The sequence below is a fragment of the Mycolicibacterium brisbanense genome, from assembly GCF_001570425.1.
Classification (GTDB): Bacteria; Actinomycetota; Actinomycetes; order Mycobacteriales; family Mycobacteriaceae; genus Mycobacterium; species Mycobacterium brisbanense.
In genome coordinates, this window is the sequence record NZ_BCSX01000015.1 from 1 (window position 1) to 114,082 (window position 114,082).

At 66.5% G+C, this 114,082-nt stretch carries 115 protein-coding genes and 1 pseudogene (1 of these 116 cut by a window edge); 48 read left to right on the forward strand and 68 right to left on the reverse strand.

What is annotated here, in order from left to right; genetic code table 11:
• Positions 1–213 (forward strand): annotated as a pseudogene (locus RMCB_RS05250) (cytochrome b); the annotation flags it as partial.
• A gap of 95 nt (positions 214–308) precedes the next feature.
• The gene (locus tag RMCB_RS05255) at positions 309–611 is read left to right on the forward strand and encodes a hypothetical protein (RefSeq protein WP_234792005.1); all 303 of its coding nucleotides are present in this window, start codon (positions 309–311) and stop codon (positions 609–611) included.
• A gap of 22 nt (positions 612–633) precedes the next feature.
• On the opposite strand, the gene RMCB_RS05260 is transcribed toward RMCB_RS05255, so the two are convergent.
• On the reverse strand, positions 634–1,188 hold the full coding sequence (locus RMCB_RS05260; protein ID WP_029368441.1) for a CGNR zinc finger domain-containing protein: 555 nt from the start codon (positions 1,186–1,188) through the stop codon (positions 634–636).
• A 79-nt stretch (positions 1,189–1,267) separates the two neighbouring features.
• Between RMCB_RS05260 and RMCB_RS05265 the strand changes: the two genes are divergently transcribed.
• The 5 genes from RMCB_RS05265 (at position 1,268) to RMCB_RS05285 (ending at position 5,171) form a co-directional block, all read left to right on the forward strand.
• The gene (locus RMCB_RS05265) at positions 1,268–2,302 is read left to right on the forward strand and encodes an EamA family transporter (RefSeq protein WP_062827947.1); all 1,035 of its coding nucleotides are present in this window, start codon (positions 1,268–1,270) and stop codon (positions 2,300–2,302) included.
• Positions 2,303–2,327: 25 nt separating this feature from the next.
• Positions 2,328–2,996, forward strand: coding sequence for a cutinase family protein (locus tag RMCB_RS05270; protein ID WP_072278418.1), 669 nt, complete (start codon positions 2,328–2,330; stop codon positions 2,994–2,996).
• A gap of 25 nt (positions 2,997–3,021) precedes the next feature.
• Positions 3,022–3,684 carry a cutinase family protein gene (locus tag RMCB_RS05275; protein ID WP_062827948.1) on the forward strand — a complete coding sequence of 221 codons (663 nt, stop codon included), beginning with the start codon at positions 3,022–3,024 and terminating at the stop codon, positions 3,682–3,684.
• A gap of 128 nt (positions 3,685–3,812) precedes the next feature.
• A complete protein-coding gene (locus tag RMCB_RS05280) occupies positions 3,813–4,433 on the forward strand; it encodes a cutinase family protein (RefSeq protein ID WP_407662109.1) in 621 nt (206 codons plus the stop codon).
• A gap of 66 nt (positions 4,434–4,499) precedes the next feature.
• On the forward strand, positions 4,500–5,171 hold the full coding sequence (locus tag RMCB_RS05285) for a cutinase family protein (protein ID WP_234792014.1): 672 nt from the start codon (positions 4,500–4,502) through the stop codon (positions 5,169–5,171).
• A 79-nt stretch (positions 5,172–5,250) separates the two neighbouring features.
• Here RMCB_RS05285 and truA read toward each other — a convergent pair whose 3' ends face one another.
• From truA to infA, 8 genes are all read right to left on the reverse strand, one after another.
• On the reverse strand, positions 5,251–6,165 hold the full coding sequence (gene truA / locus RMCB_RS05290; RefSeq protein ID WP_201028241.1) for a tRNA pseudouridine(38-40) synthase TruA: 915 nt from the start codon (positions 6,163–6,165) through the stop codon (positions 5,251–5,253).
• Positions 6,128–6,703 carry a 50S ribosomal protein L17 gene (gene rplQ / locus RMCB_RS05295; protein WP_062827952.1) on the reverse strand — a complete coding sequence of 192 codons (576 nt, stop codon included), beginning with the start codon at positions 6,701–6,703 and terminating at the stop codon, positions 6,128–6,130. The genes truA and rplQ overlap by 38 nt, the downstream gene beginning before the upstream one ends.
• Positions 6,704–6,788: 85 nt before the next feature.
• Positions 6,789–7,841 (reverse strand): DNA-directed RNA polymerase subunit alpha, encoded by a 1,053-nt coding sequence (locus tag RMCB_RS05300; RefSeq protein ID WP_018601783.1) that lies wholly within the window; start codon positions 7,839–7,841, stop codon positions 6,789–6,791.
• Between the two features lie 74 nt (positions 7,842–7,915).
• Complete coding sequence (gene rpsD / locus RMCB_RS05305) at positions 7,916–8,521, reverse strand: 30S ribosomal protein S4 (RefSeq protein WP_029368428.1); 606 nt, start codon at positions 8,519–8,521, stop codon at positions 7,916–7,918.
• A gap of 21 nt (positions 8,522–8,542) precedes the next feature.
• Complete coding sequence (gene rpsK, locus RMCB_RS05310; RefSeq protein ID WP_019972253.1) at positions 8,543–8,953, reverse strand: 30S ribosomal protein S11; 411 nt, start codon at positions 8,951–8,953, stop codon at positions 8,543–8,545.
• A gap of 3 nt (positions 8,954–8,956) precedes the next feature.
• On the reverse strand, positions 8,957–9,331 hold the full coding sequence (gene rpsM / locus RMCB_RS05315; RefSeq protein ID WP_018601786.1) for a 30S ribosomal protein S13: 375 nt from the start codon (positions 9,329–9,331) through the stop codon (positions 8,957–8,959).
• Between the two features lie 196 nt (positions 9,332–9,527).
• Positions 9,528–9,641 (reverse strand): 50S ribosomal protein L36, encoded by a 114-nt coding sequence (gene rpmJ / locus RMCB_RS05320; RefSeq protein WP_003879483.1) that lies wholly within the window; start codon positions 9,639–9,641, stop codon positions 9,528–9,530.
• A 51-nt stretch (positions 9,642–9,692) separates the two neighbouring features.
• Positions 9,693–9,914 carry a translation initiation factor IF-1 gene (gene infA, locus RMCB_RS05325; RefSeq protein ID WP_003418601.1) on the reverse strand — a complete coding sequence of 74 codons (222 nt, stop codon included), beginning with the start codon at positions 9,912–9,914 and terminating at the stop codon, positions 9,693–9,695.
• Between the two features lie 303 nt (positions 9,915–10,217).
• Between infA and RMCB_RS05330 the strand changes: the two genes are divergently transcribed.
• The 8 genes from RMCB_RS05330 (at position 10,218) to RMCB_RS05365 (ending at position 18,967) form a co-directional block, all read left to right on the forward strand.
• On the forward strand, positions 10,218–10,715 hold the full coding sequence (locus tag RMCB_RS05330) for an NfeD family membrane protein (protein WP_062827953.1): 498 nt from the start codon (positions 10,218–10,220) through the stop codon (positions 10,713–10,715).
• A gap of 39 nt (positions 10,716–10,754) precedes the next feature.
• The gene (locus RMCB_RS05335) at positions 10,755–12,341 is read left to right on the forward strand and encodes a flotillin family protein (RefSeq protein WP_029368425.1); all 1,587 of its coding nucleotides are present in this window, start codon (positions 10,755–10,757) and stop codon (positions 12,339–12,341) included.
• A gap of 53 nt (positions 12,342–12,394) precedes the next feature.
• Positions 12,395–14,086, forward strand: a complete 1,692-nt coding sequence (locus tag RMCB_RS05340; protein WP_062827954.1) for an NAD(P)/FAD-dependent oxidoreductase — start codon at positions 12,395–12,397, stop codon at positions 14,084–14,086.
• A 12-nt stretch (positions 14,087–14,098) separates the two neighbouring features.
• Entirely contained in the window at positions 14,099–15,562 is a 1,464-nt protein-coding gene (locus RMCB_RS05345; protein WP_062827955.1) for an ATP-binding protein, read from the forward strand.
• Between the two features lie 72 nt (positions 15,563–15,634).
• On the forward strand, positions 15,635–16,495 hold the full coding sequence (locus RMCB_RS05350; RefSeq protein ID WP_062827956.1) for an LLM class F420-dependent oxidoreductase: 861 nt from the start codon (positions 15,635–15,637) through the stop codon (positions 16,493–16,495).
• Positions 16,496–16,510: 15 nt separating this feature from the next.
• Complete coding sequence (locus RMCB_RS05355; protein WP_062827957.1) at positions 16,511–17,356, forward strand: LLM class F420-dependent oxidoreductase; 846 nt, start codon at positions 16,511–16,513, stop codon at positions 17,354–17,356.
• A gap of 25 nt (positions 17,357–17,381) precedes the next feature.
• A complete protein-coding gene (rfbB, locus tag RMCB_RS05360) occupies positions 17,382–18,371 on the forward strand; it encodes a dTDP-glucose 4,6-dehydratase (RefSeq protein ID WP_062827958.1) in 990 nt (329 codons plus the stop codon).
• Positions 18,368–18,967, forward strand: a complete 600-nt coding sequence (locus RMCB_RS05365) for a dTDP-4-dehydrorhamnose 3,5-epimerase family protein (protein WP_029368417.1) — start codon at positions 18,368–18,370, stop codon at positions 18,965–18,967. Before rfbB ends, RMCB_RS05365 begins: the two co-directional genes overlap by 4 nt.
• Here the strand turns inward: RMCB_RS05365 and RMCB_RS05370 are convergent.
• Together RMCB_RS05370 and RMCB_RS05375 are read right to left on the reverse strand one after the other, a co-directional pair.
• A complete protein-coding gene (locus RMCB_RS05370) occupies positions 18,964–20,364 on the reverse strand; it encodes an APC family permease (protein ID WP_062827959.1) in 1,401 nt (466 codons plus the stop codon). The genes RMCB_RS05365 and RMCB_RS05370 overlap by 4 nt on opposite strands.
• Positions 20,361–21,497, reverse strand: a complete 1,137-nt coding sequence (locus RMCB_RS05375) for a DmpA family aminopeptidase (protein WP_062827960.1) — start codon at positions 21,495–21,497, stop codon at positions 20,361–20,363. The genes RMCB_RS05370 and RMCB_RS05375 overlap by 4 nt, the downstream gene beginning before the upstream one ends.
• 101 nt (positions 21,498–21,598) lie before the next feature.
• Between RMCB_RS05375 and RMCB_RS05380 the strand changes: the two genes are divergently transcribed.
• On the forward strand, positions 21,599–22,210 hold the full coding sequence (locus tag RMCB_RS05380) for a TetR/AcrR family transcriptional regulator (protein ID WP_062827961.1): 612 nt from the start codon (positions 21,599–21,601) through the stop codon (positions 22,208–22,210).
• Positions 22,207–23,085 (forward strand): EamA family transporter, encoded by an 879-nt coding sequence (locus tag RMCB_RS05385; RefSeq protein ID WP_062827962.1) that lies wholly within the window; start codon positions 22,207–22,209, stop codon positions 23,083–23,085. Before RMCB_RS05380 ends, RMCB_RS05385 begins: the two co-directional genes overlap by 4 nt.
• Positions 23,086–23,162: 77 nt before the next feature.
• On the opposite strand, the gene RMCB_RS05390 is transcribed toward RMCB_RS05385, so the two are convergent.
• The 4 genes from RMCB_RS05390 to RMCB_RS05405 all read right to left on the reverse strand — a co-directional run bounded on the left by RMCB_RS05390 (position 23,163) and on the right by RMCB_RS05405 (position 27,026).
• Positions 23,163–24,194: an AAA family ATPase gene (locus RMCB_RS05390; protein ID WP_062827963.1), complete on the reverse strand. Its 1,032-nt coding sequence runs from the start codon at positions 24,192–24,194 to the stop codon at positions 23,163–23,165.
• A gap of 11 nt (positions 24,195–24,205) precedes the next feature.
• Positions 24,206–25,243, reverse strand: coding sequence for an aliphatic amidase (locus RMCB_RS05395; protein WP_062827964.1), 1,038 nt, complete (start codon positions 25,241–25,243; stop codon positions 24,206–24,208).
• Positions 25,244–25,271: 28 nt separating this feature from the next.
• Entirely contained in the window at positions 25,272–25,901 is a 630-nt protein-coding gene (locus tag RMCB_RS05400) for an AmiS/UreI family transporter (RefSeq protein ID WP_062827965.1), read from the reverse strand.
• 87 nt (positions 25,902–25,988) lie between these two features.
• Complete coding sequence (locus RMCB_RS05405; protein WP_062828077.1) at positions 25,989–27,026, reverse strand: substrate-binding domain-containing protein; 1,038 nt, start codon at positions 27,024–27,026, stop codon at positions 25,989–25,991.
• Between the two features lie 226 nt (positions 27,027–27,252).
• On the opposite strand from RMCB_RS05405, the gene RMCB_RS05410 reads away from it, so the two are divergent.
• The 4 genes from RMCB_RS05410 (at position 27,253) to mmsB (ending at position 31,397) form a co-directional block, all read left to right on the forward strand.
• Entirely contained in the window at positions 27,253–27,651 is a 399-nt protein-coding gene (locus tag RMCB_RS05410) for a MarR family transcriptional regulator (protein ID WP_062827966.1), read from the forward strand.
• Positions 27,652–27,802: 151 nt separating this feature from the next.
• Positions 27,803–29,323, forward strand: coding sequence for a CoA-acylating methylmalonate-semialdehyde dehydrogenase (locus RMCB_RS05415; RefSeq protein WP_062827967.1), 1,521 nt, complete (start codon positions 27,803–27,805; stop codon positions 29,321–29,323).
• A 7-nt stretch (positions 29,324–29,330) separates the two neighbouring features.
• A complete protein-coding gene (locus tag RMCB_RS05420) occupies positions 29,331–30,491 on the forward strand; it encodes an acyl-CoA dehydrogenase family protein (RefSeq protein WP_062827968.1) in 1,161 nt (386 codons plus the stop codon).
• Between the two features lie 33 nt (positions 30,492–30,524).
• The gene (gene mmsB / locus RMCB_RS05425) at positions 30,525–31,397 is read left to right on the forward strand and encodes a 3-hydroxyisobutyrate dehydrogenase (RefSeq protein ID WP_072278419.1); all 873 of its coding nucleotides are present in this window, start codon (positions 30,525–30,527) and stop codon (positions 31,395–31,397) included.
• A 5-nt stretch (positions 31,398–31,402) separates the two neighbouring features.
• Here mmsB and RMCB_RS05430 read toward each other — a convergent pair whose 3' ends face one another.
• Positions 31,403–32,206, reverse strand: coding sequence for an HAD family hydrolase (locus RMCB_RS05430; protein ID WP_062828078.1), 804 nt, complete (start codon positions 32,204–32,206; stop codon positions 31,403–31,405).
• 119 nt (positions 32,207–32,325) lie between these two features.
• Between RMCB_RS05430 and RMCB_RS05435 the strand changes: the two genes are divergently transcribed.
• Together RMCB_RS05435 and RMCB_RS05440 are read left to right on the forward strand one after the other, a co-directional pair.
• Positions 32,326–32,985 carry a response regulator gene (locus tag RMCB_RS05435; RefSeq protein ID WP_062827970.1) on the forward strand — a complete coding sequence of 220 codons (660 nt, stop codon included), beginning with the start codon at positions 32,326–32,328 and terminating at the stop codon, positions 32,983–32,985.
• 17 nt (positions 32,986–33,002) lie between these two features.
• The gene (locus RMCB_RS05440; RefSeq protein ID WP_084388374.1) at positions 33,003–34,184 is read left to right on the forward strand and encodes a GAF domain-containing sensor histidine kinase; all 1,182 of its coding nucleotides are present in this window, start codon (positions 33,003–33,005) and stop codon (positions 34,182–34,184) included.
• A gap of 39 nt (positions 34,185–34,223) precedes the next feature.
• Here the strand turns inward: RMCB_RS05440 and RMCB_RS05445 are convergent, their stop codons facing one another.
• The 10 genes from RMCB_RS05445 to secY form a co-directional block, all read right to left on the reverse strand.
• On the reverse strand, positions 34,224–34,727 hold the full coding sequence (locus RMCB_RS05445) for a MarR family transcriptional regulator (protein WP_029368399.1): 504 nt from the start codon (positions 34,725–34,727) through the stop codon (positions 34,224–34,226).
• A 51-nt stretch (positions 34,728–34,778) separates the two neighbouring features.
• On the reverse strand, positions 34,779–35,813 hold the full coding sequence (locus RMCB_RS05450; RefSeq protein ID WP_062827972.1) for a pyridoxal phosphate-dependent aminotransferase: 1,035 nt from the start codon (positions 35,811–35,813) through the stop codon (positions 34,779–34,781).
• Positions 35,813–36,838: a 3-oxoacyl-ACP synthase III family protein gene (locus RMCB_RS05455; protein ID WP_109784189.1), complete on the reverse strand. Its 1,026-nt coding sequence runs from the start codon at positions 36,836–36,838 to the stop codon at positions 35,813–35,815. The genes RMCB_RS05450 and RMCB_RS05455 overlap by 1 nt, the downstream gene beginning before the upstream one ends.
• Before the next feature lie 8 nt (positions 36,839–36,846).
• The gene (locus tag RMCB_RS05460; protein ID WP_029368395.1) at positions 36,847–37,527 is read right to left on the reverse strand and encodes a hypothetical protein; all 681 of its coding nucleotides are present in this window, start codon (positions 37,525–37,527) and stop codon (positions 36,847–36,849) included.
• Positions 37,508–39,214 carry a thiamine pyrophosphate-binding protein gene (locus tag RMCB_RS05465; protein WP_062827974.1) on the reverse strand — a complete coding sequence of 569 codons (1,707 nt, stop codon included), beginning with the start codon at positions 39,212–39,214 and terminating at the stop codon, positions 37,508–37,510. Before RMCB_RS05465 ends, RMCB_RS05460 begins: the two co-directional genes overlap by 20 nt.
• Positions 39,215–39,284: 70 nt before the next feature.
• A complete protein-coding gene (locus RMCB_RS05470) occupies positions 39,285–40,019 on the reverse strand; it encodes an anti-sigma factor family protein (protein ID WP_062827975.1) in 735 nt (244 codons plus the stop codon).
• Positions 40,016–40,531: a sigma-70 family RNA polymerase sigma factor gene (locus RMCB_RS05475; protein ID WP_029368392.1), complete on the reverse strand. Its 516-nt coding sequence runs from the start codon at positions 40,529–40,531 to the stop codon at positions 40,016–40,018. The genes RMCB_RS05470 and RMCB_RS05475 overlap by 4 nt, the downstream gene beginning before the upstream one ends.
• Before the next feature lie 117 nt (positions 40,532–40,648).
• Complete coding sequence (gene map, locus RMCB_RS05480; RefSeq protein WP_062827976.1) at positions 40,649–41,446, reverse strand: type I methionyl aminopeptidase; 798 nt, start codon at positions 41,444–41,446, stop codon at positions 40,649–40,651.
• A 46-nt stretch (positions 41,447–41,492) separates the two neighbouring features.
• A complete protein-coding gene (locus RMCB_RS05485; protein ID WP_029368390.1) occupies positions 41,493–42,038 on the reverse strand; it encodes an adenylate kinase in 546 nt (181 codons plus the stop codon).
• Positions 42,035–43,360 (reverse strand): preprotein translocase subunit SecY, encoded by a 1,326-nt coding sequence (gene secY / locus RMCB_RS05490; protein WP_029368388.1) that lies wholly within the window; start codon positions 43,358–43,360, stop codon positions 42,035–42,037. Before secY ends, RMCB_RS05485 begins: the two co-directional genes overlap by 4 nt.
• A 269-nt stretch (positions 43,361–43,629) precedes the next feature.
• Here secY and RMCB_RS05495 point away from each other — a divergent pair, with 269 nt between their 5' ends.
• From RMCB_RS05495 to RMCB_RS05510, 4 genes are read left to right on the forward strand one after another with little or no spacing between them, the layout of a single operon-like run.
• Positions 43,630–44,544 (forward strand): class I SAM-dependent methyltransferase, encoded by a 915-nt coding sequence (locus RMCB_RS05495; protein WP_062827977.1) that lies wholly within the window; start codon positions 43,630–43,632, stop codon positions 44,542–44,544.
• A gap of 8 nt (positions 44,545–44,552) precedes the next feature.
• Positions 44,553–45,455 carry an SAM-dependent methyltransferase gene (locus RMCB_RS05500; RefSeq protein ID WP_062827978.1) on the forward strand — a complete coding sequence of 301 codons (903 nt, stop codon included), beginning with the start codon at positions 44,553–44,555 and terminating at the stop codon, positions 45,453–45,455.
• Between the two features lie 9 nt (positions 45,456–45,464).
• Positions 45,465–46,361, forward strand: a complete 897-nt coding sequence (locus tag RMCB_RS05505) for a class I SAM-dependent methyltransferase (protein WP_062827979.1) — start codon at positions 45,465–45,467, stop codon at positions 46,359–46,361.
• A gap of 7 nt (positions 46,362–46,368) precedes the next feature.
• A complete protein-coding gene (locus RMCB_RS05510; protein WP_062827980.1) occupies positions 46,369–47,289 on the forward strand; it encodes a class I SAM-dependent methyltransferase in 921 nt (306 codons plus the stop codon).
• A gap of 112 nt (positions 47,290–47,401) precedes the next feature.
• Here the strand turns inward: RMCB_RS05510 and RMCB_RS05515 are convergent, their stop codons facing one another.
• From RMCB_RS05515 to RMCB_RS05525, 3 genes are read right to left on the reverse strand one after another with little or no spacing between them, the layout of a single operon-like run.
• Positions 47,402–47,899 carry a DUF3830 family protein gene (locus tag RMCB_RS05515; RefSeq protein ID WP_029368381.1) on the reverse strand — a complete coding sequence of 166 codons (498 nt, stop codon included), beginning with the start codon at positions 47,897–47,899 and terminating at the stop codon, positions 47,402–47,404.
• Positions 47,896–49,302 carry an amidase gene (locus tag RMCB_RS05520; protein WP_062827981.1) on the reverse strand — a complete coding sequence of 469 codons (1,407 nt, stop codon included), beginning with the start codon at positions 49,300–49,302 and terminating at the stop codon, positions 47,896–47,898. Before RMCB_RS05520 ends, RMCB_RS05515 begins: the two co-directional genes overlap by 4 nt.
• The gene (locus tag RMCB_RS05525) at positions 49,299–50,279 is read right to left on the reverse strand and encodes a D-2-hydroxyacid dehydrogenase (RefSeq protein WP_084388367.1); all 981 of its coding nucleotides are present in this window, start codon (positions 50,277–50,279) and stop codon (positions 49,299–49,301) included. Before RMCB_RS05525 ends, RMCB_RS05520 begins: the two co-directional genes overlap by 4 nt.
• Before the next feature lie 79 nt (positions 50,280–50,358).
• Here RMCB_RS05525 and RMCB_RS05530 point away from each other — a divergent pair, with 79 nt between their 5' ends.
• From RMCB_RS05530 to RMCB_RS05540, 3 genes are read left to right on the forward strand one after another with little or no spacing between them, the layout of a single operon-like run.
• Positions 50,359–51,096 carry a maleate cis-trans isomerase family protein gene (locus tag RMCB_RS05530; RefSeq protein WP_201028238.1) on the forward strand — a complete coding sequence of 246 codons (738 nt, stop codon included), beginning with the start codon at positions 50,359–50,361 and terminating at the stop codon, positions 51,094–51,096.
• 44 nt (positions 51,097–51,140) lie between these two features.
• Entirely contained in the window at positions 51,141–51,860 is a 720-nt protein-coding gene (locus tag RMCB_RS05535) for a maleate cis-trans isomerase family protein (protein ID WP_062827983.1), read from the forward strand.
• Positions 51,857–52,513 carry a GntR family transcriptional regulator gene (locus RMCB_RS05540; protein WP_062827984.1) on the forward strand — a complete coding sequence of 219 codons (657 nt, stop codon included), beginning with the start codon at positions 51,857–51,859 and terminating at the stop codon, positions 52,511–52,513. The genes RMCB_RS05535 and RMCB_RS05540 overlap by 4 nt, the downstream gene beginning before the upstream one ends.
• A gap of 3 nt (positions 52,514–52,516) precedes the next feature.
• Here RMCB_RS05540 and RMCB_RS05545 read toward each other — a convergent pair whose 3' ends face one another.
• The 3 genes from RMCB_RS05545 to RMCB_RS05555 all read right to left on the reverse strand — a co-directional run bounded on the left by RMCB_RS05545 (position 52,517) and on the right by RMCB_RS05555 (position 56,734).
• The gene (locus tag RMCB_RS05545; RefSeq protein WP_062827985.1) at positions 52,517–53,917 is read right to left on the reverse strand and encodes an MFS transporter; all 1,401 of its coding nucleotides are present in this window, start codon (positions 53,915–53,917) and stop codon (positions 52,517–52,519) included.
• 262 nt (positions 53,918–54,179) lie between these two features.
• Positions 54,180–55,949 carry a signal peptide peptidase SppA gene (gene sppA, locus RMCB_RS05550; RefSeq protein WP_062827986.1) on the reverse strand — a complete coding sequence of 590 codons (1,770 nt, stop codon included), beginning with the start codon at positions 55,947–55,949 and terminating at the stop codon, positions 54,180–54,182.
• Between the two features lie 158 nt (positions 55,950–56,107).
• On the reverse strand, positions 56,108–56,734 hold the full coding sequence (locus RMCB_RS05555; RefSeq protein WP_062827987.1) for a TetR/AcrR family transcriptional regulator: 627 nt from the start codon (positions 56,732–56,734) through the stop codon (positions 56,108–56,110).
• A gap of 117 nt (positions 56,735–56,851) precedes the next feature.
• On the opposite strand from RMCB_RS05555, the gene RMCB_RS05560 reads away from it, so the two are divergent.
• Positions 56,852–58,237 carry an APC family permease gene (locus RMCB_RS05560; protein ID WP_062827988.1) on the forward strand — a complete coding sequence of 462 codons (1,386 nt, stop codon included), beginning with the start codon at positions 56,852–56,854 and terminating at the stop codon, positions 58,235–58,237.
• Positions 58,237–59,379, forward strand: a complete 1,143-nt coding sequence (locus RMCB_RS05565; RefSeq protein ID WP_407662110.1) for a serine hydrolase domain-containing protein — start codon at positions 58,237–58,239, stop codon at positions 59,377–59,379. Before RMCB_RS05560 ends, RMCB_RS05565 begins: the two co-directional genes overlap by 1 nt.
• 61 nt (positions 59,380–59,440) lie before the next feature.
• On the opposite strand, the gene RMCB_RS05570 is transcribed toward RMCB_RS05565, so the two are convergent.
• On the reverse strand, positions 59,441–60,634 hold the full coding sequence (locus RMCB_RS05570) for a PucR family transcriptional regulator (protein WP_062827990.1): 1,194 nt from the start codon (positions 60,632–60,634) through the stop codon (positions 59,441–59,443).
• Positions 60,635–60,777: 143 nt separating this feature from the next.
• Here RMCB_RS05570 and RMCB_RS05575 point away from each other — a divergent pair, with 143 nt between their 5' ends.
• The 4 genes from RMCB_RS05575 to RMCB_RS05590 all read left to right on the forward strand — a co-directional run bounded on the left by RMCB_RS05575 (position 60,778) and on the right by RMCB_RS05590 (position 65,846).
• A complete protein-coding gene (locus RMCB_RS05575; protein WP_062827991.1) occupies positions 60,778–62,283 on the forward strand; it encodes a long-chain-fatty-acid--CoA ligase in 1,506 nt (501 codons plus the stop codon).
• A gap of 5 nt (positions 62,284–62,288) precedes the next feature.
• Entirely contained in the window at positions 62,289–63,974 is a 1,686-nt protein-coding gene (locus RMCB_RS05580; protein ID WP_062827992.1) for a PHA/PHB synthase family protein, read from the forward strand.
• Positions 63,975–63,978: 4 nt separating this feature from the next.
• Entirely contained in the window at positions 63,979–64,785 is an 807-nt protein-coding gene (gene phaZ / locus RMCB_RS05585; protein WP_234792007.1) for a poly(3-hydroxyalkanoate) depolymerase, read from the forward strand.
• A gap of 134 nt (positions 64,786–64,919) precedes the next feature.
• The gene (locus RMCB_RS05590) at positions 64,920–65,846 is read left to right on the forward strand and encodes an LLM class flavin-dependent oxidoreductase (RefSeq protein ID WP_062828080.1); all 927 of its coding nucleotides are present in this window, start codon (positions 64,920–64,922) and stop codon (positions 65,844–65,846) included.
• Between the two features lie 83 nt (positions 65,847–65,929).
• Here RMCB_RS05590 and RMCB_RS05595 read toward each other — a convergent pair whose 3' ends face one another.
• From RMCB_RS05595 to RMCB_RS05705, 23 genes are all read right to left on the reverse strand, one after another.
• A complete protein-coding gene (locus RMCB_RS05595; RefSeq protein WP_062827994.1) occupies positions 65,930–67,600 on the reverse strand; it encodes an FAD-binding dehydrogenase in 1,671 nt (556 codons plus the stop codon).
• Between the two features lie 130 nt (positions 67,601–67,730).
• On the reverse strand, positions 67,731–68,174 hold the full coding sequence (gene rplO / locus RMCB_RS05600; protein WP_062827995.1) for a 50S ribosomal protein L15: 444 nt from the start codon (positions 68,172–68,174) through the stop codon (positions 67,731–67,733).
• Complete coding sequence (rpmD, locus tag RMCB_RS05605; RefSeq protein WP_029369011.1) at positions 68,171–68,353, reverse strand: 50S ribosomal protein L30; 183 nt, start codon at positions 68,351–68,353, stop codon at positions 68,171–68,173. Before rpmD ends, rplO begins: the two co-directional genes overlap by 4 nt.
• Before the next feature lie 2 nt (positions 68,354–68,355).
• Positions 68,356–69,024 carry a 30S ribosomal protein S5 gene (rpsE, locus tag RMCB_RS05610; protein WP_018601820.1) on the reverse strand — a complete coding sequence of 223 codons (669 nt, stop codon included), beginning with the start codon at positions 69,022–69,024 and terminating at the stop codon, positions 68,356–68,358.
• A gap of 25 nt (positions 69,025–69,049) precedes the next feature.
• On the reverse strand, positions 69,050–69,463 hold the full coding sequence (gene rplR / locus RMCB_RS05615) for a 50S ribosomal protein L18 (RefSeq protein WP_051243699.1): 414 nt from the start codon (positions 69,461–69,463) through the stop codon (positions 69,050–69,052).
• A 2-nt stretch (positions 69,464–69,465) separates the two neighbouring features.
• Entirely contained in the window at positions 69,466–70,005 is a 540-nt protein-coding gene (gene rplF / locus RMCB_RS05620) for a 50S ribosomal protein L6 (RefSeq protein WP_029369014.1), read from the reverse strand.
• A 12-nt stretch (positions 70,006–70,017) separates the two neighbouring features.
• Positions 70,018–70,416, reverse strand: a complete 399-nt coding sequence (rpsH, locus tag RMCB_RS05625) for a 30S ribosomal protein S8 (RefSeq protein WP_029369016.1) — start codon at positions 70,414–70,416, stop codon at positions 70,018–70,020.
• Positions 70,417–70,809: 393 nt separating this feature from the next.
• The gene (locus RMCB_RS05635; protein ID WP_062827996.1) at positions 70,810–70,995 is read right to left on the reverse strand and encodes a type Z 30S ribosomal protein S14; all 186 of its coding nucleotides are present in this window, start codon (positions 70,993–70,995) and stop codon (positions 70,810–70,812) included.
• A 4-nt stretch (positions 70,996–70,999) separates the two neighbouring features.
• Positions 71,000–71,563, reverse strand: coding sequence for a 50S ribosomal protein L5 (gene rplE, locus RMCB_RS05640; RefSeq protein ID WP_062827997.1), 564 nt, complete (start codon positions 71,561–71,563; stop codon positions 71,000–71,002).
• A gap of 2 nt (positions 71,564–71,565) precedes the next feature.
• Positions 71,566–71,883: a 50S ribosomal protein L24 gene (rplX, locus tag RMCB_RS05645; protein ID WP_029369081.1), complete on the reverse strand. Its 318-nt coding sequence runs from the start codon at positions 71,881–71,883 to the stop codon at positions 71,566–71,568.
• Positions 71,884–72,252 (reverse strand): 50S ribosomal protein L14, encoded by a 369-nt coding sequence (gene rplN / locus RMCB_RS05650; RefSeq protein WP_018601827.1) that lies wholly within the window; start codon positions 72,250–72,252, stop codon positions 71,884–71,886.
• 199 nt (positions 72,253–72,451) lie between these two features.
• On the reverse strand, positions 72,452–73,573 hold the full coding sequence (locus tag RMCB_RS05655; protein ID WP_062827998.1) for a YeiH family protein: 1,122 nt from the start codon (positions 73,571–73,573) through the stop codon (positions 72,452–72,454).
• A gap of 34 nt (positions 73,574–73,607) precedes the next feature.
• Positions 73,608–73,763 (reverse strand): hypothetical protein, encoded by a 156-nt coding sequence (locus RMCB_RS35980; protein WP_165606255.1) that lies wholly within the window; start codon positions 73,761–73,763, stop codon positions 73,608–73,610.
• A gap of 96 nt (positions 73,764–73,859) precedes the next feature.
• A complete protein-coding gene (locus RMCB_RS05660) occupies positions 73,860–75,236 on the reverse strand; it encodes an amidase (RefSeq protein ID WP_062827999.1) in 1,377 nt (458 codons plus the stop codon).
• Positions 75,233–76,687 (reverse strand): hypothetical protein, encoded by a 1,455-nt coding sequence (locus RMCB_RS05665; protein ID WP_062828081.1) that lies wholly within the window; start codon positions 76,685–76,687, stop codon positions 75,233–75,235. Before RMCB_RS05665 ends, RMCB_RS05660 begins: the two co-directional genes overlap by 4 nt.
• 153 nt (positions 76,688–76,840) lie before the next feature.
• Entirely contained in the window at positions 76,841–77,269 is a 429-nt protein-coding gene (locus tag RMCB_RS05670) for a RidA family protein (RefSeq protein ID WP_062828000.1), read from the reverse strand.
• On the reverse strand, positions 77,259–78,857 hold the full coding sequence (locus RMCB_RS05675) for a gamma-glutamyltransferase family protein (protein WP_062828001.1): 1,599 nt from the start codon (positions 78,855–78,857) through the stop codon (positions 77,259–77,261). Before RMCB_RS05675 ends, RMCB_RS05670 begins: the two co-directional genes overlap by 11 nt.
• Entirely contained in the window at positions 78,857–79,210 is a 354-nt protein-coding gene (locus tag RMCB_RS05680; RefSeq protein WP_062828002.1) for a Rieske (2Fe-2S) protein, read from the reverse strand. Before RMCB_RS05680 ends, RMCB_RS05675 begins: the two co-directional genes overlap by 1 nt.
• A 12-nt stretch (positions 79,211–79,222) precedes the next feature.
• A complete protein-coding gene (locus tag RMCB_RS05685) occupies positions 79,223–80,686 on the reverse strand; it encodes an aldehyde dehydrogenase family protein (RefSeq protein WP_234792009.1) in 1,464 nt (487 codons plus the stop codon).
• Entirely contained in the window at positions 80,683–81,909 is a 1,227-nt protein-coding gene (locus tag RMCB_RS05690) for an NAD(P)/FAD-dependent oxidoreductase (RefSeq protein WP_062828003.1), read from the reverse strand. Before RMCB_RS05690 ends, RMCB_RS05685 begins: the two co-directional genes overlap by 4 nt.
• Positions 81,906–82,283 (reverse strand): Rieske (2Fe-2S) protein, encoded by a 378-nt coding sequence (locus RMCB_RS05695; RefSeq protein ID WP_062828004.1) that lies wholly within the window; start codon positions 82,281–82,283, stop codon positions 81,906–81,908. Before RMCB_RS05695 ends, RMCB_RS05690 begins: the two co-directional genes overlap by 4 nt.
• A gap of 35 nt (positions 82,284–82,318) precedes the next feature.
• On the reverse strand, positions 82,319–83,038 hold the full coding sequence (locus RMCB_RS05700) for an iron-containing redox enzyme family protein (protein WP_062828005.1): 720 nt from the start codon (positions 83,036–83,038) through the stop codon (positions 82,319–82,321).
• 124 nt (positions 83,039–83,162) lie between these two features.
• Positions 83,163–83,615: a GlcG/HbpS family heme-binding protein gene (locus RMCB_RS05705; protein WP_036429084.1), complete on the reverse strand. Its 453-nt coding sequence runs from the start codon at positions 83,613–83,615 to the stop codon at positions 83,163–83,165.
• 182 nt (positions 83,616–83,797) lie between these two features.
• Here RMCB_RS05705 and RMCB_RS05710 point away from each other — a divergent pair, with 182 nt between their 5' ends.
• Positions 83,798–85,465, forward strand: a complete 1,668-nt coding sequence (locus RMCB_RS05710; protein WP_062828006.1) for a PucR family transcriptional regulator — start codon at positions 83,798–83,800, stop codon at positions 85,463–85,465.
• On the opposite strand, the gene RMCB_RS05715 is transcribed toward RMCB_RS05710, so the two are convergent.
• Complete coding sequence (locus tag RMCB_RS05715) at positions 85,466–86,833, reverse strand: MFS transporter (RefSeq protein WP_062828007.1); 1,368 nt, start codon at positions 86,831–86,833, stop codon at positions 85,466–85,468.
• A gap of 371 nt (positions 86,834–87,204) precedes the next feature.
• Between RMCB_RS05715 and RMCB_RS05720 the strand changes: the two genes are divergently transcribed.
• A complete protein-coding gene (locus tag RMCB_RS05720) occupies positions 87,205–88,758 on the forward strand; it encodes a hypothetical protein (RefSeq protein WP_062828083.1) in 1,554 nt (517 codons plus the stop codon).
• Positions 88,759–88,760: 2 nt separating this feature from the next.
• Complete coding sequence (locus tag RMCB_RS05725; protein WP_062828008.1) at positions 88,761–89,495, forward strand: YoaK family protein; 735 nt, start codon at positions 88,761–88,763, stop codon at positions 89,493–89,495.
• On the opposite strand, the gene RMCB_RS05730 is transcribed toward RMCB_RS05725, so the two are convergent.
• From RMCB_RS05730 to RMCB_RS05740, 3 genes are all read right to left on the reverse strand, one after another.
• The gene (locus RMCB_RS05730; protein WP_062828009.1) at positions 89,433–90,308 is read right to left on the reverse strand and encodes a formylglycine-generating enzyme family protein; all 876 of its coding nucleotides are present in this window, start codon (positions 90,306–90,308) and stop codon (positions 89,433–89,435) included. The genes RMCB_RS05725 and RMCB_RS05730 overlap by 63 nt on opposite strands.
• Before the next feature lie 18 nt (positions 90,309–90,326).
• On the reverse strand, positions 90,327–92,678 hold the full coding sequence (locus RMCB_RS05735) for an arylsulfatase (protein WP_062828010.1): 2,352 nt from the start codon (positions 92,676–92,678) through the stop codon (positions 90,327–90,329).
• Between the two features lie 111 nt (positions 92,679–92,789).
• On the reverse strand, positions 92,790–94,013 hold the full coding sequence (locus RMCB_RS05740; RefSeq protein WP_062828011.1) for an MFS transporter: 1,224 nt from the start codon (positions 94,011–94,013) through the stop codon (positions 92,790–92,792).
• A gap of 86 nt (positions 94,014–94,099) precedes the next feature.
• On the opposite strand from RMCB_RS05740, the gene RMCB_RS05745 reads away from it, so the two are divergent.
• Positions 94,100–94,651 (forward strand): TetR/AcrR family transcriptional regulator, encoded by a 552-nt coding sequence (locus tag RMCB_RS05745; protein ID WP_062828012.1) that lies wholly within the window; start codon positions 94,100–94,102, stop codon positions 94,649–94,651.
• Here the strand turns inward: RMCB_RS05745 and RMCB_RS05750 are convergent.
• The gene (locus tag RMCB_RS05750) at positions 94,617–95,288 is read right to left on the reverse strand and encodes a DUF2306 domain-containing protein (RefSeq protein ID WP_062828013.1); all 672 of its coding nucleotides are present in this window, start codon (positions 95,286–95,288) and stop codon (positions 94,617–94,619) included. The two genes, RMCB_RS05745 and RMCB_RS05750, sit on opposite strands and share 35 nt — an antisense overlap.
• Positions 95,289–95,342: 54 nt before the next feature.
• On the opposite strand from RMCB_RS05750, the gene RMCB_RS05755 reads away from it, so the two are divergent.
• A complete protein-coding gene (locus RMCB_RS05755) occupies positions 95,343–96,044 on the forward strand; it encodes a TetR/AcrR family transcriptional regulator (RefSeq protein ID WP_062828014.1) in 702 nt (233 codons plus the stop codon).
• Between the two features lie 5 nt (positions 96,045–96,049).
• Here RMCB_RS05755 and RMCB_RS05760 read toward each other — a convergent pair whose 3' ends face one another.
• The gene (locus RMCB_RS05760) at positions 96,050–96,757 is read right to left on the reverse strand and encodes a TetR/AcrR family transcriptional regulator (protein WP_062828015.1); all 708 of its coding nucleotides are present in this window, start codon (positions 96,755–96,757) and stop codon (positions 96,050–96,052) included.
• Positions 96,758–96,886: 129 nt separating this feature from the next.
• On the opposite strand from RMCB_RS05760, the gene RMCB_RS05765 reads away from it, so the two are divergent.
• From RMCB_RS05765 to RMCB_RS05785, 5 genes are read left to right on the forward strand one after another with little or no spacing between them, the layout of a single operon-like run.
• Entirely contained in the window at positions 96,887–98,548 is a 1,662-nt protein-coding gene (locus RMCB_RS05765) for an amidohydrolase (RefSeq protein ID WP_062828016.1), read from the forward strand.
• Positions 98,549–98,575: 27 nt separating this feature from the next.
• Complete coding sequence (locus tag RMCB_RS05770; protein ID WP_062828017.1) at positions 98,576–99,715, forward strand: ABC transporter ATP-binding protein; 1,140 nt, start codon at positions 98,576–98,578, stop codon at positions 99,713–99,715.
• A gap of 5 nt (positions 99,716–99,720) precedes the next feature.
• Positions 99,721–100,866 carry a polyamine ABC transporter substrate-binding protein gene (locus tag RMCB_RS05775; RefSeq protein WP_234792010.1) on the forward strand — a complete coding sequence of 382 codons (1,146 nt, stop codon included), beginning with the start codon at positions 99,721–99,723 and terminating at the stop codon, positions 100,864–100,866.
• Positions 100,863–101,771: an ABC transporter permease gene (locus RMCB_RS05780; RefSeq protein ID WP_062828019.1), complete on the forward strand. Its 909-nt coding sequence runs from the start codon at positions 100,863–100,865 to the stop codon at positions 101,769–101,771. The genes RMCB_RS05775 and RMCB_RS05780 overlap by 4 nt, the downstream gene beginning before the upstream one ends.
• Positions 101,768–102,670, forward strand: a complete 903-nt coding sequence (locus RMCB_RS05785; protein WP_234792011.1) for an ABC transporter permease — start codon at positions 101,768–101,770, stop codon at positions 102,668–102,670. Before RMCB_RS05780 ends, RMCB_RS05785 begins: the two co-directional genes overlap by 4 nt.
• Before the next feature lie 210 nt (positions 102,671–102,880).
• Here the strand turns inward: RMCB_RS05785 and RMCB_RS05790 are convergent, their stop codons facing one another.
• The 6 genes from RMCB_RS05790 to RMCB_RS05815 form a co-directional block, all read right to left on the reverse strand.
• Positions 102,881–103,210, reverse strand: a complete 330-nt coding sequence (locus RMCB_RS05790; protein ID WP_062828021.1) for a cupin domain-containing protein — start codon at positions 103,208–103,210, stop codon at positions 102,881–102,883.
• Positions 103,207–104,631, reverse strand: coding sequence for an NAD(P)/FAD-dependent oxidoreductase (locus tag RMCB_RS05795; RefSeq protein WP_062828022.1), 1,425 nt, complete (start codon positions 104,629–104,631; stop codon positions 103,207–103,209). The genes RMCB_RS05790 and RMCB_RS05795 overlap by 4 nt, the downstream gene beginning before the upstream one ends.
• Before the next feature lie 56 nt (positions 104,632–104,687).
• Positions 104,688–105,212, reverse strand: a complete 525-nt coding sequence (locus RMCB_RS05800; protein ID WP_062828023.1) for an NUDIX hydrolase — start codon at positions 105,210–105,212, stop codon at positions 104,688–104,690.
• Between the two features lie 103 nt (positions 105,213–105,315).
• Positions 105,316–107,880, reverse strand: coding sequence for a winged helix-turn-helix domain-containing protein (locus tag RMCB_RS05805; RefSeq protein ID WP_131805492.1), 2,565 nt, complete (start codon positions 107,878–107,880; stop codon positions 105,316–105,318).
• Between the two features lie 44 nt (positions 107,881–107,924).
• Positions 107,925–110,009 carry an alkyl/aryl-sulfatase gene (locus RMCB_RS05810; protein WP_234792012.1) on the reverse strand — a complete coding sequence of 695 codons (2,085 nt, stop codon included), beginning with the start codon at positions 110,007–110,009 and terminating at the stop codon, positions 107,925–107,927.
• A 147-nt stretch (positions 110,010–110,156) separates the two neighbouring features.
• The gene (locus RMCB_RS05815; RefSeq protein WP_062828025.1) at positions 110,157–111,440 is read right to left on the reverse strand and encodes a glycosyl hydrolase family 28-related protein; all 1,284 of its coding nucleotides are present in this window, start codon (positions 111,438–111,440) and stop codon (positions 110,157–110,159) included.
• A 135-nt stretch (positions 111,441–111,575) separates the two neighbouring features.
• Between RMCB_RS05815 and RMCB_RS05820 the strand changes: the two genes are divergently transcribed.
• On the forward strand, positions 111,576–112,769 hold the full coding sequence (locus RMCB_RS05820; RefSeq protein ID WP_063979584.1) for a lipase family protein: 1,194 nt from the start codon (positions 111,576–111,578) through the stop codon (positions 112,767–112,769).
• A gap of 22 nt (positions 112,770–112,791) precedes the next feature.
• Positions 112,792–114,082, forward strand: the 5' portion of a protein-coding gene (locus RMCB_RS05825) for an alpha/beta hydrolase-fold protein (protein ID WP_062828027.1). It continues 65 nt past the right edge of the window; the window shows 1,291 of its 1,356 coding nt (coding positions 1–1,291); the start codon lies at positions 112,792–112,794; the stop codon falls past the right edge of the window.

A 114,082-nucleotide genomic window follows, 5' to 3' on the forward strand; every position in this document is an offset into this window, starting at 1 on the left:
GGCCACCCCATCCCCCTGGAATACCAGGGCGCCGCCCTGCCCAAGCGGATGAACAAACTCGGCTCCGGCGGCGCCCCCGGCACCGGCAGCTTCCTCTACGCCGACCCCGCCGTCGAACACGAAGCCCTCACCGAAGCCGCACACACCTCCGAACGCAATGCCCTCGCCGCCGTGCGTGAGTACCAGAGTCACAACGGTCACGGCGACGACTGAGGCCGCGGCGATGTAACCCCGCTCCCTAACTCCTTTCGGAACCGCCTGCAGCACTTGGCAATCGCCGCGCTGCCGGGCAGACGAAAGGGATTCGGGTGAGGACTTGGCTCGGTGCCGCTGCGATGGCGGCTGCCCTGCTCGCCGCAGCGGCACACACAGCGTCGGCAGATCCTTCGGCGTTCAACAACGGTTACGGCAATGCCCAGGACACGGTCAACGCCCTGCGCGCGCAGGGGTATGACGTGCAACTCAACGGGGCCGCGGTGTATCCGTTGAGCTCATGCCGGGTCACCGGCATCGAAGGGCTGCGCAGTTCAAATTCACAGCCGAACGGCAATCGGATCGATCCGACCGAGTCCGACACGGTCTACGTGGACATCTCTTGCCGCGGCGGCTGAGGGCAGTTGCGACCCGGCGCCACTACTCCTCTTCGCGTTGCCGCTGTCGGTAGGCCGCGACATGCTGGCGGTTGCCGCAGTTGCCCGTGTCACAGAAGATGCGCGATCGGTTGCGGGACAGGTCGGTCAGCACCGCGGTGCAGTCGGGGGCCGCACAGATCTTCAATCGCCTGAGTTCGCCGCCGCGGATCAGGTCGGCCAGGGCCATCGCGATCTCGGCTCCCATGCGCTGCCACAGCGGGTCGTCGGCGGCGCCCAGGTGTAGGTGCCAGTCGGGGTTTTCCACGTGGCGGGTCAGCCATGGTGACGCCTTGGTCTCGCCCAGCAGCGCGTTGACCCTGTCCACAGTCGCTTGCTCGTCGTCGGCAACGGCCCAGATGTCCCCGATCCGGGTCCTGAGTTCGTGCACCGCGCGCAGTTCGGCGTCGTCGCGGTCACGCCGCCCCGTCCAGCCGAAGTCGTTCAGGTATTGGTCCAGAGCGGCGAGGTCACCGAGTTGCTCACCATCCACCCGATCGCTGTTGACCAGCACCGCGGCGGCCCGGAGTGTGAGCTCCGTGTCATAAGTGAAAAGCATTTGACTCGTGACTCCTTTCCGCCGTACCGTCACTAGCAAAACTCATTTTACTCATGACATGCGCCCAGGAGGTGTACCCATGGCCACGGCCGCACTCGACCGCCCGAGCACCGAGAACCACTTTCGGCTCGGGCTGCTGTTCGCACTCACTTCGGCATTGGCCTTCGGGTCCTCCGGCCCGTTCGCCAAAGCACTGATCGAAGCCGGCTGGAGCCCCACCGGCGCCGTCACCGCCCGGCTCGCGGGCGGAGCGCTGGCGATGGCGATCTTCGCCAGCTTCGTGCGGCCCGGCTGGGTCGGCGAATCCATCCGGCATGCCAAGACCGTCATCGCCTACGGTCTGGTGCCGATCGCCGGCGCGCAACTCTGCTACTACAACGCCGTCGCGCATCTCTCGGTCGGCGTGGCCCTGCTGCTCGAGTACACCGCGCCGATCCTGGTGGTCGGATGGGTGTGGGCCACCACGCGTCGGCGCCCCAGTTCGATGACGTTCGCAGGCGTGGGCCTGGCCGTCGCCGGAATCATGCTCGTGCTCAACGTCTTCAGCGGTGCCCACATCAACATCATCGGCGTCAGCTGGGGGCTCGCCGCCGCGGTGTGCGCGGCCTGCTACTTCATGATGTCCAACAACGTCAGCACCGACGGCGAAGGCCTCAACCCCATCAGCCTGGCCGCAGGCGGCCTCATCGTCGGAACCGTCGCCGTCGCACTGCTCGGTGTCACCGGTGTCATGCCGCTGACCTTCACGGCGAACTCCGTCGTCATCGCCGGCTTCACCACGTCGTGGCTGGTGCCGGTGATCACGCTGGGCCTCATTCCGACGGCTCTCGCGTACACCCTCGGCATCTTCGGCGTCGCCCGCCTCAAGCCGCGGTTCGCGTCGCTGGTGGGCTTGTCCGAGGTGATGTTCGCGGTGCTCTCGGCCTGGATCCTGCTGGGTGAGGCCATGACGGTCAGTCAGGCCATCGGTGGCACAGTGGTCCTGCTCGGGCTGGCCCTGGCCCGCCAGGGAGACCGCAGCGAGCAGGCGGACCCGGAGTCGGTCGGCCAGGTCGAACTCGCGAGCTGGCCCGACATGCCACTGCGGGAGACCACCGAACGGGCAAACGATTAGCCGCGGCTAACCATTTTGTGTGACGATGTCGTCCGTGAGTCTTCTCCGGAAGTCGGCCCGGGTGGCCGCGATCGTCTCAACGCTGGTCAGCGCGGCATTGCCGTTCGCCTTCGCCGCACCGGCCGCGGCTGAACCATGCTCCGACATCGAGGTTATTTTCGCTCGCGGCACCAACGACGCCCCCGACCTCGGGCGCCCGGGGCAGGCCTTCGCCGACGCGCTGCGCGCCCAGGTCGGGGGCCGCTCCGTGTCGACATACGGGGTGAACTACCCCGCGAGCTACGACTTCCTGACAGCAGCCGACGGCGCCAACGACGCCGCCAACCGCATCACCTCGCTGGCGGCTTCCTGCCCGTCCACCAAGATCGTGCTCGGCGGCTACTCGCAGGGCGCCGCGGTGGTCGACATGCTCGCCGGCATACCGCCACTGGGCAACAAGGTCGGCGAGATCGGGTCGGCACCGCCGCTGCCCAGCAGCCTGGTGCCACAGATCGCGGCCGTGGTGGCCTTCGGGAACCCCGCCGCCAAGTTCGGCAATCCGCTCACGTCTTCAGTCTTCGGTGGCAAAGCCATCGATCTCTGCAAGGACGGGGACCCCATCTGCTCGCGCGGCCGGAACCCGTTCGCGCACAGCGACTACGTGACGGCAGGCCTGACGGATCAGGCCGCAAACTTTGTCGCTCGCATCGTCTAGCGACGCCCGGACGCTAGGATTTGGTGTGGCTATTGATCTTGTTCGTCGTTACGCTCCGCTCGTTGCCGCCGCTGCGCTGACCGCCGCGGCCGCGCTCGTGACGCCGGTCCCCGCCGGCACCGTCGCTGTCGCATCGGCCGACGACTGCCCTGACATCCAGGTGGTGTTCGCACGCGGCACCAACGACAGTCCCGGCCTCGGCCGCATCGGCAATGCCTTCGTCAGCTCGCTCCGCAACAAGGTGGGCGGCCGTTCGGTGGGCACCTATGCGGTGAACTATCCCGCCAGCTATGACTTCCTGGCTGCCGCCGACGGCGCCAACGACGCCAGCGGCCACGTCCAGTGGATGATGGACAACTGCCCCAATACCCGCCTGGTGCTCGGCGGCTACTCGCAGGGCGCTGCGGTCATCGACGTCATCTCTGCGGTTCCCTTCCCGGCCGTGGGCTTCAATGCCCCACTGCCGCCCAACGCGCCTGACCACATCGCGGCCGTCGCGGTGTTCGGCAACCCGTCTGCCAAGCTCGGCCTGCCGATGACGGCCAGCCCGGTCTACGGGGCGCGCGCCATCGACCTGTGCAATCCGAACGATCCCGTGTGCACCGACGGCAACAGCGTCGACGCACACCGGGCCTACGACGGGGGCCCGGCCAGCCAGGCCGCAAATTTCGTCGCCGGCCTGGTGTAGTCCTCGCCACATAACCGCCGCAGGCGTCAATTCGCTCGGCTAGCATCGCTTAGGTGGTCAAACTTTCCATCGGGCGGCGGGTCAGGCGATGGTTGGGGGTGGCAGCGGTGGCCTTGGCTACGCCTGCCCTGCCGGTCCTCACGTCAGCCGTGCCAGGCGTCGACGTGCTCGCTGTCGCCGCGGCCGCACCGTGCCCCGACGTCGAAGTGGTCTTCGCACGTGGGCGTACCGAACCGCCCGGCGTCGGCACCCTCGGCAATGCGTTCGTCAGCGCCTTGCGCTCACGGGTCAACAAGAACATTGGCGTCTACGCCGTCCGCTACCCCGCAGACACCGAGGTGGACATCGGCGCCAATGACATGAGCGGTCACGTCCAATACATGATCGACAACTGCCCGAACACCCGACTGGTCCTCGGTGGCTATTCGCTGGGCGCGGCGGTCACCGATGTCGTTCTGGCCGTGCCGTTCACGGCGTTCGGCTTCAAGAACCCGTTGCCGGCCGACGCCGACGGACATATCGCGGCGGTGGCGCTGTTCGGTAACGGCGCAGGCTGGGTGGGCCCGATCACCAACTTCAACCCCGCCTACCGCGACCGCACGATCGAGTTGTGCCATGGCGCCGACCCGATCTGCAACCCGGCCGATCCCAACACCTGGAAAAACAACTGGCCCGACCACCTCGCCGGGGCATACATCGACGGCGGCATGGTCAACCAGGCGGCGGATTTCGTGGCCGGCCGCCTCTGAGCCGGACGACTTCGTCGCCGGATCGTTGCCGGACCGGCACCTATTCTCGACGGGTTCGTCAATACCATCGAATGCGTGATTGGCCGTCGGATGTTGGCCGCGCTGATCACCGCCCTGACCGCCGTCGTGGTGCCAATGACGGTGGCGCCGAACATGGTTGGCGCCGCGAAAGCCGCCACCTGCCCTCCGGCGGAGGTGGTGTTTGCCCGCGGCCGCATGGAGCCCCCAGGGCCCGGGCAGGTCGGCGCTGCGTTCGTCAACGCACTGCGTGCCCTGCGCGGTCCGAACATCAGCCTGTATCCGGTGAATTACCCCGCCGACACCCAGGTCGACATGGGTGCCAACGACATGAGTCGTCACATCCAGTGGATGACTCGTAACTGCCCGAGCACCCGGCTCGTGCTGGGTGGCTACTCCCTGGGCGCTGCGGCGACGGATCTCGTCCTCGCGGTGCCTATTTCGGCGTTCACCTTCAACAGTCCGCTGCCCGCAGGCACCGACCGGCACGTCGCAGCGGTGGCGCTCTTCGGCAACGGCTCCAACTGGGCGCTGCCGATCACCGCGTTGAGTCCGGCATACCGGGACCGCACCATCGACCTGTGCCACTCCGACGATCCCGTCTGCAATCCGAGCAGCCCGTACAAGTGGCGGTCCGAATGGCAGGACCACTTGGCGCCCGGCTACATTCGGTCGGGCATGGTGGCCCAGGCAGCCAGATTCGTCTCCGCTCGGCTCTGACCCGCCGACACTACGGTTGTTCGCGACATTTTGGCGTTTTCGCACCAAAAACCGTCGTCTCGGCGAGCGGCGTGAGGGCTCAGAGCGTGCGCAGATCCCGCGTGACAGCGATCCGGGCAGCCAGCTGATCGTCGGGTGGATAGTCGACGCCCACGAGGGTCAGTCCTCGCGCCGGCGCGGCGGCGAACTCGCTGGACCGGCGATCAGCACCCAAAAGCCCGGCGATCCAGGCAGGTTCGCGACGTCGCTCCCCTACCGCCAGCAGCGCGCCGATCAGTGAGCGGACCATGTTCCAGCAGAACGCATCCGCGGTGACCCGGGCAGTCACGAGATCGCCGTGGCGCTCCCAGGACAGGCGCTGCAGATCGCGGATGGTCGTCGCACCTTCGCGGAATCGGCAGAACGCGGCGAAGTCCTGTAGCCCCAACAACTCCTGAGACGCCGCGGTCATCGCATCCAGATCCACCGGTCGTGCCCACGGGGTGACGAACCGGGCCTGCTGCGGGTCAACACCCCACGGCGCCAAGGACAACCGGTATTCGTAGTGCCGGCGCAATGCGGAGAATCGGGCGTCGAAACCGGTGGGCGCGCGGACTATACGGCGCACGCGCACGTCTGTCGGCAGGAATCGGGCCAGCCGTCGCACCAGCGGCAGAAACTCGGGGTCACCGGGACGCGGTGTGCGCGGATACGCGAAACCCAGTGCACCAGAGGGTACGTCGACGTGGGCGACCTGCCCGGTGGCGTGCACGCCGGTGTCGGTGCGACCTGCCGTCACCAACCGGACCGGCTCGCGGAACACCGTCGACAACGTCTCCTCCAGCACACCGGCCACCGTGCGCTGTCCGGCTTGCGGTGCCCACCCGGCGAATTCGGTGCCATCGTAGGCGATATCCAAGCGCAGACGAACGTGCCCGCCACCGGATTCGATGGCGGGCACGTTCGTCGTAGCCGTGTTACTTGGCGTCGTCGGCCTCTTCGGCAGCGGCCTCAGCGGTCTGGGCGTCGGCGATCGCCTCGTCAGCGGCCTCAGCCTCGTTGCCCGCGGTCTCCTCGGCCAGTGCAGCCTCGTCGGCTTCGACAACCTTGGCCTCTTCGGCGTCAGCGGCCGGAGCGGCAGCCTTGGCCGCGGATGCGGCGGCACGGCGGGCCCGGTCGGCCTCGGAGGTCACGGTCTTCTCCCGCACCAGCTCGATGACCGCCATGGGCGCGTTGTCGCCCTTGCGGTTCTCGACCTTGATGATGCGGGTGTATCCACCGTTGCGGTCGGCGAAGAAGGGAGCGATCTCCGCGAACAGGACGTGCACGACGTCCTTGTCACGGATCTTCTTCATGACCTCGCGCCGGTTGTGCAGGTTGCCCTTCTTGGCGTGGGTGATGAGCTTCTCCGCGTAGGGCCGCAGTGCCCGCGCCTTGGGCTCGGTCGTCTTGATCCGACCGTGCTCGAACAGCGACGTGGCCAGGTTGGCCAGGATCGCCTTCTGGTGTGAGGACGACCCGCCGAGGCGGGCACCCTTGGTGGGCTTGGGCATTGCGACTATCTCCTAAATGGGGCCGGTCCCCGTATCAGGTAGGACCGGGACGGATCGGGCGGGCAGAGCCCGGGGTTGTGCCCTGTTAGAGCTGTTCGGTTTCGGCGAAGTCCTGGTCGGTGTCCAGGTCGTAGCCGGCATCGCTGGTCCAGGTTCCGGTTGCGGCGTCGTAACCGGCGACCTCGGACGGATCGAAGGTGGCCGGGCTGTCCTTGAGCGAGAGACCCAGCTGGTGCAGCTTGATCTTCACCTCGTCGATGGACTTCTGGCCGAAGTTGCGGATGTCCAGCAGATCGGACTCCGTGCGGGCCACGAGCTCGCCCACGGTGTGCACACCTTCGCGCTTGAGGCAGTTGTACGACCGGACGGTCAGATCCAGATCGTCGATCGGCAGGGCGAACGACGCGATGTGGTCGGCCTCGGCGGGCGACGGCCCGATCTCGATGCCTTCCGCCTCGACGTTGAGTTCGCGTGCCAGACCGAACAACTCGACCAGGGTCTTGCCTGCGGACGCCAGGGCGTCGCGCGGGCTGATCGAGTTCTTGGTCTCGACGTCGAGGATCAGCTTGTCGAAGTCGGTGCGCTGCTCGACACGGGTGGCCTCCACCTTGTAGGTCACCTTCAGCACGGGGCTGTAGATGGAGTCGACCGGGATACGGCCGATCTCGGCACCCGAGGCCTTGTTCTGAACGGCCGGGACGTAACCGCGGCCGCGCTCGACGACGAGCTCGACCTCCAGCTTGCCCTTGTCGTTGAGGGTCGCGATGTGCATGTCGGGGTTGTGCACCGTCACACCGGCCGGCGGCACGATGTCACCGGCGGTGACCGCACCCGGCCCCTGCTTGCGCAGGTACATGGTGACCGGCTCATCCTCTTCCGAGGACACGACCAGGCCCTTGAGGTTCAGGATGATGTCGGTGACGTCTTCCTTCACTCCGGGGACGGTGGTGAACTCATGCAGCACACCATCGATGCGGATGCTCGTCACCGCTGCGCCCGGGATGGACGACAGCAGCGTGCGCCGCAGCGAGTTGCCGAGGGTGTAACCGAAACCGGGCTCCAGCGGTTCGATGACGAACTTGGACCGGTTCTCGGCAACGGTCTCTTCGGACAGTGTTGGCCGCTGAGAAATCAGCATTGTTTCTATCTCCTTCTCGGCACCCACTATTTGATGCCGTCTGGGTGTCGCTCAGCCGGCTGGCTGCGCGACCGTTACTTCGAGTAGAACTCGACGATGAGCTGCTCTGCGAGCGGCACCTGGATCTGCGCCCGCTCGGGGAGCTGGTGGACCAGGATGCGCTGGCGCTCGCCGACGACCTGCAGCCAGGACGGGATCGGCCGCTCGCCTGCGGTCTCGCGAGAGATGATGAACGGGTCGGTGTTCAGCGACTTGTCCCGCACGTCGATGATGTCGTACTGCGACACCCGGTAGCTCGGGATGTTCACCTTGACACCGTTGACGGTGAAGTGGCCGTGGCTGACCAGCTGACGCGCCATCCGGCGGGTACGGGCGAGCCCGGCCCGGTAGATGACGTTGTCCAGCCGGCTCTCCAGGATCTGGAGCAGGTTCTCACCAGTCTTACCCGACTTGCGGTTGGCCTCTTCGTAGTACTTGCGGAACTGCTTCTCCAGCACGCCGTAGGTGAAGCGAGCCTTCTGCTTCTCCTGCAGCTGCGTGCGGTATTCGCTCTCCTTGATCCGCGCACGGCCGTGCTGACCGGGCGGGTAGGGGCGCTTCTCGAACGACTGATCGCCGCCGACCAGGTCGACGCCGAGGCGGCGCGACTTGCGGGTCGCGGGTCCGGTGTAACGAGCCATGAGTCTGTTTCCTCCCTAGACCTAGACCCGGCGCCGCTTGGGCGGGCGGCAGCCGTTGTGCGGCTGCGGGGTGACGTCGGAAATGGCGCCCACCTCGAGGCCGGCGGCCTGCAGCGAGCGGATGGCGGTCTCGCGGCCCGAGCCCGGGCCCTTGACGAACACGTCGACCTTCTTCACGCCGTGCTCCTGCGCCTTGCGAGCGGCGTTCTCGGCGGCCAGCTGCGCGGCGAACGGAGTCGACTTACGCGACCCCTTGAAGCCGACGTGACCCGACGACGCCCAGGCGATGACGTTGCCCTGCGGATCGGTGATCGACACGATGGTGTTGTTGAACGTGCTCTTGATGTGAGCGGCGCCGTGCGGGACGTTCTTCTTTTCCCTGCGACGGGTCTTCACGCCCTTCTTGGGAGCGCCTGCCTTCTTCGGTGGCATGGGTTACCTGGCCTTCTTCTTGCCGGCGATGGTGCGCTTGGGGCCCTTGCGGGTACGCGCATTGGTCTTGGTCCGCTGGCCACGCACCGGCAGACCGCGGCGGTGCCGCAGGCCCTGGTAGCAGCCGATCTCGATCTTGCGACGAATGTCGGCCTGCACCTCGCGGCGCAGGTCACCCTCAACCTTGAGGTTGCCTTCGATGTAGTCGCGCAGCACGGTCACCTGATCGTCGGTGAGGTCCTTGGTGCGCATGTTCCGGTCGATTCCGGTCGCGTCCAGGATTTCCTGGGAGCGGGTACGGCCGATGCCGTAGATGTAGGTCAGCGCGATCTCCATGCGCTTGTCGCGCGGAAGATCGACGCCCACGAGCCTTGCCATGTGGCGGTATTCCTTCTTCTGGCGGAGGTCTGTTCCCAGTCCGTTCCCACGTCGTCTTGTTGTGGGGTCCGGCCTCCGTTCCGGACGTCCAGGGCTGTCGGCTATTCGCCTGACGGCCCATCGCAAGCGGCCAATCCGCTCAGTGGCACTGGGAGGTCTGCATTCAGTTGTGGGTACTGCTCAAGAGCTGGCTTGATCAGCCCTGCCGCTGCTTGTGCCGCGGGTCGGAGCAGATCACCATGACCCGCCCGTGCCGGCGGATCACCCTGCACTTGTCGCAGATCGGCTTGACGCTCGGGTTCACCTTCACGGCTTCGCGATCCTGTTCTCTCGTCTTGTCTGGTGGAACTGTTGGGGGCGGTTACTTGTACCGGTACACAATGCGACCCCGGGACAGGTCATAGGGAGAAAGCTCCACTACGACGCGGTCCTCGGGCAGGATGCGGATGTAGTGCTGCCGCATCTTGCCGCTGATGTGGGCCAGGACCTTGTGTCCGTTCTCCAGCTCAATGCGGAACATCGCATTGGGCAGGGGTTCGACCACGCGACCCTCGACCTCGATGGCACCGTCTTTCTTGGCCATACTGTCTAGCGATCCTTGCTTTCGTTTCGTATCGTGCGCCCGTGGCACCGCCACACGACCGACTGAAAACGTGAGCTGGATCGAAAGAACTCCTAAAAGTTCCAGGACAGGGCACGCAAAGAGTCGGCGCGGAAGCCGCACCGTTGGTCCACACTACCCTTTGTTGGGGCTGCGCCAAAATCACCGCTGGCCAGCGACCGCCCGCCGGAAAATTGTGCACGGTAGTACCACGCGACAGGCGACAATAGTCATAGTGATCCGCACCGCCCGTGGTGCTGACCCCGTGCCTTCGGAGACGCCCACATGACGGCTGTGTACCTGGCGGCGTTCGTCGTCGGCGGCGTCGCGCTCCTGGCCGCCCTGCTGCTGGCCGACGTCGGTCACGGCGACGGCATGCCTTTCATCAACCTGACCGCCCTGTCGGTCGCCCTGCTCGGCGCAGGCACCGGCGGGCTGATCGGCTCCTGGACGCACCTCGGCACCTTCGGCAGCGCGGTGACCGCCGCGGCGTTCGCCGTGGTGCTGGTGTTCGTGTTCAACGGCCTGCTGCTGCCCTACATGCGCCGTCAGCAGTCCAACTCCCACAAAGGCAGGTCGTCCTATATCGGCCTGCTCGGCACCGTCACGCTGGAAGTCCCGGCAGGCGGGTGGGGCGAGGTGTCGTTCGTCGACACCGACGGCAATCGCGTCTTCTCGCGCGCCAAGAGCTCCGAAGCCGCCGCGTTACCCAAGTCGACGCGCGTCTACATCGCCGACATCGACGCCGACTACGTCCACGTCGTCGCTGTTCCGCAAACCTGAGTAGTACCTGAGCACCAAACCTTCAGAAAGGCCAGCACAGTGTCCCTGCTGCTCATCGTCATCATCGCCGCCGTCGCCGCGATCCTCATCCTGGTGGTGCTGCCGATGGTGTACGTCAAGAACTACATCAAGGTGCCGCCCAACGAAGTCGCGGTGTTCACCGGCCGCGGGGCGCCGAAGGTGGTGCGCGGCGGCGCCCGGTTCCGGATGCCCGGCATCGAACGCGTCGACATCATGAGCCTGGAACCGTTCAACGTCAGCATCAACCTGCAGAACGCCCTGTCCAACAACGGCGTCCCGGTCAACGTGGAGGCCGTCGGGCTGGTCAGGATCGGCTCGGCCGACGAAGCCGTGCAGACCGCGGTGCAGCGCTTCCTGACCTCCGACCTGGACGGTCTGCAGCGCCAGATCAACGACATCCTGGCCGGCAGCCTGCGCGGTATCACCGCGACCATGACCGTCGAGGACCTCAACTCGAACCGCGACACGCTGGCCCGCAGCGTGGTCGAGGAGGCCGGCGGCGACCTCGCGCGCATCGGCATGGAGGTCGACGTGCTCAAGATCGCGGGCATCTCGGACAAGAACGGCTACCTGGAGTCGCTCGGCCAGCGCCGGATCGCCGAGGTCAAGCGTGACGCCGCGGTCGGCACCGCCGAGGCCGAGCGGGACGCGCAGATCCAGTCGGCCAAGGCACGGCAGGCCGGTGCGGTGGCCCAGGCCGAGGCCGACACCGCCATCGCGTCCGCCAACCAGAAGCGTGACGTCGAGCTGGCCCGGCTGCGCGCGCAGACCGAGGCCGAGAACGCCCAGGCCGACCAGGCCGGTCCGCTGGCGCACGCCCGCGCCGAGAAGGACGTGGGCATCGCCATCGAGCAGGCCGAGGCCGCCCGCGTGCAGGCCCGCATCGAGGTGGAGCAACGGCGCAGCGAGCAGGCGCAGGCCGCCTTGCAGGCCGACGTGATCGCCCCGGCCGAGGCGCAGAAGCGGGCCGATGTGGCGCGCGCCGAGGGGCAGCGCCAGGCGGCCATCCTCGCCGCCGAAGCCAGTGCCGAAGCGCAGCGACGGGCCGGCCAGGCCCAGGCTGATGCCCGTAAGGCGGCGGCCGACGCGCTGCGGGTCGAGCAGCAGGCCGAGGCCGACAGCATGCAGGCCAAGCTGGTCGCCGAAGCGGCGGGCAAGAAGGAACTGGCCGACGCGCTGCGCGTCGAACAGCAGGCCGAGGCGGCCGGCATCGAGGCCAAGCTGGTCGCCGAGGCGACCGGTAAGAAAGAGATCGCGGCCGCCCTGAACAGCTACAACGCCGAGGCCGCACGGATGCTCATGCTGCCCGACATCCTGGCGTCGATGGTCAAGGCCACCGAGGCCGCCGCCCGGCCGCTCGGCGACATCGACCGGCTGTCGATCATCGGCGGCGCAGGCGACGCTCAGGACGCCATCGGCGGCATCCTCGGCATCAGCCCACTGGCCGTGGCCAAGATCGTCGAGGCACTCAAATCCTCGGGCATCGACCTGCCGTCCATGCTCAACCGGATCGAGGGTGATCAGCCCGCCGCGGGCCGCATCGACGGGGCGGCACGGCCCGCGCCGCCATCCGACGGTGAGGCTGCTGCGTCGCTCAAGCAGTAGCTGCCGACCTAGGCGAGAAAATCGCTGGCAGCGGGGCGCATAATTGGAGCGATATGACTGGACCCGCGCCCGCGCCCCGTAAGCCAGTGATCCTCACCGTCGACGACGATCCCGCCGTCTCCCGTGCTGTCGCGCGCGATCTGCGCCGGCACTACGGCGAGCGGTACCGGATCATGCGCGCCGAGTCCGGTCTGGATGCCCTGGAGACCCTGCATGAGCTGAAACTGCGCGGTGACACCGTCGCAGTGTTCGTGGCCGACTACCGGATGCCGCAGATGAGCGGTATCGAGTTCCTGGAATCGGCCATGGACCTCTACCCCATGGCCCGGCGCGTGTTGCTGACGGCGTATGCCGACACGACCGCGGCCATCGACGCCATCAACGTCGTCGACCTGGACCATTACCTGCTCAAGCCGTGGGATCCGCCGGAGGAGAAGCTCTACCCCGTCATCGACGGGCTGCTGGAGGCCTGGCACGCGGTCGGCGACCGGGCCATCCCGCACACCAAGGTCATCGGCCATCAGTGGAGCGCCCGGTCCTGGGAGGTCCGCCAGTTCCTGGCCCGCAACCAGCACACGTATCGGGCGTTCACGTCCGACGAGCCCAAGGGCAGGCAGCTGCTCGAGGCCGCGGGCCTGGACGGTCGACAACTTCCCGTGGTCATCACCGAAGGTGGTCAGACGTTGGTCGAGCCTTCCGACGGTGAACTGGCCGACATGCTGGGCCTGTCCACCAGCCCGTCGCTGACGATGTACGACCTGGCCGTGATCGGCGGTGGCCCCGCCGGGCTGGCCGCCGCGGTCTACGGCGCGTCGGAGGGGCTCAAGACGGTCCTGATCGAGGGCACCACGACGGGTGGCCAGGCCGGGCGCAGCTCCCGTATCGAGAACTACCTGGGCTTCCCGACCGGAGTGTCGGGCGCCGAGCTGGCCACCTCGGCCCGCAGGCAGGCCGAGCGCTTCGGCGCCGAGGTCATCACCACCCGCGAAGCCACCGCGCTCGATGTCGCCGGCGCCGCACGCACCATCACCTTCGCGGACGGCGACACCATCGGCGCCCGGGCGGTGATCCTGGCCACGGGCGTCGAGTATCGGCAGCTGCCGGTGCCGGGGTGCTGGGACGATCCGGTCAATCCGCTCAACTACGTCGGCCGCGGCGTCTACTACGGCGCCTCGGTCTCGCAGGCCTCGGAGTGCCAGGGTGAGGACGTCTACATTGTGGGCGGCGCCAACTCGGCCGGGCAGGCGGCGATGTTCATGTCGCGCGAAGCCAAGTCGGTGACGCTGCTGGTGCGTGGGCCGTCGCTGGAGGCGTCGATGTCCTACTACCTGATCCAGCAGATCGAACAGACCCCCAATATCCACGTCCGCACGTGTACCGAGGTGGTCGAGGCCATCGGCGAAGACGATCACCTCATCGGGCTCGTGCTGCACGACAAGCGCACGGGTGAGCGGGAAAGGGTGAGTTCGACGCGGATGTGCTGCTTCATCGGCGCCACTCCGCGCACCGAATGGCTCGACGGTGTGGTGGCCCGCGACGACCACGGCTTCATCCTGGCCGGTCCGGACCTGCGCGATGTCTGCGGCTGGACGCTGGAACGTCCTCCGCATCACCTGGAAACAAGTGTGCCCGGTGTGTTTGTTGCAGGTGATGTGCGTGCCGAGTCAGCCAAACGGGTGGCCGCCGCCGTCGGCGAAGGGTCGATGGCGGTGATGTTGGTGCACCGTTATCTGGCGGAGGCCTGAGGAATGACAACGATGGGCGAAGGCTGCGTGCGCGAAGAACTACGGACCCTGTTTCTGTTCGAATCGCTGAGCGACGAACAACTCGACATCCTGTGTGCCAACGGTCATATCGCGACGTTCGAGCCAGGCCCGGTCTGCACCGAGGGTGAGCCGGCCACGTGCTTCTACGTCATGATCGAGGGCGAGCTCGTGATGACCATGAAGTCAGGCGGCATCGACATCGAGACCAACCGCACCTCGATGCGCGGCGTCTACTGCGGTGCCTGGTCGGCCTACATCCCGGGCGAGCAGCCCGTATACGAGGCATCCGTCCGGGTGACCAAGCCGTCGCGGTTTTTCGTGCTCGACGCCAAGGCCTACGCCGATTTCATGCGCACCGAATTCCCGATGGCGGTGCACCTCCTGGAGGGCCACAAGGTCGGCGGTCTGCGACGCCGCCAGATCATCGGCCAGCGGGAGAAACTCCTTGCCCTCGGCCAACTTTCGGCCGGTTTGACCCACCAGCTCAACAATCCCGCCGCGGCGACCGCGCGCGCGGTCGCGGATCTGCGCGACCGCATCGGCAAGATGCGCCACAAGCTGGCGATGCTCGGCGACGGGCACGTCCCGCCCGCCGCGTTGCGCGAGCTGGTCAGCATCCAGGACCGGGTGGCCGAGCAGATCGCCAAACACAAGGCGCAGGATCTGACCGCGCTGGAGGCCTCCGACCGGGAGGAGCAGATCGGCGAGTGGCTCGAAGAACGCGGAATCACCAGTGCTTGGGATTACGCACCGACGTTCGTCGACGCCGGGCTGGACATCGACTGGTTCGAGAGTGTCGCGGCCTCCCTCGAGGACGTCGATGCCACGGCGTCCTTCATGAGCGCGATCGGGTGGCTGCGCTACACCATCGAGACCGAATTGCTGATGAATCAGATCGCCGAGGCGAGCAAGCGCATATCGGCCCTGCTGGCCGGCGCCAAGCAGTACTCGCAGATGGACCGCGCGCCGTACCAGACTGCCGACATCCACGAGCTGCTGCACAGCACGCTGATGATGTTCGGCGACCGGATCGGTAAGGAAGGCAAGGGCGTTCGACTCGTCAAGGACTGGGACAAGTCACTGCCCGAGCTGGCCTGCTATCCGGGCGACCTCAACCAGGTGTGGACCAACATCATCGACAACGCGATCCAGGCGATGAACGGCGAAGGCACGCTGACGGTCCGAACCGGCCGCGACGGCGATCTGGTCCGCGTGGAGATCTGCGACGACGGCCCGGGCATACCCGCCGACATCGTCGAGCGGATCTTCACACCGTTCTTCACGACGAAACCGTTCGGCGAGGGCACCGGTCTCGGCCTGGATCTCGCGTGGCGGATCGTCGTCGAAAAGCACAGTGGTGATCTGCGTGTGCAGTCCGAGCCGGGCAACACCCGGTTCATCGTGTTGCTGCCGTTGGAGGCACCCGCCCCCGAAGACCTGCCTGCGTCGGCGTAAATAGCCAAAGCGCGTGAGAATCAGCCTGAATTTTTCGGAATAGCGGTCGGGCGACGACGGGTTGACCCGACCATGACTGACATCACAGGCGCCAAGCCTGACCTCGGTAGTTTCGGCGTTTTCGGGCACTACTCGCAGTTCCAGCCGCTGGCGGCTGAACAGTTGCAGGAGATCGAAGCTCTCGGCTATCGCGCGATCTGGGCGGGTGGCTCGCCGCCCGCCGAGCTGGACTGGGTCGATCCCATCCTCGAGAAGACCACCAACCTGAAGGTCGCGACGGGCATCGTCAACATCTGGACCGCCGACGCCGGGCCGGTCGCCGAGTCTTACCACCGCATCGAGTCCTCCCATCCGGGCCGGTTCCTCCTGGGCATCGGGGTGGGACATCGTGAAGCCATCGGCGAATACCGCAAACCGCTCGACGCCCTCACCGACTATCTGGACAAGCTCGACGAGTACGGCGTTCCCAAGCAACGCCGCGTGGTGGCCGCGCTCGGGCCCAAGGTCTTGCAGTTGTCGGCCGAACGCTCCGCCGGTGCCCACCCGTACCTGACCACGCCCGAGCACACCGCGCAGGCCCGCGAGATCATCGGGCCCGACGCGTTCCTCGCGCCGGAACACAAGGTGGTGCTGACCACCGACGCCGAGAAGGCCCGCGCGGCCGGCCGCAAGGCACTCGACCTCTACCTCGGCCTCACCAATTACCTCAACAACTTCAAGCGGCTCGGCTTCACCGATGCCGATCTGGCCAAGCCCGGCAGCGATACGTTCATCGACGCCGTGGTTGCGCATGGCACCGTCGACGATGTGGCGGCGCGCCTCAAAGAGCACCGCGAGGCCGGCGCGGACCACGTGCCCGTGCAGGTCCTCACCTCGCCCGACAAACTGGTACCGGTACTTGCCGAACTTGCCGGGCCGCTGGGCCTCAAGTAATCGAAAGGGACGCGAATGAGCTTGAACCTGGGCCGCTTTGGAGTGTGGACGTTCGGTGCACCGAAGCCCGAGCAGGCCGCCGAGATCGAGAAGCTGGGCTACGGCGCCGTGTGGCCAGGTGGTTCGCCTGCCGCCGATCTGGCGTTCGTCGAACCGATCCTGGCGGCGACCGACACGCTGCAGGTTGCCACGGGCATCGTCAATGTGTGGACGGCCCCGGCAAAGCAGGTGGCCGAGTCCTATCACCGCATCGAGGCGGCACACCCGGGCCGGTTCATCCTCGGTATCGGCATCGGTCATCCCGAACACACGCAGGAGTACCGCAAGCCCTATGACGTGCTGGTCGAGTACCTCGACGCGCTCGACGAGCTGGAGGTGCCGAAGGAGCGGCGTGTGGTGGCGGCGCTGGGCCCCAAGGTGCTGAAGCTGGCCGCGGACCGCAGCGCGGGCGCACATCCGTACCTGACGACTCCCGAGCACACCGCGCAGGCCCGCGAGCTCATCGGGCCCGGCGTGTTTCTCGCACCCGAGCACAAGGTGGTGCTGACCGACGGATCGGAGCAGCAGGCGGAGGCGGCCCGCGCGGTCGGCCGGGAGACCGTCGATTTCTATCTGAATCTCAGCAACTACCTGAACAACTGGCGCCGGTTGGGATTCAGCGAAGATGACATCGCCAAGCCCGGCAGCAACCGTCTGATCGATGCGGTCGTCGCTCACGGCACGCCCGATGACGTTGCGGCGCGTTTGCGGCAACACCTCGACGCGGGCGCCGACCACGTGGCGATCCAGGTGCTCGGCGGATGGGACAAGCTGCTCGGAACGCTGACAGAGCTGGCAGGCCCGCTCGGCCTGAAAGGCTGATCCGACAGCCCGTTAGAGTTGACCCATGCGGTTGCTGGTCACCGGGGGTGCCGGGTTCATCGGTGCGAATTTCGTACAGGACGCCGTCCGCGACGGCGCGTCAGTGACGGTGCTCGACGCCCTCACCTACGCCGGCAGCCGGGAGTCGCTGGCACCGGTAGCCGACCGGATCCGGTTGGTCGAGGGCGATGTGTGCGACGCGGCATTGGTGTCGAGCCTGACGGCCGACGCCGATGCCGTGGTGCACTTCGCCGCCGAAACCCATGTCGACAACGGTCTGGCCGACCCCGCGCCGTTCGTGCAGTCCAACGTCGTCGGCACCTTCACGGTGCTGGAGGCGGTGCGTCGGCACGGGGTTCGGTTGCACCATATCTCCACCGACGAGGTGTACGGTGACCTGCCCCTCGACGATCCGGCGCGGTTCACCGAGAACACGCCGTACAACCCGTCGAGCCCCTACTCGTCGACCAAGGCCGCCGCCGATCTGCTGGTGCGGGCTTGGGTGCGGTCCTACGGCGTGCGCGCGACGCTGTCGAACTGCTCCAACAACTACGGCCCGTACCAGCACGTGGAGAAGTTCATCCCGCGCCAGATCACCAACGTGCTCACCGGCCGGCGGCCCAAGCTGTACGGCACGGGCGCCAATGTCCGCGACTGGATCCACGTCGACGACCACAACGCCGCGGTGCGCCGGATTCTCGCCGATGGCAAGGCGGGCCAGACGTACCTGATCGGCGCGCAGTGTGAGCAGAACAATCTGACCGTGATGCGCACGCTGCTGCGGCTGATGGGCCGTGACCCCGACGATTTCGACCATGTCGCCGATCGCGCGGGGCACGACCTCCGATACGCGATCGACCCGTCGACACTCACCGACGAGCTGGGTTGGAAACCCGTGCACACCGACTTCGAAGACGGCCTGCGCAACACCATCGACTGGTACCGCGCCAACGAATCCTGGTGGGGCCCAATCAAAGAACAGGTCGAGGCGAACTACCAGGAGCGCGGCCAGTGACCGCACGGGAACTCAAGGTCCCCGGGGCGTGGGAGCTCACCCCCAAACTGCACGGCGATTCTCGCGGGATGTTCTTCGAGTGGTTCACCGACTCCGGTTTCACCGGTTTCGCCGGGCACAAGTTCGATCTACGCCAGGCCAATTGCTCGGTGTCGGCGGCCGGGGTGCTGCGCGGCGTGCATTTCGCGGAGCTGCCGCCGAGCCAGGCCAAATACGTGACATGTGTTCGCGGTTCGGTTTTCGACGTCGTGGTGGACATTCGCGTCGGCTCCCCCACCTACGGTCAGTGGGATTCGGTGCTGCTCGACGACCGCGACCGCCGGTCGGTCTATCTCTCCGAAGGCCTGGGCCACGCTTTCCTTGCGCTGGAAGATGATTCGACCGTGATGTATCTGTGCTCGGCGCCGTACGCCCCGGAGCGGGAGCACACCATCCTGGCCACCGATCTCGGTATCGACTGGCCCGAGGGCCACGAGCTGGTGATCTCCGAACGCGACGCCGCGGCGCCCACGCTCGAAGAGGTGCGCGCCGCGGGCCTTTTGCCGACGTGGGAGGAGACCCGCGCCTTCGTCGAGGAATTGCGCAGCGAGTCCTAGGTGCGGCGCAGCATCGCGCCACCCACGAGGCCGACGAACGGGATCGCCGCGAGGATGGCGCTGAGCGTCGCGCTGCCGCCGGTGACGAGGGTGAAATTCGTCAGGACCAACCACAGGCTGCCCAGCAGCCCGACGCAGGCCAGGGCCGGCGCTATGCGCGTCTGCCAGGTGCGCCCTGCTGCGTCGGAACGGTGACGGGCGAAGTAGACCAGTACCGCCACCGAGGTGGTGAGCATCAGCAGCACCATCCCGACGGTCGCCACACCGGCCATCGAGCCGAACACACCGACCAGCGGATCGACCCCGAGCACGGCGAGGATGCCGACGATGACTGCGGCCGTGACGGTCTGCACCACCGAGGACACCGCGGGCGAGCCGTGCGACGAGTGCACAGTCGCCAATCGGTTGGGCAGCAAGCCTTTTCGGGCCAGCGCGAACTGGTAGCGGGCGATGACGTTGTGGAAGGACAGCACGCAGGCGAACAGGCTGGTCAGCAGCAGCACATTGACGATGTCGCGGCCGACGCGCCCGAGATTGGCGTCGGTGGTGTCCAGCAGCATGTTGGCCTCACCGGCCAGCGTGCGCTGGGCGGTCTCGGCGACCTGATCGGGGCCGATCGCGACGACGAACGCCCAGCAGGTGATCGCGTAGAAACCGCCGATCAGCAGCACCGCCGCATACGTGGCACGCGGAATCGTGCGTTCAGGGTTGCGCGCCTCGTCGCGGAACACCGCTGTCGCCTCGAAACCGATGAACCCGGTCAGCGCGAACAGCACCGCGATACCGAGCGCACCGTGGCTGAAGACGCCGGGGGTGAACGATGCGAACGTCACCCCGGCAGGCCCCGGCTTGGCGACGATCACCAGATCGAGCACCACGACCACGCTGATCTCCAGCACCAGCGCCACGCCGAGCACCTTGGCGCTGAGGTCGATGTGCCGGTACCCCAGCAGTGCCACGATCGCCAGTATCACGAACGAGTAAGCCGGCCACGGTATTTGCGGTCCTCCGTAGAACCGCACGGTATCGCCGATGGCCCAGCCGATGTAGCCGTAGATGCCGACCTGGATGGCGGTGTAGGCGATCAGCGCGACGGCGGCGATACCGCTGCCCGGCCGGTTACCCAGTCCGAGCGTGACATATGAGAAGAAGGCTCCGGCCTCGGGCACGTAGGGCGTCATCGCCACGAAGCCGACGCTGAACACCAGCAGAACCGCTGCGGCGATGAGGAATCCGACCGGTGCGCCCGCGCCGTTGCCGAGTCCCATCGCCAGCGGCATGTTGCCGCCGATGACGGTGAGCGGGGCGGCGGCCGCGACCACCATGAACACCACCCCGACCGGGCCGAGTTTCCCGTGCAGCCGGCGATCCGCGGTGGTTTCAGTGCTGGTACTCATTGCCCCTCCAGGAGAAGTGCGTGACGAAACATCTTGTGGTCCAATGCGTATGCGGTACGGCCGCCGCGCCCGGTGAGGGTTTCCGCGGCGACGAGACAGTTGAGGATGGCTTCTTCGGTGGCCTCGATCACCAGATCGAACAGCCGGGTCATCAGTTGTGGGGCCACCATGCGCAGCCCGATCTCGGGGTGGTCGGTCTCGGGGTCCTCGTCCCAGGCGTACGGCGGGATGCCGCGGTTGCCGGTGGCGAAGGCCAGCATCAGGTCACCGCTGTACTGCTCGCCGGTTCCGCCGAGCCTGCCGACTGCGAGCGAAGAACGCTGAGCCAACCGCGTGCACTGGTGCGGCAACAGCGGGGCGTCGGTCGCGACAACGACGATGATCGAACCCGATCCGGGTGCGTAGGCCAGGGGCATCTCGGGCAACGGCACGCGGTCGGGGCCGATCACCTCTCCTACCGCAACGCCGTTGACGCGCAACCGTTCCCGACGGCCATGGTTGGCCTGGACCAGCACACCCACGGTGTAGCGGCCCGCGGCCGTGTCGGTGATGCGCGATGCGGTGCCGATACCGCCCTTGAATCCGTGGCAGATCATGCCGGTGCCGCCTCCGACATTGCCCTCGACGACCGGGCCGTCGGACGCCGTGGCCAATGCGGCGTGGACATGCTCGGCGCGCACGTGATGACCGTTGATGTCGTTGAGCAGCCCGTCGTAGGTCTCGCCGACCACGGGCAGCGACCAGTACAGGCCGTCACCGCGGGCCTGCACCTGCGCGTCGACCAGCGCATCACGGACCACACCCACGCTGTGGGTGTTGGTGAGGGCGACTGCGGTGGTGAGCTCGCCCGATTCGCGCACCCATTCCAGTCCGGTGAGTTCGCCGCTGCCGTTGAGCCGGTGCGTCCCGGCGAAGACGGGTTCATCCCAGATGCCGGAGTGCGGGACGACGACCGTGACGCCGGTGTTGACCTCGGCTGACGGCTGAATCGTCGTGTGCCCGACACGCACACCGGGGACGTCGGTGATGGCGTTGTACGGCCCCGTGGGGTGATCGCCGATCACGATGCCGAGGTCGCGTGCGCGCCGGCGCGAGGAGCAGGGCACCTCGGGGTGTATGGGGTGATCAGACATTCAACCTCCGGAGGCGCGTAGTTCTTTTCACGTTTGGAAAATAATGTGCTTCTGCGTCGCCTTGCGCAAGAGGAACCACGAAATCAGGTAAGGATGAACCTGTGGCACGGCCCAATCGACAAGCAGAGCGACGCGAGGAAATCCTCGACGCCGCCATTGCGCTCATCGAACGTCACGACCTGGCCACCCTGCGGATCGCCGACGTCGCCGCGGAGCTCGGGCTGACCGCCAACGCGGTGCGCTACTACTTCAAGGAGATGGACCAGTTGCTCTCCGAGCTGGCCCAACGCTCCGATTCCCGGTTCTACGACGAACGTCTGGCCGTCGTCGAGAACACCGACGACGTGCGGGAGCAGCTCGCTTTGACCATCGCCGCCGGCCTGCCGACCGGCCCGGAGGACGCCGAGTGGCGCGCGATCTGGCGGGCGGTGTTGGCCGCCGGCTTCGAACTCGACCAGCGTCGCGACGTCCAGCACATCTATCACCGGCAGGTCGACCTGTACACGCGCATCCTCGAAGCCGGCGCCGGATCGGGAGTGTTCCGACTGGGCTCCCCCGCCCGCGATGCCGCCATGACCCTCATGGCGATGGAGGACTACCTCGGCTACCGCATCGTGGCGCGTGATCCGGAGATCACGCGTTCGACGGCGCTGCGGCTCATGCGGAGTTACGCCGAGCTGGCCACCGGGGCCCGGCTGCCGGTCACGGTGTGAGCGCCAACTCGCGAGCCCCGCTGGGCGCCGCGTCGTTGGTGGTCATTGCCGCGGTCAGCCAGGAGGTCGGCGCCGCGTTCGCCGTCGGCCTTTTCGCCGCACTGGGCGTCGTGGGTGCGTTGTTCGCCCGGTTCGCGGTCGCGGGCGTCATCTTGGGTGCGGTGGTGCGCCCGTCGATCCGGGGCTTGACGCGCCGCGCCTGGGGTTCGGCGGCCGCACTGGCAGCGACGCTGGCGGTGATGAACTTCTGCTTCTATCTGTCGATCGCAAGGATTCCGCTCGGTGTCGCGGTCACCGTCGAAGCGCTTGGGCCACTGATCCTTTCGGTCGTGACGAGCACACGTCGCATCGCATGGTTGTGGGCGGTCCTGGCGTTCGCCGGCGTCGCACTGTTGGGACTTCCACACGGTGGCGGTGGCCACTACGACCCGGTCGGATTCGTCTTCGCGGCCGCCGCAGGAGCCGCCTGGGCGGGCTACATCCTGGCCTCGGCACGCACTGCTGCCGAGTTCCGCCGCGTCGACGGGCTGGCCCTCGCCACGGTCATGGGCGCAATCGCCGTCGCGCCCTTTGCGATCGCTGCCGTGAACCTGGCCGATGCGTTGCACTGGCATGTGCTCGGCGTAGGGCTTGCCGTCGGCGTGATGTCGTCGGTGATTCCGTACTCGCTGGAGCTGATATCCCTGCGCCGGTTGTCCCCCGCCGCGTTCGCGGTACTCACCTGCCTGTCACCGGTCACCGCGGCCCTGGCCGGGCTCGTCGTGCTGGGCCAGCAGATCGGCGTGCTCGGCTATGCCGGGGTCGTACTGGTGACCGTCGCGAGCGTCGGCGCAGTCCGCACCGCGCACGCCGGACCGGCCGAGCCCCTCGGATAGGTCACCTTTCCCCGCGAGCAGACGTGGAAGTTCGCGACACGCCGCTTTTCGGGTACCCGACTGTCTGCTCGCGCTGGTCAGGTGACGGTCAGCTCGCCATCGCGCACCTGCACCTTGAGCGTGACGGGTTTGCGCGACGCCGTCAGGACCGCCCATGCGACAGGTTCGGTCAGCTCGGTGCGGATGGTCCGACGCAGCCCACGGGCCCCGTACACCGGGTCGAATCCCTTGCGCTGCACGAAGTCCACCACGGTGTCGTCGACCTCGAGGTCCACGTCGCGGGCTTTCAGCCTCCGCACCAGGTCGCCGATCTCCTTGCGCGTCACGCGTTCGGCCGTGACATCGTCGAACGCGTCGAATACCACGGTTTCGTCGATGCGGTTGAAGAACTCGGGGTCGAAGAACTCCTCGACCGCCTCGCGCACGACGGTCTGGTGCGACCTTGCCCCACGCGCAGGCCACCACCGGCGTTTGCGGCGATCCCGTTGCCGCGCAGCGACTTCCAGCGATCCCAGGTTGGAGGTCAGGAAGATGTAGCTGTTGCGGAACGAGATCTTCTGCTGCCCGTTGGCCAATCGCAGTTCACCGGTGTCGAGCACGTGCAGCAGGGCCCGCAGTACGCTGGCGTCGGCCTTTTCCACCTCGTCGAACAGCACGATGCCGGGCATATACGGTCCGCCTTCGATCTTGGCCTTGTCGAACAGCGTGAAGGACTCCTTGCTGCCCGCGTAGCCGGGCGGCGCCCCCGACAGCGACGCGGCGTAATGCTCTTGGGCGAGGGCGCTCATGTCGATGCGGCACAGGTCGTCGGGTCCCGTCCGCAGCGCCGCGGCGACCTGGCGGACCAGTTCGGTCTTGCCGACCCCGGTCGGCCCCACCAGCAGCACGCTGGACAGGGGACGACCGGGATCGGCCACGCCGACCTGCGCGATGGACACCGCACGGACCACCGCGTCGACGGCGTGCGCCTGCCCCAGGATCGCGGCATTCAGCCGTCGCGAAAGCGCCTTGGGGTCAAAGCCATCCGCGGTTTCGGTGGCGGCAGGCTCGTCGGCCACGTGAGCAGAGTTGCGGTTCTGCTCGTGATACATATCGGTGAGGAACGGCAATGCGTCGTCTCTCAGGCTTCGGCGGTCTGCTCGACGGGCAGGGAGCCGACCCGGCAATCCGCCACGCCGACGGTGTTTCTGGTGATCGACTCCACCCGCTCCTGGGCCTTCTGCGCGTCGGTCACCCACAGCTTGTAGAACTCGAACGGACAGTCGGCGACACCCTTGTCGCCGTCGCCCGCGGCGTGCACGCCGGAGTAGCCGCGGTGCAGCAGTTTGAACAGATGGTTCTGCGACTGGTCGTTCTCGCGGGCGTCGCGGATCGCCGACAGCGATAGTTGCGCGTACTGAATGCCGTACTCCTCCTCGCCGGTCTCACCCAGGGTGCGTCCGTCGAAACCGATGATGGCCGAATGGCCGAAGTACGAGTAGACGCCGTCGAAGCCGGCCGCATTGGCAACGGCCACATAGCAATTGTTGGCCCACGCCATGGCTTTGGCCATGAGCACCTGCTGATCCTTGGCGGGGTACATGTAGCCCTGGCACCGCACGATGAGTTCGGCGCCCTTCATCGCGCAGTCACGCCAGATCTCCGGGTAGTTCCCGTCGTCACAGATGATCAGTGAGATCTTGAGCCCCTTCGGCCCGTCGGTGACATAGGTGGTGTCACCGGGGTACCAGCCTTCGATCGGGCACCACGGCAGGATCTTGCGGTACTTCTGGACGATGTCGCCCCTGTCGTCGATCAGCACCAGGGTGTTGTAGGGCGGCTTGTTCGGGTGGTCTTCGTGGCGCTCACCGGTGATGGAGAAGACGCCCCATGTGCCCGCCTCCCGGCAGGCGGCCGAGAAGATCGCGGTCTCCTCGCCGGGGATGGTCGCGGCGGTATCGTACATCTCCTGCTCGTCGTACATGATGCCCTGAGTCGAATACTCCGGGAAGACAACAAGATCCATGCCCGGAAGCCCCGACTTCATACCTATGAGCATATCCGCGATCTTGCGGCAGTTGTCGAGGACTTCGGCGCGGGTGTGCAACCGCGGCATCTTGTAGTTGACGACCGCGACGCCGACGGTGTCGTTGCTCGACGAGATGTCTCCGTGTCTCATTGCTTGCTCCTTGTCGTTGGTTGTTCGATCAGCTGTAGACGGGTTCTGTTGCAGCGGTGTGTGATCGGTGTAAACGGCGGGTACTGAGTGCCTTGGCGGCGATGAACAGGGCGACGAATCCCAGGCCCCAGATGGCTGCGATGCCCGGTGAGGTGCGGTAGGTGCCGCTGAGCATCAGGAACGCCGGCAGCGTGCAGGTCGGCTGGCTCAACAACACCACGGACCATCCGGTGAACCGCGTCAACTGATCTCGATGCAGGCCCAGCACCAGGAAGAACAGCAGCCACAGCACGGCCCAGCTCAGCCAGATGACACCGAACACCGGATCGTGCACCACGGTGAAGGACAGCGCGGCGTACACGACGGCGCCGCCGGCGACGAACAGCGAAAACCAGCCGATACCTTCGGATTCCAAGCCGGAGAGGTTGACGATCCCCACATACAGGTAGGTGAACCCGAAGAGGTAGAGACCCGACGCCGCCAGGATCGCCGCGGCGTCGCCGTCAGCCAGCACGAGCATGATGGTCGGCAGCACGCATTGCATGGCCCCGACGAACAGGTTCAACACGGCGGCCGAACGCGCCGGGACGATGTCCAGCAGCATCAGACCGTTGACGAAAAGCACTGCCCCGACGTAAAGGAGACCGACGCTGCCCACCGGACACCTCCAGTTACTTCCAAATGGAATAGATCTATTTGAAAATAAGTGACGGGCGCCACAGTGTCAACAGGCGAGCGCAGCCCGTCAGTCGGTCAGACTGCCGGGGAGCGTCGTGACGATCTCGAAGTCGACGCCGGACGCCACAGCGAGGTGTACCGGTTGACTCGTGCGGTGCTCCAGAAATTCCACGGTGCCGCGGGGACTCTCATAGGCGACACCGTCCGCCACGGCGTCGATGTCAAGTGGATCCCCGGCGCGGCGGATCATCTCGGCCAGGAAATAGGCTCCCTCGTAACATGATTCGGCCGCGCTCCCCAGCGCGGGAGCATTCGATCCGTTGACGTCGAGGTAGCGGTCCAGCAGCTCCATCGAATTGCGGCCGACCATCGAACGGAAGTACGAGGCCGCCACGAACAGTCCCTGCGTCGCATCGTGACCGCTGGCGATGAGCATGTTCTCGTCCATGAGCGGGCTGAACCTGAGTTTGTCGTCCTGCAGGCCGCGGTGCGCGAACGTCCGGTTGAATTCGACGGCATCCTGGCCGACGAGCAGCATCAGCACGGCGTCACATCGCGACTGCGCGACCTTGTCGACGAGGCGGTCGATGTCCCCGTGCCCGAGCGCCACGAACGATCCCCCGACCAGGTCGAGTGACAATTCCCGGACGTACCTGCGCACCTCTGCCAGCGAGGTGCGCGGCCAGACATAGTCGTCCCCCACGACGAACCATTTGCGGATGCCGAGGTTGTCGCGCATCCATCGCAGCGCCGGGGCAATCTGCTGGTCGGGAGTCTCACCGCAGCAATAGATTCCGCGCCGCCGCTCACCGCCTTCGTAGAGCGCGGGATACGAGTAGGGCACCCGGCCGACGACGACCGGCGCGAGCGCATTGCGCACCGACGAGATGTGCCAGCCGCTGACCGCGTCGATGCCGCCCTCATCGATCCGGCGCTTGACGTCGGCGGCCACGACCGCGGGATGCGCGCCACCGTCGATCACTTCGATGCGGACCTGCCGGCCGAGGACGCCGCCCGCGGCGTTGAGGTCGTGCGCCACCAGCTCGCCGACGGCTTCACAGGATGGGCCGAAGAGACCCGCAGGCCCCTGCAGCGGCACCACCATTCCCAACCGCCATTCGGCGTCGCGGCCACGCGTACGCACGCCGACGCTCACCCGCGCGTTCCCTTGGGCCGGTGCGCACGCGAGGAGCAATTAGACCGGTGCGCACGCGAGGAGCAATTACACCGGCAGACGAGGCGATCAGCTAGAATCATTCCACTTGGAAGTATCCTCGCGTCGGCGGCGCGGGGCAATCGTCAGTTGGGAGGTCGGTCGACCTGTGACAGACATGCTCCCACCCGGCAGCCCAGCTACGCCGTCCGGCAGCGTTGTCGTGCGGATAGCCCGCATGATCAGCGCGGTCATCGAGCGTGAACTCGCGGGCGAAGACCTGACCCTCGACGACTGGCTGGTGCTCGAGGCGCTGGGCACCTCACCCGGCCTGACGATGGCCGAGCTGCGCGCGCAGACCCTGACGGCCGCCCCGACCCTGACCCGTGTCGTGGACCGGCTCGTCGCCCGCGCCGCCGTGTTCCGGGAGGTCGACGCCGACGACCGCCGCAAGGTCCGCGTCAACCTCAGCAAGCGCGGCGCGGCCCTGCACTCCCGACTGCTGGCGGCCGTCCGCCCGGCCGAGCAGGCCTGGTTCGACGAGCACGGTGTCAGCCCGTGGATGGTCTCCGGCTGACGACGCCGTCGAGCGCGGCGAGCAGTCGCTGAAGCGTCAGAACCCTTGCGGTAGCACCCCTTGCCAAACCGCACACCCAATTACTAGGATATGCAAGTATCTCGGGTGCGGCCCGAGTTGCCACATTGCGCACAATCCTTGGACGGACGTCATGACTACACAGATTCCCCACTTCATCAACGGTGAGCGGACCGCGGCCGGATCGACTCGCACCGCCGATGTGCTCAATCCGAGCACCGGCGAGGTGCAGGCTCAGGTCCTGATGGCCTCCGCAGCCGACGTGGACGCCGCCGTCGCCATCGCGGTCGAAGCCCAGAAGACGTGGGCCGGCTTCAACCCGCAGCGCCGGGCCCGCGTCCTGATGCGCTTCATCGACCTGGTCAACCAGAACGCCGACGAACTGGCCCAACTGCTGTCCCTCGAGCACGGCAAGACCGTCGCCGACTCGCTGGGCGACATCCAGCGCGGCATCGAGGTGATCGAGTTCTCGGTGGGCATCCCACACCTGCTCAAGGGTGAGTTCACCGAAGGAGCCGGCACCGGCATCGACGTGTACTCGATCCGCCAGCCGCTCGGCGTGGTCGCTGGGATCACCCCGTTCAACTTCCCCGCGATGATCCCGCTGTGGAAGGCGGGCCCCGCGCTGGCATGCGGAAACGCGTTCATTCTCAAGCCTTCTGAGCGCGATCCCTCGGTGCCGCTGCGTCTCGCCGAATTGTTCATCGAAGCGGGCCTGCCCGCGGGCGTGTTCCAGGTGGTCCAGGGCGACAAGGAGGCCGTCGACGCGATCCTGACGCATCCGGGCATCCAGGCCGTCGGGTTCGTCGGCAGTTCCGACATCGCGCAGTACATCTACTCGACCGCGGCCGCACACGCCAAGCGCGCCCAGTGCTTCGGTGGCGCCAAGAACCACATGATCGTCATGCCCGACGCCGACCTCGACCAGGCTGTCGACGCCTTGATCGGGGCAGGCTACGGCAGTGCCGGCGAACGCTGCATGGCCATCAGCGTCGCCGTTCCGGTGGGTGAGGAGACCGCGAACCGGCTGCGCGCGCGCCTGGTCGAGCGGGTCAACCAGCTGCGGGTGGGCCACAGCCTCGATCCCAAGGCCGACTATGGGCCGCTGGTGACCGAAGCTGCGCTCAACCGCGTCAAGGACTACATCGGCCAGGGCGTCGAGGCCGGTGCCGAGCTGGTGGTCGACGGCCGCGAACGAACCAGTGACGAGCTGACCTTCGGCGATGTGAGCCTGGAGGGTGGCTACTTCATCGGCCCCACCCTGTTCGACCACGTCACGCCCGACATGTCGATCTACACCGACGAGATCTTCGGCCCGGTGCTGTGCATCGTGCGGGCCCACGACTACGAGGAAGCGTTGCGGCTGCCGACCGAGCACGAGTACGGCAACGGCGTGGCGATCTTCACCCGCGACGGCGACGCCGCCCGCGACTTCGTGTCCCGGGTCCAGGTCGGCATGGTCGGCGTCAACGTCCCGATCCCGGTTCCGGTGGCGTACCACACCTTCGGCGGCTGGAAGCGGTCCGGCTTCGGCGATCTCAACCAGCACGGCCCCGCGTCGATCCAGTTCTACACGAAGGTCAAGACCGTCACCGAGCGGTGGCCGTCGGGCATCAAGGACGGCGCAGAGTTCGTCATCCCCACCATGAAGTAGCCCCACCGTGGACCTTTATGACCTGGATGACGACGAACGCGTGATCGCCGAGACGGCGGCCGCGTTCGCCGAAAAGCGCATCGCGCCATACGCGTTGGAGTGGGACGAGACGCATCACTTCCCCGTCGACGTGCTGCGCGAGGCGGCCGAACTCGGCATGGCGGCGATCTACTGCCAGGAGGACGCGGGCGGCAGCGGGCTGCGGCGACTGGATGCCGTGCGCATCTTCGAGCAGCTCGCCGCCGCCGACCCGGCCATCGCGGCATTCCTGTCCATTCACAACATGTGCGCGTGGATGGTGGACAGCTTCGGCACCGAGGAGCAGCGCAAGACCTGGGTGCCGCGGCTGGCGTCGATGGACGCCATCGCGAGCTACTGCCTGACCGAACCGGGCGCCGGGTCGGATGCCGCGGCCCTGCGCACCCGGGCGGTCCGCGACGGGGACGACTGGGTACTCGACGGCGACAAACAGTTCATCTCCGGCGCGGGCAGCTCTGACGTCTACGTGGTGATGGCCAGAACCGGTGCAGAGGGACCGCGGGGCATATCCGCGTTCGTGGTCGAAAAGGGCACGCCCGGGCTGAGTTTCGGCGCCCAGGAGCAGAAGATGGGCTGGAACGCCCAGCCCACGGCGCAGGTGATCTTCGACGGTGTTCGGGTGCCTGCCGATGCACTGCTCGGCGGCACCGAGGGCACGGGGTTCGGCATCGCGATGAACGGGCTCAACGGTGGGCGCATCAACATCGCCGCGTGCTCGCTGGGCGGGGCGCAGATCGCGCACGACAAGGCGGTGGCCTATCTTGCCGACCGGCAGGCATTCGGCGGCGCGCTGCTCGACGAGCCCACCATCCGGTTCACGCTGGCCGACATGGCCACGGGACTGGAGACCTCACGAAACATGTTGTGGCGGGCGGCCTCCGCGTTGGATGCCAACCACCCCAACAAGGTGACGTTGTGCGCGATGGCCAAACGCTATGTGACCGACACGTGCTTCGAGGTGGCCGATCAGGCCCTGCAACTGCACGGTGGCTACGGCTATCTGCGCGAGTACGGGTTGGAGAAAATCGTCCGCGATCTACGGGTGCACCGCATCCTTGAGGGAACCAACGAAATCATGCGCGTGGTGATCGGGCGCGCGACCGCGGGCCGAGCCCGCGCTTCAGCATAGGCGGGCAGAGCCCGCGTGGGATAGGAGTTGCACGTGAGCACAATCGCTTTCCTGGGTCTCGGTCACATGGGCGGCCCGATGGCTGCCAACCTGGTGACCGCCGGGCACACCGTGCACGGATTCGACCCCGCCCCGGCGGCGCAGGAAGCCGCAAAGGCCAACGGCGTCACCGTCTTCGGTAGCGGGCCCGAGGCCGTCGCGGGTGCCGACGTGGTGATCACCATGTTGGCCAACGGCGCGCAGGTGAAGAGCTGCTACGCCGAGGTGCTGCCGGCCGCGTCGGCAGGCGCACTGTTCATCGACAGCTCCACCATCTCGGTCGACGATGCCCGTGAGGTCCACAAGCTGGCCGGCGAGCACGGTTTCGGTCAGCTCGACGCCCCGGTGTCCGGCGGCGTCAAGGGTGCGGTGGCCGGCACCCTGGCATTCATGGTCGGTGGACCCGACGACGCTGTCGCCGCGGCCCGTACGGTACTGGAACCCATGGCGGGCAAGATCATTCACTGCGGCGCCGCCGGATCGGGCCAGGCCGCCAAGGTGTGCAACAACATGGTGCTGGCGGTGCAGCAGATCGCCGTCGGTGAGGCATTCGTACTGGCCGAGAAACTCGGCCTGGACAAGCAGGCGCTGTTCGACGTGATCACGGGCGCGACGGGCAACTGCTGGGCTGTGCACACCAATTGCCCTGTGCCAGGACCTGTTCCGACGTCCCCCGCCAACAACAGTTTCAAACCGGGGTTCGCCACGGCGTTGATGAACAAGGATCTGGGCCTGGCAATGGCGGCCGTGGAGTCGACGGGTTCGTCGGCGCCGCTGGGCACCCATGCCGCGGAAATCTACGCCAAGTTCGCCGTCGACCATGCCGACTTGGACTTCAGCGCGGTGATCGAGACGCTGCGGGGCTGAGCGCCCTAGGCGGCCGTCGGGCTGTGCTGCGCCCACCACGAGGCGTGCAGGCGTCGGCAGGTCGCCAACCGCAGCGCGTCGTCCGTGCCCGTGTAATCCGGGCGTACCGCGACTGCCGGGAGGGCCGCGCCCATGTCGGCGCCGACGAGCACGCTGGCCAGCCCCGCTGCGTTCGCGGCCCGCAGCCCGGCGCTCGATCCGGCGACGCCCAGCGCCTCGTGCGCGGACACGCCGAGCTCGGCCAGGGCGTGCTGGTGGGCGGCGCCGTGCCTCGACGAGGTGACGTCGTCACCGGTGACGACGGTTTCCACCAGGCCCTCGCCGACCAGCTGGCGCACCAGCGGCTCGACCCACCGGCGCCGCCCGCTCGACACCACGCCGACGGGTACCTCGGCGGCGAAGGCGTCCATGACCAGGTCGAGCAGACCGGGCCGCGGAGCCAGGCCCGCGTCGAGGATCATCTCGTCGAACATCATGTCCTTGGTGGCACAGATCTCGTCGGCGAGCACCTCGGTGAGCACGTCGCATTCCGGTCCCACGCAGCGCTTGCGGAGCTCGGCAGCGACCCGCTGGCGTTCGTCGTGCAGCGCCAACAGCTGCCGGTACCGCGCCACGCTCCACTCCAGGGGCAGGCCGTGCGCGGCGAATGCCGCGTTGAACACGACCCGATGACCGTCGACATCCAGGTCTGACAGCGCGTCGAGATCGAAGATCACCGCACGCAGCGGGAACGCTCCTGCATCTGTCGGCTCAGGACAGTCCCACCAGAACCGTCCGGCACGCCATGTTTTCTCCTGAGGTGAGGACACCACCTGAGAGTGGCCCACGTCACAAGCCCTGCGCCTCCCCCCTAGGGGTGATTGGGCATGCGAACTTCGTCCGCTGGATGTATCTGCTCCTCGCACGCGCAGCCACATAAGGTGATGCCATGGCGCCCTCCCCAGTGCGCCTTGTGCTGGTCGATGACCACGAAATGGTCATCGAGGGTCTCAAGGCCATGCTCGCCGCGTTCGAAGACCGGGTTCTGGTGGTAGGCCACGCGGTCGGCGCTGAGCGAGCGCTCAGCGTTGTCGCCGAACTGGACCCCGACATCGTGCTGTGCGATGTCCGTATGCAGGGCTCCAGCGGTCTGGATCTGTGCCGCGACTTGCGGGAACGTGATCCGGACCGCAAAGTGGTGATGCTGAGCGTGTACGACGACGAGCAGTACCTGTTCCAGGCGTTGCGGGTCGGCGCATCGGGTTACCTGCTCAAGAGCATCAGCAGCGACGAGTTGGTCCGCCAGATCGAATTCGCCCATGGTGGCGCCACCGCGATCGATCCGGGCATGGCCGCCCGCGCCGCCGACACGGCCGCGCGCTTGCAGCGCGACGAGTTCTGGCCGGGTGTCCGGCAGGGCCTCACCCAGCGGGAGAGCGAGATCCTCTCGTTCGTGGTGGCGGGCCTCTCCAACCGCGGTATCGCCACCAAGCTGGTGATCGGCGAGGAGACCGTCAAGACCCACCTGCGGTCCATCTACCGCAAGCTGGGCGTCAGTGACCGCGCCGGCGCCGTCGCCACCGCCCTACGCGAAGGCATCTACCAATGACCAGTGAATTCGGCCCCATGGTGCTCACCGCCGACCGCGAGCTCGCGCTGCTGCGGGAGCTCATCCAGGCCACCTCCAGCGGCCCCGGCGTGGAGCACCTCGCGGCCGCGGCAGCCCGGATGATCACCGCGGCCACCGCGACCGATGTGTGCTTCGTGCACGTGCTCGACGACTCCGACCGGGCCCTGACGCTGGCCGGCGCCACCCCGCCGTTCGACGCCGAGGTCGGCAAGATCCGGCTGCCGCTCGGGCAGGGCATCTCGGGCTGGGTGGCCAGCCACCGCGAGCCTGTGGTGATCAGCCACGACAAGGAGGCCGATCCCCGCTATCTACCGTTCGAAACGCTGCGCGGACGCGATTTCACCTCGATGGTGTCGGTGCCGATGGAGACCGATCCTGGTGGGCTGGTGGGCGTCCTCAACGTGCACACCGTCAATCGGCGGGAGTTCGGGGAACGCGACGTCGAGTTGCTGATCGTGATCGGCCGGCTCATCGCCGGGGCGCTGCACCAGGCCCGGCTGCACCGGCAGCTGGTGGCCCGCGAACGGGCCCACGAGAATTTCGTCGAGCAGGTCATCGAGGCGCAGGAGATCGAGCGGCGCCGGCTGGCGGGCGACATCCACGACGGCATCTCGCAGCGGCTGGTGACGTTGTCCTACCGGCTCGATGCCGCGGCACGCGCCGTTGACGACCCCCGCGCGCTGGCCGAACAACTCGACAAGGCACGAGAACTGGTCGACCTGACCCTGCAGGAGGCCCGCGCCGCGATCAGCGGGCTGCGGCCTCCGGTGCTCGACGACCTCGGCTTGGCGGGCGGTTTGGCAAGCCTGGCTCGGTCCATCCCCGGGATAGATCTCGAGGTCGATCTCGCCGAGACCCGGGTGCCCGACCACATCGAGCTGGCCCTCTACCGGATCGCGCAGGAATGCCTGCAGAACGTGGTCAAGCACGCCGACGCGAGCCGGGCCCGGCTCACCTTCACCTTGGATGACAACGTGGCTCGGCTCGAAATCGTGGACGACGGAAAGGGTTTCGACACTTTCGAGCATCCGCTGGGCAGCGACGAAATGGGTGGCTACGGCTTGCTGTCGATGGCTGAGCGCGCCGAGATCGTCGGGGGCCGACTCAACATCCGGTCACGGCCGGGAGCGGGAACGGCCGTCACCGCGACCATTCCGCTGCCCGCCGTGCTCGATTAGGCCCGCGCGCGAGGAGGACCAGCAGTTTCCGGAAGCGCTTCAGAAGTCCCCGGAGTTGCGCCGCAGCGTCTCGATCGACGCCACCAGCGCGCGGGACTGTTCCGCGGACATCCCGACATCCCCGAACACCTGATCGTTGAGGGTCACCGTGGCTTCCTCGACGGTGGACCGCCCCAGTTCGGTGATCTGCACCAGGGTGGTGCGGCCGTCGGTGGGATGCGGTATGCGCTGCACCAGCCCGTTGGCCTCCAGCCGGCGGATGGCGTGCGTGACGCTGGTGACGTGCACCTGCAGCCGGTCGGATGCCTTGGTGATGGGCAGCGCACCCGCCCTGCTGAAGGCCAGCAGCCGCAGCAACTCGAAGCGCGAGAAGCTCAGGTCGTACGGCCGCAGCGCGGTCTCCACCCGGGCCAGCAGGATCTGGTGCGCGCGCATCACCGACGTCACCGCGACCATCCCGTCGGCCACGTCACCCCAGCCCGCCGCCACCCAGTTGGCACGGGCCAATGCGATGGGATCACGCTTGTCGGGTGGTGAGGGCACGCTTCTTCTTACCGCATCACCGCTACCCGCGGTGCGAACAGCGCGGCGAACTCAGCGCAACGCCGTGCGCACCGCCCGCAGCACTGCCCGCGTCGACTCCCGCGAGCCCACCGTGATTCGCACACCTCCGTCGGGATAGTGCCTGACCTGCACGCCCGCACCGTCGAACACATCCTGCCAACGCCGCTCGCAGGCGGGTAGGTAGACGAAGTTGGCCTGCCCTTCGGTGGTGTAGAAACCCATCGACCGCAACCGCAGCTGCAGATACCGGCGCTCCGCGGAGATCAACCGAATCCGCTGCCGGAGTTGACTTTCGGCGTCATAGGAGGCTGCGACCGCCACCAGACCACTCAGCGGGGTGCCGAACGGCAGTTGCATGGACCACAAGGTGCGGCCCAGATCCGGAGCGCAGAAGCCGTATCCGACCCGCAGCCCGGCCAGTCCGTAGGCCTTCGAGAAGGTCCGTACCACCACCACATTGCCGAACCGACGGACCAGGCTGGGCGCATCGATGCGGTGCTCATCGGGCAGGAATTCCACGTAGGCCTCGTCGAGCAGCACGACGGTGTCCCGGGGCACGCGCGCGAGGAACCGTTCGATGTCGGCTGCCGGTTCGACCGTTCCGGTGGGATTGTGTGGTCGGCACACGATCACCACCCTGGCCTTCTGGGCCGCGTCGGCCATGGCATCGAGGTCGTGATGGCCGTGCTGGTCGAGCGGCACCGTCACCGCCTGTAACCGGGCCATCTGCGCGAAGATCGGAAATCCGTCGAAGGTCGGCGCCGCCATGACCATCGTTTCCCCCGGGCTGCTGACCGCGTGCAACACCTGCATCGTCACGCCCGTGGCGCCGGATCCGATGATCACCTGCGACTCTCGCACCCCGACGTGGCCGGCGATCAACGATCGCAGCCGCTGCGGCAGGAACTCGGGGTACCGGTTGGCGCTGTCGATCGACGCAGCCATCGCCGAGCGCACAGCAGGCAACGGCGGAAAGGGACATTCGTTGAGCGACAACGCCAACGGGTTGACCGCATCGGGGATCGAGCCGACCACGCCGAGCAGCGCAGCGGGTGGTGTGCCCATCAGTTTCGTCCGCCCCAGCAGATGGCAGCCGCCCCGGCGAAGTCGCCGGCGTGCGCGAACGCCGCCATCAGCACTGTGTCCCCCGACGCGACCCGCCCGGTGCTCACCGCGCGGTCGAAGTTCACCGGAATGCCTGCGGCGAAAAGGTTTCCGCACTCGTCGAAAGTATCGACGTGCCTCGATTGCGGCAGCTCCAGTGCATCACGCCAGTTCCGCAGGAACGCCCGGTTGGGCTGGTTGGTCACCAGCAGGTCGATATCCTTGGGCTGCACTCCGATTCGATCACACACCGCGTAGGACACCTCGGGCACCTGGCGGTTGCCGCGGGCGAGCACCTTGGTGATCTTGCTCTCGGTGAACCCGATGCACCCCTCCCCCGGGCCCGCCTCCCACCACTTGCGGGGCGGATCGACCGCGATCGTCATGTCCCCGGCGAACTCACCGTAGGTGCGGCACTCCACGTCCAGGATCGGTGAGACATCCGAGAGCGCCACGAGACCCACCGCGGCCCCGTCACCGGGCACCGAGGCCTGAGCCTTGCGCCGGATGCTCTCCTGATCGAAGATCTGCCCGGCAGCGTTCTGCGCGACGGCGATCAATGCGGTCCGTCCCTCGCCGGAGGCCAGCAGGTTGCGAGCCAGCTTGAGCCCGAGCACGAACGCGGCGCAGCCGCCGTTGTGCAGGTCGATCACCCAGTTCGGTTTCATGCCAAGGCGATGCGCCATGCCGCCACCACCGCCATAGAACGGCATGTCGGGCATCTGGGTGTGCGTGATGAGGATGTCCGCACCGGTCACCGCATCCTGGCCGTGCCGGTCGATGAGCCCGGCGGCGGCGCGTTCGACCATGTCGATGGCGGTCTCGTCGGGCGCCACGTGGTGCCGAAACCTGGGCGCCCGGAACATGAGATTGTCTCGCAGCTCGTCGGATTCGGCGAACTGTGCGTAATATTCGGCGCCGATCGGCTCCCCGGGCAGGTAGGTCGACACGTCCAGCAGGGAGACGGTCTTGGTTGCTGCGCTCATCGTCATGCTCATTTCATCCAGGCCGGGGTGACCGGCAGGCCGTTGCGGTGCCGGTACTCGGCAATCGCTTTGAGGTTGTGCAGTTCGAGCAGATGCCCGGCCCCGAACATGTCCCAGAAGTCGCCCACCCACACCGGACGTCCGGGCGGTGCGGTCTCCGGGTAGGGATTGTTGTCGTAGAACGGGTGATGGCAATTCGTCCACAGCACAACAGATCCCGGCTTGTCGAACACCACCTGGGCGTCGACGATGCGCATCAGGTAGATCATCCACAGGTGCTTGCCCTGATCCCATGCACAGTGGTAGTCGACGGTGAGCGCCTCGCGGTTGGCCACGGTGCGGGTGTAGATCTCGCTACCCGGGCCGGTCGGTCCGGCACCGAGCCGGTCATAGGCCAGCCACAAGCCCGGTTCGTCGGTGGTGGTGAACCCGCGCAGACTGTACGTCCACTCCTCCAGGCTGCGGGTGTCCGAAAGATAGTCGAACAATTCCTCTGGGGGGCAATCGATGTAGTCGTTGACGGTGCAGTATTCGCCGAACACCTCGTCGTGCGGGTACACCGACCGCATCATCTCCATGATGATCGGCGTGGCCTGCTCCTTCGGTGAGGTTTCGATACGGATCAGTCCGTCCATGGCTTCGGTGGTGCCCCGGTGGGCGGTGATGTCATCAAGCGCGGGCAGCGACATGGGTTTTGTTCTCCTCGGTGTGCGGTGTTGCGGATCTGTTGAGAAAGGCTGCGAACGGGGGGATTTCATCGGCGGAGCACTCGATGCTGATGACCGACGGGCCGTCGTCATCGAGCGCCAGCTGCAGCGCGCCGGGCAATTGCCCGAGGTCGTCGACGCCGAGCGACGTGAGTCCCGGGAACATCGTGGCCAGACCGGGTCCCAGGTGACTGGGCCCGAACCGGTTGTAGCTGTAGCGGTCTCCGTAGAACATCTGCTCGCGGGTCACGCACATGGCGTGTGCGTGGTTGTCGAACAGCAGGAAGGTGATCGGCAGCCGGTACTGCAGAGCAGTGTGAATCTCCATGCCGTGCATGAAGAATGAGCCGTCGCCCGCGATGACCACGGTACGCCCGCCCCTCGCGAAGGCCATCCCGATCCCGGCGCCGAAGCTGTACCCCATCCCACCCATGCCGAGCGCGACGACGAACCGGCCGTCACGCCGGGCCGGCAGGTAGTGGATGGCCGACGCCCCGATATTCCCGGCATCGACGACGATATCGGTGCCTGCCGGCAGGACGTCGTCGAGCACCGCCATCGCATCGCGGTACCGAACGCCCGGGCCGTCGCATGCCGGAGGTCGTAATTCACTGCGTAGCACCGTATCCGGAACCCTGACGTGTGCGGGTCTGCCATGGCCCGACAGTGCTTGCGTCAACAGAGCCAGCGATCCACGCAAATCGTCGGCGTGCACATGGGTGCACGGCAGGTAGGGTTCGGCCGATCCGATCGAATAGGTCGGCACCGTGCCCAGCACGTCGTCGAGACCGGCCCGCGCCGTGACGGTCATGCGCGTGCCGACCAGCAGGCACAGCGCACTGCGCGCCGCCGCGGTGGCGACACCGGGGTGACCCATCACACCGGATACCCCTAGCGCAGAGGACGATCCGAGGCCAGGGGTGCCTGCGACGTCCTTGGCGTCGGGAACCGTGGCGATGCGCGCACGCAGGGTGGCCCGCAGCCGCTCGAGTTCGGCCCTGGCGTCGTCCCTGGCCACCTGTTCACCGGCGATGATGGTGATCGGTCCGGCAGCCTCCCGCAACGCCGTGGCGAGCGGACCGGGATCGCAAAGCTGTGCGCGCACGTGCATTCCGTTCAGCTTGCCGTTGGTGGGTTCGCCCAGGTCGGCCTGTTGGATGTCCTTGGGCAGCAACAGCACCGCCGGTCCGCCGGTGCGGGCCGCGGCCAGCGCCTCAGGTAGGGCCGTGAGAATGTCCCGGGCACTGACCACTCGGCGGCAGTACACCGAAACCGCCGAGAACAGCGCCTCGGCGTCCAGTGCGCCGTTGCGTCCGCTGGTGTCCTGGAAGGCCCCGCGTCCGTCCAGCGCCGTCGGGGCCTGACCGATCAAGGCCAGTACCGGAACCCGGCTGGCCAGTGACTCCCCCAGGCCCGGCACGGTGTTCAGGCATCCGCCGCCCGATGTGGCGGCGACCACACCGATCCCCGCCCCGCTGCGGCTGTAGCCGTCAGCCATTGCGGCCGCGGAGAATTCATGTTTCGCCAGTACCGCGGTGATGTCGTCACGAAAGTGCGCCGCATCGTAGAGATCTTCGATGTTGGCGCCGTCGACGCCGAAGATGTGAGAGACCCCGCTCGCCGCCAGGTGGCCGACGATGTGGTCGACCACTCGGTGCCTGCTGGCCATAGTCCACCTGCCTTCCGGTTCTGCCTAGTGACACGGCCCGGGAGGGGGCGCGGTTCACCGGCAGCCGGATTTACAGGGTTTTCTCAAGTAGGACTTTTCCGTCAGGCGACGAAACCATTTGCACCGCAGCGATTTCGTTGATCGGCAACGTGGTGTTTCCGCTGGGCAGGGCGGTCGCACCGGACAATCCGAGCCATGTCGCGACCTCGGTGTGGGTACCGTCGCGGCCGACCACCACCATGCCGAGGTTCTGCGGCGGCGCGTCCTTGTTGCCCCAGTCGCCATAGGTGCATGCCATGTCGATCCGCGTGCCCCACGAGTAGCTGCTCAGCGCAATGCTGGCATTGATCGGGGTTTCGGACACCTTGGACATCTGGAGCATCTCCGCAGCCTGCTGCTGCTCGGTGCCGGTGTGCAGACCGAACGTCTCCGGGCGGATCGCGACGACCAGCCCGACTGCCAGCAGCGCAGCCGCCAACCCGACCGCGGCCGAAGTCACCCAGCGGGACCGGCGCCGCCGCCAGCTGGCCTTGGCGAGCACCGACTCCAGCACCTCGGGCCGAAGGGGTGGATCGGGCTGCTCCTCGTCGAGCGCACGCACATCGTCGAAATCCAGCAGGGCGAGCAGGGCCGGCATGCCGCTTAGCTCGGCGACAGCTGCCCGGCACCGCTCGCATCCCGCCAGATGGCCTTCGTACTCGCGGCGCTCGGTGCTCGTCAATGAGCCGAGGACATAAGCCGCGTCCCAGGTGAGGTAGCGGTCGCCGTCCACAGGATCAATGCGGGGTGCACCGTACTGCGTCATCGTGTCACCCCCATTTCTTGTAGGTTGAGTCGTAATGCGCGGACGGCGTAGTGCAGCCGCGACTTCACAGTGCCTTCGGGTATCTGAAGATCGGCCGCGATCTGCGTGGTCGTCCAGCCCTGGTAGTAGGCGCGACGGACCACGGCCCGATGCTCCTCGGACAGTTGACTGAGTGCGGTGCTCAGCAACAACCGGTCCAATGCGGTGTCCACCTGGTCGGGGGCGGCGTGGTCGGCCACCAGTTCTGGGTCCGGAACACCCGTCTCGTTGCGGAACCGGGCGCTGCGGCGTTCATCGATAATCATGTTCCGCGCCACCGTGAACAGCCAAGCCCTCGCCGATCGATCTGTATCCGCGGTGACGTCGGGATGCCGCCAGGCCCGCAGCAGCGTCTCCTGCACCACGTCCTCGGCGCGCGCCTGGTCGCCGGTGAGGCGCAGCGCGTATCGCCACAAGGCCGCGGCATGCTCATCGTAGAGCCCCCGCATCATGGCGGCCTCCGGATCGTCCATTAACCAACCTCCGTCTTAGATACGACGTTGGTGGTGATCCAGTTCAATTAGACCTTTGCGCCCGCGCGTGCGCGACGGTTCGGAGAACATCAAGCGGGACGATTGCTGATGCGGAAATCAGCGGGTGAGGATCCGGGGCCCGTCTTCGGTCACGGCGACGGTGTGCTCCCAGTGTGCGGCGCGGGTTCCGTCGGCGGTGATGACGGTCCACTCGTCCTCAAGCACCACGGTTTTGGTGGTGCCGAGGGTCAGCATGGGTTCGATGGCCAGCACCGATCCGACAGCCAGGTACGGTCCGCGCCCGGGCGAACCTTCGTTGGGCAGGAATGGGTCCATGTGCATCTGCCTGCCGATGCCGTGTCCGCCATAGCCGGCGACGATTCCGTATTTGCGGTCGTGCCGAGTTTCCGCGGCGTGAGTCTCGACCTCGATGGCATGCGAGACGTCGGTGAGCCGGTTGCCCGGGAGCATCGCGGCGATCCCGGCGTCCATGGCCGCCTTCGTGGCCTCGGACAGGGCCTCGTCGGCGTCGATCAGCGGGCCGACGCCGAAGGTGACAGCTGAGTCGCCGTGCCAGCCGTCGACGATCGCACCGCAGTCGATCGAGACCAGATCGCCGGTCGCGAGTACCTCGCCCGCCGACGGGATGCCGTGCACCACACGGTCGTTGACCGACGCACAGATGCTGGCCGGAAAGCCGTGATAGCCGAGGAAGGATGGCGTGCCACCACCGTCGCGGATGACGGATTCGGCGATGCGGTCGAGCTCAAGTGTGCTGACGCCCGGCGCGGCCGCGGCCTGGACCGCGCGCAGCGCGGACGCGACGAGCGCGCCCGCGACCTGCATGGCGTCGAGTTCTCCTGCGCTGCGCTGCGCGACGACCTTTCGGCTGCGCAGCCCCGGCAGGGAGATCATCGACGCCGCCCTATGGTCGGTTCACCGACGCGGCCCGACTGCGGGTTCACCGCCCGAGCGCACTCAGAGCGCGTGCGAACACTTCATCGAGGGCGCCCACCGCGGCGACGGTCTTGACCTCGTCGCCGTAGTACTCCAGCAACGGCTCGGTCTCTTCGCGGTAGACCTTCATCCGGTTGTGGATGACCTCTTCGGTGTCGTCGGCGCGGCCGCGGCCCTTGAGCCGGGCGAGCAGCTCGTCCTCGGAGACCGCGAACTCGAGTACCGCATCCAGCTTGGTGTTACGGGCCTCGAGCATGTCGTGCAGTGCGCGGGCCTGCTCGACCGAGCGCGGGTAGCCGTCCAGGATGAACCCGTTGGCGGCGTCCGCCTGGTCGATCCGATCTTCTACCAGGCGGTTCGTCAGCTCGGCGGGAACCAGGTCACCCGCGTCGAGGTAACGCTTGGCTTCGACACCCAGGGGCGTGCCGTCGCCGATGTTCTTGCGGAAGAGGTCCCCGGTGGAGATTTGCGGGATGCCGAGCTTCTCGGACAGCTTCTCGGCCTGTGTGCCTTTGCCCGCACCGGGCGGTCCGAGTAGAACGACTCTCACTTCAGGAACCCTTCGTAGTTGCGTTGCATGAGCTGGCTCTCGATCTGTTTGACGGTATCCAACCCGACGCCGATCATGATGAGAACCGCAGTTCCACCGAACGGGAGATTCTGGACCGTCCCGGTGTTGCCGATCTCCAGGAACAGGTTCGGCAGAACTGCGATCACACCCAGGTAGATCGAGCCCGGCAGGGTGATCCGGCTCAGCACATAACGCAGGTAGTCCGCGGTCGGCTTACCCGGCCGGATGCCGGGGATGAAGCCGCCGAACTTCTTCATCTCGTCGGCCCGCTCGTCCGGGTTGAACGTGATCGACACGTAGAAGTACGTGAAGAAGATGATCAGGCCGAAGTAGATCGCGATGTAGACGGGGTCGGCGGGATTCGTGAGGTAGTTGGCGACGAACTTGTCCCACCAGCCGTTGCCGCCGTTGGGGTTCCCGCTGCGGATCAGCTGCGTGATCAGGTGCGGGATGTAGATCAGCGAGGACGCGAAGATGACCGGGATGACGCCGGCCTGGTTGACCTTCAGCGGCAGGTAGGTGGACGTGCCGCCGTACATCTTGCGGCCGACCATGCGCTTGGCGTACTGCACCGGAATACGGCGCTGGCCCTGCTCCACGAAGACCACGCCGATGATGATTGCCAGCGCAGCCGCACAGACGGCGGCGAAGACCAGGCCGCCGCGGCTGTCCAGGATGGTCTTGCCCTCGGACGGGATGCGGGCAGCGATGCCGGCGAAGATCAGCAGGGACATGCCGTTGCCGATGCCACGCTCGGTGACCAGCTCACCCATCCACATGACCAGGGCGGCACCCGCGGTCATCACCAGCACGATGACGATCAACCCGAAGATCGAGCTGTCCTGGATGATGTTCAGCGAGCAGCCCTGCAGCAGTCCGCCGTTGGCGGCGAGCGCCACGATGCTGGTGGCCTGCAGGATGGCCAGCGCGATCGACAGATAACGCGTGTACTGCGTCATCTTGGCCTGGCCGGCCTGGCCTTCCTTCTGCAGCTGCTCGAACCGCGGGATGACCACGACCAGCAGCTGCACGATGATGCTGGCGGTGATGTAGGGCATCACGCCGACCGCGAACACGGTCAACTGCAGCAGGGCGCCGCCGGAGAACAGGTTGATCAGCGAGTAGATCTGCGCCGAGTCACCACCACTGACCTGCTCGATGCACTTCTGCACGTTCGGGTAGTTGACCCCGGGCGACGGGATCGATGCACCGACGCGGTACAGGATCACCAGGCCCAACGTGAACAGGATCTTGCGTCTGAGGTCGGCCGTCCGCAGCGATGAGATGAAAGCCGAAAGCACTCTTCCTCCTGCGCAGCCGACTTCTCAGCGCGGCGTGCCAAATGGGGCTGGTGGGTCCAGCGTCTTGGTCAAGTCGTATACATGCCGGCCCGGCAGGCGCCGGGCCTGCGAACTCAAGCGTCAAACAGTCTACGAGAGTAACAGTTGCGCCCGGACGGCCCCGCATCGATCAGCTTCGCCCGCAGGCCAAGCCCCGTATTCAGCTTCAGAGCGTACAGTCGGCGACGGCTCGTTACATCACCTAACTAACAGGCATCTAAGGGGAGTTCATGGCGCGCACCGACAACGACACCTGGGATCTGGCGTCCAGCGTGGGTGCCACCGCGACGATGGTCGCGGCGGCCAGGGCGATGGCGACCAACGCCGAGGACCCCGTGATCGACGACCCGTTCGCCGCACCCCTGGTTCGGGCCGTCGGGATGGACTTCTTCACCAAACTGGTCGACGAGGACTTCACCACCGACGGTCTCGACGAGGAGGCCGCGACCGGGTTGCATCGATTCGCCAACGGCATGGCCGCCCGCACCCGGTTCTTCGACGACTTCTTCCTGTCGGCGGTGCGCTCCGGTATCCGCCAGGCGGTGATCCTCGCCGCGGGGCTGGATTCCCGGGCCTACCGGCTGCCGTGGCCGGACGGCACCGTGGTGTTCGAGATCGACCAGCCTCAGGTGGTCGAGTTCAAGGCGAAGACTCTCGCCGAGTTGGGCGCCACGCCGACCACAGATCTCCGCACGGTGGCCATGGACCTTCGCTTCGACTGGCCCACGGCATTGACCGACGCTGGTTTCGACGCCACCAAGCCGACGGCATGGATCGCCGAGGGTTTGCTGGGCTACCTGCCGCCGGACGCCCAGGACCGACTGCTCGACCAGATCACCGCACTGAGCGCGCCGGGCAGCAGGCTCGGCGTCGAGGGTGTTCCGGCGACAGAAACCAACGACGAAGAGTCGATCCGCGCGAGGATGAAGGACTTCACCGACCGCTGGCGGGCGCACGGCCTGGACATCGACCTCAACGAGTTGATCTTCCTCGGCGACCGCGCCGACGTCACCACGTATCTGGAGGGCCACTCCTGGCAGACCACCGCCATCAGCTCGAACGATCTGCTGATCCAGACGGGCCTGCCACCGGTCGGGGATGAGCAACACGCCGCATCGGTCGTCTACATCAGCGCACAGCGGTAGGGACCGACATGGCACGTACTGATGCGGACAGCTGGGACCTGGCCTCCAGCGTCGGCGCGACGGCCACCATGGTCGCCGCAGCCCGCGCGATCGCCAGCGCCGAACCAGAGCCTCTGATCAACGATCCGTACGCCGCGTCGCTGGTGCGCGCGGTGGGCGTGGACTTCTTCACCAAGCTCGTCGACGGCGACCTGGTGCTCGACGGCGATGACGCCTCGGCGGCCGAGTTCATGACGTCGGTGATGGCGGTGCGGACGAAGTTCTTCGACGACTTCTTTCTCACGGCAGGGGCCGCAGGCATCCGGCAGGCGGTGATCCTGGCCTCGGGTTTGGACGCGCGCGCCTATCGGCTCCCCTGGCCTGAGGGGACCGTGGTCTACGAGATCGACCAACCGGACGTGATCGGCGCCAAGACCGCCGCGATGGAGAAGCTCGGCGCCGCTCCCACCGCGGAGCGCCGCGCCGTGGCCGTCGACCTGCGCGACGACTGGCCTGCGGCACTGCGCGCCGCCGGGTTCGACCCTGACCTGCCGACGGCGTGGAGCGCCGAGGGTCTGCTGGTCTACCTACCGCCCGAGGCTCAGGACCGCCTGTTCGACAACATCACCGCGCTGAGCGCCACCGGCAGCCAGTTGGCCACCGAGTACCACCCGGACATCGCAGCGGCTGTGCGCAACCGCAGCCAGTCCATGGCCGAGCGGTGGCGCGAACACGGATTCGACGTCGACCTGTCCGAGCTCTGGTACACCGGCGAACGCAATTCGGTCGTCGACTATCTCACCGCCTCCGGCTGGTCGGTGACGGCCCGGCGGCGCCCCGAAGTGTTCGCCGAATACGGGCGCACTTTCCCCGATTCGGAAGACGCTGAACCACAACGCAATTCATTGGCAGTAGTGGCCACACGACAGTAAGGAACAACGATGGCACGCACCGACGGTGACACCTGGGACCTGGCTACCAGCGTCGGTTCGACGGCGACGGGTGTCGCCGCGTCCCGCGCACTGGCCACCAAGCAACCCGACCCACTGATCAACGACCCGTACGCCGATCCGCTGGTCAAAGCGGTCGGGCTGGAGCACTGCATCCGATTGGCCGACGGCGAGCTCTGCGTCGAGGGCGACCAGATGCTGGACCGGCAGCGGATGTGCGAGCAGATCGCCGTGCGCACCCGGTTTTTCGACGATTTCTTCACCAGCGCAACCGAAGCGGGGATCCGCCAGGCGGTCATCCTGGCGTCCGGTCTGGACACCCGCGCCTACCGGCTGGGCTGGTCGGCAGGCACCGTGGTGTACGAGATCGACCAACCCGAGGTGATCGAGTTCAAGACCCGCACGCTGGCCGGGCTCGGCGCGGAACCTGCCGCCGAGCGCCGCACCGTGGCCATCGACCTGCGTGAAGACTGGCCTGCTGCGCTGCGCGCCGCTGGATTCGACGTGTCGGCGCCCACCGCGTGGATCGCCGAGGGACTGCTGATCTACCTGCCGCCCGACGCCCAGGACCGGCTCTTCGACAACATCACAGACCTGTCCGCACCGGGAAGTCGACTGGCCACCGAACACATGGACATGAACACGCTTTCCGAGGAATGGACGAAGAAGGTGAGCGAGTGGTCCAAACGGGTTGGGTCCGACGTCGACCTGATGGATCTGTTCTACTCCGGAGACCGTCACACCGCCGGTGACTACCTCACCGGACACGGCTGGCAGACGACCGTGCTGTCCACCCGTGACGCCTACGCCGGCTATGGCTTCGACTATCCCGAGGATCTCGCCGAGCTCGCAGGCGATTCGGGTTATCTGTCCGCAGAACGGAAATGAGGATCTGATGACGCGGGTCGACGGCGACACCTGGGATCTGGCCTCGAGCGTGGGTGCGACAGCGACACTCGTCGCGACGGGGCGGGCGATCGCCAGCACCGCGCCGCACGGTCTGATCAACGACCCGTTCGCGGCACCTCTGGTTCGGGCCGTGGGCGTCGACGCGTTCACCAAGATGGTCAACGGTGAGCTGGATTTCGACGCCATCGAGGCCATCGCACCGGATGCGGCGGCCAGGGCGCGGGCGAACATCGACGAGATGGCGGTACGCACCCGGTTTTTCGACGACTATTTCGTCGCCGCCACCGAGGGCGGTATCCGGCAGGCGGTGATCCTGGCGTCCGGTCTGGACTCGCGCGCCTACCGGCTGCCCTGGCCTGATGGCACCGTCGTCTACGAGATCGACCAGCCTGACGTCATCGAGTTCAAGACCCGGGTGCTGGACGATCTCGGTGCCACACCCACGGCGCAGCGCCGCACCGTGCCGATCGACCTGCGGGACGACTGGCCCACCGCACTGCGAGGGGCCGGCTTCGATCCGGGGCAGCCGACGGCCTGGTGTGCAGAAGGGCTGCTGATATACCTGCCGCCGGACGCCCAGGACCGCCTGTTCGACAACATCGACGCCCTCAGCGCCGTCGACAGCGCTCTGGCAACCGAATTCGTGCCCGGCCTCAAGGATTTCGATCCCGACAAGGCCCGCGCGGCAGCGGCGGGATTCAGCCAGATCGGGTTGAACATGGACATGCCGTCGCTGATCTACCACGGCGAACGGCATTCCGCGGCGGACTATCTCGCCACCAAGGGCTGGCAGATGACCGGTGTCCCGCGGGCGGAGTTGTTCGCACGCTATGGCCTGCCCGCGCCGGAGGCCGACGACCAAGACCCGATGGGCGAAATCGTCTACATCAGCGGCACTTTGGGCTGAGTTTTCCGCAGCCATTCACCAGGATTCCCCGCAGCCTTTCACCGGAACTGCATTCCGGGTTGTTAACGACGACGGTTAGCAACCCGGAATGCAGTTCCGGTGTGAGGTCTGGTCAAGACGCCCGGGCGAAACTCAGCGTTTCGCCACGGGCACCGCCCATCCACAGGTCCTGGCAGGCGGCCGCCATGTCCTCGAGCCCGTCGGTGATCGCGCCGAACACGTTGCCGGGCACCCAGCCCTGGTCGCCGTTGATCAGCAGGTTGTTGCGTCCGTAGAACAGCGCCAGGTCCACGATGGCGCCCGTGGTCCCGGTGCCCGTGGTGTTCTCGTAGCCGTATGCGGGGTTGCCGAGATCGTCGGAGTCGAACGAAAACCAGCAGAGGTCACCGGGTATCGGCGTCACCGTGGTGTTCTCCCGGCCCGGGTCGGAGCTGAACGCCGGTAGCAATGTGTAGATCTCGTTGCGGGCGTACTTGCCGTGGAACACCTGCGCCGACAGCGGCAGCGCATCCCAGACGGCCGCACACGTTCGGGGCGCCGCATCGTCGAGCAACCGGGCGACGCACGTGACCCCTCGCTTGTCGAGGGTCACCGTGATCAATCGGCTCATTGCGCCTCCTCCGTGAGCAACGCCGGCACCCGGTGGTGCCAGTCGGTGGCGTCCTGGTAGGTCTGTCCGACGCGCAGCACCAGGGCATCCGCGTGCCGGGGTCCGACGATTTGCAGACCGATCGGCAGGCCATTGCGGCCGAACCCGCACGGCACCGAAAGTGCCGGCTGCTGAGTCAGATTGAACGGATAGGTGTATGGCGTCCAGCTGGTCCAGTCCGGCGAGTCAGAGCCGTCGGGCACGTCCTGGCCGACGGGGAACGCGGTCAGCGGCAGTGTCGGGGTGATCAGCACGTCGTAGGCCCGGTGAAACCGGCCCATCCGCTCCCCCAGCGTCATGCGCACGGCAGTCGCGTCGAGGTAGTCCGAAGCCGAGAAGCCCGCGCCGATGGCGGCGGTGCGTAGCAGGCCCGCGTCGACGGGCCGGGTGTGGTCACCAGTGAGCTTGCCCTCCAACACTTTCGCCTCGCCCGAGAACCACAGCACGTGGAATGCGTGGACGGGGTCGGCAAAGCCCGGCGAGACTTCCTCGACGTCCGCGCCGGCGGCGGCGAGGACGTTGACGGCGGCCCGTACCGCGGTGTCGACCTCGGGATCATTGGAGCCGAACCCGAGGTCGGGTGAATAGGCGACCCGCAGCCCGGCGATGCCGCCGTCGAGACCGGCCCGAAACGATGACGTGGGAGAAGGCATTGCGGACCAGTCGCGGGGGTCGAAACCGGTGATCACGTCGAGCAGCGCGGCGACGTCGGCCACGGTGCGGGCCATCGGACCGGCGTGCGAGAGCGTGCCGAAAGGGCTTGGCGGATATAGCGGTATGAGTCCATACGTCGGCTTGAGTGCCACAGTGCCGGTGAATGCCGCGGGTATGCGCACCGACCCGCCACCGTCGGTGCCGACCGACCACGCACCCATGCCCAGCCCCACAGCTGCGGCGCTACCGCCGCTGGACCCGCCGGCGGTCACAGTCGGATTCCACGGATTTCCGGTCACGCCGTAGCGCGGCGAATCGGTGACACCTTTCCACGAGTATTCCGGCGTCGTGGTCTTACCGAGCAGGACCGCCCCCGAATCACGCAGCCGCGCAACGCTTGGCGCGTCCTCGTCCCATGGCCCGGCCTCGTCGATGAGCCAGCTGCCGCGCAGCGTCGGCCAGCCCTTTGTCCACAGTGCGTCCTTGATCGAGGTGGGGATGCCGTCGGCGGGCCCGAGCGGTTCCCCGACCTGCCACCGCGCTTCCGACGCGCGTGCCGCGGCCAGCGCGCCGTCCTCGTCGATCAGCACGAAGGCGTTCACCTGACTGTTGTAACGAGCGACGGCCCCAAGGGCAGCCTCGGTGATTTCCACGGGCGAGAGCGCTTTGGTCCGGTAGGCCATCATGAGCTCGACAGCAGAGGGAATCATGTTGCGCCCCTGACATATCCGAGCTTCTTGTCCACGACGTTGTGCAGCGGCCGGCCCGCCAGCCAGCGGTGGAGGTTCTCGGCGAACTGCGCGGCCAGCCTGTCGCGCCAGCCGTGCGCGTCCCCGGACATGTGGGCGGTGACGACGGCACCGGGCGCATCCCACAGCGGATGGTCCTGCGGCAGCGGTTCGGTGTCGAACACGTCGAGGGTGGCGCCACCGATGCTGCCTGCGGTCAACGCTGCCAGCAGTGCGGACTCGTCGACGAGCGGGCCACGCGCGACGTTCACCAGATGCGCGTCGGGCTTCATCGCGGCCAGGACCGTCGCGTCCACGAGTCCCCGGGTGGCGTCGGTGAGCGGGGCGGCCAGCACCAGGTGATCGCACCAGCCGACGGCGGCCGCCAGGTCCGCTGCGGCGACGACTCCGTCGAAGTCGGGGTCCTCGGCGCGCGCCACCCGTCCGGCGCCCCGCACGACGAGTCCCGCGGCGCGCAGCAGTCGGGCGATCTCCCTGCCGATGCCGCCGGTGCCGACCACGAGTGCGTGCGCACCGGCGATGGTCCTGGTCTCCCGGTGCTGCCACTGATGCCGCCGTTGCCGATCAAGGCTGGCCTGGGTGCCCTTGGCGTATGCGATGACCGCTCCGAGCACGTATTCGGCCATGGGGCGGTCGAACACGCCCCGAGCGTTCGTGACCACGACGTCGGAGTCCCGCAGTTGGTCGAAGAGCAACGTATCGACACCGGCGGCGGTGACGTGAATCCACTCCAGGGCGTCCGCGGATGCCCACGCGCCACGCAGCGCGGGCGAGAAGTAATCCCACATCAGCAACGCCTGTGCGCCCCGCACCGCGTCGGCCAAACCGCTTGCGGCGCAATACCGGAAGTCGACATCAAAGTCCAGATCGGCCACCTCTGCCGGGCGATCGCCCGCGCGCTCACACAACACCGCGATCACCGGACGTGGGCTCGACATCAGTCCGAGGCTAGGAACCTTTTCGTAGGATTGTCAACAATCTGTTGCCGGTCGATCGGTTCGGCCTCACACTATGGGCATGACGATCGAGGGTTTGGCCCCTCACCCGCCGTTGCAGCAGGTGGGGATAGGTGTCGTGGCGCCGTACGACTTCGCCCTCGACCGGGAGCTGTGGCGATGGGTGCCCAACGATGTCAGTCTCTACGTCACCCGGCTGCGGTACGCGCCCATGCCCGTGACCGTCGACATGGCGGTGCACATCTCCGAACCCGAACAGGTGGTGGCCGGCGCCGCCAACGTGCTCGCGGTCTCCCCGCTCGTCACCGCGTACGCGTGCACCGTAGGCAGCTTCGTCAAGGGCATGGCAGGCGAGGCCGCCCTGGTCGCGGCCATGCGCGCGGCGGGTGCCCCGGCAGCGGTGACCACCAGCGGTGCGATGCTCACCGCGCTGCGGCATCTCGGCCTGCGTAGGGTCGCCACCGTCACCCCGTACACCGCCGACCTGACCATCGGGCTGACCAGCTATCTCATGGAGGCCGGCATCGAGGTCGTCGCGACGGCGGGCCTGGGAATGACCGCCCGCATCTGGGCGGTGCCGTACGAGACCACGGCAGATCTGGTGCGGGCCACCGACGTTCCCGATGCCGAGGCGATCGTCATCAGCTGCACGAACCTGCCGACCTACGACCTGATCGCGCGGCTGGAGGCAGACCTGGGCAAACCGGTCGTGACGGCCAACCAGGTGACGATGTGGGCAGCGCTGGCCGTCGCAGGACGCAAGGCCGTCGGACCCGGTCAGCGACTGCTGGAGGCCTGAATGACCGAGAGTCGCACCGTGCCCACGATCCGACAGGAGACCGCATGCCGACCGTAGGCATCCTCTATCCCGGCCACAGCGCAGAGGATGATTTCGAAGCTCTTGAGGCACGTTTGGGCACCGCTGTGGCGTTGCCCGTCGCGATCACCAGCGTCGGCGAGGACGCGCACCGCGTGGATGCGCTGCTCGACCTCGGCAAGCCCGAACGCCTCGCCGACGGGGTGGCCCGGCTGAGCGGTGCTCAAGCGGAATCGATGATGTGGGCGTGCACGTCGGGCAGCTTCGTTTTCGGCCCCGACGGGGCGCGTCGACAGGTCGACCAGGTGGCCCTAGCGGCAGGCGTACCGGCATCGTCGACGTCGATAGCTTTTGCAGATGCGTTGCAGTACTTGGGTATTCGCCGCGTTGCCGTTGCCGCGTCGTACCCCGCCGACGTGGCCGCACACTTCGTGACGTTCCTGTCGGCCAGTGGCGCGGTGGTGGTCTCGATGGGCAGCCACGGCATCGTCACGGCCGCCGAGGTGGGCCTCCTGGCTCCCGACGACGTGGTCGAGATGGTGCGGGCAGCCGACCATCCCGACGCCGAGGCGGTGCTGGTGCCCGATACCGCCATGCACACGCTGGGCATCATCGAGAGGCTGGAAGCAGCGGTCGGGAAGCCGGTGCTCACCGCCAACGCTGTGACGGTCTGGAAGGGCCTGCAGTTGATCGGCCCGGTTCCGCGTCTACCCGGCCTGGGCACGCTGTTCAGGGCGGCGCGGTGACGGACTTCATCGGCCCGGTTGACCAGCAATCGACGCCGAGCATCATCGCCGACAAGCTGCGGCAGGCCATCGCGCACCGCGAACTCGAACCGGGATCTCAGCTGGGCGAAGCCGAACTGGCCCGCAGGTTCGGGGTGAGCCGCGGTCCGATCCGCGAGGGGATCCAGCGGCTGACCCAAGAAGGCCTGGTCGTCGCCATCCGCAACCGCGGCGTGTTCGTGATCGACATGACACCCGACGAGGTTCGCGACATGTATCTGGCGCGCGAGGCGGTCGAGCGCACGGCGGCCCGCAAGATCCTGCAGGGCGATTACGCCGCCGTCGGTGATCGGCTGCTCACCATCGTCGACGAGATGGAATCGGCTGCCGAACCGGATGAGTTGAGCGAGGCCGACATCCGCTTCCATGAAATGCTGGTCGCATCGGCGGGCAGCTCACGACTGTCCAGGATCCACCAGACCCACCTCGTCGAGACCCGAATGTGCTTGCACGCCTTGGCCGATACCTACGACACCCCCAGCGACCGGGTCACCGAACACCATGCGCTGGCGAGCGCCATCCGAGCCGGCGACGTCGCACTCACCGACAAACTGATGCTCGCGCACATGGAAGACGCCGTCGACCGGCTCATCGCGCGCCTGCCCGCCGGCTGAAAGCTACGACGCCGCAGTGGGTTCGACGTCGTACTCCAGCTGCGGCGGCGCGTCGGGCGTGCCGGGAATCTCGGTTCCTCCGATCGGGCAGCGGGCGGTTTCAGGAACCTTCACCAATGCGATCGCCCCGATGACGCAGGCGATCATCATGTAATACGCGGGCACGAGATGGTCGCCCGTCACCGACACCAGCCAGTCGTTGACCGCGGGCGCGGTGCCGCCGAACAGCGAGGTGGAGACGTTGTAGGCGATCGCGAAACCGGCGTAGCGCACCTGCGTCGGGAACATCGCCGGGAAGGTTGCGGAGATCGTCGACAGCTGCGGCACATAGAGCAGCCCCAGTACCGCGAATCCGATCACGGCGCCGACCATGTTGGTGCCCATCAACAGGAACATCGGCACACCGGCGATGAACAGCCCGATCAGCGAGAACCACCACATCGGTTTGCGGCCCACCCGATCGGAGATGTGCCCGGCGAACGGCAGGAACACCATCATGGTCAACATGCCGATGATCGGCACGACCAGCGCGTGATTGCTCGACAGGCCGATGGTGCGCTCCAGGTAGGTGGGCATGTAGGTGAGCAGCGTGTAGTTGACCACGTTGAGTGCCACCACGAGACCGCCCAGCCGCAACACGGGTGCCCAGTACTCCCCGACCAGATCCTTGAACTGGGTGACCGCGCCTTGTTCGGTGTCGCCGGACTGCTCGAGTTCACGAAATACCGGGGTGTCCTCGAGCCGGGACCGCAGATACACACCGATCAATCCCAGCGGCGCGGCGACCATGAACGGCAACCGCCAACCCCACGAACCCATTTGGTCATCGGTGAGCAGCACCGAGAAGCCGAGCATGAGCAACGCACCGAGCGAAAAGCCTGACAGGGTGCCGAATTCCAGGAAGCTCCCGAGGAACCCGCGGCGGCGCGACGGCGCGTACTCGGCCATAAACGTTGCCGCACCGCCATATTCGCCTCCGGTGGAGAAGCCCTGGATCATCCGCAGCACCACCATGATGGCCGGTGCCCACAGTCCGATGGCCGCATAGGACGGCACCAGGCCTACGCAGAACGTCGCACCCGCCATCAGCACAATGGTGATTGCCAGAACGTGTTTGCGTCCGAGCCTGTCGCCCAATGGTCCCCAGACAAATCCGCCGAGCGGCCGCACGAGGAACGAAACCGCAAACGTCGCAAGCGCCAACAGAGTGGCCTGCTGGGTGTCACCCGGGAAGATGGCGGCCGATATGTAGCCGACGCCATAGGCGTATATGCCGTAGTCGAACCATTCTGTGGCGTTTCCGATCGCCGATGCGGCGATCGCCCGTCTGAGTACGCTCGGGTCCGGCGCACTTTCCGCGGGTTCGCTGTAATCGATCTCCGGCTTGTCTCCGAAGCCCTTCATCGGGCTTTTGTGCGCAGGCACGGTTCCTCCATGTGTCTGACGACACCGGTCCCCACCGCGCGCTCTAGTTTCGGCTGGTCTGTTCGGTGAACACCGCAGGGCCAGGCCGTCGTCTCGTCCGGCAATTCAGTAGTTGCCAAGGTCTGACGTTACCTCTCCGGCAGGCGCATTGCACCGCCCCCGGGGCCGTGAGTCTCGCGAGCAGACGCAAACTCCCCCTTTTTCCAGCGAAAATGGGGGAGTTTGCGTCTGCTCGTGAGGCCTAGAAGCGGTACTCCCCCAGCCACATCGCGTTGGCTCCGGTCACCGAGCGTTGGGCGTGTTCGAGCACCCCGGTCACCGACGCGACGGCCAGCGAACCCAGCGCCTCGGGCAGCGACGCCGCTGCCGGTTGGGATGATGGCTTGGGCGACAACAGATCCCGCAAGGATGACCCGGGCAGGTGGACGATCTTGACCTTGGTGTCCTCGTCGAGGCCGGCCAGCAGTTTGGCGCGGCGGATCGCGGTGCGCAGCCCGCCGAGTTCGTCGACGAGCCCGCGTTCGTGAGCGTCGGCCCCGGTCCACACCCGGCCGCGGGCGACGTCCTGGACGGCCTCCACCGCCAAGCCGCGGCCGTCCGCTACCCGCTGCACGAAGTCCTGGTAGAACAGGTCTGCCTCGGCCTCGACCTGGGCCTGCTGCTCATCGGTGAACGGCGCATTGGTGGACCAGGCGTCGGCGTTGGCATTGGTGCGCACCGCGTCGGAACCGACCCCGAGCTTGTCCTTGAGCTCCCGCGACACCAGTTTGCCGGTCAACACCCCGATCGAGCCGGTGATGGTGCCAGGGTTGGCGACGATCGCGTCGGCCGCCATGGCCGCGTAGTAGCCGCCGGATGCCGCCACGGCACCCATCGACGCGACGACGTGCTTGCCTGCCTCGCGGGCCCGCACCACCTCACGCCAGATGGTCTCCGAGGCAGTCACAGAACCCCCGGGGCTGTCCACCCGCAGCACGATGGCCACCACGTCGTCCTGGGCTGCGGCCTCGCGCAGCGCGGCGGCGATGGTGTCACCCCCGGCGCCCGAGTTACCGAACGGCAGCACCTGCCGACCGCCCTTGCCACTGACGATCGGCCCGTGCACCGTCACGACGGCGACCGTCGGCTTCGATTTGAGCCCGGGAATCGTAGGTGTCGGTTTGGGCGCCGACGCCCGTGCGTACCGCGACAGATACAACCGCGGAGCGCTGTCATCGCCATCCGATTCCGCTGCGGCACCACACAATTCACTGATGCGCGCGTATGCCTCATCGCGGAATCCGATCCTGTCGATCAGCCCGCCCGCTACGGCGTCGTCGCGCAGCAGTGGCGCCTTGTCGGCCAGCGCGTCGATGGTTTCGACGGATACGTGCCGCGATTCCGCGATGGCCTGCCATACCTGGGTCTGCAGGCTCTCGATCAGCCGGCTGTCGGCCTCCCGATGGGCGTCGGTGTAGCGATCCTGCGTGAAAATGTTTGTCGCAGACTTGTATTCGCCACGCGTCACAAACTGCGCTTCGATCCCCACCTTGTCGAGGGCATCCCTGAGGAACATCGCGTTGGTCGCGAAACCGACCAGTCCGACGGTGCCCGACGGTTGCATCCACACCTCGCGGAACGCCGAGGCCAGGTAGTACGACAAGGTACCCGGGTAGGTTTCCGACCAGGCCAGGGTCGGTTTGACGGCGCCGAACTCGGCGATCGCGTCGCGCAGCTCCTGTACCGGCCCGGCTGCCGCGGCCGGGATCTGTACCCGCGCGATCAGGCCGGCCACGCGGTCGTCCTCCGCAGCCCGGTGGATCGCCGCGACGGCCTGGCGCAGGATCAGAGGCCGGCCTCCGACGGAGATCATCGCCAGCGGATCGAACCCGGCGGTCTCCGGCGGCACGGACGTCAGATCGAGCTCGAGAACACACGCACTGGGGACACCGTTGTGTCGGACGGTGTCGACCTTGCGGACCAACGCCCGCACATCGTCGGGACCGGGCAGGCTCGGGAGGAAGTCGAACATGATCCGAGCCTACCGACGCCGCGGAGCAGGCTCGACGGTCAAGGAAACGGGCTCTCGCCAGGTCGTGGCGATCTTGCCGCCTTCGGGCTTCGCGTTACGCAGTGCGGATGTTCCACGGCCAGCTCTTGCGGCCGACAAGGCATCCGTGGGCCCGGGGTTCAGGCCTCCGCACGCCGCGACAAGCGCTGCCGCAAACCATCGACGAAGGCTTCGATACCCAGGTCGAACGCCTGCGCTGCACGTGCGGGCCCGGTCGGCGCCTCGTCGAGCGCGCGGCGCAGCTCAGGTTCGATCCCGTCCTGATCGGCCGCCACCACAATGTCGGGAGCCGACGCGTCGAGCGCTGCGCCGAGCACGAAGTTCTCGACAGCGGTGATCACCGCGATGATCTCGCCGTCGCCGAATCCCGCCCTGGCGAGTCCGGCGGCGACGGGGTTGTAGGCAGCGATCAACCCGGGGTCACGGATCGGTTCGGTGGCCAGCAGCCGCACCGCCGCGGGGTGAGCACTGAAGGCACCCAGATAGGACTGCGCCCATACGACGCATGCCTCATCCCACGGCATGCGGTCGAACGCCGCGTCGTCGATCCGCTGGGCGACGAGTACCCGCACCATTTCGATGATTTCGGCACGCCCGGCCGGCACGTGGTGGTAGACGGCGGCGACCTGCACACCGAGATGCCGGGCCAATCCGGGCATCGTGAAATCGCCATTGCGGTCGACCAGGTCGAGTGCCGCGGCACCGATCTTGTCCCGGTTGAGTATGGCCACCCGCGGCCGGCCCATCGGAACCTCCTTCGTCGACTTTATTGAACTCTATTCAATTTGCCTCTTGTGGCGCGGCCCACACTCCGTCTAGATTATTGAATCTCATTCAATTAATCGTGTTCGAGGAGCCCGCCCATGACCGTTGCGACGGAAGCGCACCTGGCGCGTCGGCTGACCCTGCCCTCGGTGGTCGCCTTCGGCGTCTCTTACATGGCGCCCAGCCTCGTGATGGTGATCTTCGGAATCATCGCCGTCGCCAGCTCAGGCACAGCGCCGACCGCATTCGCGCTGGCCACCGCCGCCATGCTGGTCACGGCTCTGAGTTACGCCAAGCTGGCAGGCATCTACCCGGTCTCCGGCTCCGCGTACTTCTACGCTCGGCACAACCTTGGCTCCCGGGTCGGCTTTCTGGTCGGCTGGAGCGTGCTGCTGGACTACCTGTTCTTGCCGATGGTCGCCTGGCTGACGCAGTCGATCCTGCTCAATGCCCAGTTCCCGGCCATCCCCATCTGGGTCTGGATGCTCATCAACGCCGGATTCACCACGCTCGTCAACATCGTCGGCATCGTGGTGGCCGACCGCGTCAACAAGATTCTGACCGGTGTCGCCGTCTTCCTCGTACTGCTGTTCTTTGCGTACTGCGTCAAAACCCTTGCAGGCAGCCCGCCGGTCTCCTACACCGCACCGCTGTGGAACTCCGCCAGCACCATCGCCGGCGTATCCGCCGCAGCGGCCATCGCCGCCTACTCATTCCTCGGATTCGACGCGGTCACCACGCTCGCCGAGGAAACCAAGGAGCCCAAACGCACCATCCCCCGTGCGGTCATCCTGGTCGTGGGCATCGGCGGACTGCTGTTCATCGTCGGCGCCTACGTCATGCAGCTCGTGCACCCGGGGGATCTCTTCGAGGACGCGCAGGCCGCGTCGTACACCATGTCCGTCGACGTCGGCGGCCAGTTCTTCGCCGACTGGACCAATCTGGCGGGCATCATCGCCGGGTCCGCTTCGTGCCTGGCGGTACAGCTGAGCACCAGCCGGCTGCTCTATATCATGGGCCGCGACGGTGTGCTTTCCAAGCGCGTGTTCGGATATGTCAACCCCCGCACGCTGACCCCGATCTACTGCGTGTTGATCAGCGGCGCAATGTGTTTCGTCGGGCTCAACCTCTCGCTGGAGACCGCCACCGGCTTCATCAACTTCGGCGCCTTCACGGCCTTCACGGCGGTCAACGTGTGCGTGATCGCCTACTACCTGCGCCACCGCCGCACCCGCCGGCTGAGCACTCTCGGCTATGTCGTGCTGCCCGCGGTAGGCGCCATGGTCAGCATCTATCTGCTCACCCAGCTCAGCGGAACCTCACTGGCCATCGGATTGGGCTGGCTCGCAATCGGTGTGGGTTACCTGCTGTGGCTCACGCGTGGATTCCGGCGGCCCACCCCGGAATTGAGTATCGACTACGAGCAGTCCCTCGTCGGGGCCGCCGAGGATGTCGAACCCGCCACAAGAGAGCAACTCACATGATGAATCACGCTGTGACACTGGATAACTGGCAGACCGGTCCGGTCAACCGCCACACATCGGGGCGGATGCGCGAAATCGTGCCCACCGCTCGAGTGGCCGCAGGCCGCACCCCGTTGCCGCTGGCCGAGGACGACTGGCGACTCGACCTGGACATGCCGCTCGCCGACGGCACGATCGCCTCGGTTCTGGACGATACGTTCACCGACGGGTTCCTGGTTCTGCACGACAGCGCGATCCGCGCGGAATGCTACCCCGGCGATCTCGAACCCGGCCGGCCGCACATGCTGTACTCGGTCAGCAAGTCGATCATCGGCTCGGTGGCGGCGGTCCTCATCGACAGCGGAGCGCTGGATCCGAATCACCCTGTCACCCACTATGTTCCGGAGCTGTGCGAGTCGGGATACGCCGGGGCCACCGTACGGCACATCCTCGACATGCGCTCGGGCATCAAATTCCGCGAAGAATACCTCGATCCCGACGCGGAGGTCCGCCATCTCGACCAGGCCCTCGGCTGGGTCCCGCGAACCAGCCCGGACGTACCGGCGACGCTGTACGAGTACTTGCCTCATCTTCGCCAACAACGGCCGCACGGTGGGGTTTTCGAGTACCGATCGTGCGAGACCGACGTGCTGGGCTGGGTGTGCGAGCGGGCAGCCGGTGAACGCATGCCCGAACTGCTGTCGCGCACCCTGTGGTCGCGATTCGCCGGTGACGACATGGACGCCGGGGTCGACCGCGCCGGCAGTGTCTTCCACGACGGTGGCTTGGCGGCGTCGCTACGCGACACGGCCCGGTTCGGTGAACTGCTGCGCCGGGGCGGCGATCACATCGTGCCGCGAGCCTGGATCGATGACGCACTGACCGGCGCCGCGGACTCGCGTGACGCATTCGCCAACTCCCCCACCAACACTGGGCTGCCCGGCGGGATGTACCGCAACCAATTCTGGGTGCCATATCCAGACCGGCGCGTTCTGATGTGCCTCGGCATTCACGGTCAGCTCATCTACGTCGACTTCGATCGCGCGGTGGTGGTCGCCAAGCTGTCGTCCTGGCCGACACCGCTGGACCCCGCGCTCGACGTCGCGACCCTCACCCTGGCCGATACAGCAGCAGATGCAGTCTCCTGCGCGAAAAGACACTGAAGTCCGCCAATATCGGCGTGTCGGGGTACCTGCGCGTCTGCTCGCGAGAAGAAGTGACTCCTCAGGGCAAGCGCCGGTACACCTCGAAGGCCAGACACAACTCGGCGATGTCGCGGGGCCGCGACAGCGACCGGCCGGTGCGCTCCTCGATGCGATGCAGACGATGGCGCACGGTGTTTGGGTGCACGTAGATCTTGGCGGCCGTCTCGTTCGCGGAGCCGCCGGAGTCGAGCCATGCCTGAAAGGTTTCGACGAGTATCTGTCGTTCCTCGGCGGGCAGGTCGTCGAACCCGCCGAGGATGTCGTGCCCGATGCGTTGCATGACCTCGGGCGCGGCGACCGCCGCGACCGCCAACGGGGATCCGTCGAACACCTGCACCAGCTGATCGTCGGTGGGCCTGCCCGCGATGGCCAGCCGGGCGAACCGCAGCGCCTCGCCGGTGTCCGTGAGATCGTCGAACGGCGGGCTCACGCCCACCCGGTCCGACGCCGCCGAGCGCAGGATCTCCAATAGCTCGTCCAGGCTGGCCGAGCGCCGCAGGTGCACGATGCCGACCTGCAGATCGGGCAGCAGCCGCCACGCCGACCGGATGTCGCGGGTGTCGAGCTTGTTCGCGATCTCCGGCAGCCCCGTGCGTCCGATGCCCGGAACCTGCGCTGCGACAACGACATACGGACCCGACGTGGGCAGGCGCAGTATGTCGGCGGCGTCCCACAGGTTCTGGGTGTCGGTGATGCGTCCCTGCAGGATCGCCTCGACCAGAGCCGAGCGTTCCTCCTCCTTGAGGAGCATCTGCTGAGTCAGCTGCTGGCGATAGGCACCCGTCATCGCCTGCGTGAAGGAATCCTGCGCGAGCATGATCTGCGATGTGGTGGCCAGGATGGCCTCCGGGCTGATGTCGAGATCGCGCGCCTGGGCCAGGCTCGCCTCCCACATGAACCGGAAGCCGACGCGGTACGCCGACATCACCGTCGCCAGCGGGACCCCGGCAAGTGCGCGCCGCACGCCCGTGTCCTCGGCGGCCGATACGTCGGCCAGTTCGGGTCCGCTGTCGGCGGTCAGCGCGTCGAACACGTAGACCATCTGGGCCAGGCAGCTGCGGTGCAGCTCGGCGTCGTCGACCAGGCTGCGGTTGGACGCGTAGAACGCGACGTCGCGCCGGATGACTTCGCACATCGCTGCGGCCAGAGCGTCGGCACGCGCCAACACCGCGTTGGCGAGCCGCACAATGCTCGGATCAGGCGCCGCTGACATGTGCACACGATAGGCCCGCAGGGCCCGCGGTGTGAGCGCTCACAGCTGACTGCCCGCCACGTTGTTCCCACCACCATGTTCATCCGGTAGCTCGGGCCGCACAGTTGATGTATCGAACACATCGTCGGCACCCGGAGGAGACCGTGACCAACCTCAGCACCAATCTCGTTGCAGCAGCGCAGAACTACCCCGATCGAACGGCCCTTCGCTGCGACGGTACGGCCCTGAGCTTCGCCGAGTTCAACACCGCGGCGGCCCGCGTCGCCACGTTCCTGGACCGCGCGGGCATCGCCCCCGGCGACCGGGTCGGCATTATGCTGCCGAACAGTGCGGCATTCGCCGTCGCGTACTACGGCATCATGCGCCTGGGGGCCATCGCCGTCCCGATGAACCCACTGCTGAAGGCGCGCGAGGTCGAGTTCTACCTCGCCAACACCGGCGCGAAAGCTCTGTTCGGCGCCCCCGCCTTCGCCGCGGCCGCCACCGACGGCGCCACGGCCGCGGGTGCGCAGGCCTGGCTGGTCGACGATGCCACGCTGCCCACCCTGATCGCGGACCTGCCCGAACAGCCCGCACCCGTCGAGCGGGCCGACACCGACACCGCGGTGGTGCTGCACACCTCCGGCACCACCGGCAAACCCAAAGGCGCCGAGCTGACCCACGGTGGCCTGCGCCGCAACGCCGAGGTCACCTTGCGCACGCTGATCGGAGTCGGCCCGGACGACGTGATCATGGGCTGCCTGCCGCTGTTCCATGTGTTCGGCCTGACGTGTGGCCTCAACGCCGCGGTGGCCGTCGGCGCGACGCTTGTGCTGATCCCCCGCTTCGAGCCGCGCACCGTGCTGCAGGCGATCGAACGCGAGCGGGTGACGGTCTTCGAGGGCGTGCCGACCATGTACTCCGCGCTGCTCGCCGTGGCACCCGAATTCCCCAGTGCGGCAAAGACTTTGCGGATCTGCGCGTCCGGCGGCGCGGCCCTGCCCGTGCCGGTGCTCACCGAGTTCGAGCAGACGTTCGGCACCACGATCCTGGAGGGCTACGGGCTCTCCGAGACCTCACCGGTGGCCTGCTTCAACCACCCCGACCGCGAGCGCAAGGCCGGCTCGATCGGCACACCGATCGAAGGGGTCGAGATGCGCGTCGTCGACGACAGCGGCACCGAGGTCGCCCCCGGGGAGCCCGGCGAGATCCAGATCCGCGGCCACAACGTCATGAAGGGCTACTGGAACCTGCCCGAGGCCACCGCGGCGGCGATCTCGCCGGACGGCTGGTTCGGCACCGGTGACATCGGCAAGGTCGACGACGACGGCTACTTCTACATAGTCGACCGCAAGAAGCAGATGATCATCCGTGGCGGCCTGAACATCTACCCGCGCGAGATCGAAGAGGTGCTCTACGAGCACCCGGCTGTGGCAGAGGCCTGCGTCGTCGGCATCCCGCACGACTCACTCGGCGAGGAGGTCGGCGCGGCGGTCGCGCTCAAAGACGGCGCCCAGACCGCACCCGAGGAGCTGCGCGACTTCGTCAAAGAACGCGTCGCCGCGTACAAGTACCCGCGCCGCGTCTGGCTGGTCGACGCCCTGCCCAAAGGACCGACCGGCAAGATCCTGCGCCGCGAAATCGCCATCCCCACCACTGAAAGCAACTGATTGCCATGACCGACAACCGTTTCGACGAACTCGCCGCACCCCTGGATCTGCTGCTGGTCAATTCGACGCGCAGCTTCGCCGGGCGCATGATGCCCAACCAGTCCTGGGCCAGGCTCGGGGGCAGCCTGGCCCGTCAGCCCCGCACCGTCGCCGACCAGATCGGCGACCTCGGCCGGGAACTCTCCACGATCGCGACCGGCCACTCCGACCGCGCTCCCGCCCGCTCGGACAAGCGGTTCACCGACCCCGCCTGGCAGGGCAATCCGTTGATGCGTCGCACCATGCAGGCATATCTGGCGTCGGCCGACACCGCCGAGGCGCTGTTCGCCGCCGCCGATCTGGACTGGCGAGACCGCGACAGGATGCGATTCGTCCTCGACAACATCCTCGAAGGCCTCTCGCCCAGCAACAGCCCGATCCTGAGCCCACTGGGCTGGAAGGCGCTCATCGACACCGGTGGCCTGTCCGCGGTGCGCGGCCTGAAGGCCTTCGCCCGCGACATGGCCTCCAAGCCCAGGGTGCCCGCCATGGTGGAACCCGACGCGTACACCGTCGGTGAGACGGTCGCGATCACCAAGGGCGCGGTGGTGCTCAAGACGCGCATGTTCGAGCTGATCCACTACGCACCGCAGACCCCTACCGTCCGGCAGATTCCGCTGCTGATGGTGCCACCGGTGATCAACAAGTACTACATCATGGACATCGCGCCGGGCCGCAGCATGATCGAGTACTTCGTGCAGCACGGCCAGCAGGTGTTCGCCATCTCATGGCGTAATCCTCAGGCCCGGCACCAGGATTGGGGATTCGACGCCTACGGTGGCGCGATCGTCGAGGCGCTCGACGCGGTCCGGGAGATTGCGGGCACTGACAGTGCACACCTGCTGGCGACCTGCTCGGGCGGAATTCTGGCGGCGATGGTGGCCGCACATCTGGCTGAGATCGGCGAAGCCGACAAGATCGCCGGGCTGACCCTGGCCGTCACGGTGCTGGACCAGAACCGCGCAGGTTTCGCCTCTGCGGCGATGAGCGAACGCTCCGCGCACGCCGCGATCCGGTCGTCGGCGCGCGCGGGTTACCTCGACGGGCGGGCCATGGCCGAGATGTTCGCCTGGCTACGGCCGACCGACCTGGTGTGGCGGTACTGGGTGAACAACTATGTGCAGGGCCGCGAACCGGCACCCTTCGACGTGCTGTTCTGGAATGCCGACACCACCAGGATGACGGCCGCCCTGCACCGCGAGATGGTGTTGATGGGCCTGCACAATTCGCTCACCACACCGGGCGCGGTGAGCATGCTCGACACCCCCGTCGACCTCGGCAAGGTCACCACCGACGCCTACGTGATCGGCGGTGTGGCCGACCACATCTGCCCGTGGCAGGCCACCTACCGCAGTGCTCAGCTGCTGGGCAGCAAGGACAACACCTACGTGCTGTCCACCAGCGGTCACATTGCCGCGCTGGTCAATCCGCCGGGTAACCCCAAGGCGTCGTATCGCGCGGGTGCTGTCGACGACGCGACCGCCGACGAATGGCTCACCGAGAACGAACCCCAGAAAGATTCGTGGTGGCCGCACTACATCGCATGGCTCAGCGAGCGCAGCGGGCCGGAAGTCGATGCGCCCCAAGCTCTCGGCGGCCCCGACTACCAGCCGCTAGCCCCTGCACCGGGAACCTACGTCCATGAGAGCTGAGGCCATGACCGAGACGTACATCGCCGCTGGCGGGCAACGCATCCGGGTGGACGTCCGCCCCGGCACCGGTGTCCCACTGGTGTTGTGCAACGGGATCGGGGCAAGCCTGGAGGTACTCGACCCGTTTGTCGCGGCGCTCGATCCCGACCTGACGGTGGTGCGCTTCGACGTTCCCGGCACGGGGGGTTCCCCGGTCTCGGCGCTGCCGTACGGCTTTCCCTATCTCGCCTGGGTGCTGGGCCGGGTGCTGACCAAGCTCGGTTTCGACGTCGTCGACATTCTCGGTCTGTCCTGGGGCGGAGCGCTGGCCCAGCAATTCGCGTTCCAGAACCCGCGCCGCTGCCGCAGGCTGGTGCTGGTCGCGACGGGCACGGGTGCGCTGATGGTGCCGGCCCACCCCCGGGTGCTGGCGAAGATGTTGACGCCGCGACGCTTTCGGGATCCGGACTACGCCTCGTCCATCGCCGGTGACCTGTACGGCGGGCACGCCCGCAATCACGAATTCGACATCGCCAAGATCTTCGGCACCCAGCTGCACGCCGGGTCGAAGATGGGCTACCTGCACCAGTTGCTGGCAGGCGCCGTCTGGACTAGCCTGTTCGCCCTGCCCGCGATCCGCCAACCCACGCTGCTGGTGGCAGGCACCGATGACCCCATCATCCCGATTGCCAACGCGCACATCATGAGTCGGCTCATGCCGCACGCGCAGGTGCTGGCCCATCCTGGCGGTCACATCGACCTGGTGGCCAATGCCGACGAGCTGGCCCCGGCCATCAGCAACTTCGTGGAGGAGCCAGGGGATCGCGCGTAAGGCCGTATCGCGATCCGACGAAAATGTCGCAGCACCCGCCGAAACACGACATCGTCGTCGAATTGGCGGCGACGACCACGCCGGTTCACGCATCCGCCCGGTGGCGGGGCCGCATCGTCCGTACCGTGGTGTGGGTGAGATTCTCGATTTCCATACCGCAGCTGGTCACCGGCCGTTTCGATGATGCTGGTCTGAAGGCCTACCTGGCCCGCACCGAGGAGTTGGGCTTCGAAGGCGGCTGGGCGATGGAGCAGACGGTGGGCGAGTCACCGGGGATCGCCCCGCTGGAGCTGCTGTCGTATGCCGCGGCGTGCACCACCCGGCTGCGGTTGGGGGTGGCGGTGCTCATCACCTCGATGCACGATCCACTGCAGTTGGCGTCGGCCATCACGGCCGTCGACCAGCTCAGCCACGGGCGCCTCGACGTCGGGGTCGGGCACGGCGGCAATTTCCGGCCGTTCGCCGCGTTCGGGGTGGACCGCGCCACGTTCGTCAGCTACTTCAACGAGGGCTTGGAGCTGATGAAGGCGGCCTGGTCCGACGAGCCGCGCATCACGTTTCACGGCAAGTTCCGCGAGGTCGAGGACCTGCCGATCCAGCCGAAGCCCGTGCAGCGCCCGCATCCGCCGATCTGGTTCGGCGGCACGGCGCCCAATGCGCTGGCCCGTGCGGTGCGCTACGGGGACTCGTTCCTCGGAGCGGGATCGTCGACCACCGCCACATTCGCCAACGCGGTGCAGACGGTGCGCCGCGAACTCGACGAGCAGGGCAAGGACCCGGCCGGCTACACCATCGGCAAGCGGGTGTACCTGATGATCGACGACGATCCTGCTCGCGCCCGCCGGCGGGTCGTCGACGGACTGCACCGGATCTACGGTCAGATGCCCGGCATCGAGGACGTTCCGGTATCGGGCACACCTGCCGACGTGGTGCGCGGCCTACAGGAGGTGGCCGACGCCGGAGCTCAGATGGTGGTGCTCAACCCCGTCGGGGCCAACGTCGCGGAGGACCGCGAACAGATGGAACGCCTTGCCGCCGAGGTCATTCCGCAACTCACCTAGACCGCCGAGCAGACGTGAAGGTCCCCGACACGCCGCTGTTCGAGTACTTTCACGTCTCCTCGCGGGAAATCAGAGCGGGGCAATCAGAGCGCGTCGGCCGACGCCCGCCCCGCGGCCCGCCCGGAGAAGATGCATCCACCCAGGAACGTGCCTTCGAGCGCGTTGTAACCATGCACGCCGCCACCGCCGAACCCGGCGACCTCGCCTGCGGCATAGAGCCCGGCGATGGCCTGGCCGTCGATCCGGAACGCGCGCGACGACAGATCAGTCTGAATGCCGCCCAACGTTTTTCGGGTCAGGATGTGCAGTTTGACCCCGATCAGCGGGCCCGCGGCCGGATCGAGGATGCGGTGCGGCGCGGCGACCCGGGCCAACCGGTCACCGAGGTAGCGCCGCGCGTTGCGGATGCCCTGCACCTGAGCATCTTTCGTGAACGGGTTGGCGAATTGCAGGTCACGCGACTCGATCTGCGCTCGTACTGCCTTCGCGTCCAGCAGCGGCTGGTCGGTGAGCGCGTTCATCTTGGCCACGAGCGATTCGAGATCGTCGGCAACGACGAAGTCGGCACCGTGGCGTTTGAACGCCTCGACCGGGCCCGGCGCCGAGCGGCTCAGCAACCGCTCACGCAACATCGCGGATCGGTTCTTACCGGTGATGTCGGGGTTCTGCTCCGACCCCGATAGCGCGAACTCCTTCTCGATGATCTTCTGGGTGAGGATGAACCAGGAATGGTCGTGGCCCGCGATGTCGGGATCGGTGCGCAGGTAGCGCAGGGTGCCCAGGGTGTCATAGCCGGGCAGATACGGCGCGGGCAGCCGCCGGCCGATGGCGTCGAACCACATCGATGACGGGCCGGGCAGGATCCGGATGGCGTGGTCAGGCCAGATCGGGTTCCAGTTCTGGATGCCTTCTGTGTAGTGCCACATGCGGTCGCGGTTGACCAGGCGCACACCGGCGTCGGCAGCGATGTCGAGCATGCGTCCATCCACGTAGGCGGGCACGCCGGTGATCATCGACCGCGGCGGCGTGCCCATGCGGGACGGCCAATAGCGCCGCACCATGTCATGGTTCGCGCCGATCCCGCCCGAGGCGACGACGACGGCCTGCGCGCTCAGTTCGAAATCGCCGACGACATCGCGATTGGACGGCGCACCACGCGGCGCGTCGTCGGGGGCCAGCACCGCGCCGCGGACGCCGGTGACGGCACCATCGGTGAACACCAGCTCGTCGACACGATGCCGGTGGTGGAACGTCACCAGCCCCTCACCCGCCGCGGCGAGAGCCGAATTCACAAACGGCTCAACGATTCCCGTTCCCGTACCCCACGCGACGTGAAACCTGGGCACGGAGTTGCCGTGACCGTCGGCGCGTAAATCGCCGCGCTCGGCCCAGCCCACGGTCGGCACGAAGGTGATGCCGTGCTCGGAGAGGTACGCGCGTTTGTCCCCTGCGGCGAACTCCACGTAGGCGCGGGCCCACTTGGCGGCCCAGGCGTCTTCATCGTCGACGCGGTCGAACGCGGCGCTGCCCTGCCAGTCGTTCCACGCGAGCTCGAGCGAATCCTTGATTCCCAGGCGGCGTTGCTCGGGGCTGCCGACGAGGAAGATCCCGCCGAACGACCAGAAGGCCTGGCCGCCGAGGTTGGCGGCGTTCTCCTGGTCGACCACGACGACTTTCTTTCCGCGCCGAGTCAGTTCACGGGTCGCGACCAGCCCTGCCAATCCCCCGCCCACCACGATCACATCGGCATCCACGGCTCCACCTCCGGTCCGATTCAATCACCGCCCTGCCGAACAGACACGAAAGTCCCCGACACGCCGGGCGTGCGGGGACTTCCGTGTCTGCTCGCGCAGAGAAAATTACAGCTCGACGGCGAGCCGTCAATTACAGCTCGGTGGCCGAACCGCCTGCAGCGGTGATGGCCTCACGGGCACTGCCGCTGAACTTGTTGGCGGTGACGTCGACCTTGACGGCCAGCTTGCCGTCGCCGAGAACCTTGACCAGGCTGTTCTTGCGAACCAGGCCCTTGGCCACCAGCTCGTCGACACCGACGGTGCCGCCCTGCGGGAAGGCCTTGTTGATGTCGCCGACGTTGACGACCTCGTACTCGGTCCGGAAGCGGTTCCGGAAGCCCTTGAGCTTCGGCAACCGCATGTGGATCGGCATCTGGCCACCCTCGAACGTCACCGGGACGTTCTTGCGGGCCTTGGTGCCCTTCGTACCGCGACCGGCGGTCTTACCCTTGGAGCCCTCACCACGACCAACGCGGGTCTTGGCGGTCTTCTCCCCGGGCGCCGGCTTCAGGTCGTGAAGCTTGATTACGCTCATTTGACTTCCTCCACCTCGACGAGGTGATGCACAACATTGATCAGACCGCGGGTCTGGGCGTTGTCCTCACGAACCACCGACTGACGGATCTTCTTCAGTCCCAGGGTCCGCAGGCTTTCGCGCTGCTTCCAGCGTGCGCCGATGACCCCGCGCACCTGGGTGATCTTGAGCTCTGCCATGGTTATGCCGATCCCTCACGCGCGGCTGCAGCAGCCAGCGCTTCGCTCTCGCGTCGGGCCCGCAGCATGCCGGCCGGCGCAACATCCTCGATGGGCAGACCGCGACGGGCCGCCACCTCTTCCGGACGCTGCAGCAGCTTCAGCGCGGCAACGGTGGCGTGAACCACGTTGATCGCGTTGTCGCTACCCAGCGACTTGGCCAGGATGTCGTGCACCCCAGCGCATTCCAGCACGGCGCGGGCGGCGCCACCGGCGATCACACCGGTACCGGGGCTGGCCGGACGCAGCATCACCACACCGGCAGCGGCTTCGCCCTGCACGGGGTGGGTGATGGTGCCGCCGATCAGCGGAACCCGGAAGAAGCCCTTGCGCGCTTCCTCGACACCCTTGGCGATGGCGGCCGGAACTTCCTTGGCCTTGCCGTAGCCCACACCGACCATGCCGTGACCGTCGCCGACGATCACCAGGGCGGTGAAGCTGAACCGGCGGCCACCCTTGACCACCTTGGACACGCGGTTGATCGTGACCACGCGCTCGATGTAGTTGCTCTTCTCACCACGGTCGTCGCCGCGGCCGCGGCCACCACGGTCATCGCGGCGGCCCCGGCCGTCGCGGTCACCACGACCGCCACGGTTGTCCTGCGCCGAAGCGGCGCCAGCCTGCTCGGCCATTATGCAGTCCTCTCGTTAACAGTCATCAGAATTTCAGCCCACCTTCGCGCGCGGCGTCGGCAAGCGCGGCGATCCGGCCGCCGTAGGTGTAGCCACCACGGTCGAACACGACAGCCTCGATACCGGCGGCCTTGGCGCGCTCGGCGATCAGCTGACCGACGCGCACGCTGTGTGCCTTCTTGTCGCCCTCCACCGCGCGGACGTCGGGCTCGATGGACGAGGCCGCCGCCAGGGTGACGCCTTCCAGATCGTCGACGAGCTGGACGTGGATGTGGCGGGCCGACCGGTTGACCACCAGACGGGGGGTCTCGGCGGTGCCTGCGACCTTCTTGCGCAGCCGGGCGTGGCGACGCAGACGAGAGTTGCGACGGGTCTCAGAGATGTTCTGGCCCACCGGCTTACGCTTGGCGTTTTCTGCGGTAACAGTTTTGGGAGCCATGGTTACTTACCTGTCTTTCCGACCTTGCGGCGGATCTGCTCACCCTCGTAGCGAATGCCCTTGCCCTTGTACGGGTCCGGGCGACGCAGGCGACGGATGACCGCGGAGATCTGGCCGACCTTCTGCTTGTCGATACCCGACACCGAGAACTTCGTGGGCGTCTCCACCGCGAAGGTGATGCCCTCGGGTGCCTCGATCAGAACCGGGTGGCTGTAACCCAGGGCGAACTCCAGGTTCGAGCCCTTGGCCACCACGCGGTAACCGACGCCGAAGATCTCCATCTTGCGGGTGTAGCCCTCGGTCACACCGGTGACCAGGTTGGCGATCAGGGTGCGCGACAGCCCGTGCAGCGAGCGGTTGCGACGCTCGTCGTCGGGACGGGCAACCACGATCGCGCCGTCATCGTTGCGCGACACGGCAATCGGCTCGGCGACATCGAGCGCCAGGGTGCCCTTGGGCCCCTTCACCGAAACGTTCTGACCGTCGATGGTCACGTCAACTCCGGCGGGAACCGGAACCGGCTGCTTTCCAATACGCGACATTTCTGCTTCCCCCTACCAGACGTAAGCGAGGACTTCGCCGCCCACGCCCTGTCGAGATGCCTGGCGGTCGGTGAGCAGGCCCGAGGACGTGGAGATGATCGCCACACCCAGGCCGCCGAGAACGCGCGGCAGATTGGTGGATTTTGCGTAAACCCGCAGACCGGGCTTGCTCACGCGACGCAGGCCGGCGATGCTGCGCTCACGGCTGGGGCCGTACTTGAGCTGCACCACCAGGGACTTGCCGACGCGGGCGTCCTCAGTGCGGTAATCGGAGATGTAGCCCTCTTTCTTGAGGATCTCGGCGATGTTCGCCTTGATCTTCGAGTGGGGCAGGGTCACCTCGTCGTGGTACGCCGAGTTGGCGTTGCGCAGACGTGTCAGAAAGTCTGCGATCGGATCCGTCATTGTCATGACAGCGTCAATCAACCTCTCCCGCTGCGGTTCCCATACAGCGCGCTCGCACCGGTTCCCGTAAAGGGCCTGGCACATCGCACGGTGGGCCTACTGCGAAGTGTTCATCCGTATCTGACCGGGTTCGGTCAGGGGTCGTACGTCAGCAGTGACACTTGTGGGCGGCACATACCGACTCGCCTGGTCAAAGAGCAACAGGCAACCGGTCAAGTGTAGACAACCGGCAGCTCAGAGCCAAATCCAGCCAACTTCGGCGGCCGAGCGTGAACAAGATGGCGACTTTGGCCGAAAATCTCGCGATCTTCTTCACGCTCGCTGATTGGGCCCTGAACACCAACAGCACCCCGCGGGTCCCGGATGGCCGGGTCGCGGGATGCTGCCGTCAGTGCGTTGTTACCAGCTGGACTTCTGCACGCCGGGCAGCTCGCCGGCGTGTGCCATTTCGCGCACGCAGATGCGGCACAGCCCGAACTTGCGGTAAACGGCGTGCGGACGGCCGCACTTGCTGCAGCGGGTGTACGCGCGGACCGCGAACTTGGGCTTCTTGTTGGCCTTGTGGACCAGAGCCTTCTTTGCCATGTGCTCAGTTCTCCTTGAAGGGGAAGCCCAGCGCCCGCAGCAGCGCGCGGCCTTCGTCGTCGTTGGTCGCCGAGGTGACGACGGTGATGTCCATGCCGCGGGGCCGGTCGATGGAATCCACGTCGATCTCGTGGAACATCGACTGCTCGTTCAGACCGAACGTGTAGTTGCCGGTGCCGTCGAACTGCTTGGCCGACAGACCGCGGAAGTCGCGGATACGGGGCAGCGCGATGGAGATGAGCCGGTCCAGGAACTCCCACATCCGGTCGCCGCGCAGCGTGACGCGGGCGCCGATGGGCATGCCCTCGCGGAGCTTGAACTGGGCGATGGACTTGCGGGCCTTGCGGATCTCGGGCTTCTGACCGGTGATCAGCGCGAGGTCGTTGACCGCACCGTTGATCAGCTTGGCGTCGCGGGCGGCGTCACCGACACCCATGTTGACGACGACCTTGACCACGCCGGGGATCTGCATGACGTTGCCGTACTCGAACTGCTGCTGCAGCGACTCGCGGATTTCGTCGCGGTAGCGCTGCTTGAGCCGGGGAAGGGTCTTCTCTGCGGTGGTCATAGTCAGATGTCCTTGCCGTTGCGCTTGGAGACGCGAACCTTCTTGCCGCTCTCCTCATCGACGCGGTAGCCGATGCGGGTCGGGTTGCCGTCGGAGTCGACCACCATCACGTTGGACACGTGGATCGGCGCCTCCTGAGTGACGATGCCGCCCGACGAGGCCCCACGCTCGTTCTGCGACTGCGCGGTGTGCTTCTTGATCCGGTTGACGCCCTCGACGAGGACCTTGTTGCGCTCCGGGTAGGCGACCAGGACCTTGCCCTTGGCGCCCTTGTCCTTACCGGAGACCACCAGAACGGTGTCGCCCTTGTGGACCTTCATTTACAAAACCTCCGGGGCCAGCGAGACGATCTTCATGAACTTCTTCTCGCGCAGTTCGCGACCGACCGGCCCGAAGATGCGGGTGCCGCGGGGGTCGTTGTCGTTCTTGATGATGACTGCGGCGTTCTCGTCGAACTTGATGTAGCTGCCGTCGGCGCGACGACGTTCCTTGACGGTGCGCACGACGACGGCCTTGACGACGTCACCGCGCTTGACGTTGCCGCCGGGGATGGCGTCCTTGACGGTCGCCACGATGATGTCGCCGATGCCGGCATAGCGTCGTGACGAGCCACCGAGCACGCGGATGCACAAGATCTCCTTGGCACCCGTGTTGTCGGCGACCTTCAACCGCGATTCCTGCTGAATCACTCGATCTCCTGACCTGGGTTTTTATGCACGCCAGATTCCGACCTGGACGTGCGCGGTCTTTGTTGGCTATGGATACGCCAGACTGATCTCAGAACAGCAATCAGCCAGGGTCTACCCAAGACAACCCCTACATAGTAGGTGAGCTCGGGCAGTGCACCAAATCGCTGCAGGTCCGGCCCACAGTCGCTACGGGCTCAAGCTACCCGCCGCCGACGCCCCAGTGCAGCACACGCGACGTCAGCAGCACCAGGGCGAGCGATACCACCGCGACCACCACGAGCCCGATCACGGCGACGACGAGCGGGCGCCATCCGGTGCGCGCGATCTGGCGGATGTCGGTGGACAGCCCCACACCGGCGAAGGTCAACAGGAACGCCCACTTGGAGATGTTGCCGACGTTGGTCAGCTGCCCCTTGCTGAGCAGGCCCGCCGTCGCGACCGCCGACACCGCGAGGAAGCCGAGGACGAATTTGGGGAACTTCTCCCACACGAAGGCGGCCTTGGCCCGCACGCCAGGAGCCAATTCGTCGGCCTCTCCCTTGGATGCCCAGTACAGCGCGAAGCCGAGCACCACGAAACCGATGAGCGCGTTGCGTACGGACTTGACGAGCACCGCGATCTTGCCGGCCTCATCGGAGAACAGGTAGCCGGTGGCGGTGGTCTCGGCGGTGTTGTCGACCGCGAGGCCCGCCCAAAGGCCGAACTCGTGATCGGTGAGGCCGATCGCATGCCCCAAAGGCGGCAGCGTGAACAACGCCACGGCGCCGAGCGCGAGGATCGCCGCAATGGCGTAGCTGACGTCGGAGTTGCGGGCCCGGATGGCGCCCTTCGACGCGATGATGGCCGACACCCCGCAGATCGAGGTACCGATGGCCAGCAGGGAACCGAGCTTGCCGGACAGCCCGAACAGGCGCGCGGCGAGGATGATGATGGTGCCCGCCACGGTCATGTCCACCAGGATCTGCACCAGGCTCGTGGCGCCGAGCTTGAGCACGTCGCCGAGCACGAACCTGGATCCGAGTGCCACGATCCCGACCTTCAGCCAGAACTGGTACGTCAGTACGCCCGGGCGGAAAATCTTATGCAGCCCAACGGTATTGGTGATCACGAGGCCGATCAGGATGGCCCACAGGACATACTCGATGTCCGGCACCCGCCAGTGCTGATGCTTGGCCAGGGCCAGCCAGCCCACCTCGGCGTACTTGCCTGCCACCCCCACCGCGACAAGCAGCAGCAGGCCGGGCAGGTAATCCAGGGGACGCTTGCTGGTGAAATCCGCCGCCGACTCGTCGGCGACGTCACGATCGGCAACAGTGCTCATCGTTGTTCTCCCATCGCCTCGCTCGCCCGCTGCCTCACCAAGGGATCTTCGGCAGCGCCCCGACAACCGCGAGCGCGGTCACCGCGAGGCCGAGAATCGTTGCCCACCAGTCGGACCCGACGCGCGCCAGCCGACTGGTCGGCGCCTGTTCTGCTACCGCAGCGTTGTCTGCGGGCGTGCCCTCTGCCACCGTGCGCTCCTCCGTGTCGGACCGTCGACACCCGCCGACGCCGGCTCATCGTGGCGCGCGCGTGCGTAGAGGCCTACATATCGGATCGTGGTGAATCTAGGCAGCGTGTGGTGCCGCGAGCGCTTCGGCCGCAGCGGCGGCGGCGAGCACCAACGCATCGGCATGGCGCCGTCCGACGATCTGTAGTCCGACCGGAACCCCGTCGACCGTGCCTGCGGGTACTGAGATGGCCGGCTGTCCGGTCAGATTGAACGGAAACGTGACGGCGAGGGATCCCCAGTGGTCGACGGGCCGCCCGGCGATCTCGGACGGCATCGGCCCTTCGGCGGCGAACGCAGGCACCTGGGTGGCCGGTGTCAGCAGCAGGTCGAACCGTTCGAAAGCCTCGGCGAGGCCGGCCACCAGTCGGGCCCGAGCCTCGTGTGCGTCCGCCAGCGCATCGGCGTCGACGCTCGTCGCGGCGTCCAGATAACCGCGCAACGTGGCATGCAGTTCTCGTCCTCGTGGAGCCGCCCGAAGCTGGGCGTACACATCGGGCGCCGAGAGCGTCCGGTAGGCCGCACCGCAACGCTCGTCGACGCGTACGTCGGCGGGCACGGCGACGGCACCGAGCGCGGCGACGAGCTTGTCCGCCGCGACCGCCACGACATCGGCCACCCGTGGATCGCAGGGCGCATTGCCGAGGTCTGCGGTGAAGGCCATACGCACACCGCGCAGATCGGTGCTGAGGCATTCTTCGAACCGGGTGGGCGCGGGCAACGAAGCCCTGTCGAACGGGTCGACGCCGCACACGCAGTCGAGGAACCGCGCGGTGTCGCGGACTGTGCGGGTCAGGGCGCCGTAGTGGTCGTTGTCGGCCGCTCCGCGGTGCCGTGGACCCCGCGGGACCACGCCGTAGGTGGTCTTGAAGCCCACCAGACCGCAGTAGGACGCCGGGATGCGCAGCGAACCCGCACCGTCTGTGCCGGTCGCGATCGGCACCAGTCCGGCGGCGACCGCGGCCGCTGATCCGCCGCTGGAACCGCCCGGCGTCAGTGCGGGGTTCCACGGATTACGGGTCACCCCGTGCAATTCCGATGCGGTGTAGGACGCACGCCCGAATTCCGGTGAGGCGGTGAGACCGATCGGAATGGCCCCGGCCGCAACCGCGCGGGTCACGAGCGTGCAGGTGTGGTCGGCGACGCGATCGGCGTAGAGCGTGCTGCCCATCGCCAACGGCCAGCCTTCCACCGGATGAAGTTCCTTGACACCCAACGGAACTCCGGCGAGCGGGCCGGGATCCTCGCCGCGGGCCACCATCTGGTCCACCGCGTGCGCCCGCGCGAGCGCGTATTCGGCGTCCACGTGGACGAACGCCCCGAGCGCGCGGTCGCGTTCCTCGATCCGGCGCAACGCTTCCCGGGTCACGTCGGCGGCGGCCAGGTCACCCGATCGGACGAGTTCCGCGGTTTCGACGGCATCGCGGCCGGTCACAGCAGCACCACCGTCGCGAACGCGGTTGCCACCACGAGTCCGGTGACCACCGGGAGGAACAATCGCCGGGCCAACTCGACCACCGAGACGCCCGTGAGCCCGGCGACCACGATCAGCGATGACCAGATCACCAGCGTGCCGCCGCCGGTCCAGCTCGCGCCGTTCTGGGCGATCGCGGCGAGCGTCGCGACATCGGTCGTGCCGTCCCCCAGGGTGCTTGCCAGCGAGCCGGTGAAAGGCAGCCCAGGCCAACCGTTTCCGTCCAGGCCGATCAGCATGCCGACAAGCAGCATCGCGAACGACGCGAACACGGCAACGTGGGGAATGTGTGGTTGCACAGCCGCAACGGCGTCGAACAGAAACGCCGGACCGTGGGTATCCTCGGGCAGGCCCAGGATGCCCGCCGAATAGTCTGCGAGTCCGATGTAGACGAAACCGGCGACGGGGATCACCATGCCCATCGTGCGGAACGAGAACGCGATGCCCTCGGTGAAATGCGTGCCGACGTCGTCGAGCCAGTCTTTCCGTTTGGCCAGCAACGAGATTGCCACCAGGGTGAGTGCCGCGGTGCCGCCGACGAGCGGCGCTCCGAGCCCTTCGTCGATATCGGGCACGATCGTGGTGAACCGGCCCAGCAGCATGAACACGAGCAGCGCGGCGAACAACGCAGGCACCGCGATGGCGACCACCAGCGCTTTCGAGGTCGGTTTCGTCGAGATCGCCACCGGCGTGGTGAGCGTGGAGGTGGCCGTGCGGGCCACGCCGCCGGAACCATCGGCGTCGGAGATCGGCAGACTGACCGCTGCGGCCTGTTCCGGGTCGATCATCTTGCGCCGCACGTCGCGCAGGTAGGCCACTGCCAACGCCACGGCACCGGCGATCAACGCGATGATCGTCGCGCGGTCCGCGATCAATCTGGCCGGCACGTCGGCACCTTGGGCGGACAGGGCCGGTGCCACACCCATGATGTAGTCCGAGCTGAGCGCCATCCCCTGCCCGGCAATGGCGATGGCCAGTGCCGCGCCGAGCGGAGGCAACCCGGCTCGCACCGCGGCAGGCAGCAGGATGGCCGCGATGAGCGGCAGGACCGGGGTGGGCCAGAACGCCAGCGACAACAGGAAGGTCACCACCGCCAGCACCAGATAGGAGATGTGCCCGTTGCGGAAGAGCCCGCTCAACGGCCGGATCATGATGGTGTCGGCGCCGAGCGCACGCATCGCCCCGAGCATCGCGGTGACCAGTGCGATGATGATGAAAATTGGCAGCAGCTCACGTGTTCCGGCGATCGACGCGTTGAACACCGCCCCCAGCCCCATCGTGAAGCTGCCCTGGTAGACGAAGCCGGTGAGGAACGTGGCGATCAGCGCCGGCGCGATGACGTTCTTCTTGGCCACCACGGTGCCGATCAATACGACCAGGCCGAGCAGGTAGACCCAGTGAGCTGCGGACAACGGCTTCACCTTCCAATCGGTTGATCGGGCTGTCTGCGGCTCACGTAAGGCTCTGGTGGTCAGCAGATCTCGTGATTCTGGTGCACCGGGCGCTGCCGGACAACGCGAATTGCGCACATTCGCCTGCGAATTCCGATGTGCACCATGCCCATGTCACGAAACCGCTGCGATCACATCGATTTCGACGGGCGCACCGGATGGCAGGGACTGGACACCGATCGCGGCGCGCGCCGGCAGCGCGGCCTCGCCGTAGGCTGCCCTGATCACCGCCGAGGCCCCGTCGGCCACGGCAGACAAGTCGTGAAACGTTGGTGCACAGGCGATGTACACCGTCATCCGCAGACACCGTACGTTCGACGCGCCCGGTGCCGCGCAGCGCACCGCGGTCAGCGCATTGGTTGCCGCGATACCCGCAGCGACGTATGCCTGCTCAGCCGACACCGACTCGCCGACCACCCCGGACATCACCAGCACGCCGTCCCGGCGCGGTGTCATGCCCGCGGTGTACACGATGCCGCCGTGCTCGACGGCGAGCTGATAGTCGCCTTGCTGAGGCGGGGCGGCCGCTGGGTCAGTCGACACCGATCGCCACCCCCTCCTGACGGGGATCCGCCGCACCACTGAGCACGCCGCGGTCGTCACGACAGATCACCTGAGCGCTGCCGCCCCCACCCCACGCCGGCTGCACGACGATCCGGTGACCCGCGAAATGCAGCCGATCACGAACATCCTTCGGAACCCGCGATTCCACGCGCAATTCGTCGGGCGCCCCGACCACGTCGGCGTCCGAGCCCGGGAACACCGTGAACCGGGGCGCGGCCACCGCGTCGGCCGGGTCGAGCCCGTGATCGAACAGGTGCGAGATGAGCTGCATGTTCCACTGCACCTGACCGTCGCCACCGGGGATGCTGCCGAGCGCCAGCAGCTGCCCCGCGTCGTCGGTGGCGATCCACGCGTTGAGCGTGTGGAGCGGTTTGCGGCGCGGTGCCACCTCGTTGGGGTGGTTCGGGATCAGGTAGGCCCCACGGCCGAGGCGGTTGTTGAGCACCACGCCCGTGCCGGGCACGGTGAGTGTCGCGCCGAAGGTGAATCCGAGCGAGTGGATGAACGTGACCGCGCGCCCCTCGTCGTCGACGGCGACCGTGCACGTGGTGTCGCCATCGTGGACGGCATAGGCGAGCCGCTCTTCGGTCGCCGCAGCCAACGCCCGGCGCTGTTGTTCAATCCTGTTGGGGTGGAGAATATCTCGTGCGCCCGGCCCGGTGCTCCCGCACAGCGCGTAACGATCCTGGAAGGCCAGCCGCGCGGCGCGCGCCATGCGGTCGATGCCCGCGGCGCCCAGCCAGGGCTCGAACCCGACGACACCGTCGCACAGCGCCGCCTGGTGCAGCACCATCCAGCCGGGTGTCGGTAACGGGGTCTGGTGGATCGTCGCTCCGGCGTAGCTGCCCGTGATCGCAGGTTCAGAATCGACTACCGCACCGGCGGCCCATTCGTCACCGCTGAACGGCGCGCCCAGCGCGCGCAGCGTCGACACCGCACGCTCGGCGATTTCGCCGGTGTAGAAGTCATCCGGATCGTGCACGAGCCGACGGATCGTGCGCGCAAGATCCGGCTGGCCGAGCCGATCCCCGAGCCGGACAGGTTCCCCGGTTGAGACGTAAGTGGACGTCAAACCGGAGTCGGTGCGGATCGCTTGGAGCGTTTCCCGCACATCCGCGGCGGTCTTGGCCGAGCACGGCAGACCGGTCTCGGCGAGACGCGCCGCGGGTTCCCACAACTCGGCGAGCGACCGGGTCGCGCCGCGCGTGTGCAGCGCGGTCAGCGCGGCAGGCGCGCCCGGCACCGCGACGGCCAGCGGCCCGTGCAGCGGGATGGCCGACAGGCCCTGGTCGCGGTAGAACTGCCCGGTGCCGCCGTCGGGGCCGAATCCGGAGCCATTGACGGTCCACACCCGCCCATCAGGTTCGCGCACCACCGCGAACGCGTCCCCGCCGACACCGCATTGCCCAGGCAGGACGAGCCAGGTGGTCGCCGCCATCGCGAGCGTGGCGTCGATGGCGTTGCCACCCGCCGCAAGCACCCGAGCACCGGCGAAGCTCGCCGCGGGGTGGCTCGAGCTGACCATCCCACCGACCGACAGCGCCGATGGTCGTGCCGCGTGCTCCATCAGGCGCCCATGCGCCTGCGGCGCGGACCGGCCGGCATATCACCGGGTTGGACACCGACGAAGATCTCCCCGTCACGTTCCTCGACCGGATAGGTCTTGATGGCGACGGTGGCGGGTGGGCAGATCGGCTCACCGGTCTCGAGATCGAAAGCGCTGCCGTGGCAGGAGCATCCGATACCGTCGTCGACGAGTTTGCCCGAGGACAGCAGGCAATCCAGGTGGGTGCAGTAGTTCGACGTGGCATAGGCTTTGCCGTTCAGGCGCGCCACCGCGAACTCGTGATCACCGGCGAAGAACCGCCGCACCATGCCCTCGGGCACCTGCCCTGACCGGGCTACTCGCATGAATTCCATTGCAACTCCTGATCAGACAGCAGGGGTGAGGTAGACGGTCTTCTCGAGCGTGTAGAACTCCATCAGCGTGGAACCCGCTTGCTCCTTGTACGTCTGGGTGCTCGATGCCTTGTAGCCGCCGAACGGTGCGTTCATCGCCATCCCGGTGGTGGGCTGGTTGATCTTGACCAGGCCGGTCTTCGATCGATGCGCGAAATGGCTTGCGACAGCAAGGTCCGACGTCACGATCGACGCGCTCAGGCCGTATTCGGTCGCATTGGCCAGCTCGATCGCCTCGTCGATACAGCCAGCCCGCTGGAAGGCGATCAACGGACCGAACACCTCCTCGCTGACGATGCGCATGGTGGGCAGCGCATCGGAGAAGACGGCCGGACGGACGAAATGTCCGCGATCGCCCACGGTCGTGCCACCACATCGCAGGGTCGCTCCCTCGGCGACGCCGGTCTGGACGTAGAACAGGAACTTGTCGAGCTGAGCCGCACTGGCCAAGGGCCCCATGGAGACTCCCGGCTCGTCGCCCGGGCCGACCCGCAATGCCTGAGCTTTGGCCACGACCCGTTCGAGCAGTGCATCGTGGACCTCGTCGACCGCCACGACGCGACTGGTGCCCGTACAGGCCTGACCGCTGAGCCCGAACGCTCCTTTGACGATGAGCGCAGCGGCGGCATCGAGATCGGCGTCCTGCGCCACGACGACGGGATTCTTGCCGCCCATCTCCAACTGCACCCGCCGCTCGGGGCCGACCTGCCGGTGTATCGACCGGCCCACGCCCGTCGAGCCCGTGAACGTCACGGCCGCGACCCTCGGCTCCGCAGCGACAGCTGCACCTGCCCCACCGTCGCCCTGCACGAGCGCGATCGCACCGGGCGGCAGCCCGCCGTCGAGCAGCGCCTCGACCAGACGCTGGCCCATCAGCGGTGTGATCTCGGATGGCTTGAACAGCACCGGGTTTCCGGCTGCCAGTGCGGGACCGATCTTGCGGGACGGGATGTTCAGCGGAAAGTTCCATGGGGTGATCGCCGCGACGATGCCGACCGGCTCACGCACGGTGTAGACGAGGCCCTCCCCCGCCGCCGGGTATGTCGTGCCGGCGGCACGGGTGGCCTCACCGGCGTAGAACCGCAGGTTGGCCGGTGTCCGGCTGACCTCCGTGGTGGCCTCGGCAAGCGTCTTGCCCTCTTCCCGGACCAGTTCGGTGATCAACAGGTCGGCACGCGATTCCAATTGTGCTGCAGCAGCTTCGAGAATTGCCGCACGCCGCTCGGGCGCGGTGGCAGCCCACTGTGCGGCGGACTTCTCCAAGGCGTCGACCGCGGCGCGGACATCGGCGGCGTCGGATGCCGGGAAGGTACCGATCACGTCGTCGGGATCTGCCGGGTTGCACCGCTGGAATGTGCCGCCCGACGCCGCAGGCACCCATTGGCCGTCAATGAAATTGGCGCCCACTATTGCTCGCTTGCTCTTCGCAGAACTCACGACGCCACCTCCTCGCTGTCCACCAGTTCCCACAGATCCGTGTCCTCGTCTTCGAGCACGGCGCGCTCGATGCTGCGGCCGAGCAATTCCCGGCCCACCATGACGTCTTCGCCCCGGTCCACGGTGAACACGCCGCGCAGAATGTCGCCGTCAAGATAGAACGCGGTGAAGTCGAAGGCGTCGACATCGCCGCGCAGAACCAGATCGGTGGTTGCCGCACCGAGCATTTGGAGGTTGTGGTCGAACTGGTCGGACCAGAACCACGGGGCGTCGTCGTTGACGGCATCGCGGCCGAGCATCGCGTTGGCGACCGCCGCGCCCTGCCGGTTGGCATTGTCGAAATGCTCGTGGCGGACGTGCCGTCCGGCGCGCGCCGAAAAGCGGCTCGCGACGTCACCCGCGGCATAGACGTTCGGAATCGAGGTGCGGCCTTGCGCGTCCACCACGATGCCCCGCTCGACCTCGAGGCCGGATGCGGCGGCCACGGCGGTGTTGGGCGTGATGCCGATACCGATCACGACGGCATCTGCGTGCACCGAAGTGCCGTCCGCGCAGGTGATGACGACGCCGTCGGTGGTGGTGTACACGCCGTCGACACCGATGCCCGTCTGGACAGCGACGCCGCGGTCGCGGTGCACGCGGGCGATCTCGGATCCCACGCGTGCCCCCACCACACCGCTCAGCGGCACGTCGGAGGCTTCCAGCACCGTGACTTGCACACCGAGAGTGGCTGCAGTGGAGGCAATTTCGAGTCCGATGAGGCCGGCACCGATGATCACGAGGCGGCGTCCCGGAGTCAGCGTGCGTTGCAACCGTTGAGCGTCGTCGATCGTGCGGAGATAGTGCACCAGATCGGGGCGGGGCCCGGGCACCGTAAGCCGACGGGGTTGCCCTCCGGTGGCGAAGAGGACCGCGTCCGCGGGAAGCGCCGGCCGGCCGGCAACCTCGATGCTGCCCGAGGGCGCGTCCACGCGGAGCACTGCGGTGTCCGTGATGATCTCGACGTCGTTGTCGGCACACCACTGCGGCGGCAGGATCGCCAGCGCGTCCAATGTATCTGCGCCGGAAAGGAATTCCTTCGATAGCGGCGGACGCTGGTACGGCGCATGCCTTTCGTCGCCGACCAGTACGATACGGCCGTCGAAACCGCGGCGGCGCAGCGTGCGGGCTGCCACCGCAGCGGTCTGGCCCGCCCCGACGGTGACGAATGTCCGGCCGGTCATGCCTGTGCTTCCTCTCGCAGGGGCCCGGCAACTGCCGCGCTCGTTTCCCGGTTGACGTCGACACTGACGTCGACATTCACGTAGACGGTGCCGTCTTCCACCCGGACCGGATAGGTGGGCTGGCAGCGATCCTGGGACTCCTCGTATCCGGTTTCCAGGTCGAATTGCCATTGGTGGCCTGGGCAGATCACCTTGCCGTGCAGCAGCGTGCCCTTGGCCAGTGAGCGGTCCTGATGAATACAGCTGTCGGCGAAGGCGTACACCCGCCCCGCCGCCTCGAACACTGCGATGGCCACACCGTCGATGTCGACCCGTAGCTTGCGGCGACGGGCGAGCTCATTGATGGTCGTCACCGCGATCCACTGCGTGGTCATCGCACAACCTTTCTGCCGAGGCGGCGGGACAAGGATCAGACCGATGCCGGTTCCAGGTCGGGCGCCACGTAGTAGTCGTAGAGCCCCTTGGTGTACGAGAACCGCATCTCGGCGCCCCACCGCACGAGTTGCAGGCAGCGCTGCTGCAGTTGCGGGGTGTCGGCGTGGTCGAGCACGATCTGGTAACCGCGTTCACCGTGCACGACGTCGGATGTGATGTGCAGGTCGAAGAATTCGATCTCGTCTTCGCTGAATCCGTACACCTCACGCAGGGGCACGATCTGCTTGGTGTAGATGCTGGGCACCTGTGATTCCAGCCCGACCACCAGCGCCGCGGTGGCCACCACGAAATGCTCGCGCTGCGACACCGCGTAGCACCACGCCTGCAGACCTCGCGTGATCGGGTTCATGTTGGACGGATCCTCGATGCGCTCACGCGTGGTGCCGCACGCCTCACCGAACTTGATCAGCAGATCGGTGTGGCGGATATCGGCCAGTTCCTCCTCGTACATGTTCTGGAGCGTGAAATCCTTTGCCCCGGTGAACTCGTCGGGAGTGTTGGAATAGATGTTGGCCAGATAGTCGGCGAACGGACCGACGTAGTGGTAGTGGTTCTCGGCCCACCGGGCGAAGTGGTCCTTGCTGAGCTTGCCGTCGGCCCATGCCTTGGAGAACGACGCGTTCTTGGCTTCCCGGCCTTTGATCGCGTTCTCGAGTTCGGCGCGAAACTCGTCGCGCCCGAGCAGCTGGGTCATCGATGATTCCTTTCGTGAAATGACTTGGTTACCAAGGAGATTAGGCAGGTTGCGGAAGCCTTGCCATGGTCACAATCACCGGCGTGACAGCCATGAGAGGGTCATGGTGCACACGGGAGGACGCTCAGGCCCTGGCGACCGAGGCCGTCAACGCCTCGAACTCCGCGAGGATCGCCGCACCCACGGCCTTGTCCTGTTCGCCGTTGCCGCCGCTGATCCCGACACCGCCCACGATCTGGCCGTCGAACACCAGCGGGAATCCGCCGACGAAGATCGCGAACTTGCCCGGCAGCATGTGGCTGATCCCGAAGGCTTCGTTGCCGGGTAGCGCGGGCCCGTTGGGCGGTTCGTTGAACAGGTGCGTGGCCCGCTCGTGCCCCGCAGCGGTGAACGCCTTGGCGATGGCGATGTCCACACCTGTCAGGCGTGCGCCCGGTAACCGGTGCAGCGCAAGGACATTGCCGCCGTCATCGCAGATGCAGAGGGTCTGCTTGACGCCGATCTCCTCGGCCTTGGCGCGGCCGGCGGCCAGCAGCGGCAACGCGTCGTCGAGGGTGATGCGGTGAATTCGGTGCATTGGTGTCTCGCTCTCTCGCAGCAGTCGTCATCGGCTGACGAGGCATGTCTATCAACGGCGGGATCGCAGCGGGATGGCTAATATGACCGGAATTGACGGCCGAACCGGGTTACAGTGCACATGGTGTCTGTGCTGATGAGTCCGGTAATCGATACAGGACGGCACGAGACGCGGGGTGCGACATGGCGGCAACACCGACCGACAGCGAACGGATGACCGTTGCCGGACTGCTCGACGAGTCACTCATGTCGGGTTCTCGCGTGGTCGCAGGGGCAGACCGGCTCGGAGTCGAGTTGAGCTGGGTGCTGCCGCTCAATGAGGTTCTGACGCAACATGACCCGCTTGACGCCGTGGCCGTCTACGCACGCCCCGAGTCATTGGTCGGCAACAGCGCCGCCCTCTCGGCGCTGATCGCGCGAGGCGCGACCACCCTGCTCGTCGACGGCGCTGTCCCGGCCGACCTCGGCCCGCTGCCCGAGGGTCTGATCGTCATCGAGTTCGGGATACCGGTCGGGTTCGCGGCACTGAATCGGCTCCTCGCCGAACGTGCGCTCAGCCAAGAAGTTCACGTGATGCGTTACTCGACGCATGTCCACGCCTCGCTCGCAGGCCTGTTCCATCGCGGCGCCGGACTCGAGATCCTGGTGCGCGAGGTCTCGAACCTGGCGCGCAATCCGGCGGTGGCGCTCGACGCCCGCGGTCATGTGGTGGCGTGCAACGGGGTCACCCCGGATGTCCTGGCACCGCTGGCCGATTCGGTGAGTGCGATGCTCGCAACCGACCTGCCTGCCTCCGAACGCCGGCCCGACGGGCATGACACCCGGATCCAGCCGGTGACAGGCTTGCACGACAGTGTGTGGACGTGTGTGGCCAGCGCGATCCGCCTCGGCAAGTCGTTCGAAGGCTGGGTGGTGATCCTCGTTCCGACGGCCGAACCCGGCCATCACGATCTGGCCCGGTACGCGGTGCTCACCGAGCAGGCCACCGCGATCGTCGGCTCGGAGATGCTGCGCCAGCGTAGCGTCGACGAAGCCGAGGAACGTGCGCGCGGTGATTTCGTCCAGGCCCTGGTCCACGGCAGCTTTTCCAGCGAGCACGACATGCGGGCCCGCGCCGAGCATCACGACATCGAACTCGATTCTCGGTTCGGGGTTTTCGTCGCACCCGGGGTCCTGCCGCGTCGGGTGGACAATCCGACCGCGACCATGGTTCGGCTGGCGCGCTACGCAGCCGGTGTAGCACCACACCCGTCGGTGAACGCCTACGTCACGGTGATCGGCGACATTCTCGTCGTGGTGCGCACTCTGCGCAGCGAGGACCCCGAGGCCATGCGCGAAGAGCTGACCGACTACGCCCGGGCGATGTCGGTCGAGCTGGAGCGACGGCGTGGGCTACGTGAGCCGGTCGCCTACGGCAGGCCCGCGTGCGGCGCCGGTGAGGTCAGGGAGAGTTATCGCGAGGCCCGGGTCGCGCTCGGGATTGCCCGCCGCCTGCACCGCACGGGGCCGACGTCGTACCAGGAATTGCGTGGCTTCACCGTGCTGGCCCAAGTGGCCGAGACCCAGGAGAGCCGACAGTTGGTCCGGGATGTGTTGGGCCCGTTGCGCTCTGCCCCGGACCTCCTCGAGACGTTGAGCACCTACCTGGCCGAGGGCGGCAACGTGAATGCGACGGCACGGGTGCTCAACGTGCATCGCAACACCATGCTCGCGAAGCTGGACCGCGTGTCGCGGCTGCTGGGCATGGACATCCGGGTGCCCGAGAACCAGTTCACGGTGTGGCTGGCCATCCGCCTCGACCTCCTCGACGAGGTGCGCTCGGCGGTCGAGCGCGAGGCCAGCTTCCGCTGATCACGCCGGGGCCGGGTCGGGGCCGAGAAACGACCCGGCCAGGCCCAGCGTCACGATCACCGCACAGGCGGCGAACACCAGTGGATAGCCGCCTATACCCAACGCCACCGCGACCCACGCCGCGCCGCACGCCGAGCCGCCGAATCGCACCAGATTGAACAGGCCCAGCCCGGTACCGTGTTCGCCCGCGGGCGAGCGTGTGGCGCCGGTCGCCGCGGGCGTCTGTACCAGGGCTATACCGACGCCGACGGCCACCAGGACCGCCACCATGGCAGGCAACAGCAGCCGATGCTGCGCGACGGCGACGGCCAGTGCGACCTGCGCGATCAGCAACACCACCAGACCGGTGCGCAGTACGCGCCGCGGCCCCAACCGGTCCTGCCAACGGCCCACGCCCGGTCCGAGCACCGCCATCGCCGCGGGCACCGTGAACAGCACGATGCCCGCGGCCGATATCGACACCGAGTTGCCGACCAGGTACAGCGGCACCGCGAGCAACGTCGCTCCGAGACAGAACATCTGGGCGAACGCCGCGGCACAGCTGCGGACGAAGCGGGATTCGGTCACCAACCGCACGTCGATGAACGGGTTGCCGGCGCGTGCGCAATGCCGGCCGAACCACCCCAGGACGGCGACCGCGAGTACGACGACACCGAGCGCGCACCAGACGGTGACGTCGGGTTGCGACACCAGGGCCAACCCGAGCATCAGCAGCGCCGAACCGATCGTCAAAGCGGACGCACCGGCAAGGTCGAACCGCATCCTGGTCCCGGGAAAGCGCGGCACGTAGCGCAGGGTGCTGAGGAAGCCCGCGAGCGCCACCGGCACCAGCGGCACGAAGACCCATCGCCAGCCCCAGTGGTCGGCCACGAGGCCACCGAGGCTGGGTCCGATCGCCTGACCGATGCCGTTGGCCGACGCCCACGCACCCATTGCCCTGCCCCGGGCCTGCCCCGAGAACATCCAGGCGATCAAGCCCATGACCGCGGGGGCGAACGCCGCGGCTGCCACCCCTCCGGCGGATCGCCAGGCGATCAGCAGCGGCAGGGAGGGCGCAGTCGCCGCACCGATCGCGCAGACCGCCGTCGCGAGCAGCGCAGCGCAGTACACACGTCTGCGCCCGAACCGGTCCCCGAACCACCCGGCCAGCGGTATCGTCGCGGCGAAGCAGACCAGGAAGCCGACGACGACGAATACCCCGTTGCCGAGTGGAGCGCCGAACTCGTCGATGATCGCGTTCAGCGGAACATTGACGACGTTGTTGCTGAGGGTGCCCACCACAGTTCCCGCCAACAGCGCGGTCAGCCCCAGCGGTGTGCCATGGTCCACTGCCGAGCCCGGTGGCCTGGGGCTTCGAACCTCGGTCATGCTGTGTGTACCCAATCTGGAATCCGGCGAATTACGGCCTGCGCCATGGTGTTTGCCACGTCGCCATGGGCCGTACCCAACACTGTCTCACCCAAGCCCGACCGATTGGGGAATCCGGTGGCGCAACAGTGCACACTCCGACGCGGCAGGATATGGGCAACGTGCACAGGCCGGCCGATACCCGGCGCCATGCCGCGGCCAACCGTTACGTCACGGAAACCGGGCGATATGCCGTCGACACGTCCGGAGCATGTTGCACATGGCGAAGTCGTTTCGGCTGTGCACTGTTGTCGTTGACCCAGGTCGTGACCGCGCCCAACATTCCACCATCGACCGCACAGCCCACCAGCAGTTCAACGAGAGGTCCCGAATTGGACACCCATCTCACCGCGGCGCACTGGATCTACCTTGCAGGCATCGTCGTCATTCTCATCACGATGGCCATCCGCAAGAACATCGTCGTGCCCGCGGTCACCGCGACACTCATGACGGCCTGGGCCTTTTCCGGCAGCTTCATCACCGGCCTGTCGTCCATCTTCAACGCCAGCCTGACCGCGGCCAAAGAACTGTTCAACATCTTCCTGATCATCGCGATCGTGACGGCGATGCTCGGGGCGCTGCGGGAGATGGGCGCCGACCGGATGATGGTCACGCCGTTTCGCCGGGTGATGCGCGCCGGAACCAGCAGCTTCATCGCGCTGGCGATCGTCACCTACGTGATTTCCCTGTTCTTTTGGCCGACGCCTGCGGTGCCCCTGGTCGGCGCGGTGCTCATACCCGTCGCGATCCGCGCGGGACTGGCACCGCTGTCGGTCGGCATGGTGATCGCGATCTCGGGCCAGGGCATGGCGCTGTCCTCGGACTACATCATCAAGGTGGCGCCCGGGATCTCCGCGAAGGCGGCCGGGGTCGACGCCGACGCGGTGGCCGACAAGGCCATGGTGCTGTCGCTGGTCGTGGGGTTCACAGCACTTGCCATCACCTATGTCATGCAGCGCCGCACCTGGCGGACACCGTCGCCCGAACTGCTGAAGGACTGGGAGAACGCCGCGGACCGGCGCGGCGGCGATGACTCCGCTCCGTCCGGTGCAACCCCAGCAGCGGTGACGAGCCTAACCGCACCGCCGCTCCCGGAGCCGTCCCTGGCCGGCGGATCGACCGCGACCGTCGTCCTGGCCGATCCGGTCGAGGTGGCGCAACCACAGCAGCCTCAGAAGACCTTGGCGGCCAAGGTTTTTGCGGTGCTTGTCCCGTTGGTCTACCTCGCGTTCATCGTCTACTTGATGCTGGGCAAGTTCACGAGCGTCGTGCCGCCACTCAAGGGCGGCGACGCGGCAGCCATCGTCGGGGGGCTCGCCGCCCTGCTGTTGTTCGCGGCCTCGGCCACCAACGACAAGCGGAACTTTCTCGAGACGTCATCGCAGCATGTCGTGGACGGGTTGGTGTTCGCGTTCAAGGCCATGGGGATCGTCTTGCCGATCGCCGGTTTCTTCTTCATCGGCAACGGCGAGTTCTCGGCGTCGATTCTCGGGATGCCGACCGACGCCAAGGGCCCGGCGTTCCTGTTCGATCTGATCACGGCGGCCCAGTCGCATCTGACACCGAATCCGGTCGTCACATCGTTCGGAGTGTTGTTCGTGGGCCTCATCGCCGGGCTGGAAGGTTCGGGCTTTTCCGGGCTACCGCTGACGGGTTCGCTGTCGGGTGCCCTCGGTCCGGTCGTCCACATGGATCCCACGACATTGGCCGCGATCGGGCAGATGGGCAACATCTGGTCCGGCGGCGGCACGCTGGTTGCGTGGTCGTCGCTGGTGGCTGTCGCGGGATTCGCGCGGGTTCCCGTGCTGAGCCTCGCCCGCAAGTGCTTCCTGCCCGTGATGACCGGCTTGGTGCTGGCCACTGTTGTCGCGATCGTCATCTTCTGAAAATGGTGCAGTTGAATCGCTCCCACCTTGAACTCGGTACGACACTGATATTGACCTTCGTCACGGGCATCGTCGATGCCGTGGGTTACCTCGGCCTGGACCGGGTTTTCACGGGCAACATGACCGGCAACATCGTGATCCTCGGCATGGGTGTGGCCGGCGCCGACGAATTGCCGGTGCTCGGCCCGGCGATTGCGCTCGCGGGGTTTACGGTAGGTGCGCTCGCCGCGGGGCTGGCGGTGCGCCGACGTGTGGCATCCGGCTGGGATACCCGTATCACGACGCTGCTGAGCATCGGTGCGGCGGTCCTGCTCGTGTTGACGGTCACTGTCGCGGTCGGTGCCGAGAACCCCAGTGCCACCGAACAAGTCATCATCGCCACTGCCATTGCCGCGGTGATGGGTCAACAGGCCATGGTGGCGCGAGCGCTGGCGGTCAAGGACATGACGACCGTCGTGGTGACCTCCACGCTGGCGAGCCTGGCCGGAGAAACCTGGCCGCGTGGTATCCGCGGAGCGCTTGCCAATCGCCGGCTCGCCGCCATCGTGGTGATCTTTCTCGGCGCCGTGACGGGCGCGGTGCTGCTACGCCTGCACATCGCGGTCCCGCTCGGCCTGGCAGCGGGGCTCACCTGGCTGGTGGTGATCGCGGGGCATCTCAGATGGCGCGAAGCATCAACGACTCTCGACGCAGCGGAACCCGATGTGCGTCGTCGAACTGTCCTGCGATTGCGGTGAGCGCGCCGCGGGACGGTAACGGTGGCAGTACTCCGGGGCGCACAGATGTGACCCGCCCTTGAGGGTCTGGTTCACGGTCGGATCGGCACCGGCCGGTGGACAGCACGCGGACTCCGATTCCCCGGGCCGGTGATGGGATGTGAATCGCGTGGACGTCCATTCCCATACGTTGCCGATCATGTCGTAGAGCCCGAAGCCGTTCGGCGGAAAGGACCCCACTGGCGACGTGCCGGCCCAGCCGAGGGCGCCGTCGTTGCGGTAGGGGAAGCGCCCCTGCCAGGTGTTGGCCATCAGCTGTCCGCCGGGCGTGACATCGTCGCCCCAGGCGTAGACGGTGTCGGCTCCCCCGCGCGCCGCGAACTCCCATTCTGCTTCGGTGGGCAGTCGCCGCCCGGCCCAGGTGGCGTACTCGACGGCGTCGGGGTAGGCGACCTGTACGACAGGATGGTCAGGATGACCGGCCTCGCGATCCGGCCCGAACGGGTATCGCCAGCTCGCGCCGGGCGCCCAGTCCCACCATTGCCGCCAGTCCCGCAGGTTCACCGGGCCGGTGGTGGGCCGGAACACCAGCGCCCCTGGTAACAGATCTTGTTGGGCCACACCGGGATATAGCGCAGGATCCAACGGGCGTTCGGCGATGGTCACATATCCGGTGGCGGCGACGAACTCGGCGAACTGAGCGTTGGTGACGGGATACTTCTCGATGGCGAACGACGCGACCGTCGCGGTGTGCACCGGAGCTTCTTCCGGGTAGAAGCGCGTCGAACCCATGCGGAACGCTCCCCCGGGGAGTTCGACCAGCTCGGTGTGCATGCATTCAGAGTAGTTCTGTCAGTCCTTGCAGAAGGCCAGGGCCAGGGTCGCTTCGACGTCCTCGTATGGTTCGCCCGACAGATCGACGGTCACCCTGGCGATGGTTCCGCCAGTGAAACCGAACTGCCCGCGATAGTTCTTCGACACTGCCGAGCCGGTGTTGCGTCCGATGCAGATACCGCCGCCGGCGAGCGCGAACATGCCCGGGTGGGTCCGCATGGCCGGCAATTCGGCCACCGCGACGTCGTCGATGAACAAGGCCGTGTCGCCCAGCGGCGTGTGACTGTTCTCGACCGTGCCGGTGCGCGCGTATCGCACGCCGAAGATGTGCCGTCCCAACGGGATCGGATCCGGCGACGTCAACTGTTGCTCGATCTCGCCGAGGAAGTTGTACACGTAGTGCAGGCGCCCGTCGGCGACATACAGGACGTGCCCGCCATGCGCACCGCCCTGCTTGAACAGCACGCCTTGGGCGTCGGGGCGCTCGACGGTCAGCTCGACCAACACCTTGAACGATTGCCCGCGCAACTCGGCGGCAGCGCCAAGGCCGACCTCGGCGGTGTTCGGGTAGTAGGTGTAGGTGGAGCGGGCCCCCGCCAGGTACGGGCGCCACCGCGTCATCGTCTCCAGAATGTTCAGATCGGCCAGCGGCAGGCCGTTGTACTTGTCGGCCTCGGCGAACCACAGTGCCTTGAGTTCTTCGAGTTTGTCGGGCTGCTCGGCGGCGAGGTCGTGGCACTGGCTGCGATCGGATTCGATGTGAAAGAGCTCCCAGCGGTCGGCGTCGAAATGGGACCACCCGGCCGGCGTCGCGGCGTGCACGGTGTTGGCGAACCAGCCCTTGTGCCAGATGCCGCGGGTGCCCAGCATGGTGTAGAACTGCGTCTCCTTGCCCGTCGGAGCCGTCGGATTATCCAGCGCCACTTTGAAACTCACACCGTCCAGCGGCTTCTGCGCAACTCCCCGGACGGTGGCCGGCGGGGTGATGTCCAGAAGGTCGTACACCGTCGGGGTGATGTCGCAGACGTTGACGTAGTTGTCGCGGACCTCACCGTGCGCGGCAATTCCGTTGGGCCACGAGATGATTGCGGTGTCGGCGATGCCACCCTCGTGGGACGCATACCGCTTGAACAGCTTGTACGGCGTGTTGAACGCCATCGCCCAGCCGATCGGATAGTGGTTGTAGGTCTCCGGTGAGCCCAGCCGGTCGATGAACTTGAGCCCTTCCTCGGCGGTGTCGATGTAGCCGTTGAAGAACTTGGTCTCGTTGACCGATCCGTTCGGTCCACCTTCACCGCTGGCACCGTTGTCGGAGATCACCACGATCACGGTGTTGTCGAGTTGACCGGATTCGTCGAGGTAGTCGAGGATGCGCCCGATCTGGGCGTCGGTGTAGGACAGGAACCCGGCGAACACCTCAGCCATCCGGCTGAACAGTCGCTTTTCGTCGTCGCTCAGGGTGTCCCACGGCCGCACGGTGTCCTGCACCGGCCACGGTTCACCGTTGGGCCCCTTGACATCTGCATAAGGGTTGACCGGCGACAGCTCGGTATCGGGTGGCACGATGCCGAGGCGCTTCTGATTCTCCAGCACGATCTCGCGGTACCGCTCGTAGCCCATGTCGAAGCGGCCCGCGTAGTGGTCCGCCCACTCCTTGAACACGTGATGCGGAGCATGCCCGGCTCCGGGACACAGATAGGTGAACCACGGCTTGTCCGGAGCGATCACCTTGGAGTCGCGGATGAACTCGATGGTCTTGTCGGCGAGATCCTTCGACAGGTGATAGCCCTCCTCGGGCGTCGCAGGCGGATCGACGGGATGGTTGTCGTACACCAGGTCCGGATACCACTGATCGGTTTCGCCGCCCATGAACCCGTAGAACCGCTCGAAACCGCGCGAGCATGGCCAATGCCGTTTGGTGGCAGCGAGATTGGACTCCTCCAGCGGAGTGAGGTGCCACTTGCCCACGCAGTACGTGTTGTAACCGTTCTCGGTGAGCACTTCCGACAGCAGGGCGGTGTCCAACGGAATCCGCCCGTTGCAGTTGGGGAATCCGTCGGTGAACTCCTCGATGGTGGCCATCCCGACCGTGGTGGCGTTGCGGCCGGTGAGCAGCGAGGCGCGGGTCGGTGAACACAGCGCGGTGGTGTGGAACTGCGAGAGCCGAACGCCGCGCGCAGCGATACGGCTCATCGCGGGCATGTCCACCAGGCCACCGAAACAGTCCCACGTGGCGATCCCCGTGTCGTCCCACACCAGGTACAGCACGTTGGGTGCATTCTCGTCGGCGGTCGGCGCCGCATACGGTCCCCAGTCGGGTTCGGAGTCCCGGATGTCCAGTTCGATCTTGCCGTTGAAGTCGGTAGCCATGATGAGCCTCACTCCCGGTTGGCGATACAGCGCCGATAAGGGCGATCGCCCGGAGAGTACACCCGGTCACTGAGGGTTGCCGGGGAAACTGACGACCCCGACAACATGCTGTCAAGCTTCGGAATTGGGCGCCGACGGGCACAGGGAATCATCGGTGCCGGTTCGTGCCTCCGGTTGCCCTGCCAGACCGCGCAGCGGGCCGGTGATTCGGGCGGCGAGCGGGCTGCTCACGGCGACGAGGCCCAGTATCACCGCCACGACGATCGGACCGGCTGCACCGTGTGCGTCGGCCGCGACACCGGCGATGGCCGTGCCCGCCGCACCGCCCACCAGCGCGGCGCTGTTGAGCCAGCCGAACGCCTCCGTGGCCGCATGGTCGGCGATCTCCGCCGACACCATGATGTACAACGCGGACATCGCCGGCGCAAAGCCCAAGCCGGATACGAACAACGCGCAGAACTGCAGTGCCGGACTGTCGATGACGCCGAACACGGCGGTGCCGAGTGCCACGGTCCCCAATGCGGCCACCAGGCCCGCGAGCCCAAATCGCCGGTGCCCGAACGCCAAACCGCCGATCACCGAGCCCACGCTGGCCACCGCGATCGCGAGACCCGCCATGACGCCGGTGCGGCCCATCAGCGCGACGATGCCGACTTCCAAAGCCATGAACGACGCGACCATCGCGAGGCTGGCGACCATCGCGAGAATGACCGTGCGGTTGGCCATCACCCGGCCGAAGCCCGACGATCTGGGTGTCACCGGTAGGCGAAGATGCTTGGCGCTGACCAGAAACCACCCGGTTCCGACAACGGTGACCACCGCGGACACGACCAGAGGGATGACGGTGGAAAGGGTGGACGCGAGGAATGTTGCGGCCACCGGGCCGATCACCCAGATGAGTTCTTGCGCAGTGGTGTCGAGTGCGAACAGCACCCGCACGGCGTCGCGGGTGACCAGTTGTGGGTAGAGCGCCCGAACCACCGGCATCAACGGCGGCACGGTTGCCCCGGTGAGCAATCCGAGCACCATCAGCAGCGGCGCGGAGGGACCGGCGAACGCGAGGGCCAGCATCACGGCGCCGTTGGCCAGGGCCGCGACGACAAGCGTCGCCACCATGGCACGTCCGGCGATTCGGGCGGTGATGGGCATGGCCACCGCCTCACCCACGCTGACGCCGGCGACCACGGCCCCGGCCTGCGCGTAGGACCCGCTGATGGCCTGGACGTGGAGCAAGATCGCGAGGTTGAGCATGCCGAGCGGCAGGCGGGCGAACAGTTGCGAGGCCGTCATGTTCAACACACCCGGCATCCGGACCACGTCGCGATACGCCCGCATCACCAACTCCCTCACCAGACACCGTGACGGACCATCACTATACCGTCCAGACGGTACAGTCTAGGCCCCTGTCGTAAGCTCTGGGAATGGCTTCGTCGCGGGACCGCATCCTCGACGCCTATGAGGACCTACTTGCCGTCGAAGGCGAGCGCTACGCCACGCTCGACGCGGTGGCCGCAAAGGCGGGTGTGTCCAAAGGCGGCCTGCTGTACCACTTCCCCTCGAAGGACCGACTGGCAAGCGCAGTGTGCGATCGCCTTCTGACCCTGGCCGCCGAAGACGTCGAACGGATGCGGACCGCCCCCGAGGGACCCGCCCGCTATTACATCCGCACATCGCATTACGCCGGCACACCGCTGGATCGCGCCGTGGTGGCGGTGTCCCGGCTGCAGCAGGCCGGCGACGATCGCGCTCGCACGGTCATCGAGAGCGTCTCGGCCGACTGGCTCAACGTGCTGCACGAGACCCTCGGGGATCGCAACGTGGCCCGCGCGGTGAAACTGATGGGCGACGGCCTCTACTTCAGCGCCTTGCATCGCGCCCTCGGCGGCCACCTGGCTGCCACCGAGCAGGACGACGGGTTGCTGGCCGTGATCGACCGGATCACAGCCGGCTCAACGGCGCCGATCGATCAGTGATCGGGCGCGGCTGCCGCCGCAGCGACCGCTCCAGGAGAAGCAGCGGAAGCGTCCAGCCCAACCAGGCGCCGAGACCCGCGACCAGCCACAGGTATCTCTCCTCGTTCCCACCAAAAATGCTGTCGCGCAACGATTCCAATGCCAGATAGAGCACGGGCGTCCAGATCCGGTTGGTGATGATCGACAGGGCCAGCGTCGCACTGCGCAGCATCTGGCGTCGATGCCTGCCGAACCGACGCCGCCGCGCGGCGCTGTATCCGTCGACGGTGAACCAGAGCCACAGCGCAGCGAGGGCGACGTTGCTGACCGCCAGGATCGGGCCGAAGGGCGTCGCCGCCCCGATCACCATGGCGCACACGGCCGCCGGAATCGCCGTCGCGACGTACACACGTCCGGTCCGGCGGTGCATTGTCGGGTGACGACGCCGCAGCCCCGGCCAGATCTGGCCGACCGCGCACACCATCGCCACGCAGGCGAGCAGCACATGCGCGACCAAGAGCGGGTAGTGCAGTCCGAACGTGGACGGGACGCGCGTGCCGCCGGTCAAATACGGCGGCAGCGAATACACCAAGAACGCCACGACAATCACCGCCAGCACCACGGCGAGGTTTACCGACCGCGCTTTTGCGTACGTCATACGCAAAAGCGTATTGCATACTCACTGGATTGTCACTGGTTACTCTGAGCATTGATGGCCCGCTCCGATCCCCCGCTCCCCCGCGCGTTGCGCCTGCTGTGGCAACAGGACCCGGCACCGCGCCGATCGCGTGGTCTGAGCCGGGAGGCGATCGTCGCAGCGGCGATCGAACTCGCCGACGCCGACGGGCTGGCCGCCCTGTCCATGGCACGGCTGGCCGAACGACTCGGATGCGGCACCATGTCGCTGTACCGGCACGTGGCCAACAAGGACGAACTGGTGACGTTCATGCTCGCCGCCGCACCGGGCCCACCGCCGTCGTCGCCGGACGCCACAGACTGGCGTGGCGCTCTGACGAATTGGGCCCGCGCGCTGTGGTCCGTCTACCACCGACACCCCTGGATCCTGCAGACCGCGTCCAGCGGACCGCCCGCCGATCCCGGGCAGCTGGCGTGGCTCGACGCCGGTCTGGCCGCGCTGTCCGGTGCAGGCTTGACCGAACGCGACAAGCTCACCGCGGTCATCACGGTGCTGGTGTTCACCCGCGGTTCGGCGGCGCTGGCCATCGAGGCCCGCGACGTCGATGACCGCGCGTACCCGGCGTTACTGCGCCGCCTCGTGGAGCCCGGCCGCTTCCCCGCGCTGGCAGCCGCCATCGATGCGGGCGCGTTCGATCAGGCCGAGGACGGACCGCTCACCGAATTCCATTCCGGCCTTGGCCAATTGCTGGACGGTATCGCCGCGCACACCAGCTGATCGGGTTACCGGACGTGGGTCTTCAGCCGCGCGGCAATGCCGTCGAGCAAGAGATCGAGAGCCGGTTCACATCCACTCCGGCGCATCGACTCGTCGAGTAGCCGACTGGTGGCAGCGATATTCGGGTGCGTCTCGGCGGGCAGCTGAGCGTAGGTGTCACGCCACTTGCTGTCATCGCGCTGGCGATGTTCGACGGGCAAGGCTTCGAATGCCGCGTCGAGCGCGGCGAACCCCAGCATCTGATCGATGAATGCGTGATACACGTCGACGGCTTCCCGGTCAGGGAATCCAGCGTTGCGCAGTAGACCCAAAACCGTTTCGATGACTTGGATTTCGTGCGGGCCACCGGTCACCCGGCTTGCCGCCAGCACCCCAGCCTGCGGATGCTCGACGTAGACGCGGTGTACGCGCAACCCGAGTTCCCGCATGGCCTCACGCCAGTCACCGCCCGGTTCCCAGCCCTCGGCCACACGCCGCAGCAACTCGTCGGTGATGGCGAGCACCACATCTTCGATGCCGCGGAAGTAGCGGTACAGGGCGCTCGGGTCAGCTCCCAGCGCGACCCCGAGGCGCCGGACCGTCAGGCCCGCCGCACCGTGGTACTGCAAGACCCGCAATGCCGCTTCGACGATGACCTGCTCGGACAGCAACACGCCCTGGTTCGTCTGGCGCCGTCGCCGCCGTGGCGACTCGGACTTCAGTGTTCTGCCCATCCGCACTGCCTTCGCTTACGTCAACGCTCTTGCTCCATTTTGCGGCACTGCTGTGTCATGGCCCACAACAAATCGCGACCGGAGGCCATCTCACCGCCGTCCGCCCCATCGAAACGAGGAGACACCGCAATGCCCGCTGCGCCGGCCACCATCGTATTCAGCGGCGGTCCGATCCTCACGATGAACTCGGCTCGGTCCCGCGTGGGAGCGGTCGCAGTGACGGGCAACCGGATCACCGCGGTCGGACCGGAGGCCCACGCCCTGATAGGGCCGGACACCGAAGTCGTCGACCTGGCCGGCAGGCTTCTCATCCCCGGCTTTCAGGACGCGCACGTCCATCCGGTCGGAGCCGGCGTGGAGCGCATGACGTGCGACCTCCTCGGTGTCGACGCCGCCGCCGCCACGCTGGCCGCGATCGCCGAGTATGCCGCGGCACATCCTGACCGCCCGTGGATCACTGGCGGCGGATGGTCCTTGGAGGCCTTCGACGGCGGAATCCCGACAGCGCACATGCTCGATTCCGTAGTCGCCGACCGCCCGGTGTACCTGCCCAATCGCGACCATCACGGAGCATGGGTGAACACCCTCGCCCTGCAGATTGCCGGGATCACCGACGACACCCCCGATCCGCCCGGTGGACGCATCGAGCGCGACGCCGACGGCGCGGCGACGGGCATGCTGCAGGAAGCAGCGATGGATCTGGTGTCGGTATACGTTCCACCGCCCACCGAGGACGAGTTGTACCGAGCCCTGCTGGACGCACAGGCACACCTGCACTCGCTGGGCATCACGGCGTGGCAGGACGCCATGCTGGGCAATTACGCCGCAGTGCCGGATGCCGAATCCGCCTATCGGCGGGCCATTCTCGAGGAAACCCTGACGGTACGCGTCGCGGCGGCGCAATGGTGGGAACGCGACCGCGGCGCCGAGCAGATACCGGAGATGGTCGAACGCCGCGCCGCATTGCACCACGGGCGACTACGCGCGAACACGGTGAAGATCATGATCGACGGGATCGCCGAAAACCAGACCGCTGCGCTGCTGTCGCCCTATCTCGACGGCTGCGGCTGCTGTACCGCCAATGCCGGCGTCAGCTTCGTCGATCCGGAGGCGTTGCGGCACTATGTCGTCGAACTCGACGCTCTCGGATTTCAGCTGCACTTCCACGCCCTCGGCGACCGCGCTGTGCGGGAAGCACTCGACGCCGTCGAAGCCGCCAGGCGTGCCAACGGTTTTCGCGACACCCGCCCGCACCTGGCGCACCTGCAGGTGGTCGATCCGCACGACATTCCGCGGTTCCGCACCTTGGGCGCCACGGCCAACATCCAGCCGTTGTGGGCCTGTTATGAGCCGTCCATGGACGAGCTGACGATCCCGTTTCTCGGCGAGCAACGGTCGCTGCAGCAGTATCCGTTCGGGGACCTGCTGCGGGCTGGAGCCGTACTCGCCGCAGGCAGCGACTGGCCGGTGAGCAGCGCCGACCCCATCCAGGGCATCCACGTCGCCGTCAACCGCCGGGCCCCCGGCACCACCGACGACCGCGTGTTCCTCCCCGAGCAGCGGATCGACCTCATGGCGGCAATCGCGGCGTACACCGCGGGCTCGGCCTACGTCAACCACCTCGATGACACCGGAGCGATCCAGCCCGGATACCTCGCCGATCTCGTGGTGCTGGACCGGGATCCGTTCGACCTGCCCGCCGATGAGATCTGCCAGACCCGGGTCGAACGCACCTATGTCGACGGTGCACTCGTCTATGCAGACATGTTGTCGGCCACCGCCACCCGCTGATCACATCCACCGAGCGAAGGATTCACCATGACCGAAGCCACCATCGCCGAGGCGCCGGCCAGACCGCAAAAGTCCGGTGTTGCAATACAATTGCGCAACATCACCAAGCAGTTCGGTGCTTCGACCGCGGTGGGCGGCGTCGACCTCGACATCCGGGCGGGCGAATTCCTTTCGCTGCTCGGCCCGTCGGGGTGCGGCAAGACGACCCTGCTGCGCATGATCGCCGGATTCGAAGAGCCCGACGCAGGTGACATCCTGCTCGACGGCTCATCGATAGTCGGACTGCCGCCGAACAAGCGGCCTGTGAACACCGTCTTTCAGTCTTATGCGTTGTTCCCGCACATGACCGTCGCGGAGAACGTCGCTTACGGGCTGCGGCAAAAGCGCACCCCCAAAGCCGAAATCGGCCGCCGGGTAGGTGACGCGCTGCGCCTGGCCAGAATGGAGAGCTTCGCTGACCGCAGTCCCAAGAACCTCTCCGGAGGACAGCAGCAGCGGGTGGCACTGGCGCGCGCGTTGGTCAACCGGCCCAAGGTCCTCCTGCTCGACGAGCCGATGTCGGCGCTCGACCGCAAGCTGCGTGAGGAAATGCAGGTGGAGCTCAAGCTGATTCAGCTCCAGCTCGGCATCACCTTTGTCTTCGTCACGCACGATCAGGAAGAGGCACTGTCGATGAGCGACCGGGTGGTGGTCATGCGCGACGGCGCGATTCAGCAGATCGGCACCCCGGCGGAGATCTACAAGTCGCCGGCCAATTCGTTCGTCGCCGGCTTCATCGGCAAGCAGAACTTCCTCAATTGCATGGTCTCCGGGCCGGATACCCTCACCGGCCCCGAGTACACCATCCGGCCCGATCGCAGCGCCATGGAGGGTCATGGCACCGGTCAGCCGGTAGTGGCCGTGGTGCGGGCCGAGTCCATCTCAGTAGGGTCTGTCATCGGCGAAACTCCGATCAACGCGGTCGACGGAACCCTGGCCAACATCTCCTTCCTCGGCGAGACAGTGCAGTACGTGGTGACAACGGACTCCGGCGTCGAGCTGCTGTCACGGATGCCCGCCGCTGCCGCCCAGCAACTCGATCTGCACTCGGCGGTTCGCTGCAGCTGGGACGGCGACTCGGTGCACGTCTTCCCCGCAGATCCTTCCACCGTCGCGGCAGAGAAGTGAAACGCGTGGACCGGTTACGAATCCTCGCCTCCCCCAACGATTCCCGGCGAATCACTCGTAGGAGCCTGCTGGCCGGTTTCGCCGTGGCCGGAGCAGGCCTGGCACTGTCGGGCTGTTCGCGCGGCGGCGTGCCGTCCCCGGCGCCAGACGGCAAGATCGAGGACCAGCTCAACATCTACTCATGGGGCGACTACGATGACCCGGACAACCTCGCGGAGTTCGGACGCCGGGGTGTCACCCTCCAGGTTGACAACTTCGGCTCCAACGAAGAACTGGTGGCCAAGCTCGGCGCGGCACGTGGAACCAGTGGCTACGACATCGTGGTGCCGACCGGTAGTTACGTTCCGATGATGGCGCGCGCCGGCCTGCTGGAGCAGCTCGATCACACCTATCTGCCCAACCTCTCCAACGTCGAACCGCCCTACCTGCACCAGCCCTGGGACCGGACCAACACCTACGCAGTTTGCAAGAACTGGGGTACGACAGGTTTCGTCTACGACACCCATGTCATCGGCCGGGAGTTGACGTCGTGGAACGACTTTCTCGATGCCGCGCAAAAGGAAGCCCGGGGCAAGACCACGGTGCTTGAGGATCCGTGGGAGGTCTGTGCGATCTTCTTCGCCGCCAACGGTATTGACCTGAACACCACAGACGAGCGCCACTTGGACGCCTGCGAGCAGTTCATGGTCGGCAAGATCGCGCCGACCATATCGGCGTTCGTGTCCCAGGTATCGTCGCAACTGGCCCAGCGCCAGTTCGCGCTCATGCAGGCTTTCAACGGCGACGTGCGCCTCGCCCTCCTCGAGGATGACGATCCCGACCGCTGGCGCTTCGTGTTCCCGACGCCGACCGCCAATCTGTGGATGGACACATGGGCGATCGCCAAGGGAGCCCAACACCCAGATGCCGCTTATGCATTCATCAATTACATGCTCGAGCCCAAGGTCGGCATGAAGGAAATGGAGCACATCGGATACCCGACCGGGCTGATCGGCCAGCGCGAACTCGCCGCGCAGAACGAGGTCCCGATGCTCGACCTGATCTACCCGACCCAGGCCACGTTGGATCGGCTGACGCCCAGTGAGGTCACCGACGCCACCGGCCGATTGGTGAAGATCTTCAATCGCATGCAGGCGGGAGCCGTGACGTGAGCAGACTGTCCGCGGGAACGAAATCGAATGCAGCACTGTCTTTTCCGCTGTGGGCCTATCTGGTCTTCTTCTTCCTGATCCCGACCACCCTGATCGGCTGGTACAGCTTCGGCAGCAAGCCCGACATCTACACGGCCCGCTCCAACGAGCGGATGTCGTTCGACCGCTACCTCGAAGCCGGCGACGCGACCTTCCTGACCACGTTCTGGAACACCTTGCGCATCGCCGGCGTGGGCACCCTGATCTGCCTCGCGATCGGCCTGCCGTTCGCCTATTGGCTCGCGGTCAAGGTCGCCCCACGCCGGCGCGCCGTGCTGCTCGCGCTGGTGCTGATCCCGTTCTGGACCAACTTCCTGGTCCGTACGCTGGGATGGCAGATCATGCTGTCGCCAGAGGGTTTCGTCTCCGACGTCATGAACAAGATCGGGCTCGCCGACGGCCCGCTGTCGATCCTCTATACGCAAACCGCCGTGCAGATCGGCGTGGTCTACAACTATCTGCCGCTCATGATCATGCCGCTGTACGTCGCACTGGAGCGTACCGAGGCCAGTATGCGTGAAGCCAGCAAAGACCTCGGCGCGGGACGCCTGCGAACGTTTGTCGACGTCACGGTCCCGGCTGCGTTGCCCGGCATCGCCGCCGGCTGCCTGCTGGTGTTCATTCCGCTGATGGGCGACTACATCACGGCATCCGTGCTCGGCGGGGCACAGGGCAACATGGTGGGCCAGCTGGTCGCCGCCCAGTTCAACATCGCCCAGAACTGGGCGCTGGGATCGGCGATGGCCATCATTCTGATGACCTTCATCCTCGCCACCGTGGTGGCCGTCGGCGCCGTCGCATTCATCGTCAAGGCACTCATCAAGCGGTCCCGCCGCGTCACGATTCCTGAAGGGGCACAAGCATGACCGATACGCTCGAGCGCCCCGTCCCAGAAATCGTGATGGCGGAGCGCAAGCGCAGATCGTGGGATCCGGTCGCCGTCGGATTGCGGTTGTGGGGCATCGCGGTGTACGCGTTCCTGTTCCTGCCGATCATCGTGATCGTCGCCTATTCGTTCAACACCGGACGGATCCTCGCCGCGTGGCAGGGTTTCGGATTCAGCGCCTACACCAGCGCCTTCGACAACATCATGATCAGGAACTCGGTATTGACCTCCCTGCAGGCGGCGGCGGGCGCGGCGGTGCTCTCGACCGTGCTCGGCACGCTCGGCGGGCTGGCTCTCGCGCGCTCGCGCAACGGCAACCGATGGGCGGTGGCGCTGACCGCGATCCTCGCCGTCACGCTGGTCACACCCGAAGTGGTGACGGGTGTTTCACTGCTGCCGTGGTTTGTTTCGCTGGGGACCGATGCCGGATTCCTGCCGATGAACAACGGGATGGTCCGCCTGGTGATCTCGCATACGGTGATGTCGGTCGCCGTCGTGACGTTCATCATCCGCGCGCGGATGCAGGGAACGGACCTGCGCCTCGAGGAAGCCGCCGCGGACTTGTACGCGGGCAAGTGGAACGCATTCCGCCAGATCACCTTGCCGCTGGCGTTTCCCGGAATCCTGGCCGGCGCCCTGATGTCGTTCACGCTCAGTTTGGACAACACGATCGTGTCGAGTTTCGTTCAGCTGCCCGGGTCTACGCCGTGGCCGGTGTACATCTTCTCGTCGTTGAAGGTGGGTCTGCGCCCCGAAGTGGCTGCGGTGTCGACTCTCATGCTGTTGCTGACGCTCGTGGCGCTCGGTGTCGTCGCGTTCGTGCTGCGCCGCACAGGCGCAGGTTCGCGGGAGATCGCGGCGACTCTGGCCGGCGGATGAGGCTTGCAACAACCCCGGCCCAAAACCGTTGTCACGCTTCGTCCTAACCACAAGTTATGCCGGGGATTACAGTCATCCAGTGGCTGCAATCCGAGGCGTAAGCACTGCGGCACCCACGCCTACCGCGAGCGTGAACCCTCTGCGAGTTTGAGCGCCGGATTTCGCAGCCAATTCACACTCGTGGAGACGAATTCCAGTGCTACCGACGCCTCAAGCCACATAGACCTTCCGCAGCGTCTCGCGCACCGTCCAGGTGGTGCGTTGCCCGGCGTGAAGCCGGACGACGCTGCCGGGATGCAGGTCGATGGCCGGGGAGCCGTCGTCGAAGGCGACGGTCGCGTCACCGCTGAGAACCACGAACACCTCATCGGTCTCGATGTCGCGCGAGACGCCGGGCGTGTGTTCCCAGACGCCGACGGTCACGTCCGACAAGGAAGTCAGATCGCGGTATGCCGTTGTCGGAGTGCCGGCGACGACCGACTCCTGGGGCAGTGGGGTGTGGTCGAGCGCCGCAGCGTGGGCGTTGACGCACTCGTTCACGAATCGAACCCCAACCCTACAGAGTCGAGCGCCTTCAGCAGGACGTTGCGGCGTCCTTCCCGGTGATCGGCACGGTCGAGCGACCAGCGCGTCGCCTGAATCCCGGCTGATGCCAACGGCTCTGGCGGGAACGGCAGCGGCAGCGACTTGACCATCTCCAGTTCGGTGCACGCGGTCGGCGTACCGGCGAACCGGTCGAGCATGACCTCGGCGGCGAAACGTGTTGCCGCCACGCCCAGCCCGGTGAACCCGGCGGCGTATCCGACCCGGTCTCCGTACGCGGATCCGAAGAAGGCGCAGAAGCGCGTCGACGTGTCGATCACGCCGGCCCAACGGTGGGTGAACGTGATGTCCTCCAGCTGCGGGAACGTCGTGAAGAAGTGACCGGCCAGTCGACGGTAGGTGGCGTCGCGGTCCTCGTACTGAGGCCGGATGCGGCCGCCGAAGTGGTAGATGGCGTCGTACCCGCCCCACAGGATGCGATTGTCCTTGGACATTCGGTAGTAGTGGAACTGGTTCGACATGTCACCGACGCCTTGCCGATGCCGCCAGCCGATATCGGCCAGCTGCGCTTCGGTGAGCGGTTCGGTCATCAGCGCGTAGTCGTAGACCGGCACGGTGTGGTAGCGGTACCGCTTCAACAATGACGGAAAACCGTTGGTTGCCAGGATCACTCGGTCGGCCCGCACCGAAACACGCTCAGTGCGTACGGTCAGCGGGCCTCCACGACGGTCCTGCCCGAGTCCACAAACCTTGCTGTGCTCGTAGATCTCCACGCCGAGTTCAGCTGCAGCGCGGGCGAGTTCGTACACGAGCTTGGCGGGATGAACCAGCGCACAGGTGTCCTTGGACCACACGCCGGCCAGGTAGGTGGGCGAGGCGACCTCGGCACGCATGGCCTGCCGGTCCAGGTACACCTGCCCTGGTCCCAGCGGCACGGCCGCCAATTCGTGGGCCTGGTAGGGCTCTACCGCAACCGAGATGGACCCGGTGCGCTCGAAGTCGCAGTCCAGACGCAACGTATCGACGGTCTTCTCGATGCCGTCGAGGTTCTCCATGCCCAGCCGGTCAAGGGTCTCCATCTCGTCGGGCCACCGGCTGCGACCGTTCTCGGCGCCGTGGGTGAGCGATGCGTCGACGAAACCGCCGTTGCGGCCCGAGGCCGCCCAGCCGATCGTCTGTCCCTCCAGCACGGCGACTCGAAGCCCCGGGTCACGCTGTTTGGCCAGCAGCGCCGACCACAGGCCCGTGTATCCGCCGCCGACGATGAGGAGGTCATACTGCGTCGCTGACCTGGTCAACGTCGGGTAGCCGGGATGGGCCGGCACGTCATCCAGCCAGAATGGCTGCAATACGGTGTTTGCCAGTGAGCGATCGACGAGGCCGACAGCGGGCCTGTTCTTTTCGAAAACGGTGTGCACGGGACTCTTCCTGAATGGTGAGGTACCACCCAGTAAGAAGCATCAGCACCGTTAGCTCAAGGGTGTTGACGTAAGCGCAGCAGCTGCGGGATGAGCACCCGCGTGTCAGGCACGAACGGCCAGTCCGGATCGGCCAGGTGAACGGCGAGCTCGTCGTCTGTCCACCACCAGCCGGCGCTGATCTCATCGGGTTGGTGCCGGATCGGGCCGTCACAGTACGTCTCGAACGCGAACACGTGGCAGCGCATGGGTTTTCCCGCCCACTGCCCGTCCCATGCCGCCGACGCGAGAGCCGTCAGCGGTACCCCGGTGATGCCGAGTTCCTCGTGCAGTTCGCGGGTCGCGGTCTGCAGCGGCGTCTCGCCGGGATCGATGACTCCGCCGGCCAGGCAGTCGTGCATGCCGGCGAACACCGCCTTGGTCGGAGTGCGTCGGTGCACGTAGATCCGGCTGCCGTCGGACGAGCGGACCAGCACACCGGCGCTGCCGTGCCAGAGCCCTTCGGCGTATACCCGCGACCGCGCAGCGGTGCCGGTCGCATTGCCGTCGGCGTCGTACACCGTCACGAGTTCCTCGCTCATGTGCGTCACTTTCCCCGCCGAGCAGACGTGGCGGTACGCGACACGCCGCATTTCGCGGACCGCCGTGACTGCTCGCGCAAGGATGGCACGCCCAAGGTAAGACCTAGCGCCCGGCACGCTTGATGGCTTGGCGACGATTGGCGGCACCGAGTTTGCGGTAGATGGCCCGCTGATGCGTCTTGAGGGTGTTCACCGACACCCCCATCTTCTCCGCGATGTCCTGCATCGTCATCGGCGTCCGCAGGAAGGCCAGCACCTCTTGCTCCCGGGGCGTCAACGCCGCAGGCATGCCATCGGTGACCGCCCGCTCACATTCCAGCAGTGATTCTTCGACAAAGTCCGGATATGACGTGTACGACAGGTGCGCCGCGAGCAACTCCCGGCACACCGGGTCAGGGTTGTCGACGAATTGATAGCGCACCCGCTCCGGGCTCGCCACGGAGATCGCCTCTTCCATCCGCTTGTGTGCGGAGTCGGCCCGTCCCTCTTGCCAATCCAGATACGCCAGGGTGCTCAGCGCGTACGCTGCGATATACCCGGGTACCTGCGGCTCCAAAGCTTGGTGTGCCAGGCGCACCGCCAACTCAGGGGCACCGAGACGACGGCACATTCCCGACATCACGGCCGAGACCATCGGAACATGTTGCGAATCGAGAACACTGGCGGCCAGCTCGAGCGCAAGCGGATGATCACCGCGAGCTTCTGCCAACCGCGCCCGGCCGGCAGTCTTGTAGCTGACCCATGGCACCCCGTGGGTGTCCGCGTCCGGCATGCGGGCGACGGCGATCTCAGCGGTGGCGAGTACATCGTTGTCGCGCAGCGTCGCGGCGCTGAACGCCAGGAACATCCGCGACGTGTCCGGGTAGCCGACTCCGGGGGCGGCGCTCGCCGAGGTCAAACACTCAACGGCCGAGGCGATCTCACCATGCCAGAAGTGAATCCAGCCGGCCGTGAACCGTTCGATGCCTGCGCCGTCGTGCGAGAGCCACAACTCGGGAGTGGATTCGGCGGGTACCACGGCGCGTTGCAACGCTGCCTGTGCGCGGGTGATCTCGCCCGAGTGGGCGAGCGCGAAAGCCAGGCTCTGCCGGGCTCGGTGTGCCACCTCCGGCAGGCCCAGAGCGGCGCATTCGTTCATCGCAGCCTCGAGCAGCTCTGAACCACGTGTCGCACTGCGGCGCAAGCGCGAATCTGCCCAGCCGAGAACGAACAACGCACACGCATACACCCGAGGTGTGACGACATCGCGGTCGGTGAGGGCTGCCTCGACCCGCGTCGCCGCCTCGGACATGGCCTCGCGGTCGTCGGACACGAGGAGTTGGGTGAGGTCGGCGACGAACTGCGTCCGTCGTGACGCCGATGGCATCGCAGCGGCCCGGTTGAGCAGTAACGTCGCCATGATGTCGTCGCCTGCCATGGCCCGGCAGCTGGACCGGATCATCAGGATCTCGGGATCCTCACCGAATGCCTCGGTCAACCGCAGACATGCGTGATCCAGTGCGGTAGAGCGCGATTGGAGCAGCAATTCCAGCCAGTGATCGCCGATGATGTCGTGTGCCACCCTGTCGCCACCGACGATCGCATGGTCGACCGCGTCCAACGGATACCGCTGCGCCAGCTCCCGTGCGGCGATCTGGTTGAGACGCAACCACTCTTGAGGGTTGTCTCGCCGGAGGATCTCCCGGCAGTGTCGGACGAACAGCGAATGCCACTGGTATACGGCGCTTTCCCCGGTGCCGATACGTTCTATGAACAGGCCCGCGGCGACGCAATCGTTGAGAAGTACGGCGCTGTCCGTGCGACCTGACAGTGCCGCGGCAAGCTGTCCGTCGACTCGCGAACATACCGTCGCCTTGAGCGCGAAATCGGCCAGGCCGGGACGCAGCCGCGCCAGTACCGCGGTGCTGATGTAGTCGGTGAGGTCGGCGCCGGGCGTGAAAGCCTCGGCGTCATCACCGCTGACGAGAATCAGTCGGACGGCGCCGGGCCATCCGTCGGTGGCAGCCATGATGCGGTCGACGTCTGCGGTGTTTCCGCCCGCCGCCACGAGCTCTTCGACTTCACCGCGGGTGAAAGCCAGTTCGGCGGGGCCCATCATGGCGACCTTGTGGTGCACGCGCAGTCGCGCCCATATCGGGCCTACGGGATCGGTCGTGATCATGACGAACTGAAGCCACTGTGGACCGTTCTCGACGAACTCGACAGCATCCGGCCACCTGTCCCGGGCCAGTTGGTAGTCGTCGACGACGAGGACGATCCGGGGATGATCCAGAGCCATCAGCGCTGCGACGCCGGCGTCGTAGGATACCGATTCGAAGATCCCGGACACCGCCAGGGCTACGGCCTCATCACCGCGCTCGCGCGCCGCGTTGAGCAACGCGGTCAGAATTCCGCGCAGCACGTCGCCGCTACCGTTGACCCGCTCGGTGAGCGTCAGCCACGCAACCGAACCTGGTGCCTCACACCGGCGCCCGGCGGCCCACTGCGACACCGCAACCGTCTTGCCGAATCCCGACGGTGCGGCCACGAAAACCGACCGCATGCCGCCGAGACGCGCTTCCAGCATGTCGGCAACGGCGTTGCGCGGCAACATGTCCGGTCCCGACGACGGCGTAGTGGCCAGAAACCACGGCACAGGGTGCATGGCTGAGGTTCCGGTTGGCTGCACGACTGTGGAGTATAAGGCCTATTTTCACGGCCGTTAGTAACGGCTTACGGAGTGACGATGTTGAACCACAGGTTGAACGTGTCGAGCAGGCCCACGAAATCGTCCACCGACTGCCGGTTGCCCTCGAGCGCCACATTGTTCGCCGATATGGCATCGGCCAGTTTGACCTTGCCGAGTTGGATGTCGTTCATGGTCGCCTTGGTCAGCTTCAGCGTGGCGTCAGACTGCGGCAGCAACCCGTCCGAGTAGTTCAGCACGCCGTTTTCCACCGTGAGGCCGTACTGCTTCTTCAGGTCGGTGAAATCGACGTTGAGAGCGATCTTCTTCCCCGCGGCCTTGGGACCGTTGAGCCGGACCGCGAGATAGTCGAACATCATCTCCGGTGGCATGGCATCGATGGTGTCGGGGCTTGCGGTATCGGTACCACCGGCGGTCGGCACCCCGTTGCGCAACTCGTATGCACCCTGCAGGTACACCGATCGCCACGGCCCCGACTCGGCCTGATAGCCCATCTGCTCGTAGCTGTCGGCCAGCAGGTTCTTGCCGTTCACGCTGTCCGGGTTGGCAAACACCACCTGCTTGAGCACCATCGCCGTCCAGCGATAGTTGCCGTCGTCGAAGTCCTTCTTGGCCTTCTCCAGGACGGCGTCCTCACCACCCATGTACTCGACGTACTTCTTGGCGGCCGCTTGCGGAGGAAGATCGTCGAGGTCTGACGGATTACCGTCATACCAGCCCATATACCGCTGATAGACCGCTCTCGTGTTGTGTTTGAGCGTGCCGTAGTAGCCGCGGTCGGGCCAGAAGTTGTTGAGCTCCGGCGGAAACTGCATCTCCTCGGCGATCTCGGACCCGACGAGACCCTCGTTCATCAACCGCACCGACTGGTCGTGCATGTATTTGTACATGTCGCGCTGGCGTTTCCAGTAGTCGATGATCTTGTCGTTGCCCCACATGGGCCAGTGGTGACTCTGGAACTTCACCTCGGTGTTGGGACCGTAGACCCGGATCGTGTCGTCGAGGAACTTCGCCCAGATGCGGGCATCACGCACCTGCGCGCCACGAAGAGTCAGCAGGTTGTGCATGGTGTTGGTGGTGTTCTCCGCCATCCACATGGCTTTGAACTGCGGGAAGAAAGTGTTCATCTCGGTCGGCGCCTCGGTGCCGGGCGTCATCTGGAACTCCATGTCGACACCGTCGATGGTCATCTTCTGACCGGTAGTGGTGATGATGTCGGTGGGGATGATCAGACTGGGCACACCTGTCGAAACCGTCATGCCGAGGCCGCCGTTCACCCCGCCTTGCGCATTGCGCGGCAGCAGTGCGCCGTACATGTAGACCGCGCGCCGCGACATGGCATTGCCTGCGATCACGTTCTCGCTCACCGCGTCTTCGACGAAGGACTGCGGAGCAACGACTTTCACCTTGCCGGAGTCGACGTCGGCCTGGTTGATGATGCCACGCACACCGCCGTAATGGTCGACGTGGGAATGGCTGTGGATGACAGCGACGATGGGCCGGTGTCCCAGCTTGTCGTTCACCAGATCGAGTGCAGCCTTCGCGGTTTCGGGTGAGATCAAGGTGTCGTAGGCGATCCATCCCGTGTCGCCCTTGATGAAGGTGATGTTGGACAGGTCGTAACCGCGTACCTGGTAGATCTTGTCGGGAACGACCTCGAAGAGCCCGTACTCCATGCACAGTTGGGCATTGCGCCACAGGCTCGGGTTGACGGTGTCGGGCGCGGGCTTGTCGTCGGCGATGTACTTCTTGTACTCCTCCAGATCCCACACGACGTTGCCGTTGGCATCCTTGATCGTCAGGGTGTCCGGACGCGCGATCATGCCGCGTCTCGCGTCCTCGAAATCACTGCGCTCGTTGAACGGCAGCGAATCCATCACCTTCTTGTTGGCCGCCTTGGTTGCCTCCGTAGCACCTTTGACGGTGTTGTCGGTGGTGATCTGCCCGCCTCCGCCTCCACCCGACGAGGCGTTGCCACCGGTCTTGTCGTTGCAGGCCGCCACCAGAGTGGAGGCGACACCCGCGGCCGCCAGCCCTCCCAGCACCTTGCGCCGCGGCAGCCGCGCACGATTTTCCCCACTCTCGTCCTGCAGGTTCGGATGTCGACTCATACAAACGGATTATGCCGATTGCGCCATGCAATTCCATTCAAATCGCGGGGCGTACCGCGAGAATTCCGTTGCATGAAATCACGTCGGCCTCACCCATTTTGGGTGATGTCCGGGCGGGGCAAACGAATATCTTTTTGCCGGTACTCGTCATACGGTCCACCAATTCGACCCGTCGGAGACCACTTCGACGGCCGCACCGGCAGCAAGCGCGAAATCGGCTGCACCCTCGACGGACTGTCCGGCTGCGACGCGCAGTGTCACGGTGATGCCGGTGGTGTTCTTGACAGTGTAGCGGCACGTGTTGTCCACGGCCGTCGGCAAAGTGACCGTCGCAACGCCCGCGCCGAGCACATACACGTAATCGGTGCCAGGCACCGCGTCGAAGAGGTGATCACCGGTCAACGTGACGACCGAGCGGCGCGGTACCGTCCGATTCCCCGACGTGTTACCCGCGACGCCGACGTTGCGGCCCTCGGCGCGGACGGGAGCCACACTGTAACCGTTGTTGTCCCACTGATTTCCACATATCGCGATGTTGTCGACGTATTGCGCGTCGACCGCGTAGCTCCACCCGGCGCCGTCGTCGGTGTTGGCGATGAAGTTGCCGGTGACGTTGAATCCCATGGTGCGGTGATCGGCGTCAACCGAGTAGATCCCGATGGCCGGAAAGGCATTCGTCGCACCCTTGCCGCCGTTGGTGATGTTGTTGCCGACTATGGCCACCTGCTCGTGGTCCGATTCCAGCCACGGCGGCATGGTGAAGACGATCGCCTCGTGCCGCGCACCTTCGCAGATGTTGCCGATGATGGTCAGCTGCTTGTTGCCACGAAGCTCAATGTTGTTCTGCGGCGCGCCGTTGAGGTGGTTGGCGATGATGCGAACGGGACCTGCCTCGATCGACAAGTTGGGCCCCGTCGACCCGATGTTGTTGTTGACGATCCACGAGTCGTAGAAGTGATACGTGGTGTAGATGCCGTAGCCATTGCACTGTTCGATGAAGTTGTCGTCGATCCAGTTCAGCAGTCCGTCGGTGGTGGCATTGACCCGCATGCCGAATTCGGTCCAGCCACTGAGCCAACAGTGCTTGACATAGCTCTTGTCGAGCTCCACATCGAACGCTGGTGCCCCGTGAAAGTCCGCGTCAACCCTGAGGTTTTCGATGCGGCATTCTGTCCAGCGCCCGGTGACGGGCGCGACGTTGGTCGTCACGCGCAATCGCGCAGCCCGCTCCCCCGCACCGAGCAGGCAGATCCGCGCGAAACCGTCCGCGCCGTCGCCGATCGAACCGGAGAGCGCGTAATCGCCGGCGGGGAAGAACACCGTGCCGCCACCACGGTCTACCGCTTCCCGAAGAGCTGCCATCACCGCCGCGTGGTCGTCGGTTGCGCCGTCTCCGGTCGCGCCGTGCGCCGTCACGTCGATAACAGCCATGGCACCGAATTGTATTTGCGCAAATGAACGATGTTTCGCGTATCAGGGTTCGACATAAGCAGCACGACGGCGACGCGCGGATGAAAAGATGGGGATATTCCACCAAGCAGCCACGGATCCGCGGGGAGACATTCGATGGTTCGAGTCCTGGCACTGCTGTCGGTCGTGCTCGCCGTCGTCACCGCGTGTGGCGGGTCCGCCAAACAGGGCACCACCGAGGACCCCGACAGTGCAGGCCATGTCATCGCAGATGCACCCGCGGACAAGCTCGACCAGTCGCTGCGCGACGCGGCGTCGTCGGCACGCACCATGACGTATGCGTCACGCAACGGTGTCAACGACGCCGTCTCGCATGTGACGGGATCGGTGTTCGTGCCCAAGGGTGCGCCGCCACCCGGTGGGTTCCCAATTGTGGCTCTGGGACATCGCAACACAGGCACCGCATCGGACTGTGCTCCGTCCTTGTCTCCCGATCTTCTCGGCGAGGCGGCGACCGTCGTGGCCCTGCTCGACGCCGGCTACGTGGTCACCGTGCCCGACTATCAAGGCCTGGGTAAGCCGTCGAAACCCGACGAATACGACTTCCACCCGTATCTGGACTCCACCACAAGTGGTTTCACCATGATCGACGCCGTCCGCGCGACACGGAATCTGGTTCCCAACACGTCGACCTCGTGGGCCGCAGTTGGCGCGCAGGAGGGTGGGCAGGCGGCATGGGCCGCAAACGAACTCGCGGACAATTACGGCAACGATCTGAAACTGGTTGCCGCAGCAGCTCTTGCACCGATGGCGGAATTCACGGGTCTTGCCGACGCCGCCATGGCCGGCACCTTGAACACCGATCAGAAGCTGATCTACGTGGCCTACCTGGCCGCCTTGAAAAACGAGTACTACTACGACTTCGAGCTCGACGACTACCGGCGCGGCGCCGCAGAACAGAACTGGGACGCACTGCTCAACTGCGGTGACGCCGCACACCGGAGAGCATTGGCCGAGCAGATCGCACCGGCAGACCTGCGCCCTGCCAACCCTGCGGCGCTGCAGACCCTGCGCGGCTACCTTCAGAAGACCAACCTGCCCCAAGGCCCCACCCAGGCACCGATGTACGTCATCTACGGCGGTCAAGACCCCGTGATCCCGGCTGCGTGGACGGATCAGGCGATAGCCAATGCGTGCCAGATGGGTGACGTCATCCAGATCGCCTTCTGGCCAGACAAGGGACGTGACCAGATCGAGCCCGTCGCGGCTCTCGGCTGGCTGACCGACCGTATGAAGTCACTGCCCTCGGCCAACGATTGCCCGAGCTTCACAGCAGGCCACAAACCATGAGCCTCAGGCATAGGAGCCCTGCATGTCACTGATCAGCGGAGTGGTGCCCATCGCGCTGGAAGTGCTTGCGATCGCAGCACTGGTGACCGGCATCGGGCGCCGGAGCGGCAGACCCCTGCTTCGATGGGTGACGATCGCGCTGCTGACGGGCGTGCTGCTCGCGGTCATCGTCCGCACGTTCGTCAAGTACCAGGGATGGTCGGAGAGGGCCGCGTCGCTCGGCAGCGTGCTGTGGGTGGTCATCACCGGATTCGCCGCGGCGATGGCGGTTCTGGCGTGGCGCGGTAGTCGGTGGTGGCGACGGATCGTATCGGTGCTGGCCATCTTTCTCGCCGTGCTGTGCGGGTTTTCGGAGTTGAACATCGCCACGGGCTACTTCCCCACCGTGCAGTCGGCCTGGCAGCGCGTGACGGGATCAGATCCGCCGCAGTGGATCGACGAAGCAGCCTTGGCCGCGATGCGTCAGAACCACGAAAAGCCGACGCGCGGCACCATGGTGTGGGTTGACATCCCCAGGGAAGCCTCAGGATTCGGCCATCGACGCGAATTGGCCTACCTACCGCCGGCCTGGTTCCGGTCCGATCCCCCGCCGAGACTGCCCGCTGTGATGGCCATCGGCGCGGAATTCAGTCATCCGTCTGACTGGCCGGAGTCCGGTGGTGCGCTCAAGACGCTCGATGAGTTCGCCGCGTTCCACCGTGGAAACACGCCGGTGGTGGTGTTCCCCGACTCCACGGGCACCTTCAACAACGACACCGAGTGCGTCAACGGCCCGCGTGGCAACGCGGCCGACCATCTCACCGAGGACGTCCGCCCGTACGTGATCTCCCGATTCGGAGTGAGCCCCGACCCCGCCCACTGGGGTCTGCTCGGTTGGTCGTCCGGAGGCACCTGTGCGCTGATGCTCGCCACCCGGAATCCGGAACTGTTCAGTGCCTTCGTCGCGCTGGATGGGCAGCTCGGTCCCAACAGCGGTACCAAGCCGCAGACCATTGCCCGGCTGTTCGGCGGCGACGCCGAGGCATGGGCTGCATTCGACCCGAAGACTCTGATCGAGAAGCACGGGCAATATGCGAACATGGCTGCCTGGCTAGGAGTTTCGGAGGACACGCCGACGGTCCACCGCGCCGGAGGTGATGATCCGCTGCCACCCGACGCCGTTGCCGGGTGGGATCAGTACTCCGAGGACCACGCCGCCAACGCCAACAAATTGTGCGTGCTGCTCAGCGCCCACAACGTGGAGTGTTCGGTGGTCAGCTACCCCGGCGACCACACCTTCACGGCGGCTGCGCACGGCTTCGCGGATGCGTTGC

Coding starts and splice junctions, on each gene's coding strand:
- RMCB_RS05260 (WP_029368441.1), bottom strand. CDS start 1,188: ATGCTTTTCACTTATGACACGGAGCTCACACTCCGGGCCGCCGCGGTG.
- RMCB_RS05265 (WP_062827947.1), top strand. CDS start 1,268: ATGGCCACGGCCGCACTCGACCGCCCGAGCACCGAGAACCACTTTCGG.
- RMCB_RS05270 (WP_072278418.1), top strand. CDS start 2,328: ATGTCGTCCGTGAGTCTTCTCCGGAAGTCGGCCCGGGTGGCCGCGATC.
- rplQ (WP_062827952.1), bottom strand. CDS start 6,703: ATGCCCAAGCCCACCAAGGGTGCCCGCCTCGGCGGGTCGTCCTCACAC.
- RMCB_RS05300 (WP_018601783.1), bottom strand. CDS start 7,841: ATGCTGATTTCTCAGCGGCCAACACTGTCCGAAGAGACCGTTGCCGAG.
- rpsD (WP_029368428.1), bottom strand. CDS start 8,521: ATGGCTCGTTACACCGGACCCGCGACCCGCAAGTCGCGCCGCCTCGGC.
- rpsK (WP_019972253.1), bottom strand. CDS start 8,953: ATGCCACCGAAGAAGGCAGGCGCTCCCAAGAAGGGCGTGAAGACCCGT.
- rpsM (WP_018601786.1), bottom strand. CDS start 9,331: ATGGCAAGGCTCGTGGGCGTCGATCTTCCGCGCGACAAGCGCATGGAG.
- infA (WP_003418601.1), bottom strand. CDS start 9,914: ATGGCCAAGAAAGACGGTGCCATCGAGGTCGAGGGTCGCGTGGTCGAA.
- RMCB_RS05330 (WP_062827953.1), top strand. CDS start 10,218: ATGACGGCTGTGTACCTGGCGGCGTTCGTCGTCGGCGGCGTCGCGCTC.
- RMCB_RS05340 (WP_062827954.1), top strand. CDS start 12,395: ATGACTGGACCCGCGCCCGCGCCCCGTAAGCCAGTGATCCTCACCGTC.
- RMCB_RS05345 (WP_062827955.1), top strand. CDS start 14,099: ATGGGCGAAGGCTGCGTGCGCGAAGAACTACGGACCCTGTTTCTGTTC.
- RMCB_RS05350 (WP_062827956.1), top strand. CDS start 15,635: ATGACTGACATCACAGGCGCCAAGCCTGACCTCGGTAGTTTCGGCGTT.
- RMCB_RS05355 (WP_062827957.1), top strand. CDS start 16,511: ATGAGCTTGAACCTGGGCCGCTTTGGAGTGTGGACGTTCGGTGCACCG.
- rfbB (WP_062827958.1), top strand. CDS start 17,382: ATGCGGTTGCTGGTCACCGGGGGTGCCGGGTTCATCGGTGCGAATTTC.
- RMCB_RS05370 (WP_062827959.1), bottom strand. CDS start 20,364: ATGAGTACCAGCACTGAAACCACCGCGGATCGCCGGCTGCACGGGAAA.
- RMCB_RS05375 (WP_062827960.1), bottom strand. CDS start 21,497: ATGTCTGATCACCCCATACACCCCGAGGTGCCCTGCTCCTCGCGCCGG.
- RMCB_RS05395 (WP_062827964.1), bottom strand. CDS start 25,243: ATGAGACACGGAGACATCTCGTCGAGCAACGACACCGTCGGCGTCGCG.
- RMCB_RS05405 (WP_062828077.1), bottom strand. CDS start 27,026: ATGGTGGTGCCGCTGCAGGGGCCTGCGGGTCTCTTCGGCCCATCCTGT.
- RMCB_RS05410 (WP_062827966.1), top strand. CDS start 27,253: ATGCTCCCACCCGGCAGCCCAGCTACGCCGTCCGGCAGCGTTGTCGTG.
- RMCB_RS05415 (WP_062827967.1), top strand. CDS start 27,803: ATGACTACACAGATTCCCCACTTCATCAACGGTGAGCGGACCGCGGCC.
- RMCB_RS05435 (WP_062827970.1), top strand. CDS start 32,326: ATGGCGCCCTCCCCAGTGCGCCTTGTGCTGGTCGATGACCACGAAATG.
- RMCB_RS05440 (WP_084388374.1), top strand. CDS start 33,003: ATGGTGCTCACCGCCGACCGCGAGCTCGCGCTGCTGCGGGAGCTCATC.
- RMCB_RS05450 (WP_062827972.1), bottom strand. CDS start 35,813: ATGGGCACACCACCCGCTGCGCTGCTCGGCGTGGTCGGCTCGATCCCC.
- RMCB_RS05455 (WP_109784189.1), bottom strand. CDS start 36,838: ATGAGCGCAGCAACCAAGACCGTCTCCCTGCTGGACGTGTCGACCTAC.
- RMCB_RS05460 (WP_029368395.1), bottom strand. CDS start 37,527: ATGTCGCTGCCCGCGCTTGATGACATCACCGCCCACCGGGGCACCACC.
- RMCB_RS05465 (WP_062827974.1), bottom strand. CDS start 39,214: ATGGCCAGCAGGCACCGAGTGGTCGACCACATCGTCGGCCACCTGGCG.
- RMCB_RS05470 (WP_062827975.1), bottom strand. CDS start 40,019: ATGACGCAGTACGGTGCACCCCGCATTGATCCTGTGGACGGCGACCGC.
- RMCB_RS05475 (WP_029368392.1), bottom strand. CDS start 40,531: ATGGACGATCCGGAGGCCGCCATGATGCGGGGGCTCTACGATGAGCAT.
- map (WP_062827976.1), bottom strand. CDS start 41,446: ATGATCTCCCTGCCGGGGCTGCGCAGCCGAAAGGTCGTCGCGCAGCGC.
- RMCB_RS05495 (WP_062827977.1), top strand. CDS start 43,630: ATGGCGCGCACCGACAACGACACCTGGGATCTGGCGTCCAGCGTGGGT.
- RMCB_RS05500 (WP_062827978.1), top strand. CDS start 44,553: ATGGCACGTACTGATGCGGACAGCTGGGACCTGGCCTCCAGCGTCGGC.
- RMCB_RS05505 (WP_062827979.1), top strand. CDS start 45,465: ATGGCACGCACCGACGGTGACACCTGGGACCTGGCTACCAGCGTCGGT.
- RMCB_RS05510 (WP_062827980.1), top strand. CDS start 46,369: ATGACGCGGGTCGACGGCGACACCTGGGATCTGGCCTCGAGCGTGGGT.
- RMCB_RS05515 (WP_029368381.1), bottom strand. CDS start 47,899: ATGAGCCGATTGATCACGGTGACCCTCGACAAGCGAGGGGTCACGTGC.
- RMCB_RS05520 (WP_062827981.1), bottom strand. CDS start 49,302: ATGATTCCCTCTGCTGTCGAGCTCATGATGGCCTACCGGACCAAAGCG.
- RMCB_RS05525 (WP_084388367.1), bottom strand. CDS start 50,279: ATGTCGAGCCCACGTCCGGTGATCGCGGTGTTGTGTGAGCGCGCGGGC.
- RMCB_RS05530 (WP_201028238.1), top strand. CDS start 50,359: ATGACGATCGAGGGTTTGGCCCCTCACCCGCCGTTGCAGCAGGTGGGG.
- RMCB_RS05535 (WP_062827983.1), top strand. CDS start 51,141: ATGCCGACCGTAGGCATCCTCTATCCCGGCCACAGCGCAGAGGATGAT.
- RMCB_RS05545 (WP_062827985.1), bottom strand. CDS start 53,917: ATGAAGGGCTTCGGAGACAAGCCGGAGATCGATTACAGCGAACCCGCG.
- sppA (WP_062827986.1), bottom strand. CDS start 55,949: ATGTTCGACTTCCTCCCGAGCCTGCCCGGTCCCGACGATGTGCGGGCG.
- RMCB_RS05555 (WP_062827987.1), bottom strand. CDS start 56,734: ATGGGCCGGCCGCGGGTGGCCATACTCAACCGGGACAAGATCGGTGCC.
- RMCB_RS05560 (WP_062827988.1), top strand. CDS start 56,852: ATGACCGTTGCGACGGAAGCGCACCTGGCGCGTCGGCTGACCCTGCCC.
- RMCB_RS05565 (WP_407662110.1), top strand. CDS start 58,237: ATGAATCACGCTGTGACACTGGATAACTGGCAGACCGGTCCGGTCAAC.
- RMCB_RS05570 (WP_062827990.1), bottom strand. CDS start 60,634: ATGTCAGCGGCGCCTGATCCGAGCATTGTGCGGCTCGCCAACGCGGTG.
- RMCB_RS05580 (WP_062827992.1), top strand. CDS start 62,289: ATGACCGACAACCGTTTCGACGAACTCGCCGCACCCCTGGATCTGCTG.
- phaZ (WP_234792007.1), top strand. CDS start 63,979: ATGACCGAGACGTACATCGCCGCTGGCGGGCAACGCATCCGGGTGGAC.
- rplO (WP_062827995.1), bottom strand. CDS start 68,174: ATGAGCGTAATCAAGCTTCACGACCTGAAGCCGGCGCCCGGGGAGAAG.
- rpmD (WP_029369011.1), bottom strand. CDS start 68,353: ATGGCAGAGCTCAAGATCACCCAGGTGCGCGGGGTCATCGGCGCACGC.
- rpsE (WP_018601820.1), bottom strand. CDS start 69,024: ATGGCCGAGCAGGCTGGCGCCGCTTCGGCGCAGGACAACCGTGGCGGT.
- rplR (WP_051243699.1), bottom strand. CDS start 69,463: ATGGCTCCCAAAACTGTTACCGCAGAAAACGCCAAGCGTAAGCCGGTG.
- rplF (WP_029369014.1), bottom strand. CDS start 70,005: ATGTCGCGTATTGGAAAGCAGCCGGTTCCGGTTCCCGCCGGAGTTGAC.
- rpsH (WP_029369016.1), bottom strand. CDS start 70,416: ATGACAATGACGGATCCGATCGCAGACTTTCTGACACGTCTGCGCAAC.
- RMCB_RS05635 (WP_062827996.1), bottom strand. CDS start 70,995: ATGGCAAAGAAGGCTCTGGTCCACAAGGCCAACAAGAAGCCCAAGTTC.
- rplE (WP_062827997.1), bottom strand. CDS start 71,563: ATGACCACCGCAGAGAAGACCCTTCCCCGGCTCAAGCAGCGCTACCGC.
- rplX (WP_029369081.1), bottom strand. CDS start 71,883: ATGAAGGTCCACAAGGGCGACACCGTTCTGGTGGTCTCCGGTAAGGAC.
- RMCB_RS05655 (WP_062827998.1), bottom strand. CDS start 73,573: ATGAGCACTGTTGCCGATCGTGACGTCGCCGACGAGTCGGCGGCGGAT.
- RMCB_RS05675 (WP_062828001.1), bottom strand. CDS start 78,857: ATGGAGCACGCGGCACGACCATCGGCGCTGTCGGTCGGTGGGATGGTC.
- RMCB_RS05680 (WP_062828002.1), bottom strand. CDS start 79,210: ATGGAATTCATGCGAGTAGCCCGGTCAGGGCAGGTGCCCGAGGGCATG.
- RMCB_RS05690 (WP_062828003.1), bottom strand. CDS start 81,909: ATGACCGGCCGGACATTCGTCACCGTCGGGGCGGGCCAGACCGCTGCG.
- RMCB_RS05695 (WP_062828004.1), bottom strand. CDS start 82,283: ATGACCACGCAGTGGATCGCGGTGACGACCATCAATGAGCTCGCCCGT.
- RMCB_RS05700 (WP_062828005.1), bottom strand. CDS start 83,038: ATGACCCAGCTGCTCGGGCGCGACGAGTTTCGCGCCGAACTCGAGAAC.
- RMCB_RS05705 (WP_036429084.1), bottom strand. CDS start 83,615: ATGCACCGAATTCACCGCATCACCCTCGACGACGCGTTGCCGCTGCTG.
- RMCB_RS05710 (WP_062828006.1), top strand. CDS start 83,798: ATGGCGGCAACACCGACCGACAGCGAACGGATGACCGTTGCCGGACTG.
- RMCB_RS05715 (WP_062828007.1), bottom strand. CDS start 86,833: ATGACCGAGGTTCGAAGCCCCAGGCCACCGGGCTCGGCAGTGGACCAT.
- RMCB_RS05725 (WP_062828008.1), top strand. CDS start 88,761: ATGGTGCAGTTGAATCGCTCCCACCTTGAACTCGGTACGACACTGATA.
- RMCB_RS05730 (WP_062828009.1), bottom strand. CDS start 90,308: ATGCACACCGAGCTGGTCGAACTCCCCGGGGGAGCGTTCCGCATGGGT.
- RMCB_RS05735 (WP_062828010.1), bottom strand. CDS start 92,678: ATGGCTACCGACTTCAACGGCAAGATCGAACTGGACATCCGGGACTCC.
- RMCB_RS05740 (WP_062828011.1), bottom strand. CDS start 94,013: ATGCGGGCGTATCGCGACGTGGTCCGGATGCCGGGTGTGTTGAACATG.
- RMCB_RS05745 (WP_062828012.1), top strand. CDS start 94,100: ATGGCTTCGTCGCGGGACCGCATCCTCGACGCCTATGAGGACCTACTT.
- RMCB_RS05750 (WP_062828013.1), bottom strand. CDS start 95,288: ATGACGTACGCAAAAGCGCGGTCGGTAAACCTCGCCGTGGTGCTGGCG.
- RMCB_RS05755 (WP_062828014.1), top strand. CDS start 95,343: ATGGCCCGCTCCGATCCCCCGCTCCCCCGCGCGTTGCGCCTGCTGTGG.
- RMCB_RS05760 (WP_062828015.1), bottom strand. CDS start 96,757: ATGGGCAGAACACTGAAGTCCGAGTCGCCACGGCGGCGACGGCGCCAG.
- RMCB_RS05765 (WP_062828016.1), top strand. CDS start 96,887: ATGCCCGCTGCGCCGGCCACCATCGTATTCAGCGGCGGTCCGATCCTC.
- RMCB_RS05770 (WP_062828017.1), top strand. CDS start 98,576: ATGACCGAAGCCACCATCGCCGAGGCGCCGGCCAGACCGCAAAAGTCC.
- RMCB_RS05785 (WP_234792011.1), top strand. CDS start 101,768: ATGACCGATACGCTCGAGCGCCCCGTCCCAGAAATCGTGATGGCGGAG.
- RMCB_RS05800 (WP_062828023.1), bottom strand. CDS start 105,212: ATGAGCGAGGAACTCGTGACGGTGTACGACGCCGACGGCAATGCGACC.
- RMCB_RS05810 (WP_234792012.1), bottom strand. CDS start 110,009: ATGAGTCGACATCCGAACCTGCAGGACGAGAGTGGGGAAAATCGTGCG.
- RMCB_RS05815 (WP_062828025.1), bottom strand. CDS start 111,440: ATGGCTGTTATCGACGTGACGGCGCACGGCGCGACCGGAGACGGCGCA.
- RMCB_RS05820 (WP_063979584.1), top strand. CDS start 111,576: ATGGTTCGAGTCCTGGCACTGCTGTCGGTCGTGCTCGCCGTCGTCACC.